This is a genomic window from Sporosarcina sp. FSL K6-2383, assembly GCF_038618305.1.
Lineage (GTDB): Bacteria > Bacillota > Bacilli > Bacillales_A > Planococcaceae > Sporosarcina.
The window spans coordinates 1-115,343 of record NZ_CP152017.1 but is presented as its reverse complement, the minus strand read 5'-3'; the positions used below and the strand labels follow the sequence as shown (position 1 = coordinate 115,343).

Sequence of the window (115,343 nt, the reverse complement as noted above, 5' to 3'; positions counted from 1 at the left end):
CGATACGGGGCTTATTGTGAAGAAGGACAAGCATTGGATGCATTTGTTGAAGTGACGCTGAAAGACGATGATCGCAATGATCCGCCTATTACACAGGATGCACTTGCGCAGTTAGGTTTATTGACGGCAGAAGAGTATGTGACGCTTGAGACGTTGACGAAACAAATTTCGAGTGTTGTGAAGGACGAGCTCGCAGCAAAAGGCCTTGAGTTATATGATATTAAACTTGAATTCGGACGCGATGGCGTTACAGGTGAAGTGATGCTGATTGATGAAATTTCAGGCGGCAATATGCGCGTTTACCAAAACGATGTCTATATTACACCAATGGATTTAGAGAAATTGGTATTGGCGTAAAATGAAAACCGCTGTTCATTCCACAAGACGTGGGATTGACGGCGGTTTTTTCTTTGCTACCTTTCATACATAATAAAATGATTGAAGACCATCCTTCCTTTATAGAAAAAATTTTGGAGGGAATTAGATTGAATCAAAAAATGATTGTATCTATTTTACTAGCTACACTTTTAATCGTCAGTGGCTGTAGTAAAGGCAGCAATACCAAGTTACCTGTGAGTGGTGAGAATGCCAAAGCGCTTGTTACTCCAATCATCAATACGGAAGGGAATGAAATAGGTGAAGCTCGTTTTGTAGAGTCTGGGGATGGCGTGACGATTAGTATTCAGGCGGAGGGTTTGCCGCCGGGAGTGAAGGGCATTCATATCCACGAAACAGGCGTCTGCACACCACCAGATTTCACTTCAGCGGGCGGCCACTTTAATCCAACACATAAAGAGCATGGCTTCGACAATCCACAAGGATTCCATTTAGGCGATTTGCCAAACATCGAAGTCGATGCCAATGGAAAGGTAGCGACGGAAGTGACAACTGCCGAACTGACAATGAAACCGGGTGCTACACATTCGATTGTCGATAGCGACGGCAGTGCACTTGTTATACATGAAAAAGCGGATGATTATAAAACAGATCCATCTGGTAATTCGGGTGTTCGAATTGCTTGTGCTGCGGTCAATAAATAATAGGCACTCGGAGCTTTCCTGGCAACTTCAATAAAATCACTTCAACAAAAAATTCTCTGTATAGTACGGCTGGAACTTTTCGTTAAAAGCAACACCTGTACCGAGATGGCTGTAAGTATCTAATAGAATATTTTCACGATGGCCTTCGGAGTTCATCAGGCCCTCGTGTGCGAATATACTACTGGACTGACCGTAGGCTAAATTTTCACCGGCACTGCGGTAGGTCACGTTGTCGTCGTCCATTCGATCGAAGGGGGATTTACCTTGTTTATTTTGATGGCTAAAATAGTCGTTGTCGGCCATGTCGCCACTATGATTGCGCGCCGTCTCTGCAACGTTGCCCTCCCATTGTAGAATGGAGTATCCGTGGCGGACGCGTGCAGCATTCGTTAAATCGAATAGCTGTTGCTCAAAGCCCTCTTGTAATTGTGCATCACCGCCGGCATAAATGCCGGTTTTTTTCTGTTCTAATGTAGTAGCAATCAGTTGGATAGCGGTCACTTTACTTTGTTGATGTAAATCATAAAAAACATAAGTATAGGCATCTTCGGATTGAAAAACGTCGAAGCCCTCGCTTTCCTGCAATACGAAGATATTCAAGCCTTTACGGATTTCTTTAATAGGCTCGCCAAATGTTTCGCGTACAGCTGTTTTTGAAGAGCCGTATTTGATATCAGAAGTCGATGAAATGAGATCATCATTTGTGTAGATAGCGTTCACTTTTTTCTGTTCATCGAATGACACCATAACAAAGTTTTGGTAGCCGTTGTGATACGTCAACCATTCAGAGCCATATTCGTTCATGGAACGATTTTTAGGTTTACCAAGCTCAGCAGTTACCTGTTTTTCAGTACTGCCTAGCTCGATGTTATGAATGGAAAGTTGTGTTTTCACTGGTTTCTCTAATACTGGTTTTTTAGCTTCAGAGACCGTTTCTTGTACCTCAGCTGATTTCGAAGTGAGGAAAAAGACGGCTTTGTCAGCACCGTCGGCAATATAACGAATAGCGGTATCGACTGATTCTTTATTTAAAAGGGAAGCCATTTTTTCATCGACAGGTTCAAGGAAGGAAATATCGACGTAGCGTGAGACCGGCTCTTCCCAAAGTGGTTTTGCGAGATACAGTGCAGCAATGAATAGGATGAAAAAGAATAATCGTTTCATGGAATCGCCTCCTATTTGCTATTGTAACCCGCTTATATACGTTGAATACAGTGAGAACACTATTGTTGGAAATAATTGCTTGATCCATGGCGGTGATAAAGTGTAACAAGACGGTGATAATCGCTATCCGCATTTCCAGTCCCCGCCAAAAAACGGTATACTGGTAGAACAACAGATGATCGGAGTTTGGATAGTATGACTTTATCGAAAAAAATGATCAATGCACAGGTGATGGATCGCAATGCGGACTTATTTAGATGCCCGATATGTTTAGCGGAGATGGCGATGCTGGATATGTCACGGCTTGTTTGTACGCATAACCACTCCTTTGATTTATCGAAAAATGGGTATGTGAATTTGGCGCCACAAGCACATATGACAAAGTATGACCAGTCGTTGTTTGGGGCAAGGAAAACAGTGATGACTAGTGGTTTTTTTGATGGGGTTTTGGATGCCGTTATTAAGACGATTGAAGGCCAAGGACATGCAATTATTCTTGACGCAGGTTGTGGGGAAGGCTCCCATTTGTCAACGGTTGTTGAACGGCTCACCGGTGAAGTGACAGGTGTCGGGATTGATCTGGCGAAAGAGGGCATCACGGCTGCTGCTAAAGAGTATCCAGGTTTGATATGGAGTGTGGCGGATCTTGCGAATTGCCCATTTCAAGACGACCAATTCGATACGATTTTAAATATTTTATCGCCTGCAAACTATGCGGAGTTTACTCGTTTATTAAAACCAGGTGGCTTGTTTGTCAAAGCGGTACCGGAAAGTGGTTATTTAAAGGAGCTGAGAGCTATTTTTTATGAGGATAAAGAGCAAAAAGACGACGCGGATCCAGTGGCGCGAGTGGCGGAGCATTTTGACGAGATTAGCACAGAAAGGGTTATCTACACTTTCCCATTAGCAGATGGACTTCTTGCACCGCTTATTCAAATGACGCCACTCACATGGGGAGCGAGTGCGGACAAGATTGAAGAGGCATTGCAGACGGCTATTCCAGAAATTACGATTGATTTTACTCTTATATTTGGTGTGAACAGAGAGGAGACAGGTTGATGTTTGGTGGAATGGGCAGTGTGCCAGGCTGGTTTTATATTGTTGCTATTGCAGTTGTTGTGTTGATTATCATTTTTACTGAATGGAAGACGCGCTAATTGTGAATCAATTATGCCTAGACCCCTGCTGAATTCAAATAAGAATAATGGTATACTTAAACGAAATTAGAGTGGAAAAGAGTGAACGGATATGCTGACATTTGAACAGAAGCAAGCAATTATTGAATCTTACCCGGAACTAACACGAAAAGATGTGTCTATGAAGCGGGTTAACTATCATTATGAGGATAGCTTGTATGACAAGACGGTTGTCGTTCAGCATTTGCATCCAAATGGCAATGGCTTTGTCTATGTAGCGGGTATTGCAGGCTATGAAGCGGATGAACGCGGTTTGGTCAATATTCGTGAAGCATCAGAAGAGGAATTACGCAAAACAATTGCGGATTCTATCGTGGCATTGTCGCAAGGAGAAAGTGAAGAACAGGCAGTTGAACAGCACTGGGCGAATGCGGCTGGAGAAAAGTTAGTGTTGATGGAAGAGTTAGGTGCTTGGAATTTATATCATGGTTTGAACTTGGAGGACAGCTTTGGCGATTATGTAGAAGCCGTTGCTTATTTGAAGGAAGAGCAGTTCAAACAGGTGGAGGGGGATTCCGAGTGAAGGGCAAGCGTCTAGCTATTGGGATGGTCCTGTTTATAATTGTCGGGATTATCGCGATTTACTTTGCGATGCAGGCAACGTTTAAAAAGGATGCAAATAGTATGGAGTCAGTTATTGAATTAATTTTATAAAAAATGGTTTCGCATCCCTACGTGGAATGCGAAACCATTTTTTGTTGTCCTTGTGGAGTTATTTCCTTTTTTCAAATCGTCGATTATCTGAGCGGTACAATCCTTTTCCAAATGGCAACCACCAGTTCCACTTACCAAATAATTTCATCAAGCTTGGCACAAGAAGAAGGCGGATAATCGTTGCGTCGATCGCAACTGCAATGGCGATACCGACTCCTATTTGCTTCACTGGTAGGACGTCTGTAAAGGCAAATGCACCTGTCAATACAATCATAATAAGTGCAGCGGACGTGATAATCTTGCTTGTCGTCGCAAGCCCTTCAACGGTTGCACGATCATTGTCGAATGAATTCGCATACTCCTCCTGCATTCGTGAAATGAGGAACACTTCATAGTCCATGCTCAGCCCAAAGACGAGGCTGAAGACGAGAACAGGAATGATGAGTGCGATTGTTCCGGTTTCAATCCCGAAATGCCCATATTGGAAAATATAGACGAGAATCCCGAACGTTGCAGCAAGCCCGATGATATTCATCAAAATGGCTTTTAACGGAATTAAGATCGATCGGAAAGCAATCATTAAGATAAAGAATGTTGAAACGACAATGATGATGAGCGCATAGACGATTTTATCCCATATTTCATCGAAAATTTCCTGATTGAACTTTGGTTGTCCACCAATGGATAGATTCCATGCCGTTTCTTTCTCAGACCAATCACGTGCCCACTGTTGGGCTGCGTCGGAATCCCCTGTTGCACCAAGTGTTACGGGAATCATTAGCTGTTTGTCCTTGACGAATGTTTCAACAAGGGAAGAGAGTCCGGCGGCCATTTCTGGCACTAGCATGGCTTGTTCCCATTGTTCGACTGAACTGATGTCACTTGCGGTGAAAACGGTTGTTACTTTATCGACAAGTGAATCCTTTTCCAATTGTTCTTCAAGTGCTTTCATCGCTTGAAGGCCAGCTGTATCCTCCCAGCCGTTAGCGCGTTCAGCAATAACATAGACGGATGATTGCTCACCTAGACCGAATGTGTCATCCATTAATTCAAAAGCTTGACGCGTATCGTATGACTTGGGAAGCGCATCAATCCCTGGAATCGTCAGCTCCATATTTTTTACAGGAATCATTGCGATCCCGAGTAGGATAAAGGCTATAATTGTAATCGTCACGGGTCGTTTAATAACGCGGTGTGCAAATGTACGCCAATTATCCGAGCCATTCGTTTTAGGTTTAAGTAATTGCCATTTGTCAATACGGTCACCGAGTACAATGAGCACAGACGGTAGCAGAGTCACGGAGCTAAGAACAGCCATTCCGACAACAATCATGCCGCCCAGGGCGATATTTTGGAAAATAGCAACCCGAATAATCAGCATGGCACCTAGTCCGATGAAGACACAAAACGCCGAAAAGATAATGGAGCGTCCTGCTGTACGGATGGTTGTAGAAATGGCCTCCAGCAAATCGCTTTTTTTACGTTCTTCACGGTAGCGACTAATGAAGAGCAAAGCAAAATCGATACTGAGTGCAAGCCCGAGCATCGGGATAATATTTAACACAAAAATAGATAGATCCATTTGACTACCAAGAATCGTTAGCACGCCGAATGATGTTACGACGGTGACAATCCCGATAATAAGTGGGACGAATGAAGCAACGACTGTCCCGAAGGCGAAGAGTAGGACGATAATCGCAATCGGCAAACCAATGGCTTCGGCTGTCATTAAGTCACGCTGACTAGCTGTATTGATATCTTTTGAAATTGCCGAAGCACCTGTCAGTGTGATTCCTTTTTCATCGCCAATCGCCTCACGAATAGCTGTCACGCTGTCAGCTTTATTTTCGGCTTGATTATCGAAGTGGAGCAGTGCGTAAGAAACGTCTTCTGTGTACTGCGTGTCATCGTCTAACGGTGAAGCGATTGCTGACGTTAGATTGAGTTTTTCGATGTTCTGAAGCGTCGTTTGAATTTTATCATCCGAAATATGATCGAAGACGACAAACATCGTCTCTGCTGGCATATCAAATGTACTGGATACGATATCAATCACATCGGCATGTTCGCCGTCCATTTCGAAACCGTCTCCTTCGAGCAGCCCTGGAAGCCTAATCGCAAAAATAGTCATCACAATGAAGATGGCAATCCATGTAAAGATAATATATTTGTGGGCGCTTGTTACAAATCGCGCGAGTGTGCGCATATAATTCATCCTTTCAGTATGTAGGTTAACTCTATAATTCTATCATAACGGAAAATGTTGGGGATGTCTTTTCTAGGGGGAGCAATTAAGGGGATTAGTTGAACTGTTATGGCGAGAGTAGAAACTGTAATGGGGATTAGCCGAACTGTCACGGCAAAAGTGGAAACTGTAATGGGGGGTGGTCGAACTGTCATGGCAAGTGGAAACTGTAATGGAGATTAGTCAAACTGTCACGGCGAAAGTAGAAACTGTAATGGGGATTAGCCGAACTGTCACGGCAAGTGGAAACTGTAATGGAGATTAGTCAAACTGTCACGGCAAAAGTGGAAACTGTAATGGAGATTAGCCGAACTGTCATGGCAAAAGTGGAAACTGTGATGGGGTTGGTCAAACTGTCATGGCAAGTGGAAACTGTAATGGAGATTAGTCAAACTGTCATGGCAAAAGTGGAAACTGTGATGGGGGTTGGTCGAACTGTCATGGCAAGTGGAAACTGTAATGGAGATTAGTCAAACTGTCATGGCAAAGAAAAACTGTCTATACAAAGAAAAAACCCAATCCTCGAAAGGACTGGGTTTTGAATGGTTAATTAAAATTAGTTTTTGTTAACGTTTGTAGCTTGAAGACCACGTTGGCCTTGCTCGATTTCAAACGTTACATCTTGGCCTTCTTCAAGAGACTTGAAGCCTTCTCCTTGAATAGCTGAGAAGTGTACGAATACGTCGTCGCCATCTTCACGTTCGATGAAGCCAAAACCTTTTTCTGCGTTAAACCATTTTACTTTACCTTGTTCCATGTTTGTTTCCTCCTCGTATGCTATGTGCATACATTGTGTTACTATCCTTGCTCAAGTCTTGAAGCGGTCAAGATGTATTCGAGACCATCGCGCCGAACAAAAATAATTCTTCTTTATCATAGCAGAGCCTAAATGGGAATGCAAGTGAAATGATCAATTTAAAAAAACAAATTAAGAACCTGATAGACAATCGCAGCAAGTGTTGCTGAAATTGGCAATGTAATGATCCATGTCATAACAATTTTTTTAGCAACGCCCCAGTTAACGCCTTTAACTCGTTGAGCCGCCCCTGATCCCATGATTGCTGAAGAAATAACATGGGTTGTACTAACAGGTAAGTGGATAAGTGTCGCTCCGAAAATAATCATAGCAGATGATAAGTCAGCTGCCGCTCCATTCACAGGACGAATCTTCGTAATCTTACTGCCGACAGTCTTGATAATTTTATACCCACCGATTGCCGTTCCGAGCCCCATCGCAGTTGCTGCGGCAATACGGACCCAAAGCTGAATATCGTCCCCAGTCTGTAAATTAGCTGAGATAAGCGCCATTGTTATAATCCCCATTGCTTTTTGTGCATCGTTCGTACCGTGCGTGAAGGCTTGCAGTGCAGCCGTTCCGATCTGTAGATAGCGAAATCGTGTATTTGCTTTAAACAAATTCCTGTTTTTAAATAAAACCTTGAACAACGACATCATGAGGAAGCCGACTGCAAGCGCGAGGAACGGGGAAATGAGAAGCGCCTGTAATATTTTCAAAAAGCCTTCGTAATTTAAAATACCGAATCCAGCTGCAGAAATAGCTGCTCCAGCGATAGATCCGATTAGTGCATGTGATGAGCTGGATGGAATTCCGAAATACCATGTAATCAAATTCCAAGCGATTGCGGATGTAAGAGCTGCCAAGATAATGAGCGAACCATTTGTCAGAACGAATGGATCGACGATATCTTTGGAAATGGTTTTTGCTACGCCGGTAAATGTGAGTGCACCGACAAAGTTCATAATAGCTGCCATAAAAATAGCGGTCCTCGGTTTTAATGCACGTGTGGAAACGGATGTCGCAATGGCGTTTGCTGTATCATGAAATCCGTTGATGAAATCAAAAGCGAGCGCAAAAACAACGACCAGTATCGTGAGGAAAAGAATTGTATCCATAGTTCTCCCCCTTACGCGTTGCGCATAATGATTGTTTCAATTGTATTGGCAACGTCTTGGCAGTAATCCGCAATATCTTCAAGTTGTTCGTAAATGTCTTTGAACTGGATTATGCGAATTGGGTCTTTTTCATTAATAAAAAGCTGTTTGATGGAGGTACGAAATACTTCGTCGCAAATCCGTTCATACTCTTTGATAAGCACGGCGTGGTCACGCATCGCTTCCAGTTTTTTTCTTGCAAGTAATTGCATAGCTTTTACAATTTCATCAGTACTTTTCACGATATTTTCCATGAATTTTTGCACATACTCGTCAATTTCGGTAAGAGAGAACATTTCAAGATGGGCTGCAAAATGCTCGATGCCATCGAGGACATCGTCCATCTTAATAGCCAACTGTAAAATGTCTTCCCGTTCAATTGGTGTCATGAACGATTTATTGAGCTTTGAAATGAGCTCGTGAATAAGTGTGTCACCTTCTGTCTCATAATTCTTGAGCTTAATGCTTACTTCTTTCAAGTCAGCGACAGTGACTACTTTAAAGTTGTCTGCATAATGGACCGCTTCTTGCACATTTTCTGCAATTGTTAACAGTGCTGTGAAAAAAGGATCGGTTTTACGTGGTTTTAACATCAGTTATGCCTCCATCCGTTTCCGGAAATATATTAATGAACCTTCCTATCATAGCAAATACTATTTAGGATTGGGACAAAATTCGACGACATTTACATAAATGTAACAAAACTTTTACAGAAACAGGGTTGCGCTTTTGAAAAGTAATAATTCGGTAATTTAAATGTACTTCTTTAGCGTGCCCTTATTCAAAAAGATTAACAAAGTGTACAGTGCCCCAGTCAAGTGCCATTAGCAATTTACCTCTAAAGAACAAGGCAAACAATCACTAGTAGCATAGTCAGCATCACGAATTGGAATGAAAAAATTAATTTATTAGCAAATTGAAACTTATTACAAAACTGTCCGTATATAATAGTAAGGCAAAAAAGTGGAAGTGGAGGTGATGGAATGGAACTGTTTGGGATGCCGATTGTGCAAGTATATTTGGTTGTATTGATCGTTGCGGGCCTTGCGACGGTGCTGTACATCTTTTTCAGTGATATGACAGAAGGTATTGGTGAGGCAAGTCCATTGTTAGATCCAGCAATTATACTTGCGTTCATAACACTTGCCGCAGCTGGTGGTTATATACTGGAGCTTGTTACAGCCTTGAACAGTGGAATCATTATCGTAATCGCGTTAGTTATCGCGGCTGTACTCGATTTCTTGTTGTATATTTTTGTACTTCTTCCTATAAGGTCGGCTGAGGTATCACTTGCTTATACAGATGAGTCGTTGGAGGGGCAGGTTGCTAAAGTGATTGTCCCTGTTCCGGTAGATGGCTTCGGTGAAATTGTCATCGAGACGGTAAGTGGTATTTTATCGAAAAGGGCAGTAGGATATGAAAATAGGGCAATTGAGTATGGGAAAGAAGTACTCATTATTGAAGTGAAGGATGGATCATTCATCGTCAAGGAGTATGAACCATTTCGTTTTAAGTAATATTAAAGGGGGAAAAGAAAATGGATATGGGAATTTGGATTGCGCTTGGAGTTGTAGCATTTGTTTTGTTGGCAGTCATTCTTGTTTATGTATCGAAGTATAAGACAGTTGGACCAGATGAAGCACTAATTGTGACAGGTAGTTATTTAGGAACAAAAAATGTACATACGGATGAGTCAGGTAATCGCATTAAAATCATCCGTGGTGGCGGGACGTTCGTGCTACCCGTGTTCCAACAAGCGACACCACTTAGCTTATTATCAAGCAAGCTGGAAGTGACGACGCCGGAGGTCTACACGGAGCAAGGTGTTCCGGTTATGGCTGATGGAACAGCAATTATTAAAATTGGTGGTTCAATCTCAGAAATTGCGACAGCTGCCGAACAGTTTTTAGGAAAATCAAAGATTGACCGTGAAAACGAAGCAAAGGAAGTATTAGAAGGTCATTTGCGTTCGATTTTGGGTTCCATGACCGTTGAAGAGATTTATAAAAATCGAGATATGTTTTCACAAGAAGTACAACGTGTGGCTTCGCAGGATTTATCAAAAATGGGGCTCATTATCGTTTCGTTTACAATTAAAGATGTACGTGATAAAAACGGTTACCTTGACTCACTTGGGAAGCCGCGTATTGCTCAAGTAAAACGTGATGCAGATATCGCAACAGTTGAAGCAGAAAAAGAAACGCGTATTAAAAATGCAGAAGCCTCTAAAGAAGCACAAAAAGCAGAAATTGAGCGTGCGACTGAAATTGCAGAAGCAGAAAAAGAGAATCTGTTGAAAGTGGCAGAGTACCGTCGTGAGCAGGACGTAGCGAAAGCGCGTGCTGACCAAGCGTATGAATTACAGACAGCAGTCTCCAAGCAGGAAGTTATGGAACAGGAAATGCAAGTTCAGATTATTGAGCGTCAAAAGCAAATCGAGCTAGAAGAGAAAGAGATTTTACGTCGTGAGAAGCAATATGATTCAGAAGTGAAGAAAAAAGCGGATGCGGATCGTTATGCGATTGAGCAAAATGCAGAAGCTGAAAAATCAAAACAAATTACGGAGGCAGACGCAGAAAAGTACCGTATTGAAGCGCGTGCGGCGGCAGATGCAGAAAAAGTTCGTCTTGATGGGCAGGCGAAAGCTGATTCTCAGCGTGCACAAGGGGAATCGGAAGCGGATATTATTCGTCTGAAAGGTCTTGCAGAAGCCGAAGCGAAACGCAAAATCGCTGAAGCCTTCGAACAATACGGGCAAGCAGCAATGCTGGATATGATCGTGAATATGCTACCAGAATATGCAAGGGAAATTGCAAGTCCATTGTCTAACATCGACAAAATTACTGTTGTCGATACAGGCGGAGGAGAAGGCGGCGGTGCAAATAAAGTAACATCGTATGCAACGAACTTAATGTCTACGTTGCAAGAAACATTGAAAGCCTCTTCTGGTATCGATGTGAAGGAAATGCTGGAGAATTATTCTGGCAAAGGTACGATTCGCCCGAGCATTGATCAGTTAACGGATGAAGTGAAGGCGGCAAATGCGAAACAGTTAGTTGAACAAGAGGTAGTAGCCGACAAATTTGAATAAATAAGAGAGGAAAGAGTCTGTGCGCGAAGGTGCGTGTGGACTCTTTTTCTAATGGAGTTTTTTCACGCAAACGAGCCGTCTAAGCTTGCCAAAAACACTCTTGATAATAACCTTAAGAAAATCTTCATTATTATCATCATAATCTCTTAAGAACTTTCTCTTATTATGATAATAATCGTAAAAGTTGGAGGGAAATAGATGATTAGTATAAGGAATTTAAATCATTCATTCAAGATCGGTAAGAAGGGGAAGGAGAAGCGTGTGCCAGTTCTAAAAGGGCTAACGTTTAATGTAGCGGAAGGTGAAATCGTATCGATTGTTGGCAAGAGTGGATCTGGAAAGTCGACGCTTCTTCACATTATGGCAGGATTTCTGACGCCAGAAAGTGGGGAAATCATCATCAAAGGTGTGGAAACATCTACATTTAACGAATTGGAAAGTGCTAAGTTTAGACTCGATCATTTCGGCTTTGTCTTTCAAAACTTTCAGCTCATGCCTGGTCTAACCGCATTTGAAAATGTTGAATTGCCATTGAAACTGAAGGGAATCAATAAAAGTGAACGGCGGAAGAAAGTGAAGGATCTCATGCAAAGTGTTGGCTTGACGGATGTACAAGATCACTATCCAAATGAATTATCGGGAGGTCAACAGCAACGTGTCAGCATTGCACGTGCACTTATCACTGATCCACCTGTCATTTTTGCAGACGAACCGACAGGAAGCCTAGATTCAGAAACGGAGCAGGACGTTTTACTCCTTATTCAGTCGCTGAATCAAACAAGGGGCATCACGTTTGTCATCATTACGCATGACGATGAAGTGGCTCAAACAGCTAACCGTGTGTATAGAATGCATGATGGTGAATTAACAGAAGGTGGTGTGCAACGTGCAATTTAATGACCAAATTGATTTCGTACGACAGCATATTAAGAAAAACAAAATGCGTGTTTTTATGACAGTGCTTGCAGCAACGATGGGAACAGCATTTTTAATTGTGCTGGCATCAGTCGGATTCGGGCTACATGAAACCATTCGCGATGGCATGCTATCCAATCGCTTAATTACGGAAATTCAAGTACATGGAATGGATGACGAGCAAAGGCCAGAAAATAATATAGAATCTTTGCAAAAAAATGAACATGTGAAAGCAGTTGTCAATCGCCAATACATGGGCGCAAGCCAGGGGTCGATATTGAAAGAGTATATGGGGAATCATAAGCTCGTAGTGACGGACTTCGCAGAAGAAAGGAAAGTTGGCTTTGAGCTGGAAGAGGGACGTTTACCAGAAAAGATGACAGAGGTTGTGGTAGGCAGCGATTTCGGGGCATTTTTAATGCGGGAACAAGAGGTGGATGAAGAGGACGTTGAAACGTATGAAGGGAATCTGATAGGTGAGCAGTTTATGTACCAGATTGGAGAGGCAGAGGAAAAACTCACTCTTACGATTGTTGGAATTGGGACGAACCCTTCAAAAGAGTGGGTGCAGGATAACCAAGTATATATAGACGCTTCCGCTAAGCCGGAGCTTGAACGTATTTACGCTGCTAGTCTGGAAGGAGGAACTTCCGAAGAGGAGTATGAACTATTTTATGGCGATACGAATGTGTATGTCGATAAATTGGAGAATGTAAAGGCTGTTTCGGAGAATCTAAGGGACGAAGGCTATTATGTCTATTCCGTTGCGGATGAATTAGAGCAGTTGGACGTCTTTTTCTTAGCACTGAAAGCGGGGCTTGTATTCGTCGGGACCATTGCGATTCTCATTGCGTCCATTGGTATCTTTAACACAATGACGATGGCGGTGACAGAGCGCACACGTGAAATTGGCGTAATGAAAGCGATTGGAGCGAATCCGAAATTGATTCAACGACTGTTCCTAATGGAAAGTGCTTGGATTGGTATCGTTGGAACGGTGCTTGCGGTCATTATTTCATACGGCGTAAGCGCTGTGTCGAATTATGTATTGCCAATCATTGTTTCAGCTGCACTTGGTGAGGAGGATTTCGGGAGTATGACAGTGACGTTTTCGGTCATTCCGTGGCAGCTTGTTGTCATTGCATCGACCATTAGTATTGGAGTAGCAATGATTTCAGGATGGCGTCCTGCGCGCAAGGCAACGAAAATAGATGTCATTAATGCGCTAAGGCAAGAGTTGTAAGAATCGAGGATGTCCTGCACTTCGTCTAGGCTACGCAGACGTTATTTTACTTGGGAGGATGAAGTGAAGGCAGCAAATGCGAAACAGCCTGCTGAAAAAGAAGTGGTAGCTGAAGTAGTTGAATAAATAGAAGGGGAAAGATTCCATGCATGAGTGGATTCTTTTTCTTTTGGCTAGTGACTGTTGATTTTGTTCTAGGAAAATTGAGTGACAATTGCTATAATTAAGAAACAATGTCACTCAATAATTTAGGGGGTGGAATATGATAACCCAATCAAAAAAGTCATTTGTTAATTATTCAAAAGAAGGAAATCCAACTTTGCGTCTTAGCTCGGTTGAAATTATTTTGCTCGGAAGGTGGAAAGGGTTGTCAAATGCCCTTCTAACATTACATAAAAACCAGTTTTTTATGGCGAAGTATAACGAAGAACGCTTCAAAAGTGAAACCTACATGCTATTAGAAGGTGTTGTAGAAATGGAGGTATCTGGGTATCGCCGTGTGGTGGAGATTGGTGAGGTAATCGATGCTTCTTCCTATAAAGAGACTGTATCCTTTTATGGAGAAACAGAAGCTACTTTTTTAATGAAAATAGATGCAGAGGCTTATGAGGAACATTTTTTTGAAATGCAGATGCTTCAAAAAGAAGCTGAAGAAATTGAGTCATTAGACGGTTACACATACCATCATTGTGATCGTATTAAAAACTATACAATTGAAGTATGGAAGCATTTAGATATGCCCGGGGATACCCAAAGTCTTATTGTGCTAAGATGGGGCGCCTATTTTCATGATGTAGGCAAGCGTATGGTGCCTATTGAAATATTAAATAAGCCTGGTAAATTGACGGCAGAAGAGTGGAAAATTATGAAGACTCATACAACGGAAGGCGCCAAAATCATGCGTGAGCATTCTGTTGAATGGTTAAAGGATGCTGCACATATTGTTGAACAGCATCATGAAAGACATGATGGAAAAGGCTATCCGTATGGTTTAAAGGGCAACGAAATCTCATTGGAAGCGGCTATTGTTTCAGTCGTTGACGCTTTTGACGCCATGACAACTGACCGCCCCTATAAAAAAGCTTATCCGATAAAAGAAGCTGTGGACGAGCTGAAGGCTGGCAAAGGGACTCAGTTTAATCCCAAAGTAGTCGATGCATTTATTGAAATATTGGAAAGTAAGCAGTTTAAGTGGAAGTAAAGACCTAGGCGACCAAGGTTCGCCTAGGTTTAAATGTGTGCCTTAATTTCTGCAAAGAGCACAGAAATACGGCCAATCGAACCCTTTCATGCACGTATTAAGGAGGAAATCCAATGGACTACATACAAACAATGAGAAAAATGATTGGCAAGGAACAACTTTTAACAGTGGGCTGTGGCGTCATTATTACGAATGAGGATGGAATTTTACTTCAACACCGTACAGATGAAGATAATTGGTGTATCCCAGGTGGCGTCATGGAACCAGGGGAAACATTTGAAGAGACGGCCATACGGGAGGCTTACGAAGAAACGGGATTGCATGTGGAAGGGTTGCAGTTGTTTGGTCTTTATTCCGGAGAGTCCTGTTATGTCACGTATCCGAATGGCGATCAAGTATACAGTGTGCAAGTTATTTTTCATACGAATCACTATCAAGGAGAGCTCAGGCAGGGTGGCGCTGAAAGCAAAGCACATCGTTTTTACAGCAAAGATAACTTACCGGCAAACTTAAATCCGAGACAAAAAGCATTCATCCAGGACTGGGCGCATGAAAAAAAGTTGCCGGTCATGAGATAATGAAAACACTTATACTCGAAAGGTGATGGCGAAATGGATTATCGTATTGAGCATGATACATTTGGTGAAATTAAAGTACCTGCGGACAAGTTATGGGGTGCGCAAACACAGCGTAGTAAGCAAAACTTTAAAATTGGTGAGGAAAGAATGCCGATTGGTGTCGTCCGGGCATTTGCTCATTTGAAAAAGTCAGCAGCTATCGCAAGCCACGCAAATGGCGCTCTTTCAGCGGCAAAAATGAAAGCAATTTCTGCTGCTGCAGATGAAGTGATTGCCGGAGAATTAGATGATCATTTCCCGCTCGTCGTTTGGCAAACAGGTAGTGGAACACAATCGAATATGAATATGAACGAAGTGTTAGCCAATCGTGGCAATCAATTGCTGGAGAAGTGGGGCGAGGAAGAACGTCTTCATCCAAACGATGATGTCAATAAATCGCAAAGTTCGAATGACACGTTCCCAACAGCCTTGCATGTTGCAGGTGTTGTGGCTGTCCAACAGCAGCTCGTACCGGCTATCGGTCAGTTGAAAGCAACACTTAGTAAAAAATCGGTAGAGTTCATGGATATTATTAAAATTGGGCGTACGCATTTGCAAGATGCAACACCGTTGACACTTGGCCAAGAAATTAGTGGCTGGCATCGCATGTTGGAGAAAACGGAAAAAATGATTACAGATAGTGTTGAATCCATGAAAGAATTAGCGATTGGCGGCACAGCAGTTGGGACAGGTTTGAATGCGCCCGCTGGATTTGGTGACCGTGTTGCAGAAGAAATTAGTAAAGCAGTAGGCATTGAGTTCACATCTGCACAAAATAAATTCCATTCATTAACGAGCTATGACGAAGTCGTATACGTTCACGGTGCCATCAAAGCACTCGCGGCAGACCTCATGAAAATTGCTAACGATGTACGCTGGCTGGCAAGTGGACCGCGTTCGGGAATTGGTGAAATTACGATTCCTGAAAATGAACCTGGGAGTTCCATTATGCCTGGGAAAGTGAATCCGACACAAAGTGAAGCGTTGACGATGGTCGTTGCGCAAGTGATGGGGAATGACGCAACAATTGGTTTTGCGGCAAGTCAAGGGAACTTTGAATTGAATGTTTTCAAACCTGTTATCATCTTTAACTTCCTGCAATCTGTGACGTTATTAAGTGATGCAATGATTAGCTTCAATGATAACTGTGCAGTTGGCATTGAGCCGAATCGAGAAGAAATCGCGAACAAAGTGCAAAATTCATTGATGCTTGTGACAGCACTTAATCCATATATCGGTTATGAAAATGCAGCGAAAATCGCCAAAACTGCCCATGCAGAAGGTACGACGCTGAAAGAGGCGGCACTGAAAACAGGCTTGTTGACGGAAGAGCAGTTTGACGAATATGTTGATCCGTCGAAAATGATTGGGCGATAAGGAGCATGTACAAAACAGAATGCCCGTATTGTAATTTGCTCGCAGATCCAGAGCAACAAATTATTTTCGAGAACGCTACATGCGCTTATATTCAAAAACCTTCCGAGCAACAAGTTTTGGAAGGAAGCGGTTTAATTGTTCCGAAACGGCATGTGCAAGACGTGTTTTCGTTAACGGCGGAAGAATGGAATGATACGCGGGAACTCCTATTAAAAACAAAGACCTTTTTGGAAGAGCGGCATGGACATGATGGTTATTCAGTCGGTTGGAATACTGGGAAAACGGGCGGTCAGTCCATTCCGCATGCACATTTACATGTCATTCCTCGCTTTTTAGACGAGCCCCATGCTGGGAAAGGCATTCGTCATTGGATTAAACAACAAGACAATCGACGAAACTCCTAATTGTCCAGCTACAGGCACCAGCCGCTCGGGTCATAAGCAATCTAGCTGTGTGGCAAAGGGCGCCACGTCGCTAGATCGACTTATGCCTGTCGCGTCTAACGGGCGCCCTACGCTTTTCGTTATTGTCCACAATTCTGTAACCCATCAAATTATCGTTTTGGGCTATGATGGATTGTATATAAGAAAATGGGGAGTGGACATATCATGAAAAAACGATTGATGCTCATTTTATTTGCTATGACACTTGTCCTCGCAGCATGTGGTCAGAACGCTGAAACAGATCATGAAACAGGCCATTTGGAAGCGGGACAACATAAGCAATTACCAAACGGTGATTTACAGGAAGTAACGGCCTCTGCTGCAGAGTTGCCAGCTTTTTTAGATGATAAATCAGAAGAGATGCGCCTCGTCTACCAAGTTGCGGGAACAGCAACGGACATCCTTGACTATATGCCATGTTATTGTGGTTGCGGCGATAGTGCAGGACATGAGAGTAACACAAACTGTTTCATCGATGAGATACGTGAAGACGGGTCTGTTGTTTGGGACGACCACGGCACACGTTGCCAAGTTTGCCTTGAAATTGCGGTACAATCTGTCAAGATGACGCAAGAAGGAAAATCATTGACAGAAGTACGTAACTTTATTGACGAAACGTATAAAGAAGGCTACGCGCAACCAACTGATACGAAAATGCCGTCTTAAATAATTAGCAAAAAGCAGACATAATTGCGTGTCTGCTTTTTTTGTGACTTATTTAATATACGTATCACTTACCAAATGTCCATCCAAAACGTCTGTCGGAATTTCAAACGTCACGATGCCCATAGAGCCAGGTGCGACTTCGTATTTTTGGAATGAAATAACGAGCTTATTATCAGCCGTAATATAGAAATCTTGATCGGATCTAATTTTTTCAAAGCCTTCCTGCGACTCGTCTTTTAAAAAGTACACGATATTTTCATCAGTTGTCATTTGCTGTGTCATTTCACCCAAGATGTATGAGCTAAGGGCATCGACATAACTCTTGTCTTTAAAAAGGCTTGGCAATGTGATTAAAATACTGTTCTCTTTATCGATCGTATCATAGGTCATAATGGTTGAAGAAGACCCGACGATGTTTACTTCATAGCGTGCGATGGATAGTAGCTGATCTGTATCTGTTTTAATTTCATATCCAGCCATCACGCCAAGATGACCATCCCCCGATTTTTCCATTTCCGCAACGTCCTGTTCAAATTGTTCAAAGAGCGCTTTGTTTTCTTTGATATATTTATTGTTTAATGCTGCTTGTAGCTCTTTATCTGCCAATCCGTCAATTGCAGGTGTAGAAATATCTGCTTGATAGGTTTCCTTATCCACCGTCAATTGTTGCACGGTTAAGACGTTGACGAATGCGCCAAGTACGGGAACATTGGCCATTGCCTGTGCGAATGATGGACTCATATTGATGCTGCCGATGAAAAGAGCAGCAGCTGCTGCGGCCCCAAGTGTCCACTGTTTAAGTGCGGGACGTTTCTTACGTGAAGCCTTTGCTTTTTGGATGGATGCGTTGACAATATCCCCTAATTCGGGTGGGATTTCCGTGTCCTTATAATCCTTTTTTAACTTGTCTAGTTTCTTCATCATCTGAACTCCTCTCCGACCTCGATGCGTAATTTTTTCAAAGCTGTATACAATCTCGTTTTGACTGTATTGACGTTGTCGCCCGTCACTTCAGCGATTTCATCAATCTTCAAATCCTCAAAAAATCGTAGAATGATGAGGGTCCTATGTTTTGGCGGTAGCTGGTCGATGGCCTGTTGCAAGTCCATATCAGTGAACTCGTCTTCCTGCTGCGGCAAAAAGCTACCGAGAACATCATCTTCCATCACTGTTACCCGTTGATGCTTGCGAATAAAATCAATAGCGGTATTGATGACAATCCGATAGAACCACGTTTTCATATAAGCGATTTCATCGAGTCGATCCACTGAATGCAGTGCTTTCACAATGGCATCTTGCACAATATCGAGTGCATTTTCTTTATTGCGTACATAGCTATACGCCAGCCGATAATGGGCTTCGCGATTTTCGACTATAAACTGTTCTACTAGTTCAAACTTCTCATTTTTTGTCATGACAAAAGATTCACCTTCTCCATTTTTCAACATGTCGCGAACACGTTACAGTTATTTGACGGGGCATAGCTGTGAAAAGTTTGGTTTTATGAAAGTGTTCTAGTTCACGGAATTTTTTGTAAGATAATCGTAATGCTATGGTAAAATAAATACAAGAGCAAGGTGAGGAGCGTGCGAAATGAAAGGCATATCATTTGTCGCGTCATGGAGTGGTGGAAAAGATTCCGCGATGGCGTATTATCGAACGGAACAAGCAGGAGGCATTTCGAAGCGATTATGGACAATGTTTGAAGAGGATGAAGAACGGTCCAAATCGCATGCATTACCTTTTGCAGTTGTTGAAGCGCAAGCGGAAAAATTGGGTGTGCCTTTGATGATTCGGGGTGCAAGTTGGAGTAGCTATGAAGAACAGTTTTTGGATGCCATGCTGGCCTGTAAGGGACTAGGCATTGACCACGCTGTTTTCGGAGATATCGACCTTGAAGATCATTTGCAATGGGTGCAGAAAACATGTGCAAAGGTTGAAATGGAAGCGGTGCACCCATTATGGCTTGAACCGCGCCGTAGCTTGTTAGAGGAATTCGTTGTAGCTGGATTCGAGGCCTATATTGTTGTTGTCAACACAAAGATGATGCCTGCACACTTTATAGGGCGTAAATTTACTGTGGAGCTGATGGATGAATTGGATGCACTCGGTATTGATTCGTGTGGGGAATCAGGTGAATTCCATACAGTTGTCGTAGACGGACCGATTTTCAGCGGGCGTGTGCCAGTCATTTTTTCAGGGCAGCATGAACGGGATGAGTATGTGTTTTTGGATGTGACGTTGGAATAGGGAAGGGGGAGCGATGAAGGAAATGGGGTTTGGGAAATATAGTCAATATAATGTTCCGGTGAGCTGGGGGTCTATGCGGAAATTATTTTTTATGTTAGGGATGGCTTTATTACTGGTTGCCTGTAGTGAAGCAGAGGTGGTCGAACATGTGGAAGCGTTCACGATTGAAACAATGTCCGATACGCCAAACAGTTCAGGCCTCTATGTGAAAACAGGATATAAAAGAGAGAACAGCGTCGTTCTCTTCAAAGAATGGAATAGTAAATTGCACGCAGAAGTATCGTCCATCACGGATTTTTATGATTTGAATGGCAACTATGTCAACACGATTGTCAGCTACACTTTCTCGAAAGAACTGAAGTTGCATAATACTATTGACAGTAGGAAGGAGCAAGTCGAACTGATGGAGCCGACGACTATTTTAGCACCAGATATATCGGTGGTAATGGGTGAAACGAAAAATTTAACGGATGAAGAAAAAGAGCGGGTAAGGGCCCATGTTTTCAAGTATGTTGATGAGTTAAAGTAGTTTTGATTTTCGAAAGTCGTGCGCAGGGGAATTATAAAAAAGGATTGAAATGTGGATGTGAGTCTATTCATTTAATAATTACGACCTGTCCCCATTTTCGTGAAATATAATGATAACATTTGAAAACCCGGTTGATGTACTAAACATCTACCGGGTTTACGCCATTTTTACATGTCAATCTTCTGCGGCAAATGAAACAACAGGTTCACCCGAAACTACGAGAAGATGAGCTAGCATCTATGTCTCTTGATAAAATCATAATCGATAATCGGAGACCCTAATTGACATAATAGTTACGTGTCCCAATTTGAATATCATCTACGTCGGAATCATGAATAAAGAATAAAGATTTATGAACTTTGCCGTCACTACCTGTCATCGTAATCGTATTGTTTTGAATCTTATATTTCCCCTTTTCTACTTTTCCAGGATGGCTAGTTTGTGTCGAAATATTACTGTTTGCCGTCAAACTACCTATAGTCACACCAGATAGCTCGAATGTTCCATTTGCTTTAAGAGTCAATTTGTATGTCCACGAACGAGCGGCTGGAGTGACGCCGATTAAGCCAGAGTACCCGATAAAGGTATACTTATTATTAAAAACAGTTCCTTTAGGAACAGGTTGCACCTTATCTAACGTCGTCTTGTTTATCATAAGATAACCCTTTTTTGATTTTTGGATTGGAAAGGATTTACCGTTGCTGAGCTTTAGCTGCCCCTTGCTAATCGAATACGTCAGGCATTTCTCTTTTTTACAATCAATCGTTTCTGGACCTCCATTTGCTGGCGGGCCGATTAGAACTTTTTTATTCGGCAAGAAGGTGTAGGTGTCCCAGCACATGCCGCCACATTCATACCCTCCAAAATCATCACGGAATCCAGTATACATACCATTTAATTTAGTCAAATCTACAGGAGTTGCTGTTTTTTTGGGGATTTTAGGCTTTGAATCCTCCTTTTTCTTAGCAGCCTCTTCCCTTGCTTTCGAATCTAAATACTCTTTGACCTCTTTATCCAACTCTACCTTATCAATATTATTGTCTTTTATGAATTTCGTTGTAAGAATAGAAACCTCCGCGACATAGGGATCCCAGTAAACAATAGCCCCCGTCGCATCCCCAATCAAATGGAGCGGCACTTGCAAGGTCCCGTCAATATTCTCTGTTGCCGCTTGGAGTGTAATGGTTTGATTATTTACTGTAGCCTTTTTTTCTCCAACAACTAAAGTAACTGTCTTCTCATTGTCTTTCACCGTCAGCAATTGTTTCTTCGACTCCCAAACAACCTTCATGCCTAAGGACTCAAATACGGCTCGTACAGGAACTAATGTCGTACCATTTTTAATCTTAGCTGGGGTTTTCGTTTCAAGCATCTTTGTATCAAGGAAAATCTTTATGATAGAATCTGATGAGTTTGCAGAGGCTTTCCAATGTTGTGAACATATACCAATCATCAAAATGACAGTAAAACAAACAACTAAGCGGTAAAATCGACCAGTCAAATTAAAGTCTCCTCTCTTAATGAATGTTGAATATTCAGTATATGATTCAATTAACTTATTTGCCACTGAAAAATCGATAATTTTTTCCAGTCTGATAGCAAATGAAGTTTTAATGATTTACTATTTTATTATTCGCTGAAAAAAATAGCTCGGCATTCCTACATTCATGGTGGCCTGCAAAGTCATCGGCTAGTATATTAAAGATTAAGATGCTATACGTCAGTACTGGTAAATCGATAAAATTTTGGGTGGTACATTGTAGGTTGGCACTCATTAGCCCACGCTAGATAAAAAGTTAGAGGAGAAATTTCTCATGGAACCATTATTATTGAAACTAATATTTAAAGAAAGAGTTTGGGGAGGAGTTGCCCTTCGAGAACAGTTCAGTTGCGACATTCCAGCAGGGGACATTGGAGAGTGTTGGGCAATTCGCCCAACCAGATCATGAAACCGTAAGTCCCTTATCAGCTATGCCTAGTTGGAGAGAAATTGAACATTTCTGTCGGCGCGATGGTTGGGAAGAGTATAAGAAGAAAGCGATCATTTTTATTTTAGAAAAGAGTTAGATGATGGGGTAATTAAACGAACAGAAGTGTCAAGAGGGACTGGAGAAGTGCAAGGTCACCTATGACAGGAAATTTTAACTTGAATCGGCAGAAGTCCAAACTCCCTGCTGATTCAAGTTAAGCCTCCGGCGGATGTCACAGATTTTGAAGGGAGTTAATTGCGCAAGCACAATTCAAAACCTAGACGCAATTGGAGGTCACTGAAGAAGAGTTTAATCAGATAAAGTGATGACCAAAAACTCCCTCCACATTAAAGTAAACGTGGAGGGAGTTTGCTTATTTAGTCAACAAATCTCCTAGTTCCTTCTCTAAAAATGGCTCAGCATTCAGTAAATTTCTAAAGTCTCTATATCGTTTATGGTCATCAGCAGACGGCTCTCGCCCCGTAAGATAAGCCCGTATTAAGACGTTTTTCGGTGTATGTTCCATATCAATGAATTCTAGCAATTGTGCTTCGTAGCCGACAAGCGATAATAGTTCAGCTCGTATAGAATCGGTAGCAAGTGCAGCAAAACGTTCTTTGATGAGTCCGTGCTGGAGCATGACGTCGAGCGCGGGGGAATTAATTTGAGAGAACAGTTCATGCTGACAGCAAGGAACACTCAAGATGACTTTTGCTCCCCATTTCACTGCTCGAGCAAGTGCCATATCTGTCGCGACGTCGCAGGCATGCAGCGTGACAACCATATCGACAGAGGTTTCGTCATTGTAGTCGTTAATGTCACCGACAAGAAACTCCAAATCATCGTAACCAAGATCTTGCGCGATAAGGCTACATTCCTCAATCACTTCTTTTTTCAAATCAAGCCCCGTTACTTTAATATCGAGTCCTTTTTCGATGCGTAAATAATGATACAGCGCGAACGTCAAATACGATTTCCCTGAGCCAAAATCTAGAATACGTACAGTGCGGTCTTTTGGCAAATGGGTAAGTGAGTCGTCAATAAATTCAACGAAGCGATTAATTTGCCTAAATTTATCGTGTTTTTGCTTTTTCACTTTACCATCGGGTGTTTGAACACCAAGTCGTACAAGAAATGGATATGGTGTGTTTTCGTCCAATAAATAATTTTTCTTCCGGTTGTGAGACAAATCTGCCACTTTTCCAGAGCTCACTTTGTCCGATTTCCACATCACCTTGAATTTTTTAGATAATTGGACATGGATTTTTTCGTCTGAAAACTCGGCGTGAATTTGTTTGAAACGTTCAAGCAGTTGTTGTAAATGGCTCTGTAATTTATCGGGTGTGACATTGTCGTGTTTTAAAATGCGTTCATACTGATATTCAAATTGGATGTGTAGCTGCCCTTTTATTTCTACAGGTTTTACTTTTACCCGCTTCAATTCGTCTGTTTTTGTACGGGGTTGGCTGATGGTTGCGTTAATGAAAGACCCATCTGTTATACGATGTGTAAGTACTTCTAGTAATTCTTCAAATGTCATACTGATCACTCCTAGTTAAATTCAAATCCCTGTTTTTTCAAAAAGTCCTTCATATGAGTCCGTTTGGGTGTGCCTAAAAACTGTGCCATAGAGTCGGACCAAGCGGCGTTTTTCTGGTTTGAGCCGCGGCCTTGGTAATAGTCATTCATGATTTCATCATAAATAGGGATGATGTCTTTATATTTATCATAATCATAGTTATTTTCGTGAAGGATGGCTTCTATCGGCAATCTCGGTTTCACTTCATTTGCCTCGTCGGGAACACCTATCGTCATAGCAAATAGGGGTGCAACGCCTGTGGGTAGGTTGAACAGTATACTAATTTCTTCGGGGGCATTACGCACGCCGCCGATATAGCAAATACCGTATTCCTGTGATTCCGCCGCAATCGCGACGTTTTGGGCGAATAGGGCGACATCTGTCACACCGACAAGTAGGTTTTCTGCGTGTGAAAAATCAATTTCTTTCCCAAGGGAAATCGCGCCTTGTTGAATGCGATGAAAATCCATACAGAAAACAAGCACGGCACCTGCCGATAAAATTTGTTGTGGATTTTTCGCGAGTTCAGCTAGCTTCGCCCGTTTGTCGGCGTCTGTAACATGGATAACGGAGTACGCTTGTACAAAATTAGAGCTTGCGGCATGCTGCCCTGCACGAACAAGTTCGGCTACATTTTCTTTTGATAGTGGACTGTTCTTATATTTTCGCACGGATGCATGTGCAGTTAATAATTCGATGACCATGGAATCCCTCCAAAAAGTTCTGTAGAATAAGATTAACAGATTTGATTAGTGGTAAACATCTATTAACGCTTGGAGAAGGGGTGGATATATGATTTGGTTAGAGAGTATTTCAATTACGACATTGGTGCTAATTATTGTGCCGATTGTGATTATCCTTTTTCTTTATTTTTATGACAGAAGGCAAAGGCAACACGCTATTCTGCGAAATTACCCGATTTTAGGGCGGATGCGCTATATGCTGGAGAAAACGGGGCCAGAGTTACGGCAATATTTGTTTGATGATGATAATGATGGCGAACCGTTTAACCGCGAAGAATATTTGCATATGGTCATGCCAGGTAAATATTTAAACAGTGTCATTGGTTTTGGATCGAAGCGAGATTTTAATGAGGCGGGTTATTTTATCCGCAATGCGATGTTTACGAAACAAAATGAAGAAATGCGTGTAGATAATGATGGACTTGTGGATACAATGCGCTATGTCGTCGATGGTGATTATCTATTTTCACGGAAAGAGCATCGTGAAGAGTTACCGGCATTGCCTTGGCTGTTACCTGAGGAGGATGCAATTATTATCGGACCGAATTGCCAACAGCCTTTTCATGTGCGCAGTATGCTTGGTCAATCTGCGATGAGCTACGGTGCACTAGGGGAAAATGCGATTACAGCGTTGTCGAAAGGGATCGGCATGGCGAAGGGTGCTTGGATGAATACCGGTGAAGGTGGTCTTTCGCGACACCATTTAGCTGGTGGAGCAGATATTATTGCGCAAATTGGCTCGGGATTGTTTGGATTCCGAACGGAAGATGGCGAGTTTAGTTGGGAGCGGCTACGTGAAAAAGCTGAAATTTCGCAGGTCAAGGCATTTGAGATTAAGTTAGCGCAAGGGGCAAAAATGCGCGGCGGACACGTCGAAGGGGAGAAAGTGACGGAAGAAATTGCTGAGATTCGTAATGTCGTACCCTATACGACAATCAACAGTCCAAACCGTTTCCATCAGTTTGATGACTATCCGACCTTATTTGATTTTATCGATAAAATCCGTTTGCATTCTGGGAAGCCAGTAGGCATGAAGGTTGTCATTGGTAGTAAGCAGGATGCCGAAGAGTTGGCATCATTCATGCATGAAACAAGTATGGGACCGGATTTTATATCTTTAGATGGTGGAGAAGGTGGTTCGGGCGCGACGTATCAGGATTTAGCAGATAGTGTTGGTTTACCACTTCGTTCGTCACTGATTCTCTTGGATGATGCCTTAAAGAAATATGGAGTGCGCGATAGCGTGAAAATTATCGCGTCGGGTAAGATTACAACACCTGATCGCGCGGCAATCGCCCTATCGATGGGGGCGGATCTTGTCCAGATTGCTCGTGGATTTATGATATCAGTCGGTTGTATTATGGCACATAAATGCCATACGAATGATTGCCCGACAGGTGTTGCGACGACTGATCAAAAACTACAGCAAGCACTTGTTGTAGAAGAGAAAAAATATCGGGTGACCAATTATATTTTGACAATGCGAGAAGGGTTGTTTCGAATTGCAGCGGCTGCGGGTCTAGATTCACCAACAAAGTTCGACCGTCAGCATGTCGTTTATAAGGATGCGCGAGGGAGAACTTTTCCTGTAGAATAGTTCTGTCTATTAGTGTACTCAACAAGAAAAAGCGTATTCCTTGCCAACCTCAAGAAATGCGCTTTTTCTATATGGAATGGGAGTTATTCCGGGGCTGTTTCTACGATGTTAGATAGATATGCTGTCACCTTATTATCACGATTCCCGAAAAAAAGAATGTTAAACCTAAAAGCAGTGATTGGGTACAGACGAAAAGTTATAACGCATGCTGTCGTAAATACACATGTCGAAATAGTATTATTTCCCGGGGAATGAAATGGAAATAATATGAATCTGTCGTTTCTTGCTTGGAAAATAGTAATTGTGAGAAAAAATAAAAATAACTATCTTAAAGTATCTGAATGAATGGTATGATAAAGATAACTTTCGAAAGGGGGATGTAAAATGTCGGATGAAATGTATCAATTAATTTCTATTGTTTTGTACATGGGGGCCATGATTTTCATCGGTTGGTATGCTTTCAAGCGCACGTCTAATCTAACGGATTATATGCTTGGTGGGCGCGCGCTCGGACCAGCTGTAACCGCTCTCAGTGCGGGTGCCGCGGATATGTCAGGCTGGTTATTGATGGGGTTACCAGGTGCCATTTACCTTAATGGATTGGTCGAGGCTTGGATTGCTATTGGGTTAACAGTTGGTGCGTACTTGAACTGGGTATTTGTTGCGCCACGTCTGCGTGTCTACACACAAGTATCAAGTGATTCTATTACGATTCCAAGTTTTTTAGAAAGCCGATTAAAAGATAATTCGCGTCTATTACGGATTGCTTCTGGTATCATCATTCTTATTTTCTTTACGTTTTATGTATCTTCAGGAATGGTCGCGGGCGGGAAGTTCTTCCTCAGCTCATTCGGTTTAGATTATCATTTAGGCTTGCTAATTGTCGCTGGTGTCGTTATTTTCTATACATTATTTGGTGGTTTTTTAGCGGTCAGTTACACGGACGTGGTACAAGGGATTGTTATGTTCTTTGCTCTTCTTCTTGTTCCAATTGTAGGCGTTTTCATTACAGGTGGATTTGGGGAAACAGCGGCAAGTATACGTGCAGTTGATCCGCAATTATTGAACTTTGTATCAGGTGCTTCATTCTTAGGAATATTGTCGGCAGTTGCTTGGGGACTGGGTTATTTTGGTCAGCCACATATTATCGTCCGCTTCATGGCAATTAGTTCACATAAAGAAGCGAAAAAAGCACGTCGTATCGGAATTGGCTGGATGATTTTAAGTTTGTTCGGTGCGGTTGCAACTGCACTTATTGGGATTGCTTATTACCAGCAAAATACAAATACAACATTGGTGGATAATGAAACGGTGTTTATCGTTCTTGGACAAATTATTTTCCATCCATTTATTGCAGGTATTATGCTTGCGGCTGTTCTTGCAGCGGTCATGAGTACGATTTCTTCACAATTGATTGTATCCTCTTCGGCGCCTGTGGAAGACTTGTACAAAACGTTTATGAAGAAAGATGCAACGGATAAGCATTACGTCTTCTTGGGAAGAATGTCTGTCCTTGTTGTTTCAGTCATAGCGATAGCACTTGCTTGGCCGAATAATGAATCAATCTTAAGTATTGTATCATTTGCTTGGGCAGGGTTTGGTGCTGCATTTGGTCCAATCATCTTGCTATCTCTTTACTGGCGCAAGCTCACAACAAAAGGTGCACTATGGGGTATGATTACGGGAGCTGTTACTGTTATGATTTGGGGGAACGTTGATGTATTAAAAGGTACCCTTTATGAAATCATTCCTGGCTTCTTACTCTGCTTAATTGTCGCAGTTCTTGTAAGTAATGCTACTTATAAGAAAAATAGTGAGATTGACCAAGAATTCGATGCAGCCCTTAAAATTTTGAGCGAAGATAAATAAGATGGAAAGCCTGTAGTGCATACTGCAGGCTTTTCTTTTATTCAGAAGGGGGTATTCTAATTATGAAACTGGATCATGTTGTTTATTTTTCGAAGCGGAGACCGGAAGAATGGGTTGCGGAACAACAGTCTGCGGTTATAGGTGGTCGCCATGAGCAATGGGGAACGCATAATGCATTATTGTATGTAAAAAATGCCTATATTGAATGGCTGTCAGTGGAACGACAGGATGTTGCGGAACAGGTAGACCATCCATTGCCGAGATTATTGCTACACGATTTACAGGATGGTGAGGGGTGGGGCACTATTTGTCTAGCTGTCGACGATATTGAGCAGTTTAAAGAGGAAATTGAAAATAAGGGATTTCAGACGTCTGGGGTATTGGATGCACAACGAAGAACGACTGCGGGTCAGTTGCGCAAGTGGAAAATGCTGTTTGTCAATCAACACGTATCGAATGAATTGCCGTACCCATTTTTTATCGAGTGGGAGGATGCGGAGGATATCCGTTTTGCCAAGTTACGTGAAGATGGCGCGATTTCAACGGCTAATGAACAGCTAGAAATTAAGGAATGTGTCTTCAGTGTTGAGGATCCGCTAAGAGAAACAGCAGAGTGGGCCATTTTATTGTCACAAAAAGTGGGCGATGCCGATGATATTGCCTTGCCAAATGTTTTGTTGAAGTTTGTGGAGCATGAAGGTGAGAAGGACAGGTTGACGGATGTTGTCATTGGGCAGGCTAACTAGAAAAGAACCGCCTTAATTGGTGTGTGAATCTACATATGGTAAGATAAATGGACTTATGGTGTGGTTGGAGAGGAGTCGTTGGATGGAAGTGTTAGTGGAACGTGCGGTGCTTGTCGGAGTGCATGAGCAAAAAGATGAGCATTTCGCCTATGCGATGGAAGAATTGAAAAATCTAGCGGAAGCGATTGCCGTGGAGGTAGTCGGTGAAGTGACGCAAAACTTAGAACGTCGCCATCCCTCTCATTATGTGGGAAAAGGGAAAATCGAAGAAATTCGCAATTTTTATGAAGAATTAGATGCCAACTTGGTCATTTTTAACGATGAACTCTCGCCCTCTCAAATTCGTAATATGGAGCAGGAGCTACAGTGTAAAGTCATTGACCGAACGATGCTGATCTTGGACATTTTTGCGAGACGTGCCAGAACGAATGAGGCTCGGATGCAGGTTGAACTGGCACAGTTGCAATACATGCTTCCTCGACTTGTTGGTTTACGCGCCTCGCTCGGTCGCCAAGGGGGCGGCGGTACAGGTGGTGGACTCCAGAATAAAGGCGCTGGGGAAACGAAGCTCGAGCTGGATCGTCGTAAAATTGAAGATCAAATTGCTAAACTTCGTCGTGATTTAGATCATGTCAAGGACCAACGTGAAACACAGCGCAAGCAGCGGAAGAAAAGTGGTACACCTGTTGTCTCAATTGTAGGTTATACGAATGCAGGTAAGTCCACGCTCATGAACAAGTTGCTACTGAAGATGGATGCTGAAAATGCGAAACAAGTCTACGAAGAAGATATGTTATTTGCGACATTGGATACATCTGTCCGCAATGTGAAACTGATTGATAATAAGCAATTTATATTAACGGATACAGTTGGTTTTGTATCAAGGCTACCTACCCATCTCGTCAAAGCATTCCGCTCCACGTTGGAGGAAGCGCGAGACGCTGATCTACTTTTACATGTCGTGGACGTGTCGAATGCTGAGCACGGCTATATGATGGAAATAACGAATGACACCTTGCAGGCGGTTGGCGTGGAAAATGTAGAGACGCTGAATGTGTATAATAAGGCGGATCTTGCAGGCATTCGCTATCCAGAGGTGAGCGACGACAGTATTTGGCTTTCTGCTAAGGAAGGAAAAGGGTTGGACGAGCTTGTCGAATTAATTAAGAAAAAGATTTTTGGCCAATATAGCACATGTAAACTGCTTGTTCCATTCGATCGTGGGGATATCGTGTCTTATCTGAATGATAAAGCGAACGTGAAAAGCACGGAGTACGAGGAAGACGGTACGCTGCTGACGGTGGAAATGGATAGTTCTGAGCGGACGAAGTTTGAGGAGTTTATTGTGAGTTATTAAAGGAAACATTGAATAACGACTTATCAGGGGACACAATCCACATATGAATTGGTGTCTCCCTTTTTGTTGTCTTATCAATGCTTTATCCAGTTTCATGGTTTTAAACAAAAAAATCCTTTTCAACATAATAGAAGGACAGATAAAGTTTTATAGATCATGAATAGAGCTAACTACTCGTAGTTAGCAATGTAGTTTCCTTCTTCAAATATTTCCTTCGAACTTTTGGAAGTCCATTCTTCTACTGTCATATTGGGATGCAAATTTAAGTAAGATCTAATCATTTTGTATCCTTCGCTATAGCCATAATTATTAGGAAGACCACTAGAGCCACCGAACTTCATTTCATCAATCTCCCGGGTGGCTGTACTTTCAAGATATGACTGAATCTTGCTCCAATATTCTTTGTTAAAACTTTCGTCAACATAATATGAACTGTTTAAATCGGGATATACCAAGGTTTCAAACATCACTGCCCGTCCTTCCAATATTAAATGATCTAATCCAGTCAGATTATAATTTTCCGTATAATGTTTTCTAAACCAAACACTATGATGATATTCATGGGCCATGTTCGGTTTATAAGAATTATCAAACTTACGGTAAGAGACTATAATTTTCCCTGCACCAATTGTCATCATGTCAGAAGGAAATCGTTCTAATCTAGGAAATATACATACTGTTGTTTTTTTATCTGATGAAAGTATGTCAGAGGATTTAATAAGTGATTCCTCAAATACTTTATTTAAATGATCTGTATTCATTGATTCAATTTGATTCTCAATACTATCAAAATTACTTTCTTTTGGAGTCCATTCAAGTACATTAACGCGAATTTCTGCATCTTTAAAACATGCTTCATATACGGGTTTTATAATTTCTTCTTTATATAATTTATAGTGTGATTCATCTGGATTATCTTTTACAGTTTCAAAATAATTTTCATATAACAAGTAAGCATGAATGATATTAAATTCTTGCTCCGTATTGGGATTTTTAAAAGAGTAAGATATAGTTCGTTGTTCATTTTCCGAATTTATTTCTTTGTGCGATTGTTCAGTTTTCTTGCAAGCTGATAAAGTAAAAATTAGAAGTATACAAATTGTAATTAAAACTTTATTTGTGGTATTCATACTAGTCATCTCCTCCTTCAATATTGACTTATTTCCTTTACGTTCCATTTTAACTAAAGGTTTCATGGGTTTGAACTATTTACTTAATAATATTAAACAAACCATACATTTAAGAAAAATTGGTTGTCTTGGAAGGCTCCCTTTCTAAGTCTAAGTAAAAATTTTGTGAAATAATGTCCTTCAATTAATGGGGCAGATTAGCATAATAGATGATAAGAAACTTGGAATTGAGGTGGATTCAATGGAGGATGTTAAATGGATAAATGGAAGCCATAAAGAGGATAACCTTATTTTTGACTCGGAGTTTGAAGTTAAAGAATGGACAGAAGCATTATATCCAGATTTTGTTGCCTATTTAAGTAATAAAAATAATGTAGGATATGCCACACCTGATGAAAAGGTAATTAAATATTTAGCATCTCTTTTTCCTCAATGGGCTGTTTATAACAATATACAAATCGATGTCTGTACAGAAAAAACAGAAATAAATGGTCAAATTATCTATAAAATTTGGACAGTGAAATTATAATTATTTTTTACTAACGATGTGCTTTAGTAAAACAACAACACTAAACTTTGAAATAACTTGCCCTTACTGCGGGGAGAAACAATATCAAACACAAAGTTCTAAAATGAAGGTCGGTTTTTTAACTGTTATCGTCTTTCTTATATATCCATTCTTAGTGGACTTAAGTAGCAAAGAAGAATATATAAGCTTTTCCAAGGATAAGCAATAAGCGTCTCTATTAAACAAACGGATGCTGGGGTCACTCTTTTTTCTTATTGAATTAAAGACGCTGTATATTTAAAAAAGGGGTAATAATTGATATGGCAAAAACTTCTGGTTGTTTTACTATTATTAAAGATAAAGAAGGTCGTATATTGTTAGTCAAGCGAAAAGATTATCCTCTCTGGGATTTACCAGGAGGTACATTGGAAAAAGATGAACTATTGGAAAGTTGTGCTGTTAGGGAAACAGAGGAGGAAACAGGATATATCATTTCAATTAAACGAAAAATCGGAGAATATTATCAACCTCAATATGATGATTTACAACACTTATTCTTAGGAGAAGTAAATAACGGATTGCCAATTAGGAATGGTCCTGAAACAGAAAGAGTGGAGTGGTTTAACCCTAAAAAGTTACCTATGTTTATGATTCCCAATAGAAGAAAACAAATTAAAAATTTTTTGAAGCATAAAAATACGATAATAAAAGAGTCAATATTTGTTACCCCTTTTAAAATCTTTATTCTTAAAATAGTTTTAAGGATATTTGGAAAGGTAATGTGAGATTTTTCTTCAAATAAAGCAGCAGTTTACTTGAAGAAGGTTGGGGAATAGACATGAGTGGGGGAAGCAACCTCAAATGAATCCTATTAAAAAAGCTTATGGTTATGTAACGAGAATTAGTGATGGAAAAACACAAGTATTAGTCTTTCGGCATTCAAATGCTGAAGCGGGTATACAGATACCCAAAGGGACAGTAAAGCCGAACGAAGATACTTATCATGCGGTAATTAGAGAAATTGAAGAGGAAACTGGGCTTAGCGATATTACAGTTCAAAATTTAATTGCAGAAGATTTTTGGGAGAATGACGACGGTGCAATACATAACAGGTTTTTTTATAAAATAGCCGTTTCAAGTGTACAAGATGAATGGGATTATCAGCCAACAGGGGGAGGAGATGAAGACGGACTAACATTTCATTACTTCTGGATTTCGTCAATAGATGATGTTGAACTTATAAGAGGTCATGGAGATTATCTAAATCATGTTTTAGACTAATCTTACTATGCTAGCGGATGCTTTACTAAAATAAGAATAGTAAATATACGTCGATAAACATTGAAATCCAGCGCAAATCAATCTTGTTCAGATTTCAAGGTTACTTGTTCGATTATAAAAACAGCAGCGCATGACAATAACTGTCATGCGCTGCTGTTTCCTATATAAGAGAAAGGGGGTGGGATGCTACTAGTATAGCCGCTTCCTCAAAATTTAAACCTCTTGAAATTGAATATTATGCAACCGAGCAAAAATCCCACCCTGATTGACCAATTCATCGTACTTACCGTCTTCCGCAATGCCGTCTTCTGTGACGACGATGACGCGGTCTGCGTCGCGAATAGTGGCTAGACGGTGCGCGATAACAAGTGTGGTACGATTTTCCGCCAATTCGGCAAGTGATTGCTGAATGATGCGTTCTGTTTCTGTATCGAGTGCGGATGTCGCTTCATCCAAAATGAGAATTGGTGGGTTTTTCAAGAACATACGCGCAATTGCTAGGCGTTGCTTCTGCCCGCCTGATAATTTCAGTCCACGTTCACCAATTTGTGTCTCATAGCCATCTGGTAGTGAGGCGATGAAGTCTTCAAGGTGCGCTTTATTCGCCGCTTCAAATACTTCTTCGTCCGTTGCATCCAATTTTCCGTAGGCGATATTCTCTTTAATCGTTCCTGTGAATAAAAAGACATCTTGCTGAACAATCCCGATTTGCGAGCGTAAGGAGTGCTGTGTCATATCGCGAATATCCAAGCCGTCAATAGCAATCGCACCTTCAGTGATATCGTAAAAACGCGGAATCAGTGAACAAATGGTTGTTTTCCCAGCGCCAGATGGCCCAACGAATGCGACTGTTTGTCCTGCATGAATATTTAAATCGATGCCATTGAGCACCGCTTTGTTGTCATCATAATGGAAATGGACGTCATCGAAGACGATATTACCAGTTAAATGAGGAACAGCAATGGCGTTCGGACGATCCTGGATTTCAGGCTCTTGATCAATTAAATCAAGGAATCTACGGAAGCCGGCCATTCCCTTTGGATATAATTCTAGTAACGCGCTAATCTTATCAACGGGTTTGATCAGTACATTGACGAAAAGTACAAAGCTGACAAGATCTCCGATAGACATATTTTTTTCGTGGACGAACCATGCGCCGACGACGAGTACAATCAACGTCACTAACCGCGTCATCATGAACATGCCAGAATGCGTCCAGGCCATCACTTTATAGGCGACGAGCTTGGCAATTCGGAAATTAGCGTTGTCTTCACGGAAACGTGCAATTTCAAATTCCTCATTTGTAAAGGATTTAACGACGCGTGATCCTGAAACAGAGTCTTCGACGCGTGCATTGACATCCGCAATTTTTCCGTACATGTTTTGCCATGCGGCATTCATTTTTTTATTGCAAAATGTGACAAGGATAATCAGGAAAGGTACCATGATGATGGCGATAATGGCGAGTTCCGGATTGATTGTATACATAATAGCGAAGGCACCGATGACGGTCATAATCGCGATGAAAATATCTTCCGGTCCATGGTGAGCCAGTTCCCCAATGTCGAATAAATCATTCGTAATACGGCTCATAATATGGCCCGTCTTCGTGTTGTCGAAAAATCGGAATGATTGCCGCTGCACATGATTGAACAGCTTTTGACGCATATCGGTTTCGATATTAATCCCCAGCTTGTGCCCCAAATAGCTGACGATATATTGAAGGACCGTACTGAGTAAGTAGACGAGTAACAGCAAAATGCTCACACTAATGATTTTTCCCCAATTCCCTGTTGGCAACAAATCGTCTATGAACCATTTGACTGCAACGGGAAAGGCAAGATCGAGCAATGCGACGAAAATCGCACTGGAAAAGTCGATGACGAATAGCCGTTTATGCGGTTTATAATAAGAAAAGAACTTCTTTATCATATAGTAAAATCCTCCACTTCTGTTGATAATGGTTAGTATAGCGGATTATGTTTAGGAAAACGACTTATTTATTTCTGCAATCGAAGTAAGTGCGAAGTGGATCGATTGTCATGGCTGCCGAATTAGGTCATACTATTTAATTTTATTTCATTAATCAAAAAAGGGAACTCTTTCCGTTGTATTCCGTATGAATAGATGTAGTTAAAAAGAGGATATGAAAGGAAGCGAATGATATGAAGAACTGGATAAAAGGAATTGGGGTCGGTGTTCTTGCCTTTGGACTTGCGGCATGTAATGCGCCAGCAGAGCCTAAAACAGATACTGAGACGGGAAAAAAGGTAGAACTTGAAGAGCCAAGCGGATTGACAGCGCAGGAAGTATTCGAAAAGGCAACGGCAGCATCAGCAGAACAAACGAGTATGCATGCCACTATGAATATTGCCCAACTGATCGAGATGCCGGGTCAGGATTTACCGATGAATAGCAAAATCAAAATGGACATGGATATGGTTATTGACCCACTTGCTATGTATCAGAAGATGGATGTAGACATGGGTGAGCAAGGAGCAATGGCGATGGAAATGTACATGACAGAAGAAGGATTCTTCACGAATGATCCAATGTCAGGCCAGTGGATGAAGTTACCAGGTGAAATGTACGAGGATTTACTTGGAGAAGTAGGTAGCGCGGACCCCACGCTGGATATGACCATGTTCAATGAGTTTGTAGAAGACTTCAAGTTTGAACAAACAGATGATGAATATATTCTTAAATTGTCAGCTTCGGGAGATAAATTTAGTCAACTATTTAAGGAAATTGCGATGGAAAACTTACCAGCGGGTGTAGATGCGAATGCAGAAGCAGCTGAGTTGATGGATAATGTTGAAGTGAAGAGTTTGGAATATGAGATTTTCATCGACAAAAAGACGTTTTACACAAATGCGTTCAATATGAAAATGGACATGACGATGCTAATTGAAGGCGAGGAAATGCGTCTAGATCAGAAGGTCAATGCTAAACTAAGTGAAATCAACGAGATTGATAAAATTGAAATCCCACAAGAAGTACTTGAAAACGCTTTGGATATAAATGAAGCGATGGGACAATAAACGAAGGCGCCGGATAACCATTCCGGCGTTTTTTATTTGAAATATAATTGTATGTAGAGTTTCCACAAGGTAGCCCAGTCACCCAGTAGCGAAGAAACTCCAGTGAAATTACCCCGTACATACTTCGAAATCAAACAGTTCACAGAATTGTCTTAGTCTATTAATTAGATATAGAACCGCTTTATTATAAGGGATTTGCCTGTCCAATAAGGATTACATATTATCTATTATCAACTCAATTGATAATCATTTTCACTAATCCGTTGACACGACTTTCAATCATGCTATAATTGAATTTGCAGCTAATTGATAACCGTTTTCATTAGAATCATTCTCAATTAGGTGTAAATAAACGATATCGGTGATACCCATGAAGAAACGTTATTTGATAGTCGCAGTTATCACTCTTTCATTCCTATCGCTCTTTGTAGGGGTGAGCCGTATTACACCGATGGATCTGTTGGACTTCAAATCGGAACAAACGGAAATATTCTTAATTAGCCGTCTGCCAAGACTGGTCGCCATTCTTCTTGCTGGAGCAGGGATGAGTATCGCAGGTCTCATTATGCAGCAGCTAAGCCGGAATAAATTCGTTTCTCCAACGACAGCAGGAACGCTGGATGCAACACGTCTTGGGATTCTCGTCTCGATGTTGTTATTTGCGAACGCATCCACGATTGAAAAAATGATCGTCGCTTTTGTATTTGCGCTTGCCGGCACGTTACTGTTTATGCAAATTCTGGACCGCATCAAGTTCAAGGACGCGATTTTCATTCCACTTGTCGGGCTGATGTTCGGAAATATTCTATCGTCGATTACGACGTTTTTTGCCTATAAGGCGGATGTCATCCAAAATATGTCGGCATGGCTACAAGGTGATTTTTCGATGATTATGAAAGGACGTTACGAACTTCTATACATAAGTATTCCGGTGCTCATCGTAACCTATCTCTACGCCAATCGATTTACAGTGGCTGGAATGGGGGAAGATTTCTCGAAAAACCTCGGACTTGCTTATAGACGGATCGTCAATATCGGATTAATACTGGTTGCACTTATTACGACAACGGTCGTATTAACAGTCGGAATGATTCCATTCCTTGGATTGATCATTCCGAATATCGTCTCTATATTCAAAGGAGATCATTTACAAAAAACATTACCGCATACTGCTTTACTCGGTGCAATCTTCCTACTCGTATGTGATATTTTGGGCAGAGTCCTCATCTATCCTTACGAAATTTCCATCAGTTTGATGGTTGGCGTCATCGGCAGTGCAATCTTCCTCTACTTATTGTTTAGGAGGAAGGCCTATGCGTAATTCAACGAAACTGCTTATACTTGCTGGAATAGCTACTTTGTTCTGTGCTCTTTATTTGTTCCAAGGTTTAAATGGAAGTTATGACTATGCACTACCTCGCAGAGGGATTAAGGTATTGGCGATGGTCATTACAGGTGTCGCAATCGCTTATTCGACAGTGATCTTCCAGACGATTACACATAATCGGATTTTGACACCGAGTATTATGGGACTAGATTCGCTGTATTTACTTTTACAGACAGTACTCATTTTCTTCTTTGGGTCAGGTCATATGATGATCATCAACAAACATGTGAATTTTGTATTATCCATTGGAGCAATGATCGTATTTGCGCTTCTGCTTTACCGGTTTTTATTCCGGGGAGGGAAACAGCCCATCTACTTCTTGTTACTTGTTGGAATCATCGTCGGAACATTTTTCGGAAGTATTACGACGTTTTTACAAGTACTCATTGATCCCAATGAATTCATGCTTGTGCAGGATAAGATGTTTGCCAGCTTTAACAATGTGAGTGGGGAGCTCGTTTGGTGGGCACTTGCCATTGTCGTTATCACATTTGCCATAGGTTGGAAATCTATTAATGAGCTGGATGTGCTGTCACTTGGTAGAGATACAGCCATTAACTTAGGTATTTCCTATGATAAAGTCGTAAAAACAATGCTCATCCTGTCCTCTGTTCTTATTGCTGTATCAACAGCGCTTGTTGGGCCAATTACGTTTTTCGGTTTGATTGTTGCGAATTTGTCTTATCAGTTTTTCAAAACATATAAACACTCGGTTCTTATCGCAGGTGCCTCTGTCATGAGTGTCATTGCTCTTGTTGGGGGACAGTGGGTTGTCGAACGGATCTTCACATTTTCAACGACACTCAGTGTGATTATTAACTTCGTTGGCGGTGTTTACTTCATCTATCTACTATTAAAGGAGAGTCGATCTACATGATTCAGGTCCGTGAACTGTCGAAGTTTTATGGTAAAAAAATGGTCGTGGAAAAGGTGAATGTCAATATTCATCCTGGAAAGATTACGTCCTTCATCGGGCCGAATGGTGCGGGGAAATCGACGCTTCTATCAATGGTGAGTCGTCTTTTAGATGCAGATACTGGTGAAGTACTTGTTGATAAAGACAATGTGAAGCACATGAAATCCAATGAGTTTTCAAAAAGGGTTTCCATTTTGAAACAATCGAATTTCATGAATGTTCGTCTTACGATCCGGGAATTGGTGTCATTTGGGCGGTTCCCGCATTCAAAGGGGAGATTGACGGCGGAGGACGTTACAGTGATAGATCAAGCGATGAATTATATGGATTTAATGGATATGCAGCATGATTATCTCGACGAGTTATCGGGTGGACAACGCCAGCGTGCATTTATTGCAATGGTTATTGCACAGGATACGGATTACATTTTACTTGATGAGCCACTTAATAATTTGGATATGAAGCATTCTGTTCAGATTATGAAGATCCTAAGAAGACTTGTTGATGAGCTGGGTAAGACTGTTGTCATTGTTTTGCATGATATTAACTTTGCCTCCGTCTATTCGGATCGAATTGTCGCCTTGAAGAATGGCCGTGTTGTGAAAGATGGACCGACGAATGACATTATTACTTCTGACTCATTAAAAGAAATTTACGATATGGATATTCCGATTAAGCAAATGAATAATTGTCGTATATGTGTGTACTTTAATTCATAAAAGAAAAGGATGGTTTTAGATGAAAAAATTTACAATGGCATTACTGATGGTAGCATTAATGGCGTTACTTGTAGCGTGTGGAGCGAAAGATGATGCAGCAGATGATAAAACAGCGGGTAGCACTGCAGAATCAGAAGTAGAAGGAACTGAAGCGGCAGAACCAGAAATGCTAACAATTAAGCATGATCTTGGAGAAGCACAAATTGCAAAAAATCCAGAAAAAGTTGTTGTTTTCGATTTCGGTATGCTTGATACGCTTGATGAGCTAGGTGTTGAAGTTGCAGGTGTTCCACAAGCGAATATCCCTTCATATTTATCAAAATATGAGGATGAAAAGTATACAAATGTTGGTGGTTTGAAAGAACCTGATTTTGAAACGATTCATGCTATGCAACCAGACGTAATCTTCATCTCAGCCCGTCAATCTGCTATGTATGAAGAGTTAAATGACATTGCTCCAACAATCTTTGTCGGAGTGGATACAACGAAGTACATGGAGTCATTTAAAGGGAACATGGAAATGATTGCAGAACTATTTGGTAAGGAAGGTAAAATGGCTGAAGAGCTTGCGGACATTGACAGCCAAATTGCGACGATTAGTGAAAAATCCGTTAATAATGATGGGAAAACATTGATCGTTCTTGGTAATGAAGGAAAAGTAAGCGCATATGGACCAAGTTCACGTTTCGGTATCATTCATGACGTATTTGGTTTCAAAGCAGCTGATGAAAACCTTGAAGTATCTACGCACGGTCAAAGTATCTCATTCGAATATATTCTTGAAACAAATCCAGATATTCTATTTGTAATCGACCGTGACGCGGCAGTTGGTGGCGATGCAAGTGCTAAAGATTCAATCGAAAACGAGTTAGTGATTAAAACAAATGCTTATAAAGACGGAAAAATCATTTACCTAGATCCAAACTATTGGTACCTATCTGGTGGCGGACTTCAGTCTGTCAAAGAAATGATTAAAGAAATCGAAGAAGTATTGTAAGATAAAAAAGGATTGGTTCACATTTGTGAATCAATCCTTTTTTTGTTTAAACTCCAGGTTCTCAGTGCATAAACGTTTTTGATTGCTTTGGGATTGAATCGACCTCTATACAATAACCGTATTATTCATTCTTTTCGGTGATTATGTCTTGACTATTTCGCCGAAAGCGAACCGGAAACAATCTAGTGAAAAAGGTGGTTTTCAGGCATTTGTATAGTTACAATTTATGCGAGTAAATGGCTAATCAACAGACTTGTTTCTGCACGTATAATAGATTAATCAATTAGTGGGTATATTGTTAGATTATATAGAAAAATATGATAAGATTAAGGGACTAGTAGGCAAATTTGAGCGAGGTGAAATCGTTATGGGAAAATCGATTTCGGTGAAGGCGGAAACAGTGGAACAGGCTATCCAGATGGCGTTGTCTATTTTAGAATTAACGTTCGAGGAAGTCCGTGTGGAAGTTGTATCAAATCCTAAAAGAAACCTTTTTGGTTTGAGGAAAATGATGGCTGAAGTAACAGTTACACAGCTAGAAGGGGCATCGTTGGATGAGACGGTCGAACAATACGTTAATATGCCAATGCCTACGGAAAAGGTGGAGGAGCAGGAAGTAGCGGGAGCTCGTATACTGGATGGTAAGATTGACGTATTTTTTGCTGGCGATAATTATCCAGTTATCTTGCCGGGGAAAAATTGTAAAGTAGACGTGAATTATGAGCAAATTTTTGGGCGAACAATTATTTCGCCAGGCGATAGAGTGCATGTGACCGTCAGTGATGCATTAATCCCACCTCAGTTTTCAATCCAATTAATGGAGCAGGGTATGCTGGCAATGCTCACTTTCACGCCCGGGAAAAAAGTGAAACGAAAGCTTCATGATACGGAATTCAAGCAAGCGCTTCAGGTTGATGCTTTTGAGGAAATTGATTATTACAATGACCTCAAGCCACAACTGATTGTAGATCGGCTGAGAGCGATGGGTGTACAAAAAGGTTTGCTGTTCCCAGCAATTAAGAAAGTGACAGAAGTCATTAAGCCATATGAAATTATTGTAGCAAAAGGAGTACCTCCTGTAGAGGGACTTGATGGGGATTTAGAAATGCATATCGAATACAAGGAAAAAGCGCCTGGAGAATTGGAAAAGGTTGATTTTCGCGAATTGAACTTGATTCTTTCAGTGGAAGCAGGGCAGGTCATTGCAACCTATATTCCATCGGTTCCTGGAACGGACGGCGTTAACTTGCTTGGACAGGTCATTACTGCTAAAAAGGTCAAAGACATTGTCATTCGCCCAGGTAAAAATGTCTCGCAGCTGGGTACTGATATTGTGGCTGAAATATCAGGAAGACCCGCTGTCGATTGGCGAGAAAAGCTAGTTACTATTGAAATTAATCCTGAACATTTTCATGCAGGTGAGGTAGATTTGGAAAGTGGTAATATCCGCTTTGAGGGAGATGTACGAATCGGTGGCGGTATCCAAACGGCAATGTTTGTTGGAGCGACAGGTACAATCTTTGTCGGTGGAGCTGTAACGAAGGCTACGATTCATGCTATGAAATCTGCGATATTGATGGGCAATGTTTTTTCATCAACAATTAGTGTTGGGCAACAGGAATTTATCATTGGAGAGCTAACGATGCAGCTAAAGGAAATTATTGTCTTACTGGAACAAATCCAGGATGCTGTCCAGCGGGTGCTGGTCATTCGAGGGCACGAGGGGGAAGATTTAACGACGTCCGAGCTCAATCATCTCATTCGGTTACTATTGGAAAAAAAGTATCCAACATTCCAAGAGCTGAATAAGGATTTCATTCAAAAGGTGAAAAATAATGCGCAGCAGCTATCAGCCGAATGGACGGATCTTGCAGATAAATTCTATTCGATATTTGTCACCGCACAGCATAAGGGGTTGGAGGATGCGGATGGTTTTGGTTTGTTGATTGGGGAAGTCAGAACCTTGGTGGAGTTATATGGGACGAAAATGTCGCAGGCACTTCTCTCGGTGCCATATGCCATCAATAGTGTGCTGTATAGTAGTGGCATGATTGAAGTGACATCGAAGGGCGTATACCATAGTTCGGTGACAGCCGGCGACAGTATCAAAGTAAAAGGCGTGTGTCGTGGTGGGGAAATTATTGCGACGCATAAAGTGTCTCTACAGGAAACTGGCTCAGAGAATCTTGTGAAGACGGTTGTACGAACGGGTGAAAAAGGCATGATTACGATAGGGCTAGCACATGCAGGAACTGAAATTCAAATTGGACAAAGGCATTACACATTTATGGATAAAAAGCTGGGTGTGCGTGCTTATCTTGATGATGATGGTGATTTAGTTGTGAATTGAAAAATGCGCTTCCATCCTAGAGAAGGGTGGAAGTTTTTTATGTAGTTTTGGAGAAATAGTGGCGGATTTTGTGTGACTATGTTGTCTACTTTCTGTGAATAGTGTATAAAACACATTGTGTTACATTGTAAATGGAGGTATAATGACAACTGTCAAGACACTATGGTTTTTAGCGAGGAGAAGAATTGTGAGTAAACAGCATGAGGGAATTTCTAGAAATAAATTATTAGGTCTCGCCGGGACGGGCTGGATGTTCGATGCGATGGATGTCGGCATTTTGTCGTTTGTCATTGCTGCATTGGCGATAGAGTGGCAATTGTCACCTGCCGAGATGGGCTGGATTGGTAGTGTGAATTCAATTGGAATGGCCGTTGGGGCGCTAGGATTTGGTTTGCTGGCGGATCGAATCGGACGTAAAAATGTCTTTATGATGACGCTTGTTTTATTCTCAGTCGCAAGCGGATTGTCAGCGCTGACGATGACGTTGACTGCATTTTTAATTTTACGCTTTTTTGTCGGCGCAGGACTTGGCGGAGAATTGCCGGTTGCTTCAACGCTTGTATCGGAAAGTGTGGCGGCACATGAACGGGGTCGTGTCGTTGTGTTACTTGAAAGTTTTTGGGCGGCTGGCTGGTTGATTGCCGCACTGATTGCGTACTTTGTTATTCCGAATTTTGGCTGGCGGGTCGCATTAATTATTACAGCATTACCGGCCTTTTACGCGATTTACTTACGTCGGAAGTTGCCTGACTCGCCAAAGTTCGTGGCAGACGGCAAGCCAAAGCAGTCGGCGTTGGAAAAAATGAAATTATTATGGTCGAAAAAATACGCACGTCGAACGTTAATGTTATGGATTGTCTGGTTCACAGTCGTCTTTTCTTATTATGGCATGTTCCTGTGGCTGCCAAGTGTGATGGTGCTGAAAGGCTTTAGCTTGATCAAAAGCTTTGGTTATGTGCTCATTATGACACTTGCACAATTACCAGGTTATTTTTCAGCGGCTTGGTTAATTGAGCGGGTCGGTCGGAAGTTTGTTTTGGCGACGTATTTAATTGGAACAGCGGCGAGTGCGCTGGTGTTTGGTAGCGCGGAAACGTTGCCGATGCTGCTTACTTTTGGTGCGTTGTTATCCTTCTTCAATCTAGGTGCATGGGGAGCGCTCTATGCCTATTCACCGGAGCAGTATCCGACGGCAATTCGAGCAACGGGATCGGGGATGGCGGCTGCAATTGGACGAGTGGGTGGTATTTTTGGACCATTACTTGTCGGTTCATTGCTGGCAGCGGGATATGAATTTGGTTTGATTTTCGGTATTTTTTGTGGAGCTATTATCATTGGTGTATTAGCCGTAGTGTTGTTAGGGACCGAAACGAAGCAATTAGAATTGGAATGAATGATGGGCCTACCTTTTTCCTAGGGAGGCATTTCATAATCGTCAAAAAGGTTTTATGAGTTTTTCTGAAAACCCCTAAATATACAGCGGAATCTTTACAAGTTCATTACATACAATCCATCTTACCTTCATATTGTTACGTTATGGTTGAAATATGAAAGAAGTATTCAATCGAAAAGGGGAGATATGTATTGACGATGCTCAAACCGAATGTAGAAATGGAAACTTCATCAAAACGAACAACTGGTGACTCAAGACGTATCAATGAAAGTGGCAGTCTATTTGAGAAAATCTCATGGATTGTCATGAAAAAAGAACGACCACCGAAAAGTAGCTATTATCCACTTCCACCACGGAAGTAATCATTTGGAACCCTATCTCAATTCATTGAGGTGGGGTTTATTTTTAGTTTGTTAACGATTGAAACTTCTTACGTCCTTCATCCGTAAAAGAAGATAAGGATAGAAGGGGTTGAGGATATGTCGGTTCGTGAGTTTACTGTAAATATTTCGCCAGCATTGGCGATGAATGCGATTGAAGCGTACATAATGAAAGAAGATGCCACTGGGACGCTTATTGACTGGTATGTAAGGTTGGTTGGAGAGCATGAAGTCCATGTCCTCATTATGGAGAAGTATTATATGCGTACTAGCAACCGGGCATCGCTGACAGTGACGATTGATAATTTTGGTGGAGATACAAAAGTCCATGCAGTGGCATCGGGCGGTTCAGCGAGCCCTTTTCTTCGCATCGATTGGGGAGCGGAGAAAGATTTTGTGAACAGTGTTGAAGCGGCTTTAGGAACTTCGATTATTTAAAGAGTATAAAGTCTTTCCTTTAGGGGGAAGGCTTTTTTGAACATCTAGAAAGAAATAATAAGGGGGTGTTCTGATGTTCCGTATTCCTGAATCGATTGCAACACTCGGCAAAGAGCGAATCGCGGGTTTTCCAGTGGAGGGGTTTATTTATGGAGAAGGTCCGCAAAAACCGGAGCTGATGCTGATTGGGGAAGCACCGGGGGAGTTTGAACTGGTTGATGGCATTCCGTTTATTGGTCGTGCAGGGAAGGAATTGATGAAATCACTCGCATCGATTGGCTTGTCGCGTGAGGATGTCTACATTACAAGTGCGGTTCGCAGCAGACCGTATAGATGGGGAACGAAAAAGGAACGCGATGGTACGACAACGGAACGGAAATATAACCGTCCACCAACGATGAAAGAGATTGTGGCACATGCGCCCGTACTCGATTATGAATTGGCGAATATTGAGCCGAAGCTGATTGTCACGCTTGGTAACGTAGGATTACAGCGATTGCTAGGCAAGGAAGCTAAGGTGACAGAGCTACATGGACAACTACTAGAACGCCCCATCCAGTATTTGAATGAACTCGAAGATACGACGTTCAACTGGACGCAGCGAACGTATACAATTGTACCGACCTTCCATCCAGCGTCCATTTTTTATAGACCGTCACATCGCCCAGCATTGGACGCGGACTGGTTGGCGATTGGGCATCGATTGAGCGAAATGAGGTAATTAAAATGAGTAAGAGGAAAGTGGAGGGAGATTACGATTTACACACCCATTGAGAGATCATTTTTTCAAGCACCTGTCTTAGAGTTGGCAAAAAATTTACTTGGGCAGTGTATCGTCCATGAGCAACCAGATGGATTACTTGTGGCCCGTATTGTCGAAACCGAGGCGTATCATGGACCAGAAGATCAGGCGGCGCACAGCTTTGGTAATCGTCGGACGAAGCGGACGGATGTGATGTTTGAAGAGGCGGGGCTTGTTTACACGTATAGAATGCATACACATACGCTTATTAATGTGGTCAGTGCTCCGATTGGTACGCCGCATGCGATTTTAATCCGCGCGGTTGAGCCGGTTGAAGGACTTGAGCAGATGAAAGAAAATCGTGGTGTTCATTTGAAGATACATGATTGGACGAATGGACCGGGAAAACTGACGAAAGCGCTGGGCATCACGATGGATTATTACGGTCATCATTGGTCTGAAAGGCCGCTATTTATTGCTGAAGGTCCCGGAGTTGGAGAGATAGTGGCGGGTCCACGTGTGGGCATTGGTAATTCAGGTGAGGCGGTCCATTACCCGTGGCGTTTTTATGAGAAGGACAATCCATTTGTGTCGAAATATCGTGCGTGATAAAGTGCTTTGTGACTATATGAAGAACTTCCTGTGAAGGTTGTCGCCATTTGTCGAACGTTGTGGTTGTAATTGCCCGATATAGGATGGTTTAATAGAGTGAGTTAAGCCTCGGATAAATGCTATATGTTTTGAATTATGTTGGGGCGTAATTGTGCAAAGGAAGGATGACGTAGTTTGCTTCACTATCGAACTATCGAAAAGAACCCAACTGCCCCTTGGGTGACATTCATACACGGTGCGGGCGGTAGCTCTTCTGTGTGGTTTAAGCAGATTCGAGAATTTAGAAAAGGGCATAATGTTTTGCTGATTGACTTGCGTGGTCACGGTAAATCAGAGCGCGACCAATGGCAAAAAGGGGATACTTTTGCGGATGTCTCGAAAGAAGTGATTGATGTGTTGGATGACGTCGGAATCGAGAAGTCGCATATCATTGGTATGTCTTTAGGTACAATCGTTGCGCAAACAATTGCAGATCGTTTCCCTGAGCGTGTGAAATCGCTGATTCTTGGCGGAGCGATTATTCGCTTTGATATTCGGACGAAAATATTACTATGGGTTGGGCGTGCTTCTAAGCGCTTTGTACCTTATATGTTCATTTATAAAATATTTGCCTATATTATCATGCCGCTTAAAAAGCATGAAGAATCGCGTTTAGCGTTCGTCAATGAGGCGAAGAAGATGTGCCAGAAGGAATTCGTTAAATGGATGTCCCTAACGAGTCTCATTAATCCCTATTTGACACGCTTACAGGTCTCAACAAATGCGATTCCGACATTGTTTTTAATGGGTGATGAGGATTATTTATTCATCCCACCGATTGAGGAAGTAGTACGACGTAACGAAGGATTTGAATTTATCAAGATAAAAAAGTCTGGACATGTCTGCAATATTGACCAACCAGATTTGTTCAATCAGTTTTCGATTGACTATATTGCGAAAATTGAACAGAAAAACGCCGTCATCCAATTTGGGTGACGGCGTTTTCTAACTGTAATATTATGCGTTTACCAATTCGAGTTGAACGGCTGGACCGAAAAATTCGAAGTGAACTTTTTCTTTTGGCATTCCAAGCTCATATAAACCTTGGATAACCGCTTGCATGAATGGTGTGGGCCCACAGACGTAAATGTCACTGCCATCCAAAACATTAGCAGCTAAGAATTCGCGGTCGATGAAGCCATCACCTTCCTCAGAGTAAAGAGTAGCGTAAGTTGAGTTGGCTAAGGACTCATTCAGTTTTTGTAGAACACTGTCGAATGCCTGATGTTTACGTGAACGTGCCGAGTGTAAAAAGGCAACGTGGCGGTCTGAATTCGTTTTAGCAATCGTGTCGTACATGCTCATCATTGGTGTGATGCCGACACCACCGCTAATAAGTGTGACGGGATTATTACTATCCATATCGAGGTGGAAGTCACCAGCGGGCACACTGACTTCGACTATATCGCCAATAGCTGTCTTATTATGAAGGAAGATGGATGCTTTACCATTTGGGATGAACTCGTCTTCACGCTTCACAGAGATGCGGTAAAGGTCACCCGTTGCAGCTTGTGATAAGCTATATTGGCGGTTCACTGTGTATTCTTCGCCTGGGATATTTAGGCGTACTGAAATATATTGACCTGGTTTGTAAGACGGTAATGGCTGACCGTCTGCTGGTTTTAAGTAGAAGGATGTAATGACATCACTTTCAACGACTTTGTCTGCAATGATGAAGTCTTTGAATGTTTCCCAACCGCCATCTGTTTGTTTAGCTTGATCATACATGTCTTTTTCAATGCTAATAAATGCATCTGCGATGACACCATAAGCTTCACCCCATGCGGCAATGATTTCTGATGTAGCTGCATCGCCCAGTACTTCTTTAATGGCACCTAATAGGTGGTAGCCGACGATTGGATAATGTTCTTCTTTGATGCCAAGTGATTTATGTTTGTGGGCAATTTGGACAACAGCTGGTAAAATAGCTGCAAGGTTATCGATATTGGCAGCGGCAGCGTAAACTGTATTGGCAAGGGCTGTTTGCTGACGACCCTGTGACTGGTTTGCATGGTTGAAAATATTTAGTAGTTCAGGATGTTTTTCGAACATATTTTTATAGAAAACGGTTGTAATTGTTGTACCATGTTGTTCCAATACAGGGACTGTTGATTTTATAATTTTGATTGTCTCTTGAGATAGCATATGATAATACACAACCTTTCTTGTTTGTTAATTTCACAATAAAGGATATAAAAATGTAAAGCTATATAAAATATACTTCTTTTAGAGAAGTTAGAAAGTTAGCCACATTTTCTTCACTCAAACGTCACAAGTGGTATACTATTAGGTAGAAAGTATGGTGAAATGATGCGTTTAACAATGTATACAGATTTTTCCTTGCGTGTTCTAATATATCTTGGGACAAAGGGATTTGGAGAAAAAGCGACAGTGCAGGAAATTTCAGATAGATATGGTATTTCCAAAAATCATTTAACAAAAGTAGCTCATGAGCTTGGAAAAATGGGATTGATTGAGACGATTCGGGGACGTGGTGGTGGAATTCGTCTGAAAGTTGCGCCTGAACTAATTAGTGTCGGAGAGCTTGTTAGAAAGACGGAGGATGACTTCCAAATCGTGGAGTGCTTTAACTCGGAGTCGAATAGTTGTATACTATCTCCGGCGTGTCGCTTGAAGGATGCACTACGTGAAGCGCTTGTTGCCTATTTTGCAGTACTGGATGGTTACACGCTTGCCGATTTCATTGTCAATAAAGATGAGTTGAACGAGATATTATTTGGTCGGTCTTTGTGATAAAATTAAAGCGAATATAAGGAAAAGTAGGGGGCAAGTTTAATGGGAAAAGTTTTAGTGTTTGGACATAAAAACCCTGATACGGATTCAATTACTGCAGCAATCAGTTATGCATATTTGAAGCAGCAGTTGGGAATGGATGCAGAGGCTGTTCGTCTTGGTGTAGTGACGAATGAGACGGCGTATGCGCTGGATTATTTCGGTTTTGAAGCACCACGTTTGATTGACAAGGCAGCGCCAGATGCTGCACAGGTGATTCTTGTTGACCATAATGAAAAACAACAAAGTGTGGACGATTTGGATGATGTGCAGGTGATTGAAGTTGTTGACCACCATCGCATTGCTAACTTTGCAACGAGTGATCCGCTGTATTACCGTGCAGAGCCAGTCGGCTGTACAGCAACAATTTTGAATAAGTTGTATAAGGAAAATGGTGTAGCTATTCCGAAAGAGATTGCTGGACTAATGCTATCCGCCATTATTTCGGATTCGTTGCTATTTAAATCGCCAACATTTACAGAAGAAGACCGTGTAGCAGCTAACGAATTGACCGCGATTGCTGGTGTAGATGCGCAGGAATATGGACTAGCTATGTTGAAGGCTGGTGCAGATTTAAGCGATAAAACGCTTGAAGACCTGATTGAAATGGATGCAAAAGAATTTTCGTTTGGCGATGTGAAAATTGAAATTGCGCAAGTGAATGCCATTGATATTAATGATGTTATGGACCGTCAGGCTGAATTGGAAGAGCTGTTGAATGGCGTGATTGCGAAGAAAGAGCTCGATTTATTCTTATTCGTTGTGACGGACATTTTGAATAATGATTCGGTTGTTTTGGCACTTGGTAAAGAGGCTGCGCGAGCAAGCGCTGCATTCAATGTCGAGCTGGTCAATAATACGGCAACGTTGCAAGGCGTCGTTTCACGCAAGAAACAGATTGTACCAGTATTGACAGATGCATTGAAATGAGTTGATAAGGGGTATGCCTAGGTTATCTGGGTGTACTCCTTTTTTTCTTCTGGATTTGGAGAGGGTTGGTAATTTTCCACCGTTGAATGTGCTAGCCGCCGTCTCAATTCGCGGAAGGACGCGAACGGTGCCGGTGACTGGTGGTTTTCTTACAGTATGGCGGGTTGCCCATACAGTTTGCGGAATTGCCATTAGAGTTCGGCATATTGGCCTTACAGTTTCGATTTGCCATTAAAGTTTGGCAGATTGCCCTTACAGTTTACAGATTCGCCATTAGAGTTCAGCAAATTGGCCTTACAGTTTCGATTTGCCATTCGAGTTTGGCGGATTGCCCTTACAGTTTGCGGAATTGCCATTAGAGTTCAGCAAATTGGCCTTACAGTTTCGATTCGCCATTAAAGTTTGGCAGATTGCCCTTACAGTTTACAGATTCGCCATTAGAGTTCAGCAAATTGCCCTTACAGTTCCCCAATTTAGCCTATCAGTAAGCATATTCATTGTTGCCTTCTTTGATTGAACTTAAAATAGAGTTAGGAAAGGTGTGTATGTGAAAATGAAAATTGAAATTTGGTCGGATTATGTATGTCCGTTTTGTTATATTGGCAAGCGGAGATTTGAAGAGGCGTTGAAGGAAACAGGTCTAGGGGAAAATGCAGAGGTTATTTTCAAGGCGTTTGAGTTGGATCCGAACTCGCCGGCCACATCAGAAAGCACAATGCAGGAAGTACTTGCAGGGAAATACGGAACAAGTGTGGAAGAAGCGAAGAAGATGACGGATAATGTAGTGGTTCAAGCGAAAACAGTTGGATTGAACTACGATTACGACAAAATAAAGCCAGCTAACACATTTAATGCACACCGCCTTGCGAAACTTGCTGAGCAACAAGGCCTTGGAGCACAAACATCAGAACGATTTCTGAAAGCGTATTTCATTGATGCCGAGAAAATCGGTACAGAGGATGTCTTACTTCGACTTGCAGAGGAAGTAGGGATTTCCCGTGACCGGGCGCAGCAAGTGCTCGATTCTGACGAGTTTGCGGCAGATGTGAAGGCGGATATTGCAGAAGCCGGGCAAATTGGCGTGCAAGGCGTACCATTTTTCGTCATTAACCGTAAATATGCCATTTCAGGCGCACAACCTGCAGAAGCATTTGCAGAGGCGCTTCGCAAAGTAGCGGAAGAAGAAGGCATTCAACCAAGCCTTAAAGTGTTGGGCGCTGATGGAGAAGGTCTATGCACGGATGATGGCTGCAGTATTTAACTTAGTGTAGTCGGTTGAATGAATTATAAAAAAACGGGGTAAATACGATAAACGTATTTGCCTCGTTTTCACATTTGACCAATAATCGCGAAGAAGAACATCACAAACAAAATCCCGAATAAGATAGAGCTAACGGATATGTACTTCAAAAAACTTTTTTCTTTTTTTAATAAAGCAATAATACCAAGTATTACCCCGATAATGTAAATCATAAAACCAGTAAAAACAATACCCCAAAGGCCGAAGTATTCAATGTTCAATGGAGGGAAAGGCATGATTGTGATGAAGATGCCGATACAAACTAGTGTGAATGAAATCGTACTATAATTTCTTTTCATTGCTATTCAACCTCCTTAATTATTGCCTGGCTCCTTTTTACCGATTTGATAGCCCAGAAAAACACCAATAATTATGGTTATTAAGTATCCCGACTCGAAATCCTTAGTAATTAAACGAATGACTAACCAAGCAAAAACAGTCCCGGCAATTAAAAAAATCAAGTTTTTAGACATTGATAATCCTCCTTTTCGGTTTAGTGCTCCTCAACTTTGCCCATTAATAATCCGTTACAATGAAAAAATATTACTCATATGCAATATTTCTCCTAATCAAATTATACTTTGGAATCTAATGGTAACATATTCATTCTCCAAGCGCCGAGCGTTGTTAGTAAGAGTTTTTATTTTTGGCCAATAAAAAAACGCCCCAAAGTAATCGTAATTACTTTGGAGCGTTCTTCAAATTATTGAGCTGGGTTTACTTGTAGGTCGATTGAAATTTTAATGTCGTCTCCTACAAGAACGCCACCTGCTTCAAGTGTTTGGTTCCATGTAAGACCGAATTCTTTTCTTGAAACTTTTCCATCAACTTCGAAAGCTGCAACATCAACGCCCCAAGGATTTTTCCCTGTACCTTCGTAAGTAGCTTCAAACGTAACTTTTTTCGTTACATCTTTGATTGTCATATCACCTGTGATATCGTACTCGTTGCCGCCTTTTTTCGCGATATCTGTTGAAACGAATGTGATGCTTGGGTACGTTTCTGTATCAAAGAAATCTCCTGAACGAAGGTGGTTGTCTCGGTCCTCACTGTTTGTACTGATAGATGAAGCGTCGATTTTGAAATCGATTTTTGCACCTGTTAAATCTTCAGGATTACCTTCAAGCGCTCCTTCAACAGCTCCGAAGCTACCTTTTACTTTTGAAACCATCATATGCTTTACTGTGAAACCAATACTCGTGTGTGATGCGTCTACTATCCATTTTGTCATTATTGAAACTTCCTTTCTAAAATAAGATCTGTTCTTACTATAAATCCTGTATACCTTGAAGTCAAGATAAGAATCTTGAATTTAAGATATATTTTTAATTTTCCTCTAAAATGCACGATCACTGTTAATGAAATTGCTTGTCAAAAGAAAAAAATCCAAGCATACTATGAAATGAGCCAACGATGAATTTAGCTCATTTATAAGTAATAAGATGACTTAATAAAGTCTACCCGGCGCAGTAAAGTTTCAAACCTTGGTTAGGTTGTGGCGGCAGATATCTTATAACGCCGCATATTGTGTACGATTGATTGAAGGGATTGAATGTTGATGTCGAAGCATCAATGGTTTGAGGAGTTACAAAATGAAATGACACAAGGTACATTACTCGTAGATGAATTGCTTTGTAAATATACGATGACAAAACTAGGAGGCACGGCAGACCTGCTAGTCATTCCTACAACAATTGAAGAAACTGCCGCAACGGTGCGCTATGCCTACGAACGTGAAATTCCATTATTGTTACTAGGTAATGGGTCCAATATGGTTGTGAGAGATGGCGGTGTCAGAGGGATTGTTCTGCATTTGGCGAAGCTCAATGCAATTCAGATTGAAGGAACGCACGTCCATGCAGAAGCGGGTGCACTCATTATTGACGTGTCTAAGCGCACTGCAGCATCGAGTTTGACAGGTATTGAGTTTGCCTGCGGTATCCCAGGTTCTATAGGGGGGGCTATGGCGATGAATGCTGGCGCATACGGTGGAGAAATTAAAGATATTATTGTGCAAGCAACGGTGTTAACGAAGTCTGGACAGCAGCTGGTTTTGTCAAAAGAGGAATTAGAGCTCGGGTATCGTCAAAGTATTATCGCCAAAGAAGGCTATTATGTACTTTCCGCTGATTTCCAATTAGCAGTAGGAGAACAAGAGGTTATTGATGCCAAAGTGGCTGATTTAACATTTCAGCGTGAGTCAAAGCAGCCGCTTGAATATCCATCAGCTGGAAGTGTCTTTAAACGACCACCAGGCTATTTTGCAGGGAAACTGATCCAAGACTGTGGTCTGCAAGGAAAAGGGATTGGCGGTGCTGAGGTGTCATTGAAGCACGCTGGTTTCATTATTAATAAAAACAATGCGACGGCTTCTGATTACATTCAAACGATTGATATGGTGAAAGCAGAAGTGAAAAAGAAGTTTGATGTGGATTTGGAGCTTGAAGTGAAAATTATTGGTGAAGAATAATAAAAAGCACTCGAACGTCTGGCGCCTAGACAAGAAAAAGAAAAGCGGAAAGTCCATGAATCTGGACTTTCCGCTTTTCTTTTATTTCTCAACCTTACAGGTAAACAGTGAAGGATCGGTCACTTGATCATCTGTAATATGCACTTGGCACATTTTGTTGTTGCTCATAAATTTGAATAGCCCATTATTGAAATCCGTTCCGATTTCCTTAAAGAAGATACCCTCAAAACGAGCTTCTTTTGATAGTGTGAAACAGACGCGGAAGCCGTCGTCGTCCTCCATTAAGTAAGCGCGCACTCCTTTTTCAAACATGCCATCAATTTCTTCCTTGATAGCACGATCGACAGAGACGACGTGGAAATCTACAAATGCGATTTCGCGTAACAGAACGTTCATGAACGAACCTTTTGTGATTTCTTCCCACCGACTTTGTGCAGTCTGCCCAATAATGATTTGAGTAATGTTGTGTTGATGCGCTACTTCCTTAATGACTTTGGCAGAAGGACGTTTTTCATTATCACGAATAATGAATTCTTCAACTTCAAGCTCTTCGGCAAGCTCCTGCCAACGCTCGATGTAATCAGATTTTTCCGCATCAAATTCATCATATGGAAGCGGGTCAACCGTTAAAATATACAGTGGACAATCCATGATTGTTGCCATTTTATGTCCGCGTCTAATGAGACGTTCACCATTTGGACCGTAGTAGACACAAACGAGAATGCTCTCGTCCATACGACCTTTTACTTTGCCCATGACGGTAGTTCACCTCTTAAATGTTATTGTGTATTAAAATCCGTTTAGTTCACTTATAGTACTTAAATAAATGATGATTGAAAACCAAATTAGTATATATGAAAAATCGGACCTTGACAAGCTACTTACGTGTAAAATTGCTGCAAAGTGCGAAGTGTTTCGTTTTAGTGTATAATTTACCTTGGCTCAACAAATGTTTTTGTACTGAAAGCGAAAAATCCCAGCCCATATAAATATTGAAATCCCCTTAAATTTGGGTATCTTTAGCTACCTATTATGCCGTCTGTTACGACGAACGTCAAGTTTGCGCTATATATAAATCCATGTACGAAGTATGTGGTTTATCTCTACATAATTTGTTTCCCCTTTTTATCCTGTTGTTTTAGTATTGGAGGTTGTATTTTGACAATAACGATAGCAATTTTAATTCCATTTTTGGCAGCCATCCTCGTTCCATTTATTTATAAGAGGGTGCCAAGTCGAAATGTTGGGTGGTTTGTCCTGCTCGTTCCCCTTGCATTATTCATCGTGCTTGCTCGTTTTATTCCTGCGGTTTCCAGTGGTGAAACATATATACATACAATTAAGTGGATTGATTCTGCTGGCATTAATTTCACAACTTATCTTGATGGCCTAAGTATGATTTTTGGACTACTTATTACGGGAGTGGGAAGTCTTGTTATCCTTTACTCTATATATTATTTATCAGAACGAGAAGCGTTAGGGCGCTTTTATGTGTATCTTCTCATGTTCATGGGTTCGATGCTTGGGGTTATCTTTTCGGATAACTTAATGGTGCTGTACGTCTTTTGGGAATTGACAAGCATTTCGTCCTTCCTACTAATCGCGTTTTGGTACCACCGGAAAAAATCGCGTTATGGAGCCCAAAAGTCGATGCTGATCACGGTGTCGGGCGGGGTTGCCATGCTTGCTGGTTTTATCATGTTGCATACGCTGACGGGCTCGTTTAGTGTACGTGAGATTATCTCAACGATTGGCCAGTATACCGGCGAAAGCCTGTTCTTGCTAGCTATGCTCCTCGTACTGCTAGGTGCATTTACGAAATCCGCGCAGTTCCCATTCCATATTTGGTTACCGGATGCCATGGAAGCACCAACTCCAGTGAGTGCGTATTTGCACTCTGCGACAATGGTTAAGGCAGGAATTTACCTCGTTGCACGTTTTACACCTGTATTCGGCGGAGAAGCGATTTGGTTTTACACGGTTAGTTGTGTTGGTATTTTTACATTGTTCTGGGGTTCGTTCAATGCTGTACGGCAAACAGATTTGAAGGCGCTGCTTGCTTATTCGACAATTAGTCAATTGGGTTTGATCATGAGTCTCTTTGGTCTCGGCTCTGCCGCACTCAACGAAGGCTATAGTGCGGATTCCGTTATTTATACGCAGGCGACGTTTGCTGCGTTGTTCCACCTTATTAACCATTCTACCTTTAAGGGTGCATTATTTATGGTGGTCGGGATTGTCGACCATGAATTGGGGACACGAGATATTCGGAGACTCGGTGGATTGATGTCCTTCATGCCTGTCACGTTTACTATTGCCCTTATTGGAAGCTTTTCGATGGCTGGTTTACCGCCATTCAACGGTTTTTTGAGTAAGGAAATGTTTTTTGAATCGATGCTAAATGTGCGAAATCTTGATATTTTTGCTATGGGGACGTGGGGAACTTTATTCCCTGTCGTAGCGTGGATTGCGAGTGTATTGACGTTTGTGTATAGCATGATTATTGTATTCAAGACCTTCCTTGGTCAGCATCAGCCAGCTCGGTTGGATAGAGTGCCGCATGAAGCGCCTGTAGGTATGCTGATTGCACCGTCTATTCTTGCTGTATTTGTTATTGGGATTTTCTTTTTCCCTAATGTCATTGGTAATTATATATTACGCCCTGCAATGGCGGCGATCTATCCACCATTCGAAGGCGCAGAAGGCTTAGTTCCGTACATAGTTGCTTGGCATGGATTTAATTATATGCCTCTACTACTGACAATTGGTGTTGTCATTGTAGGGGGAGGGCTCTATTTATTCCTCCGTTATTGGCGAAGTGTTTATGAGATTGCACCATTTAGTTGGACGCTCGATAGGCTGTACAATGGGATTTTAGTACAAGCAGAAAAAGGTTCGTCTCATCTCACACGCTTTTATATGACTGGTTATTTACGGGACTATCTCGTTTATATTTTCGCGTTCTTCATCTTAGCTGTTGGGGGTAGCATGTTTGTGACGGGTACTTATTTATTTGACTTGTCTGGCGATGCCCCCATTACGATTAATGAGTACATTTTTGTATTTGTGATGATGGGAGCCGGAATTGCAATTATCTTCGCGAAATCTCGCATGACTGCAATTATCTTAAATGGAGTTCTTGGCTATTCCATCGCAATTTTCTTTGTTGTGTTTCGCGCACCAGACTTGGCCTTGACACAAATTATTGTTGAAACGGTTACGACGGCATTGTTTCTTCTTTGTTTCCGATTTTTACCGGAGTGGAAGAAAGAGAAAACAGCCCCATCTACAAAGGTCATCAACGCAATTATTGCTATTTCAGTAGGGACGATTGTCACAATACTTGCCTTAACTGTGCAAGGTAACAAAATGTTTGAATCGATTTCCGTCTACTTTGAAGATGCCTATGAGCTTGCAGGCGGAAAAAACATCGTCAATACGATATTAGGTGATTTCCGTGCATTCGATACCATGCTTGAGGTTGTAGTGCTTTTCATCGCTGGAATCGGTGTATATACGCTGATTAAATTGAAGGCGAGGAAGGGGGAGAAGGACGTTGAAGATCAATGATGTCATTTTAGAAACAGTGACAAGGATTGTTGTATTCATCATTTTGACGTTCGGAGTGGAGCTGTTCTTATCAGGGCATAACAATCCCGGAGGCGGTTTCATCGGTGGACTCGTCCTTTCTTCTGCGTTTGTCTTGCTTTATTTAGTCTATGATATCGAAACGGTTCAACAAGGGATTCCGTTTGACTATAAGAAAATTGCTGCGTTCGGTGTATTGTTAGCAGTTGGTACGGGCGTAGCGGCGGCGGTGTTCGGCGTACAGTTTTTGACGCAGACGGCCAGTCATTTTAATTTACCGGTGTTTGGAGATACGGAGCTGTCCACGGTTATTTTGTTTGAAGCAGGGGTGGCGCTAACAGTTGTTGGTGTTGTCGTAACGATTATTTTAAGTATTAGTGAGGATGTGTAGCGAATGGAAACGTTAATAACGATACTTGTTGGTGTTCTAGTTACCGTTGCGGTCTATTTGCTGCTGTCCCGTAATTTGGTTCGGGTGATTTTGGGAACTGCCATCCTATCTCATGCGGTACACTTACTATTGATGACGATGGGCGGGTTGAAGAAGGGCAGTGTTCCGATAATCGGGGAAGAGGCAGGGAATTATACGGATGCTTTACCACAGGCCTTAATTCTGACGGCGATTGTTATTAGTTTTGCGGTTACAGCATTTCTACTTGTTCTCGCTTATCGTACATACAAGGAAACTGGGTCAGATGATCTCAGTGTATTGAGAGGTACCGAAGATGAATAATATGATTGTTTTGCCAATGATTATCCCGATTTTAACAGGGGTTTTTCTGATTTTTCTCAGACCATACGTGAAGATTCAACGCGTTTTGAGTATCCTGTCTATCCTTGTGACCATAGGGGTTAGTATTTATATTTTGAATCGTATTCAGACGGATGGTATTTTACGCCTTGATTTCGGTGGCTGGTTACCGCCTTACGGTATTTTGTTTGTGGCAGATTCGTTCGCCATGCTACTCGTTGTTACGACTGCGATTATAACGGGTATATTATTGTTTTATGCATTCTCTTCAGTGAGTAAGTCGTTTGAAAGTATGTTTTTCTATCCGTTTGTCTTTTTCCTTATAGCGGGTGTGAATGGTTCATTTTTAACGGGAGACTTATTTAACTTATTTGTTTGTTTTGAAGTAATGCTATTATCCTCTTATGTACTTATTACACTTGGTGGACGAAAAGTTCAGCTTGTTGAGTCTATTAAATATGTGTCTATTAATGTGTTATCTTCGTGGTTTTTCCTTGTAGCGATTGCGTATTTATATGGCACGGTTGGAACACTGAATATGGCGCACTTATCGGTACGTGTTGCGGAAGTGGGACAGGGCCCATTATTGACAGTGATTAGCATTATCTTTTTAATCGTTTTTAGTTTGAAGGCAGGTTTATTACTGTATTTCTGGCTACCTGGTTCTTATAGCGCACCGCCTACTGTCATTGCAGCTTTGTTCGGTGCATTGCTGACAAAGGTTGGTATCTATGCGATGTTCCGCGTGTTTACGCTTATTTTTTATCATGAGCCTGGGATTACCCATACGTTGATTGGTGTGATGGCGGCTGTGACGCTGATTGGTGGTAGTATTGGCGCCATCGCTCATAATGATGTGCGGCAAATTGTTTCTTACAATGTGGTTATTGCTGTTGGATTTATCCTTGTAGGTCTTGCTATTTCAACGGAAGTTGCTATTCAAGGATCGATTTATTATTTAATTCATGACATGATTATTAAGGCGCTATTGTTCTTGATTGCAGGAACGATGATTTATTTGACAGGGACGGCAAGAATCGAGCAGATGAGTGGGCTCATTCGTAACTATCCGATTTTAGGGTGGCTATTTTTCATCACGATGCTGTCGCTTGCGGGGATTCCACCACTAAGTGGGTTTATCGGTAAAGTGTATATTGGTCAAGGAGCAATTGAAGCCGGATCGTTTGTGCTGCTAGCCATTGCGTTCATATCTAGTATTTTTGTCTTGTACTCGCTATTAAGAATCTTTATGAACTGTTTTTGGGGAGAGACAATTATTAACGAGGATGATGATGTGCCGCTGAAAAAAGGGATACTCATTCCATGTGTTGTGCTCGGTATATTGACGATTGCGCTCGGACTAGGGGCAGAGGGAATTGCTGTGTATGTCAGTGACGCTGCTCATACGCTGATGAATCCAGAAATCTATATTGAGGCAGTTCTCCAGGATTAACATGATTCAGCAGAAGTCTCCCACTTCTATAAGTGGCGGGATGAATGCTAGACATGCATTTAATTCAGTGGGGGTTCAAATCCCGGCTGAATCAAGTTAAGCCTCCGGCGGATGTCACAGATTTTGAAGGGAGTGAATTGCTCAAGCGCAATTCAAAATCTGGACGCAATTACGCCGAGGCGTAATTGATTAGAAAGAAGAGGTGAGGGGTGATGCCAGCCCAGTTACTATTGAACTTATTCATCGCATTTCTATGGATGACGCTGATGGATGAAGACGAACTACGATTTACGACTTTCTTTGCCGGTTTCCTAGTTGGAATTGGCATCATCTTTTTCATGCATCGCTTTTTTGGAACGCAATTTTATTTGCGCAGGCTATATGCGACAATTAAATTGCTGTTCATTTTCATATCGGAGTTGACACAGTCAAGTATTATCGTGTTAAAACAGATCTTAAGTCCGAGGCTGAAAATAAAGCCAGGGATATTTAAATATGAGACAGTGCTGAAAAGTGATGTGGAAGTGACAATGCTTTCTTTGTTGTTAACGTTGACACCGGGATCGGTTGTGATGGAAGTATCACCAGAAGGCAATGTGCTCTACATTCATGCGATGGACGTAGAGCAGTCGAAGGATGCGTTATTAACTCAGTTAGGCAATTTTGAAAAGGCGATTATGGAGGTGACCCGCTGATGATTGAAACAATGCTAACGATTGCACTTGTGTTATTCTCTACCACGATCGCGATTGCTGTCATTCGAATTATCCTGGGTCCATCCATGCCTGATCGTGTCATTGCACTCGACATGATTGGTGTGAATTTGATTGCGACGATTGCAGTTGTGTCTATTATGCTGAAAACGAAAGCTTTCCTCGAAGTTATTTTGATATTGGGGATTTTGTCGTTTATCGGGACGATTGCCTTCTCCAAATTTATTGAGAGGGGGGTTATCGTTGAGCGTAAACGAGATCGGTGAATTTATAGGTGCACTGCTTATTTTGACAGGCGGGATTGCGAGTGTCATTAGTGTATTTGGATTGATTCGTCTACCTGATGTGTATACGAGATCCCATGCAGCAACGAAAAGCTCGACACTGGCTGTGTTGTTGACGTTATCTGGAACCTTTTTGTATTTTTGGTTTAGTGAGCAGTTCATTAGTGTCCGTGTATTACTCGGGATTGTATTCGTATTTTTGACGGCTCCCGTTGCGGGGCATTTGATTATCCGAGCGGCGTATCGATCGAAAGTTAAACTAGCGGATATTTCTGTGGAGGACGCATTGTATGAAGTGCTGCATAAGGAAGAAGTGGAAGAGGACGAGACTGGCCGATGATGGCTAGCTCGTCCTTTTTTTGCTCACCAGGGATATTGAAAAAAGAAGGTATTCTATTGAGATAGTAGAATATTATATTAAAGAAAGAATCAAAGGGGTGTATAAATGGGAAAGAAGAGCAAGCGCATGGGGAAATGGTCGAAAGTGTTATTGTCGGTGTTTGGGGCACTGGTAGTGTTGGGCATTGTGGCATTGATAATTGTCAATTCGTACATAGGAAAATCAAAGCCATTGATTGAAGGAGAAGTTTTAACGAACTTTCTAGATACGGATGTCATTGTTGAGCGAGATTCGTTTGGAGTGCCACATATAACAGCAGAGTCGGATGCGGATTTGTACCGAGCACAGGGCTATGTGCAGGCGCAGGATCGTTTATTCCAAATGGACATGGCGCGTAGACAGGCAAGCGGACGCTTATCTGAAGTTGTTGGAGAGGCTGCAGTAGGGACAGATAAGAAGTTCCGTACCTTCAGTTTACGTGCAGCCGCAGAGGCATCCTATGATGGCTACGGGGAAGAAGCGAAAAAGGTACTTGGATGGTATGCGGAAGGCGTCAATGCATTTATCGAAAAGGCGCAGTGGGACGGGAATCTGCCGTATGAGTTCAAGATCCTTGGCTATCAGCCAGAACCGTGGACTGCAGTTGATTCATTAACGATTGGGAAATTCATGGCGTATGACCTTGGCGGGAACTGGGATAGCTTGGCTGTTCGTCACTGGGCGTTGAATAATTTCCCGGAAGATAAGGCGCGGGAGCTATTCATTACTTATCCTGACAATGCGGAGTCGATTATCGAAGCCAATATTGCCAATCCAGTTACGGTTGCTGGGCGATTTGACCCTAATCTTCAGCCGCCAGAATTCAATGGTAGTAACAACTGGGTCGTATCAGGTGATAAAACAGCATCAGGCTTACCATTGCTAGCGGATGATCCACACTTAGGACTTGATACACCATCGATTTGGTATCAGATGCATTTGAAGTCACCAGAGCAAAATGTAGGTGGTGTTATTTTTGCAGGTGTTCCAGGGATTATTCTTGGACATAACGAAGACGTTGCGTGGGGCGTGACGAATGTAGGGCCAGATGTACAGGATCTTTATATTGAAATACCGAATCCTGATGATCCGACACAATTTTTATATGACGATGAGTGGGAGCAGGCTGAGGTCCGGGATGAAACCATTTCCGTAAAAGGTGGAGAAGATGTACCGTTTGAAGTTGTGGTTACAAGACACGGACCGATTATCTCGGACATTTTGTATAAAGAAGAGGATCCGGGTGCGCTGTTTTCGATGCAGTGGACAGCGTTGGAGCCGACAAAAGAACTGGAAGCCATCTTAAATATGAACAAGGCGAAGGATTGGGAAGGGTTTGAAAAGGCGTTGGAGGATTTCAATGCACCTGCACAAAACTTTGTCTTCGCAGGGAAAGATGGCACGATTGCTTATAAAGCAAATGGTCGCATTCCAATTCGAAAAAAAGGGGATGCGCAGTTGCCGGTTCCGGGAGATTCATCTGATTACGGCTGGACTGGTTACGTGCCGTATGATGAATTGCCACGTGTTGTGAATCCGGAAGAAGGGTTTATTGCGACAGCGAATAATGAAATCATTGACGATTCTTACCCGTACCACATTACAAAAATGTGGGCACAGCCTTATCGTTATGAACGGATAGCGGAGGTTTTGCGTGAAGGAAACGACCTCACGCCGGAAGATATGATGAAATTGCAGATGGATCAGAAAAATATGTATGCGGGTGAATTTTTGGATGATTTGCTTGGCTCAGTTGAAGCACAAGATAGCGCCGGAACGTATAAGGAGATTGTGACGATGTTGCGTGAGTGGGATCAATTCGATTCCACAGATGCGGCGGCTCCACTTGTTTTCCATAAGTTGATGAAGCAATTGCCGATTGTGATGTTTAGTGAAGAGATGCCAGAGGATGTCTATCAGTTGTTACCAGGGAAAGGTTCGATTACTGACCAACTGTTGCGCGCAGCGTATGCAGGCGAGCCTGGGGCATGGGTAGAGCAGTATGGAGGCGTTGATGAGTGGGTGTTTGATTCCTTTGAACAGTCCGTGGAGGATATCGAGGAGTCGTTTGGCAAGAAGGTAGCGAGCTGGAAGTGGGGAGATTTCCATCAAGTAGAGTTCCCGCATGCGTTGTCAGGGGCTTCACCAATCTTTGAATATTTCTTGAATCCAAAGAAACAAGCGATTGGTGGATCGAATGTGACGGTTCAAGCAGCGGCATTCCAAGAGGATGGTACAGTGGATCATGGTGCGCCTTGGAGATTTGTTGCAGATCTCTCTGATTTATCGACAACGCATCATATTTTAGGACCGGGTCAAAGCGGTCATATGAAATCGCAATGGTTCCATAACCAAGTGGACGATTGGGTACAGGGCAATTATCATGAAACAGTGTTGCAGGGAGAAATTAAAGATGGTTCAACATTGCTATTGAAGGCAAAACGCTAAAATAACCTATTTATAGGGGGCTTTACATGTTGTTAATCATATTAGCAGTCATATTCATGCTATATGTAATATCTGTGCTATCAACGATTAGCCATCAACTAAAATTAATTGTAAAACATCTAGATATCAAAGAAAAAGAAGAGATAGTTATTAGTAGTGATGAAGAAATTGAAAAAGAATTAGAAGATGAATGGTCAAAATAAAAGCAGTCTATACGAAAAGAATCTAAACAAAAGTAAAACACCTCATGACCTCATAAGGTGTTTTACTTTTGTTTGCTTTAAAGAGACCACTTCTCCACAGTTCGTCCTTGCCGTCCATTTGTTGTTTCCGCATGGATCATCGATTGATAGACGGCTTCTTCTGTTGCTTCGATAACCCCTTGAAACAAATCATTCATGACGGGATGATCGTCCCGCAATAACTCGTATGCGACTGTCATTCCTTCACTAGTATGAGGAATTGTGAAAGCATTTGAAAAGGCAATGATAATATCTCCGCTACCGTTATGGATATGAGTCCCTGTTCGACCGAGTCCAATGGCTGCCCGTTTGGCCAAACGTTTTAGCTGTCGTTCATTGACGGGAGCATCTGTTGCCACAACAATGATAACCGAGCCGTCTGGCTTGCTGTTATTTGCTTCGGATTGTGGAGGAATATTTACGGTTCGTCCAAGCCAGTCCGCGATGTTGCACTCCCCAGACTTGCCGAAATTCGTCAGTGTCAACACACCGATTGTATAATTTTTCTCATCACATTGGACAATTCTTGAAGATGAACCAATGCCGCCTTTCATCCCAAAACAAATCATTCCTTTACCAGCCCCGACTGCCCCTTGCGCAAACGGTCCAACATCAGCATTTTGAATTGCCTCGATAGCGTGATGAGGTTTCACTTTCATCAACCGCATGGAATTCAAGTAACTATCATTGCATTCCCCGACAACGATATTCAACGAACTAGTCGAGTCGCCAATCGAGCGATTTTCTTCGAGAATATAGGCTAACGTACCTTCTAACACTGCTCCGACGCTAAACGTATTCGTTAGCATAATAGGGGATTCCATTACACCGAGCTCTTCGATTTGAATTAGCCCAGCAGTTTTGCCGAAGCCGTTTAATACAAAACTTGCAGACGGTACTTTTTGTTCAAATATATTTCCGCTATGCGGCAAAATCGCAGTGACGCCCGTGCAGGCATAATCATCATTAGGCAATTGTTCGTTAAGTGTTACATGTCCTACCTTTACGCCTGGTACATCTGTAATGCTATTCCATTTCCCGTGAATCATGCTTACCAACCCCTATTTAACAATCAATACCGGCGCCGTCACACGTTTGGCAACTTTATGGCTAACGCTTCCAAGCACCATTTCTTGAAATGAATTTAGACCGCGACTACCAACGATGACAAGATCGAAGTCATTGCTATTGGCGAAAATAACAATTGTTGGACCAGGCTCTCCGTGTTTAATAACAAGTTCATAGGTGACTTTACGCTGTTCGAACGCGTCTTTAATCGGAGCAAGTTGCTTCTTACGATCAATATGAAGATCATCGCTTCCAGCATTTTGGAGAACGTCGGACCGCGTTCGGTCATAGTCAAGAATGTACAGAACGTTAACAACCGCCCCTGGACTGAGAGAGGCAAGGTAGGCGGCGTGCTCAGCTGCACGTGTAGAGTTTGCTGAGCCATCAACTGCGACAAGTATTTTTTTATACATGTGAACTCCTCCTCACTTACTATATGGGATGCTATTCTGAAATATTCTGCATAACACTGTCGAAAACCTTCTTTTTAACGATGATTTTGTAGAACTTTGTGGTGGGATTTAACGCTGAAAGACATTCAAACAATCATTTGATTAGCCTTGCAACTTGCTGAAAATTCACATATACTAAATTCAATCAAACAATCATTTGAATGAGGTGTGGATATGACAAAGGAAATATGTGAAGTGACGGTCGTTCATGAAGAAGTGGTAGAACGAGTACAACAAGCCTTGCCTGATATGGGGGCAGCTGTTCAACTATTTAAAGCACTTGCGGATGAAACCAGATTAAAAATTGCCTACTCACTAACATTAGAAGAAGAAATGTGCGTCTGTGATGTCGCAGCAGTCATTGGTTCTTCCGTTGCCACTGCCTCACATCATTTACGTTACTTGCGAGAAAATGCGCTTGCAAAATCACAGCGTAAAGGAAAAATGGTCTATTATGCACTCGCTGATGACCATATTCATCAGCTTGTGAAAGTGGCATACGAACATACGACGGAAGGTGATAACCATGACGGTGGCTGAAAAAACAGAGTATCGACTTGAGAACCTGACATGTGCGAGCTGTGCGATGAAATTTGAGAATAACGTAAAAAAACTTCCTACTGTTGAAGAGGCACAGGTGAATTTTGGTGCTTCGAAATTATCATTTAGCGGTAGTGCGACCATTGAAGATATAGAAGCAGCGGGAGCTTTTGATGGTATTAAAGTAGTCCCCCTTCAAACGAAGCGAGTCGAGGCTAAAATTCCATTCTTGAAGCGCAAAGAAAACATCGTAACGATCTTATCTTTGCTATTTTTAATCGCGGGCATGATTGTGTCATTCCGTTATGCTGAGACACATTCAGCAGCCATTACCCTTTTTGCTGTCGCTATCGTCATTGGTGGGACTGGCATATTTGAAACGGGCCTTAAAAATCTTATCCGTTTTGAATTTGATATGAAAACACTTATGACAATTGCGATTATTGGAGCAGCTATCATCGGCGAATGGCGCGAAGGTGCCGTTGTTGTTTTCCTCTTTGCGGTGAGTGAGGCACTGGAAGCCTATTCGATGAATAAAGCCCGTCAGTCCATCCGCTTACTGATGGATATCGCACCACCTACAGCTATCGTGAAACGAGGCAGCGAACAGCTAGAGCTGGCAACAGAAGATATTGTCATTGGCGATATTTTGTTAGTGAAGCCAGGTCAAAAAATTGCGATGGACGGTCAAGTGTTGTCAGGATCTTCTACGGTCAATCAAGCAGCCATTACAGGTGAGTCAGTGCCTGTTCACAAAACGGCTACTGATGAAGTGTTTGCAGGTACGCTCAATGAAGAAGGTGCACTAGAAGTAACGGTTACGAAGCTGGTTGGCGATACAACGATTGCGAAAATTATTCATCTCGTTGAAGAAGCGCAAGCAGAAAAAGCACCGTCACTGAAATTTGTCGACAAGTTTGCGAAATATTATACACCTGCGATTGTTGTGTTGGCGATTCTTATCGCTATCGTTCCTCCGATGTTTGGCGGCGATTGGAATACATGGATCTATCAAGGACTCGCGGTACTTGTTGTCGGCTGTCCTTGTGCACTCGTCGTGTCTACACCCGTCGCCATTGTCACGGCAATCGGTAATGCGGCACGTCAAGGCGTTTTGATTAAAGGAGGCGTCCACCTTGAGGAAACAGGGCGTCTTGATGCCATTGCTTTCGACAAAACGGGTACATTGACAAAGGGCTATCCAGAAGTGACGGATTTCATCGTCAACGAAGGAGTTGCCAAGGAACAGTTGTTGAGTGCAATTGCGGCAGTAGAATCGATGTCCCAACATCCGTTGGCAAAAGCAGTTGTCGATTATGCGCGTGACAATGGCGCAGAAAACGTTGTCGTGACCAATTTTCAATCCGTGACAGGTAAAGGTGCCTACGCGGAAATCGATGGTATGAAAATAGCTATCGGCAGTCTTGGCTGGGCACAGGAACTTTCTACGCTCCCAGAGTCGATATTGCAACAAGCGGCTTCTTTACAACGCGAAGGAAAGTCGGTCATGGCGATTGTCAAAGGCTCAGCCTTTAGTGGCTTATTGGCGGTTGCAGATCCAATCCGTGCAGAAAGTCAGGCTGTTTTAAAACAATTAAAAGCGATTGGCATTCGTCATACGGTGATGCTAACAGGCGACCATCAGACAACAGCACAAGCGATTGCTGATAAGCTAGACGTTGAAGATGTGCGTGCGGAATTGATGCCTGAGGATAAATTGACGGCTGTTAAACAATTGAGTGAACAATATGGTCGGGTCGCCATGGTTGGTGACGGTGTAAATGACGCGCCAGCATTAGCGGCGGCATCCATCGGGATTGCAATGGGAGGGGCAGGAACAGACGCCGCATTGGAGACGGCAGATATCGCTTTGATGGCAGATGACTTAGAAAAACTACCCTATACAGTGAAATTAAGTAGAAAAACATTGCGAATTATCAAGGAAAATATTATGTTTGCATTAGGTTTAAAAATTGTAGCATTACTTCTTATCATTCCGGGATGGCTAACATTATGGATTGCCATTTTTGCGGATATGGGTGCAACGCTACTAGTCGTGCTGAATTCATTACGATTATTGCGCATTCATAAATAACAAGTAGGCTGTACGGAGGTAAATACAAATGCGATTACAAGAGTGGACAATGGAAGAGCAGGAGCAGCTTATCCATTTTATGACGACGAACTCATGGCCTTTTCACGGGAATTCCGATCCGGGGCGTGAGCTCATTGAAAAGGCAATTGAAGAGGGCGGCTATGAGTCGGATGAAGTGAAGACATTCTGGGTGGAAAATGACAAAATGGATAAAGTGGGTATCGTGAAAATTTATGATTTGCAAGATGAAATCCCATTATTTGATCTGCGTATTGCAGATATGTCGAGAGGATACGGCTATGGTCCGAAAGCGCTTCGCCTTGTCGCAGAATATGTCTTTGGCTTACAAGGGAAGAAGATCCGCTTAGAAGGTCATACAAGGCAGGATAATCTTGCGATGCGTAAAACATTTGAACGTGCTGGCTTTGTCAAAGAAGCACATTTGCGTCATGCATGGTTTTCGCCAAAAGAGAATTCTTATTATGATGCGGTGACTTATGGGATTACACGGGAAGACTTTATAGCAGGGACGACAACGCCTGTTGTTTGGGAAGATGGTGAAAAGGCGACGACATTGCCGAGAATTCCAGATTTCACAGAGTCATTTGAATCGGAACGCTTAATTATTCGAGCACCTAGAATTGGTGATGCCTTGGATGTTTGGAACGCGAAGCAGAACTCATTACCTGCATTACGTGAGTGGATGGTGTGGGCGCAAGAGGAACCCGAGTTGAATGAGACAGAAGAGAATTTACGCAAAGCAGTTGCTGATTTCATTACGCGTCAAGATTTACGATTCCATCTTTATAGTAAAGAGACTGGGGAATTCATTGGCGCATCAGGACTCCATAGAATCGATTGGTCCATTCCGAAATTCGAAATTGGTTATTGGCTTGCGACAGAATTTGAAGGCAACGGTTATATAACGGAAGCCGTTAAACGAATTGAGCAGTTTGCCTTTGAGCAACTAGGAGCACGCAGGATAGAAATTCGATGTGATGAAGAAAACGTGAAAAGCCGCAGTGTTGCAGAACGTGCAGGCTTCATCTTAGAAGGGATTTTGCAACAAGATTCCTTATCACCTGATGGTAATGTTTTACGAAATACATGTATCTATGCGAAAATAGACTAAAAGAAGCAAACTGTGACATCCTGTAGTCCTTTGCTGGAGCTAGGCAATAAAAAAAGGGATGCCGACTTTAAGTCGACATCCCTTTCGTTACAACGATCGTTTTCCAGTAATGAGTTGGAAGATAAAGATGATACCTGCTATAACAAGGAGGATATGGATTAACCCTCCTCCAATTTTGAACACAAGTCCCAATAACCAAAACACGAAAAGTACTGAAATAATGAACCAAATAATACGTCCCATAAAATTCACTCCTCTACTTTATCTATTCAATATTTACCCAGCGAAAAGAAAGTGTAAACATTGTGTGGAATAAAGGAGAGTAATTGGAGGGGCTACTACATACTGGAGGTGGTATGGTTGGCAACACCAGGTATGGAAGATTATCTTGAACAGATTTATTTGCATATCGAAGCGAAGGGCGCAGCGCGTGTATCGGATATTGCGGAATCACTTGCGGTTCTTCCTTCATCCGTCACAAAAATGGCACAGCGACTCGATCGCGAGGGATACATCGTCTACGAGCGCTATAAGGGGCTCGAGTTAACGAATAAAGGTTTAGTATTCGGAAAGAAGCTTGTGAGGCGTCATGAGCTTCTTGAGCAGTTTCTCCGCATCATCGGGGTAGATGAGGAGAATATTTATGGTGATGTGGAAGGAATTGAACATCATCTTAGCTGGAATGCGATGGATCGCATAACGGATCTCGTTGAAGCAATGGGGCAAGACAAAGAGTTTGTTAGAAAATTACGCGTAATGGATCATAAGGAAGAGGTAGATCAATAATGGAAGAACTTAAATCGGGCTACACTGCCGACTTGGATGTAAGAGAACGGGATGGCTCGCGCTGGGTCTTGGATGGCAATGGTGACGATATTATGATGAACGCATCTGATGCAAATGACACGATTCAAGAAGGGGATACAGTTCGCGTATTCTTGTATACAAATCGTCGGGGTGAACTGACGGCGACGATGCAAATGCCGCTAATGACAGCCGGAACATATGGCTGGGCGCGTGTTATTCGTGTGGATGATAAAGAAGGTGTGTATGTTGACATCGGTTCTTCCTTTGAAGTACTCGTCAATCGAGCGGATATGCCTAGAGTGCGTTCACTGTGGCCAAAGGTAGACGATGCATTATATATGACGCTGCGCATGGATTTGGGCGGCAATATCTTCGGTCGACTTGCAACGGAGGAGCGCGTGCTAGAACAAATTAACGAAGCGCCATCAACTTCTTTAAATATGAATGTTAAAGCAAGAGCCTATCGCTTATTACCAGTCGGTTCGTTCATGCTGAGTATCCCTGACAATCACCGCATTTTTATTCATAACACAGAGCAAGCAAGCGAACCACGCATCGGGCAAGAAGTGGACGTGCGTATCATTGCTGTACATGAGGATGGGACGTTGAATGGTTCTATGCTACCAAGGAAAGAAGAGCGTTTAGGCGATGATGCTGAAATTATCTTACGCTATTTGGATGAAATTGGAGGGCGGATGCCGTTCACTGACAAATCTTCGCCGGATGAAATTAAGGAAATGTTCTCCATCAGTAAAGCATCGTTCAAACGCGCTCTTGGGAAGCTGATGAAAGAAGGAAGAATCGAACAAAGCGATGGATGGACAACGTTGAAATGATCGACTAAGTGGGAACTTTTCTGACTCTGAATCGTACTAATCCCTATAACAAGGAGGAATGTATGTGAAACGTTTAGTGACTATGATGATGGCGGTTGTACTAGCAACTGGTCTATTAGCACCTGGATTTGCCCATGCAGACGACCCGGCCATTGATGAAAAGCTAGGTGTGCCAATTGTTGTTTACGGCGCTAATCTATCTGAGGCTGAAAAGGAAAGTGTAAAGTTAAGTTTAGGTGTTGCTAAAGAGGCTGAAGTAGAAGAGATTATGGTCGACGGCAGTGATCTTGTAAAATATATTAAAGATGGCGACAGTAAAGCAAGGATGTATTCATCAGCTAAAATTACAAGACGAGATGCGGGTAAAGGACTTGTGATTTCGATTGTGACAGAAGATAATATTACACAAGTGACGCCGGATATGTATGCGAATGCAATGCTGACGGCTGGAATTGAGGATGCGATTGTAGAGGTTGCATCACCAAAAAAAGTGACGGGGCATTCCGCGCTAGTTGGGATTTATAAAGCCTATGAAGTGTCAGGTGAAACGCTCGACACAGAACGAACAGATGTCGCAAATGATGAATTGAATTTGGCGACAAAATTTGCGCAAGAAGTGGGCGTTGACAGTGACAAAGTATCCGAGCTGTTGACGGAAATAAAAAAACAAATTGCAGAGCAAAATCCTGCAACGAAAGAAGAAGTTGAGAAAATCGTTTCTGAGCAACTCAAGAAATTAAATATCGAGTTAAGCGCAGCTGATCGCCAACTACTCATTGATCTGATGGATCGAATTAGTAAATTGGACATCGATTTCAGTAAGCTATCTGAACAACTAGACGATATGGCATCGAAAATTAAAGATAAGCTTGGTGAAATTGACCCAGGTTTTTGGGATGCAGTGAAAAATTTCTTTACGAGTATTTTTGACTCCATTCAATCATGGTTTAAGTAAATCAATTTCATAATAAAGCTATTAAACATGTAACTCGAACAAAGTTGATTTTCGCTTCAGGTGGACGCTTTCCGCGGGCACGGTTTCAGTCAATCGAACAGCGTAGGGTTCGATTTGCCGTATTTCTACGTCTTTTTGTAGAAATTAAGGCATCCTGCTCTCAACGCTTCGCTTTTGTTCGCAAAAGCCGTTCTTCGTGACGGCTTTCGCTGGAGTCGCCACCTTACGCTACAATCAGCGAAAGTAGTCCAATTTATTAACGAACAATGAAGCAAAAATTTAAATCGTTCATCTTTATTCGCGGAATAAGTAATTATGAAATTGAATTAAGTAATTATCAAAACGGAGCTTGCGGAAAGGGGTAGTGAAAATGGAATTTGAATTTGAATTTGTAGAATTAGGTGGAGATGCTTTTGCATTCCGCCAAGAAAAAGAAGGCGAGCTACTCGCTGAAATTACGTGGACACTGCTCGGGGATGTTATGGTGATGGACCACACATTTGTGTCGCCTGTTCTTCGAGGTCAAGGTGTCGCGAAATTGCTGCTAGACCGTGCCGCTGACTATGCACGCAGTAACGAATTGAAAATGGAGCCTGTGTGCTCCTATGTAGTTTCCGCGTTCGAACGATATAAAGACTATGACGATGTCAAAGTATAACTCGGAAAATCGAAAAAGTATTATAAAAGGCAATCCGTTTAGTAGCTCTAACGGATTGCCTTTTATTGTAATGCTACAAATACTAATTGCATGTCTAATCCCTCACAATAAAATAATGAAATACACAATACCCGTCAACATAGATGCGCCGGCGACGGTGTACAATAGGTCGGCTGGACTAAAAGTTGACCATTTTTCCATTCGTAACGTCCCCTTTCTCTTCAGTTGTAAATGTTGCATATATACTAAGTACCCTATTTGAAAAAAAGTGAAACCTATCCTTCCAAATAACGTATACTCATATATAGAATAAAAGAAAGAGGTGCACTTCGTGAAGCGAACAGCAGAAAAATCCTTATCCATTATAAGTGCCGTATTATCAATAATAGGGATCATTATAAGTATTGGTTTGGTGGCTTTATTTAATTTTATGAAAGCAGATCCACTGTTCTGGAGTGATTTAGAACAGGAGCTACTTTTAGATCCAACAGTAAAGCCCGGGGACATCGAAATCTTGAATGTATTTTTTGATGTCTTTGGAGGTACCTTATGGTTTATCATCATTGCTCTTATCATTAGTTTGATATTGACGATTGTCGGCATAGTGAACATTTGGAATAATAAAAATCCAAAGCTTGCTGGAATATTGTTTATTATCTCGGGGGTGTTGGCTGGATTCATTTCGATACCATCGATACTTCTTTATATCGCTGGTATTCTATGTTTTACAAGAAAACCACCATTAACAGATAAAACGCAGTTTGCAGACGATTCATATGATGGAACGATGAGACCACTGTAAAAGTGCACAAACAACCCGCTTTCCTTTATACATACAGGAAAGCGGGTTGTATTAAATCATATAAGTACAGGATTGTGAATATAATAGACATATTGTGCTGTTTCAACGAGATGGCCTTCAAAATATTCTTCAAATACATCGAGTAGCTCAAAGCCGTGCTTTTCATAAAAAGCACGTCCATTGGTATTGCGTCTATCGACATAGACGAAAAACTGTTGTGCGTCACTTAACATGGACAATGCGTATTTAAGTAACTTTTCCCCATAGCCAATAGACTGATGTGAAGGTAGGATATACATCGCAGTCAATTCAGAATCACCATCTTCATCTTTTCTAGTGAAGTTGGCAAAACCAATAGGCATTCCCTCACACTCTGCAATTAGTACAGTAGACTTTTCCATACGTTTTAGCATCATAGCATTTGAATAAGAACGATCGATAAATTTTGTCTGAATATCTTCGGGAATAAGACCTCTATATGTTTCGTGCCAAGTTATACGAGCAATATGTTGAACATGCGCACTATCCTTGGCTGTCATCAGTCGGATCATTGCACTGTCACCTCAGTATTTCTTTTTGTCATCATAACAAATAATCAGTATGAAAACTACTGTTGTCATCAAAATGTTATATAACAAAAACGTGATGATGAAGTCGGTTGAAATGGGAAAGGAAAAGGAAAGTTTGTAAATCAGTATAACCGGGTATAATAAGATAGAAGATTTGAATATAAATTTGGAGGAATGATTGTAAATGGCACGTAAACGAAGTAATAGCTTACTTATAGCGACGATGGCTGCGGGTGCTTATGCGTATTTTAGTAAAAAAGAAAATCGTGATAAGGCACAAGTCGCCTTCAATAATATGAAAACTAAAGTTGATTCCTTTATAGGATCACAAAAGCTAAACCGTTCCCCTGAAACAAAAGTAGGTCATTCGGACCCTTATGATATTCAGGACAATAAAATGGTGAGCGAAGGTGCTCAGACAAGTGTCCATTACTATAACGAAGAAATTGAGGATGACGTAAAAATGACATCTGAAACAGACGGACTTTATCACAAAAAAGAGCAGGGTACTTCAGATCAACAGTAGAATACCTCGCAGGAAATGCTTCCTAGCAATAGGGAAGCATTTTTTTGTTGAAAATAAATTAGGAAGCTATACAATTAAGATATATGAAATTGACTAAACCAACGTTTTGTTATTAAAAGGAGTGGGAAGGGGTAATCAGGTGTATATCGCTTATGGGGGGGAACGAATAGAGTTTATTGAAGCTTTTATACGTGAAGTGGAACAAAACAGAAATAGGGGAGACTCTACAGCTTTTTTTAGAGTAGAAAAGAAGCTACTGCGTCATTTGTTTTTAAAGGAAAAAACAGAAGCGCATCGGGCGGTGCGAGAGGTTATCAACTGTATACCAGTCCATGGAAAGAGTGGTAGCGTGAATGCAGTTAAATATTATTTAGTTTCCCTGTCTTCGATGATGGCTAGGCTGATAGAAAGTAATCCGCGTGTCGCTAACAGGGCATTTACGTTCAATACGGCTTGTTTCATGGTGATAGATTCAAAGTTGAATGATCATAATGCTGTTGAAGTAGCGGGTGAACTCATTGAGTTTTATATGCAGTTGTCGACAGAAATTAAACGGCCAAAACTTATGCACAATACCGTGAACAATGTAATTAGCTACATTGACGAAAGGGTAGAGACGTTGCTCACCGTGGAGGATATTGCGAAGAATTTCAACGTTAGCGCCAGTCATCTATCGCGTATATTCCGGGGGAATACAGGATCCACGCTTGTCGAATATATTAATATTCGTAAAGTGGAAGAATCCCAATATTATCTCCGTTTTTCAGATAAGAAAATTGCTGATATCTCAAATCAATTCTTTTTTTGCAATCAAAGCTATTTTACACGTATATTCAAGAAATATACCGGACAAACACCAAGGGAATTTCGTCGTAGTTCAGCAGGCGATTTCCCTCAGTTCACAATTTCGGAAGAAAAAAACAATCTATCGACGGTCAATCATTGAAATAAGGTAGCTAACTAGGGTATACTTTGCAGTAGTTTGAATTAGTGAAGGTGAGCTCAGATGAAAAAGAAAATTGGGTTAGTAACAATGTTGATGATGACTGCTGTTTTCCTAAGTGGTTGTGCCGGTGTTGAGAACAAAGAAGGTACGTTTTACGATATTTTTGTTAAGCCAATGGATTGGTTATTAGAATTTTTTAGCAATCAGTTCAATGGTAGCTATGGTCTTGCGATTATACTGATTACAGTATTGATACGGCTAGTTCTTATGCCACTTATGCTGAAAAACTATAAATCGCAGCAAAATATGAAGGTTAAAATGGACGCACTTCGTCCAGAAATGGAAGATATTCAAAAGCGCATTAAAGAAGCGAAAGAAAAAGATGACAAAGAAGGGCAAGCGAAGCTTCAGCAGGAGATGATGGGGCTCTATTCGAAACATGGAGTCAATCCATTAAACATGGGCTGTTTGCCATTAATCATCCAGATGCCAATCATCATGGGCCTCTATTTTGCTATTCTTTATTCACCAGATGTAAAATCGCATCAATTCCTATGGTTCAATCTTGGAGAGCCGGATATGATTATGATGGTGTTAGCGGGTGCCGTTTACTTTGTCCAAGCACGTGTTTCACTTTGGACAATGCCTGAACAGCAACAGAAGCAGATGAAAATGTTCATCTATATGTCTCCAATTATGATTATGTTCATATCTTTCAAAGCGATGTCGGCTTTACCCTTGTACTGGGCGGTTGGAGGAATTCTTTTAATCTTCCAAACGTATTTAGGACGTAAGTTTTACTACAAGGAAGTCCAACCAGTAGTCAAAGAAGAAGTGGTAGAAGAAGCTGTTGAATCAACAGAAGAAGTCGATGAACCTGTAAAACTAGAGAAAAAGAACAAAGGTAATAAGTAAGATAGGCTGGAGAGCAATCTCCGGTCTTTTTTTATTATCCTTTAAAATGGATTGAAGACACTGGAGGGAAGCTCTTGTTAGGAGAACAGTTGTATAACCGGATAAGGAAATCACGAAATACATTTTTGATATTCGCCACTATGATCATCCTTTTCTATTCTGGAATATCATTTACGTTTGTAATTCCAGGACTGAAAGGGTTTAATTTGTTCTCTGTGGTTTTGACATTATTAATGTATTTCATTGCGGTAAATATATTTGTAGGCTTATTTAAAGATAGAATATGGTTTATTTTTATGATCTGTTTAATTTTAACTAGCCTAGGAATGGGTTGGCGTTTGTGGCTTGAATGGGGAGAATATAGTTTAGTTGAACATACGAGTCTGGCGGTTTATATCGGTTATCCAAGTGTTAGTGCTATCATTATTACAATATTTTATATCATCGGCAATTCTATATTTGGAAAGAATGTCAACTTTTCATTAAAATAATAGAGTGTTTTAATTAAGTGAAAACTTATTATTGTGCCTAAAAATGGTGAAATATAGAACGGCAGTAGGCGATGGTGAAATTGTGATTTTTGAATCCTCTTGGATTTTAAATCGTATTAACTTGATTCAGCAGAAGTCATCCACTTCTATAAGTTGGCAGGATGAATGCCAGAAATGCATTTGAATCAGAGGGAGTTCAACAAACTCCCTGCTGATTCAAGTTAAGCCTCCGGTGGATGTCAGGGATTTTGAAGGGAGTTAATTGAGCAAGCTCAATTCAAAATTCCAACGCAATTACGCCGAGGCGCAATTGATTTACTAAGGAGGTTATGTAATGCATAAACGTAAGAACAAAACACTTATTGTTTTTTTGATTTTAATTATGTCGATATCAGGATTTATACTTTCTGGTTGCTCCCAAGACGAAACAAGGGACCCAAATAAGGTAGTCATTCAAAAGGTACTAGAGCTCCAATTTACGGGACCCGATAAGGAGTTTATGGACTTGTTGTGGAATCCTAAATACAAGATTGTTGAAAATGGGGCAGAAAGAAATTCAGAATTAGATAAGTATATAGAAGAGGTTTATGGAGAATATTTCACAGAGAGCCAACTAGATTTCTTCATGCGGGCATTCGGTACTACTTATCAAAGCTTCGCTGATTTTTCTGGATATACGTTACATTTTAAAGAAGCCTTGATTGAGCAGAATGAGCAACACTCAAATCGGTATACTTTCATAGCGAAGGTAGGGTATCAGAAAGATGGGGATGAAGAAAAAATAGTGGATGTAGAAGGTTTAGTCCTTTTTTCTACAAAAGAAGAAGGGAAAATTGGGAAGTTCCAATATGGAAATGACAACGGATTCTCAGATATATTGAGACAATGAGCAATTGAACAATGACTTTGTTAGTCAATCCGGCGCGTTTGTGGAAAATCATCAGCACTGCGGGAGAGAGGTGAGAGAGACAATGCAAGTGAAATGGATATTTGGTATTGGAATTGCAGTGGCATCTGTTGCGGCACTCTATTTTATCATTCAACTTAACTTTGGTTATGCTATATTGGCGATGGTTGCTCTTTTTTCAATAACGAATGGAGCAAGAGCGAAATCTTTTAAAGCGCAAGGGTTGGAACGAGAGTCGAAGTGGATGCGGTGGTTGTCACTTTTTTTTGCTTTAGCATTTATCGTACTGTTCATTTTTACTGTGATGGGTTAAAAAAAGACATGCAACGGGAACTGAAATTCCTGCTGTACGTCTTTTTTATTGTGTTAATTTAATAAGCGTATTTTTTTCGGGTCATGAAGACAATGATAATGGCTGGGACTGAGCAAACAATCATGCCAAGGAACGCCAGCCTTGGAGAGATATCATATAAGTAACCACCAGGGAATGTAAGAATAGCGGTACTCAGACTCATCGCAAATGCAGCATACATGCCTTGTGCAGCCGCAATTTGATGGTTTGGCAGTTTTTCTGAAATGAATTTAATAAATGCGAAATGGGCCACGCCGAAAGATGCTGCGTGTAAAAGTTGACTCCCGATGAAAACAGATGTGAGCGGGAATAAGGAAATGGCGAGCCATCTGACTGTAGAGCCAATTCCGGCAATTAGGAACATCGTAGAAACGCGCATATTGGCGAGCCATTTGTCAGCTTGTGTGAAAAACAAAATTTCAAATAGCACCGCAACATTCAAAATGACACCTATGTAAAATCCGTTTACGCCAAGATCATCTAGAAAGATGAAGCCAAAGTTATAATAGGAGGCGTGTGCACCTTGTAATAAAATGACGAGAAGTAAAACGACAGCGAAACCTTTTGATGTAAAGAGAGCCTTGATATCGATGGAGCGATCTTTTTTGTCCGTTTTCACTGGGTTTACTTGCAAAGCTGCTGGTGCGGGACGCATAAAGAACAGTGTGGCAGCAGCCAATCCAGCAATCATCATGTATAGAATGGCCTGCTCAGACCAAATAGCCGTAGCAGCCCCTATGAGTAGCAAGGCAATGGTATAGGCGAAAGAGCCGAATGATCGGCTTTTACCATAATGGATTCGATCTGTTTTTATTAGTATGGAAGCACCGCTTTCCACCGCAGGTAAAATCATTGGATAGATGGCGCTGAAGAGCATTGTAATGATTAGCAAAACACTGAAGGATGAATTCGGTAAGTAAAGAAGTGCTAAAATAAGCGCTACAAAGGACAGCCATCTTATCGTTCGGATGAGTGATATTCTTTGTGTCATGTATGGGAAAATAAGAAAAGTAGACAGTGCACGTGCAATCATACCTGCCCCCATGATTACACTTGCCGAAGTGACAGATAATCCTTTTTCAATGGTTAACCAACCGGTCCAATAGGGAAGGAACACACCCCATGTAAAGAAAAAAGCGAGAAAGCTTATTGATAGCCATCGTTGGTTATTCATCTTTCTACCCACCTCCTTTAAATTTGCTGAATGAAGTTAAATGATAGCACACGCAGACTTGAAAGAGAAATGATGGTAGACTATATATACATAGTGAGAAGGAAGGCATTACGATGAAAAAGAAAACGAAATATAATTATCAAAAGAAGAAAAAAGGGCAAAGTAAGGCTCTGACAATTACGCTACTCATTTCAGCTATTATCATGACGGGACTCGTCGCTTGGCTCGGCATGAATGACTGGAGTGTGGAAAAGAGCGTGAGGGAGTTTCAAAAAGCTTTTGGGCTGACAATTATTGTAGAAGAAAATCCTGAACCCGAAAAAGAAGAACCGGATTTGGTTGAGCCACCTGAAGTTGTAACTGACGAGGAGGAGCCTGAGGAGCCGGTAAAGGAACCTGAAGAAACTACTGAGAAGGCACCTAATACGATTATAGAGCAGAGTCCAACTATCGATAACGGCGGCTATATTGAAGGACAAAAACTACCTGCGGAGCCGACATATGTAAAAGGAGTTTTGGTTGCTAATAAGAAGCACCCTCTACCTTCAACATTTGCACCTGGTGAAGACAAGACGGCGCGTGCGGCGTTTAATCAGATGGCGGCAGAAGCTACACTGTCCGGCTTTAAACTTACAGCTTTTAGCACATATCGAGAATTCGACTATCAGACGACACTTTACGAACGATATGTCGCACGTGACGGTAAAGAAGCAGCTGATACATATAGTGCCCGTCCAGGCTATTCCGAACACCAAACGGGACTGGCCTTTGATATTGGTGAAGTGAACTTTGAGAAGCATTGGGCTTCGTCATCCTTTGGGGAGACAGAAGCGGGCAAATGGGTAGCGGCAAATGCTCATCGCTTTGGCTTCATCTTGCGCTATCCAATGGGAAAAGAATCTGTGACAGGCTATATGCATGAATCATGGCATTTTCGTTTTGTCGGCATTGAAATAGCAACCGATATTTTTGAACGAAGTATTACATTGGAAGAATATCTTGGAATCTGATGACTCGCCGAAAAGGGGCGCCCTCATAACATGGGAGCGTCCCTTTTGTTCACTGCACTATTTCCGGAACTATTGCACGTTGTATGGGCTGTCTCTATTTACTTTTAGCAAAAAAGTGACACTTCCTAAAATAACAATGGAAAAGACCATGACGAAAGCTTCGGCCGCCAAAATTGCATCTTTGGCGGCTCTCTCCAGTTAAGAAACCTCTATTTCCTCGTCCCCAATAGCATTAACTCTTCGTGTATCTACGTTTTTGGAGAGCGCCGGATGAACGACCACCATACGATTATCGAAAAAAATGAATAGGGATGCGGCAAAGTCGCATCCCTATTCATAAATAGTACGGTTATCGTATAGAAGTCGGTTCAATCCTAAAGCGATCAAAAACGTTTATACACAGAGCACCTGTTGTTTAATTAAGTTATTTTTTGGCGTTTTTTGTTCATTATAAAATAGGTGATAATAAGCGGGAAATGGATTCCTTAATTTTAATCATGCGTGAACGTTGTAAATACGCTTCGTATGTCAATTCAGTTGAAAGTTGAATATCCTGCTCGAATAATTCAGCGAGCTCATGCGATTTTTCGCGATCATAGATGAAGGCATTTATTTCAAAATTTAGCTTGAAACTACGTACGTCAATATTAGCCGTACCAACAGTGGAAAGCTCATCATCGACGACGATTTGCTTCGTATGCAGGAAACCATTTTCGTAAATATACACTTTGGCGCCAGCCTTTAACAGCTTGCCGATATTTGAATAAGTAGCCCAATAAACGAACATATGATCAGGTTTATTCGGAATCATAATTCTTACATCAACGCCCGACAAACAAGCAATTCGCAATGCATCAAGGAAGCTAATATCTGGTATGAAATAAGGTGTTTGAATATAAATATACTTTTTTGCGATAAAAATCATCTTCAAATACCCATCTTTAATTTGTTCCCATTCCTCATCGGGGCCACTGGAAACAATTTGCATACCGACAGAACCTTTTCGGGGAATTGCAGGGAAATAACGTTCTGCATATTCAATATCATGCTTATCTGATGCTTGGTTCCAGTCTAAAATAAATCGCGTTTGAAGTGGATGTAATGCGCTTCCTTCAATACGAAGATGTGTATCACGCCAATAGCCAAATTTACTATTCAAGCCGAGGTATTCATCTCCGACATTGAAGCCGCCTACATAGCCGATTCGTCCGTCAATGACAACGATTTTTCGATGGTTCCGATAATTTAAACGTGGGTTAATAAGAGGTAGGGTAGCTGGGAAGAAGGCTTCAACCTCTCCACCGTGATCCGTCAATTCTCGCAAATGTCTTTTATGGAGTCCGCGAGATCCAATATCATCGAAGAGTACGCGCACTTTTACACCCTGCTTCGCCTTACGAACTAGCACATCTAATATTCTTTTCCCTAAGTGATCGAGGCGCAAAATATAATATTGAAAATGGATATGATCTTTGGCGTGCTCTAAATCATGGATGAGCGCCTCGAATTTTGCTTCCCCATCGTTGAAAACTTGAACGTCATTGTCTTGCGTTAAAACAGCATGATTGTTTCGCAGGTGAAGGTAAATCATATCTTGATAATGAGCTGTATCATCAAGCCTAAACTCAAGTGTATCCTCTTCAATCGCCTCAATTTGGTAATCAATCAATTTTTCGATACCGATTTTACTGCGACCTTCCCAACGGAAAAGATGCTTTTCACGTAATTGTCTACCCAGTAATAGGTAAATGAAGAAACCAAATATAGGGATGAAAAATAACACAAGGAGCCATGCCCATGTAGAGGTTGGGTCCCTTCGTTCCAAAAAAATAAGTGCAATTGCCAGAAATATATTCAAAATAAGAGTGGCTGTCACTGCCAGGCTGATTAATTGTGTCATAAGCGCCCTCCTTTGCAAATAGATGCTTATTTAATTAGTATAACGGATAACGAAGGTAAAAGAAGATAAAGAAACTAGAACAGCTAGTTATTATCTAAATCGTTTCTACTATCGTGTTAACCAAAGGCTAAATTTTTCTGCAATAGATTTGAATCACTATTGAATGATATGCATATTCTATGTCTATCACGACGATATTTAGAGAAAGGATGGTGTCTGGTAAAACATAATACCTACTTGACTGATTGGTATTGATGGTATAAAGTATGTTCTGTACTTATTAAAAAGGAGGAGGAACAGAATTTGGATACATTATTTCTTTTATTGAACATCGCAGGGCTACTGTTGCTCGTCGGTATATTATATGGAATGAACCGCAAAAAAGTTTCATTTTCAAAACGAGTTTTTACAGGACTTGGGCTTGGGATTGCATACGGACTTATTTTGCACTTTGCATACGGATCAGATTCCGCAATATTGAAAGAGTCTATGCCTTGGTTTAACTTAATCGGAGTCGGTTATGTTAAGTTGCTTCAAATGATTGTTATGCCACTCGTTTTCATTTCTATCCTGGCGGCATTTACAAAAATAACAATCGGCAAAAACTTTGGAAAAATGGCTGGTATGATTTTAGGTATGCTAGTTGGTACAACAGCAATTGCAGCCATCATCGGGATTTCGGCATCACTTCTATTTGGACTGGATGCTTCTGAAATTGTGCAAGGAGAAGCAGAAGCTGCGCGTGGAGCTTCGATGGAGGAACGTTCAGCGGGTATGTCTGGAAAGGCGTTACCTGATCAGTTAATCGACTTACTACCTGCCAATCCATTCTTAGATTTCACAGGAGCACGTCCAACATCAACAATTGGAGTCGTTATCTTTGCAGCATTCCTTGGTTTCGCATACTTAGCGATTACAAGAAGGGATGAAGAAAATGCAGCAACTGTGAAAAAGGGAATTGACGCGATTTATGCTTTGATTATGGGTATCGTAAGAATCGTCCTTCGTTTGACACCATACGGAATTCTAGCGATTATCGCACGTACTGTCGCAACATCAGACTTTGCAGCCATCTACAGTTTAGGGAAGTTTGTACTTGCCTCTTATGCAGCACTATTGGTGATGTTCGGTATTCACTTGATCATTATTGCATTATCGGGATTGAACCCAATCACGTACGTGAAAAAAGCGGGAGAAGCTTTGATATTTGCCTTCACATCACGTTCAAGTGCAGGAACATTGCCGTTAACGATTGATGCACAGACAAAGCGTATGGGTGTGCCTGATGGGATTGCCAATTTTGCAGGATCATTCGGGTTATCGATTGGGCAAAACGGTTGTGCGGGAATTTACCCAGCAATGCTTGCGGTCATGATCGCACCATCTGTTGGACAAAATCCGTTAGAACCAACTTTCCTACTGACATTGGTAGCCATTGTAGCGATTAGCTCATTTGGTGTAGCGGGTGTTGGCGGAGGAGCAACATTTGCTGCAATCCTCGTTTTATCTGCCATGAATCTTCCTATTGTGTTAGCAGGTCTATTGATTTCTGTAGAACCATTGATTGACATGGGACGTACAGCAGTAAACGTTAGTGGCTCGATGACAGCAGGAGTTACAACAGCTCGTGTGACAGGGGAACTTGATACAGAAATTTACAATGAACCACTTGCAAAACAAACGGCTGAAGCATAAAATTTTAAAAATTCCGCGGGAGACAGCATTGTCTTCCGCGGGATTTTTTAGGTTGTGATCAAATCGTATGTCTCCATGATGAAGTCCTTGTAAGGGGTGTGTGGCATAACTGAAATATTTTTTATCGCAATGTCAATGAGACGTAACGCTTCAACTGGGTTACCGAGTTCCTTGTGGCAAAGTGCTCGGTACGCATCCTTTTGATAAAGTGAGGATAGGTCGAACGGGTGATGGATATAATCCGCGATTGTAACTTTTTCGAGGGATACGAGTGCATGTTCAAAGTCTTGAAGTCCGAAGAGAGAGATCCCTTTTTCTAGATTGAGAAATGAATCAAACTCCTTAGGATAATCACCTTTTTCTAAGAGTGAATTTAATAGCAGATGGGCTTCTTTAAATGATTTTTTAAATGAATTTAAATAATGTGCCTTCGAAAATTTGACGAAAAAGAGTGCGTCTCTATCATCTGTAAAGTCGCCGTATTGGGTTAGTTTCTTAATGTAATAGGCATAGTCGCTATCATTCTGCTTCATCATTGCATGCGCAGCTGCGAGTCTGTACAAGTGGTCAATACGATAAAATACCTGTTCCTCTTTAGAGAACACAATGGCATTTTCCATGACCTGGATTGCAGATTCAGAATCACCTACGGCAAAGTGGAGAATTGCTTCAGTATAGTCCAAATCAAGTCGTGTCATCGGATCGATGAATGCGTTGTTCGCTTCGATTTCAGAACGTTCTTGGAGAAGAATAGCTAGTGCCTCGTCATAGTGATGCTCTGTAAATTTGACCATAGCTCGGAATATGCCGATACTGGCGCTTCTTGGAGTAATTTTCATCTGCTCATAGATTTGTGCAGCCCTGTTAGAAGGCTCTCGCCAAGCCTCTTTTTTTTCATGGTAAAGGCAGCGGCTATACATTTCCAATAAACGTGCGGCTTCATACCCTTGCACCAACTTTTCTGTATATGGTTCAACTAACGTAATGAGTTGGCTATATTCATCTGTTAATACATCAAACTCGGTATTATACAGTTTCTCCGCCTCCTCCAACAAGTCCCTTAATTCCTGCATACTCACTTCTTCTAGTAGCTCTGAAACTTCAACGCCGAGTCTTTCTGCTATATAAGTCAGGCTTTCCATCGAAGGATTAGCCTTGTTGTTTTCAATTAGACTTAGCATCCCTTTTGTCAGCTGTTTCCCTGCTAACGCTTCGAGTGTTAGTTGCTGCTGTTTTCTCAATTTCCGTATACGCTCACCTAACGTTTCGATGTGGCACACCTCCGTAATTATCAATTACGCCTCGGCGTAATTGCGTCCAGATTTTGAATTGAGCTTATCTAAGTGCCTTAATTTCTGCAAAAACCGCAGAAGTACGGCAAATCGAACCCTTTGCTGTTCGATTCTCAATTAACTCATTTCAAAATCTGTGACATCCGCCGGAGGCTTCAATTTAATTCAGCTAAGGCTTGAACTCTCACTGAATTAAATTGAATGTAGTTTAATTATATTAAACTTTCGCTTGTAATGGAAGTGTTAGCGTGTTATTATTTGTTTAATCTAATTAAACATCATGGGATGGAGTGTTTTTATGGAAGAAGTTTTGAAGCTTAAAAAGGCGACGTATCATTTATGGACATTCACGAGTAGCAAGCTTATTTCATCGTTCGGCGCGCAGGTGTATGCCTTTGCCGTTAGTTTTTATATTTTACAATTGACGGGATCTGCCACGAGTTTTGCGGTGAATCTAATTTGTAACTTATTGCCGAGGACGCTCGTTGCTCCATTTGCTGGTTATGTCGCAGATAATTATTCGAGAAAGGCAATTGTCATTATGGCACAAATTGCCTCGACGTTAGCCATAGGAGGACTATTGGCAGTGAGTTTGATTTCCGGCTTGTCACTGGTAGCAATTTATACGACAACCGTTGTGTTAGCGATTGCCTCATCTTTTTCAGGTATAGCATTTAGTTCTTCGATTACGGGGTTGGTCGATGAAAAACGCATTCAAAAAGCGATGTCATTAAATCAGATGTCTATTTCATTCGCGGCAATTGGCAGCCCGGCGTTAGGTGGGCTACTATACGGAACGGTTTCAATGCCGGTTTTTCTGGTGATGTATATGGCAGCTTCAATCATCGGGGTCATTCTGGAATCGACTATGAATTTTAAGTTGTTCGCAAAGCGTAAAGAAGTAGTGGATGGGGAAGCGAAGGAGTCGGTCATCCAAAGTATGAAAGCGGGATTGTCTTACCTTAAGTTACAACCAGTTCTCATGACAATCATTTGGATTTCGTTGTTCATTAACTTCTTGTTTGGTTCGTTCCAAGTCGGTTATTCCTTTATCCTTATTGAAAAATTGAAAATAGAACCACAGCATTTTGGATTAACAGAAGGGGCATTTGCGGTAGGAATGTTGTTGTTGTCCATCTATTTATCAATGCGAAAAGAAGTGAAGTATCCATTGCTCGTTTCGAAACGCGGTATTCTCATATTTGGTATTTTGATAGCTAGTATTGGCTTGCCACTCATACTACCGATGCAGTATGGCGTCATGTTTGCTTACTATGCTATCGTTATGTTTGGTTTTGGAACAACGTTAATAATAGTCAATACCCCGATGCAAGTCATGATGCAAAAAATGATTGACGATGATTACAAAGGACGTGTGTTTTCAATCATCGAAACGATGGCGATGGCATTGATGCCTTTAGGTGTTGTCATCTTTGGATTCTTGTATGATATTTTCCCAGCCCAATGGATTCTTATCATTTCTAGTCTGTTACTAATTGGGGTTGTTCTTGTACTGGCAAGGCCATCTGTTGTGCGCAAAGCGCACCCAGAACTTGGTGGGGCGGAAGAATTGAAGGCGAAAGCGATATAGAAAATCATCCGATTCTCCTTTAAGGGAGTCGGATGATTTTTTATGTTATAGTATAAATCTAATGAGAGGGTAATGAATGTTCAGTTAATATGTAGTAGAATATAAGTACTATAATTGAAAATGAGAAGGAGGTAGGAAGGTGCGACCGACTTGGCTTAAGGCGAAGACTATTATACCGATTGCTACTGGGGGAGTGGTAGAAAGAGGCAGGTTAAATGAACTTCTAGGGCGAAGGGAATCGGCAAGAATTACAATCGTTCGTGCACCGGCAGGTTACGGAAAAACGACGATGCTGAGCCATTGGTCACATAGATTCGACGAGCCGGTCGCATGGCTGTCAATAGATGCAGTAGATAATGATCCAATGCGGTTTTGGGAATATTTGATTCGAACTGTCTCCAGCGCGCATTCTAGTGGAATCGACTTCCGTTTGCTACCTCTATTTAATTCTCAGCCCCAACCTCCAATGGAACTATTAGTAGACAACTTTTTAAATGAATTAAGCTCGATGAAAGACGACGTAACGATTGTTATTGACGACTATCATTTAATAGAAAATAGTACTATACATGATATGATGACAAGGTTTATTGATTATTTACCAGCTAATTGTAAAGTGTATATTTCAAGTCGAACAAAATTGCCCCTCCCCCTTGCAAAGTGGCGTGTAAAGTCATGGCTCACGGAAATCGGAATGAAACAGCTATGTTTCACATATGAGGAAGCGAAAGAGTTTTACGGGCAACAAAATCTTTCCCATGTTGAATACGATTCGCTTCAACATGTTTTGGATGTTACCGAAGGGTGGGCAGCTGGAATTCAATTGGCGGTTTTATCGCTATCAACCTTTGGAAATAAGGGAAGTAGTTTAAAACAGTTCAGTGGTAACAATCCTTTTGTAGCGGAATTTCTTTTAAAAGAAATCCTTGCCATCCAGCCCTCGTCGATTCAGAACTTCTTGATAAGTACTGCAATTTTGGATCGGTTAGACCCGGTAATTTGTGATGCTTTAACAGACCGATTTGATAGTTTGGAAGTTTTGCTTGAACTTGAACAACTTGGCGTTTTTATCGTCCGTTTACATACGGAAGAACCTATTTTTCGCTACCATCCTTTGTTTGTTGAATCATTAAAACGAGAATTGAAAAATCGAAATACAAGTGATTTTGTTAGCTCGATGTATCGAAAAGCAGCTATTATTTACCATGAACAAGGGAATTTTGTTTCTGCAATTGAACTGGCGCTTGAGGGGCAGTTGTATGAATTCGCTGATAAGTGGATACAAACTATTACTACGGATCTATTTAAATCAGGACAGGTGATAACATTCAATCGCTGGGTAGAAACTATGCTCGAAAATAACTATCCCGTTCATTTAAGTACGATGGTTATGTATGCTTTTTCATTAGCGATGAGCCACAGGTTATTAGAATCAAATCAGATTATTTTGAACTTGGAAGAGTTGCAAGTAGTCAATCAATGGATGGAAAAAGCTGAATATACAGGTGTTGCGGGCGATTTTTTTGGAGTTAAAGCGTATGTCCTAATTGTGGGGGAAGGTGACATCGAGCAGGCAACGGAGTTATTCCAAAAAAGATTGGAAAATAGACCTGAGGAAACAAAATGGGATGCAATTTCTATTCTGCATAATCGTGTTGAACCCTCACTTCTCCGTACGATTATTGGAGCAAGGGGGAAGCTATGGTCCGATGAAAAAATGATGGCTTTTTACGATTTGTTTCGGCACACGACATTTAAAGAATTGAATATAACCGGATACAGTTTCGGTATTCGAGCGGAGGCGTTATACGAAAGGAATCGAATCGAGGAGGCGTTACCAGAACTGGAGGAAGCAATTCGCTTTGGGCATCTTTTTCAGGATCCAGGGTTATTTGTTCCAATGTATTTATTAAAAAGCCGTATATACGTAGCGAACGAGAGATTTATAGCTGCGCATGCCTTATTGGACTACGCAATGGAAAAGGTGAAGGAGCATCACTGGTTAAATGTACTACATGCAGAGAAAATCCGATTTTATTTGCAGGAAGATAGTGTAGCTCAGGCGGAAAATGAGTATAGTAAAATAGCTTTGACTAATGGCCAAAAGAGGGAGTCGAGTCAGCCATTTTACACTTTGACGCATGTGCGTTTATTGCTTGCCCAAAAGCAAGCCGAAGAGGCCTTGAAATTAATTGTTCAAGTAAGAGTAAGGGCGATACAGGAGGAACAAATTTCGACAATTGTGGAAACGACTGTCCTAGAGGCAATTTGTCAATCTGTTTTATTGAATGAAGATGCAGCATTGGCAGCGTTACATGAGGCTATGGTACAAGGCGAGCGATATGGCTATATAAGAACTTTTATTGATGAAGAGGAAGTAATGCCGTTACTGAGAAAATATTTGAAAAGACGACAAAGTGGTATAAGCACTCCTTGGGATTCCGTACCTTTATCTTTCGTGAAACAATTACTGCAAGGTGATAAAAATAATCCGAAGAAGGGTGGGGCAATGGATGCACTTACACCGCGCGAAAAAGAAGTACTTCAACTGCTTGCCAGTGGGGCTTCAAATCGTGATATCGCGAGTAAACTATTTCTTACAGAGGGAACGGTACGCGTCTACTTATCCAATATTTATGGGAAGTTAGGTGTGAAATCTCGAACCCAAGCTCTTTTGTTAACAAAAGAATGAGTGACTTTACGTTTAGCCTGCTTATAATTAGACGCTGACCATAAATGAGTCGTTTTAAGGATAAATAGCACTCTTTATTGACAATAATCGCACTTTTTCGACAAACCATTAACATTTGTCAATAGTAGTTTAGACCGCGTGCCTGTATGCTAAAGGTACTAGCGGTTTTTTTGTCGTGCTCATATATAGAGAATTAGATATAAATATGGAAAGGAGTAGTTAATATGAAGGGGAACAAAGTTAAGAAACATATTAATGAAGTAATGGTGAACGAAATTTTGGCATCGGATATTATTATAAATGGCCGCTTAGTTGTAGCTAAAAATACAATTTTAACAGAAGGGATGCTAGTAAAGTTAAAGAAATGGGAAATTAGAGAATTAGCAATAATAGATTCATTGGATGAGCAAGAATATAAAAAAGAGGAAGAGGAGCAAATAGTGGCTCGTTCGTTGGAGGATATGAGTCAACATATCGATGAACGCTATCGAACGGTGTTTCGCGATACATTTGAGCTAATTTTTAGTGAGCAGAGATACGGTAAAAAAATTGACAATATTGATGATCTTGACTTTATTATAGACTTATTTATAAAGGTTCATAATGAAAATCATTTTATCGATAAGCTGTATCAATTGAAAGAAATAGATCAGTACTCATTTACCCACTCCTTTGATGTCTTTGTATTGGGAACACTTTTCGCGAAGGCAAAAGGGATTTCCGATTTAGAGTCGGCTGCTTTAGGCTATTTATTTCATGATATTGGCAAGCTCTATATTCCGATTAAGTTATTAAAAAGTAAAAGGAAGCTAAGTTATGATGAATTCAAGACGATGCAAAACCATACTGTTGCAGGTTATGAACTTTTGAATTCATTGGGGCAGCATCATATTGCGCATTATGCTAAATCGCATCACGAACGAATGGACGGTTCGGGCTATCCTGAAAGATCGACTCAAGAAAACATGACAGAAGCGCTCAAAATCCTTCATCTTGTAGATGTCTACTCTGCCTTAACGTTAAAACGTCCCTATAAAGAGGCTTTACACGCATCGGAAGCATTAGAAATTTTATTGCGTGAGAGCTCCAAATTTGATTCAGAACTATTAAGTGAGTTTATAGAGTTCATTAACATTTATCCTCTTAATTCAACAGTTCTTTTATCGGATAATTCGCTTGCGATTATTGAGCAGGTAAATGAAGCTGTGCCTATGCTTCCTAAAGTGAAACGTATTAATAGTGCGAGAGGATTTGACCTACCGTATGATTTTAAGCTAACTATTTCAAAAATGCTTCATTATCAAACGACTACGTTTCGGGAGATTTTTAAAGGGTTTATGAATAAGCTATTAGTTGGTGAAGAACGACAAGTAATGGATGATTATATAAAATTGATTGATGGTCTGCGGCTAGAGGAAATCTACATTCAAGTAATCATGCCAACTTATCGAATATTAGATATTTTACAGAAGGGCAAAAAGATCAATTATGCACTGTTCCGTAAACGGGTTGCGCTATTAATAAAATTGTTACAAGATATTGAAGACAATTTTATAAAAGAAAATCATTATCATGCGACCACATTGTTTATCCTGAAAGGGATGCCTGAACAATCTGTTTACTTGAAAGTGATTATTGGTTTGCTACACATTGAACGAGTATTACCGATTGTAGTGAAACAGCAAATGACCTATGAGAGTATTCAGGAGCTAGTGCGAAGTTGTAAAGTTGAAAAGGTTTGCTTTATCCGAGCTGAGACTCCCCAGTCGTTAAACATTATAGATTTTTTACCGGAAACGGAAAGTATACACTTAACTGAGGAAGATCTTGTGAATATAGTGGAATCTATTTCAAATGGATCAAAAAGCTCTGTTAACATTTATGGGCAACTTTATAGTCAGAATACAGTAAATGACGTTGTGCAAAAAGTGTGAGAAAAAGGAACTATCCTGAAAAGTCATATTTCATGACCTTTTGGGATAGTTCCTTCACTTTTTAGGAGGTAACGTTCGAATTTCGCAATGTTTTAGTCGAATTCTTAAATAGCATAATCAAACCTATAGATAGGATGGCAAGCACGGCTGAAATAAAATACATATTGCCGGCTTGTTGTGTGAAAATCCACATGAATAGCACTGGCCCGATAATTCGCCCCATATTATCCATAGAATATGCCATTCCGGCCGCCGTTCCATACTTTCCGCCCGATTCTTTTGTTGTCAATGATACCAAAACGGTCCGGGCAAGTGCATTCCCGCCAGTGAAAACGCTCAACGCGAAACCTGCCCAAATAAGACTAGACGTGAATGGAATGAGTATAAGTCCTAGCGCGGCTATGAGTTGTGCACAGATAATCCATTTTGTTTCGGTCCCATTTTTCACCCGACGAACGACCCCACCTTGAATGGCTGCATCAACAAAACCGCTAGCCATGAACAAGTAGCCGAGTTGAAGTGGAGTAATGTCAATTTTGGACATTTGGAACAGCTGGAACGTCGCTTCAAGTCCAGCAAGTAAAAACGTTACCGTGAAGGAGAACAAGAATAGAAAACGAATACGATATTGCCACAGCATAACCCCGCCTTTAGGGAGCAGAGCTCGTTTATTCGCTTGTCCACGTCGTTCTGGTTCTTTCAAAATGATTCCTGCGTAGATCATTAATAGTAAAGTCAATACGCCGGATGCGATGAACGGAAGTTGTAGACTTGAATGACCAAGTACGCCCCCAATCGCAGGCCCAAAAATAAAGCCAAGTCCAATTGACATACCGAGCAACCCCATATATTTATTGCGATTTTCCTCATCGGTCATATCTGCAACGAATCCAGTCACGGCCGTGTAGAGAGCGCCAGAGAACACGCCGCCAACTACGCGTGACACATATAGAAGAGGTAAATTTTCGATGAATAACGCAAACAGTAAAAAGCTCATACTGAAGCCGAGTAGCCCTATCATGATTAACTTTTTTCTGCCTGTTCGATCTGACAATGAGCCCCAAAGTGGTGCGGTAAAGAAGGAAGCGAGTGCGTAGACGGTTAAAAGTCCCCCGACGTGGATCTCAGAAAAACCTTGCTGCACAACAACCTCGGGAAGAATCGGAATAATAATACCAAATCCGAGATAAACAAAAAATTGTATGGACATAAGTAGAAGAATTGCTTTTTTCATCATAACCCCACTTTCTTTCAAATCGCTACTCTCATTTTAACCGTCAAAGCTTAAAGGCACAAAGGATATGTATAATTTGCTAATTATATGAAGTATCCAACCAAATGATTGATGTGAACAAAATTTCAATGTATGAACTATTTACAAATGGGCATAATTTGTAACATAATTGAAAGATTTAAAAGTGGATAGGAGTGGTATGATTGTAGTAGGAATTGTATGGAATAAATTCCATGAAAATAAGAAACTTTATCTGTATATAAACGTCTTGAACTAATAGAAAGGTCGAGGTGGAAAAGATGGCTAAAGAAGTTGATTTGAAAACGATCATCTCCAACTTGGCGAAGTTGGGTGTTTCGGCAACATTGACGAAATCCCGTCTGGAAATGCTGAAAGCCCTAGCGCCACCTGCGCAAGACCCACAAATTCAGTCGCAATAAAGAAAAACTCCGACAAAATTATGTCGGAGTTTTTCTTATTCATCGTCCTCATCTGAACTAAACATATACGTTCGATGATGAAACTTCATACTAAATACTAGCCCAATTGCCAGCATATTTCCCATCAGAGAGCTTCCCCCATAACTGATGAACGGCAGTGGAATTCCTGTAATCGGCAATAATTGAATGGTCATGCCGATATTTTCAAAAACGTGAAACGTAATCATGGCAATAATCCCAGCACAAATATATGTGCTAAATGAATCTTTCAATTCAAGTGTAATTTTTGTTAAATGATAAATGAGAAAGAAATACATACAAATAACAAGGCTGGCACCGATGAATCCCCAATCTTCCCCAATGGATGTGAAAATGAAGTCAGTATGACTCTCGGCAACATACACCTCTCGACCTTTATAGCCTTTACCTAAAATTTCACCAGATCCAATGGCATTCAACGATGTAATGAGATGCATCCCTTCATCAGACGCATAGCTATAAGGGTCGATCCATGAGTAGATCCTTGCGGCTTGATAAGACTTAAAGCCGAACGTATCTTCAAGAAACTTCTGCGCGTACAGTGCCAACAACAGTAATGTAACGCCGAGTGTGGCAGTTCCAGCAAAGATAGGTACGATGATGCGCCATGTAATCCCAGAAACAATGATCAAGGCAGCCGTAATCGCGATGAATACGAGCGCTGTGCCAAGATCGGGCTGTTTCATGACGAAAAATAAAGGAATGAACAAAATGGCTATAATCTTTCCAAGCAGGTAGAAATCTGTCTTTAACGTTTTTTTGATGAACTTTTCATGATGGGTAGTAATCATTCGTGCCATGCCAATAATGAAAAAGGTCTTCATAAACTCGGCGGGTTGAATACTCCCGACTCCAGGAATGTGGAACCAGCTTTTTGCCCCGTTTCTTTCCGCTACAAGTGATAAGCCATCGGGAAGAAACTCCAAAGTAGCTAGTAAAAAAATACCACCGCCGTAAATAATCCAAGCTGCCTTTTTATATTGTTCAGGCTCCAAGTACATCGTAATGGCAATAATAATCGTCCCAATGATATACCACTGAATTTGCGATGGAACGAAGTTAATGGGTTCGCCTTCGTATTTGTATTGCCCTGTTGTTTGTGCAGAGGCAATTGCAAATACACTTATCAAGAAAAATATCAATAAGATAAATGCGAGTGTCCAGTCAAAACGTTCTTTTTGTCTATTAGGTAATTTCATTTTTTAAGTCACCTTTAATGTAATATATGAACATCTCTTAGTATAGCGCATCCGGCGTGTAGATGCATATCCTCATATTGGACGCTTAAGGAATTACAAAGTTGCCCGGCACAACCTTGCGTGCTAAGCTTGTGGAAAAATTGACTCGTTGAGAAAGGAATCATGATAATGGCGTGGGTTTATTTATTGATCGCGGGTGTCACTGAAATTATTTGGGCAATTGGATTGAAGGAAGCGCACGGCTTTACCGTTTTGCTACCCTCTATTGTGACCATTATCTTTATTGTTGTTAGTTTCTTTTTATTTGCCAAAGCGTTGGAAGCCATTCCGATTGGCACGGCATATGCTATTTTTACGGGAATTGGAGCAGCGGGGACAGCTGTTGTTGGTATTGTTTTCTTTGCGGAAGGTGCAGGGGTAGGAAAACTATTTTTCCTAGTGCTTTTACTAGTTGGAATTGTCGGCTTAAAACTTGCTGATGGAAAGGGGGAAACTGACTAATGTCTTGGTTCATCCTCATCGTTGCAGGTCTATTTGAGGTGGCGTTTGTCGTCACGATGAAATTATCCGAAGGCTTTCGCAATAAAAAATATACGGCACTCACTGTTTTATCAGGTGCACTTAGCTTCTTTTTATTGTCATTTGCGATGAAAGAATTGCCCGTTGGCACGGGGTATGCGGTTTGGACAGGAATCGGAGCGGCGGGTAGTGTGCTGATTGGTATGTTTTTCTTCCAAGAAAAGCGCAATGCATTGAAGTTTTTGTTTTTGTCCTTTATCATCGCAGGAGTTGTGGGGCTTAAGGTATTTGGTTGATTAAACTTTTTCAAATGATTCATGAAAATGATTGGTTCATGGTAAACTATAGTATAGAAAATCAACGGACAGTGAGGGTTAACGATGAAAAAGAGATTGGGTATTGTTTATGGGGGAAAGTCGGCGGAGCATGAAGTGTCATTGTCGACAGCACGTGCAGTGACGCAGGCGGTGGATTTTAGCAAATATGAAGTGATTCCGGTTTATATTACTTATGACGGTGAATGGCGACGGGGCTCAGCACTTGAGGGGCCAGTAGCTACACTTGAGGAACTTCGACTTGTAGGAGAGGGAGATGACAAGCCGGATAGCATCCATAATTTTTTGAATGGTGAAGCATTGGATATCATTTTTCCGCTTCTTCACGGTACGAATGGGGAAGATGGTACGGTACAAGGTTTATTTGAAGTGATGAATATTCCGTATGTAGGAAATGGTGTGCTCGCATCATCTGCTGGTATGGATAAGGTCGTTATGAAGCAATTATTTGCACAGGTTGATTTGCAACAGGTTCCTTATGTTTTCTTCCTACGCAGTAGCTGGTCGCAGGATCGTCAACAATGGATAGATAAAATGGAAAGTGAACTCAGCTGGCCGATGTTTGTTAAACCGGCAAATCTCGGGTCGAGTGTTGGCATTAGTCAGGCAACGGATAGAGAAAGTCTGATTGCGGCAGTCGATATGGCGCTGAAGTTTGACCGACGCATCATTGTTGAGCAGGGTGTTGTCGCGCGTGAAATTGAAATGGGTGTCATGGGTAATGACGAGCCTTCCTGTTCAGTACCAGGGGAAATCAAACCAGTAACTGCATTTTATGATTACGAAGCAAAATATAAAGATGGTAATACAGAATTAGTTATTCCTGCACAAGTGTCAGCGGAAGTTGCGAAGACAATGGCAGACATGGCGCTACGTGCTTATAAAGTACTCGATTGTTCAGGCTTGGTACGTGCAGACTTCTTTGTAACAGTAGCGGATGAAGTGCTCATTAATGAAGTGAACACAATGCCAGGCTTTACGCCGACAAGTATGTTTCCGTTACTTTGGCAGCAGACGGGTGTGGCGTATCCTGAATTAATCGATAAACTGATTGAATTGGCAATACAACGCCATGCAGAAAAGCAGAACATACAATATATGATGGATTGAGTGTGGTGTAACATGAAACGGAATTTGACAGAACTGGCGGCGTGGCTGCAAGCGACCGGACAACATATGAATGGCGTGCTCGTAACAGGCGTGTCCATCGACTCGCGGACTGTGCAGGCGGGAGATTTGTTTATCCCTTTCCGTGGGGATCAGGTGAATGGACATCGCTATGTGCAACGGGCTATTGAACAAGGTGCCGTTGCCGCTTTATGGATGACAGATGAGCCAAATCCACCAGCGGATATAGGGTTAATTTTTGTGGATGATCCTGAGCTTGCATTACAGAAGCTAGCGCGTGCTTACCGCGATACCTTGTCATGTAAAGTCATTGGAATTACAGGGTCTAACGGTAAAACGTCCACGAAGGATCTTGTCGCAAGCGTGTTGTCTCCTTACTTTAAGGTGCAAAAAACAGAAGGGAACTTCAATAACGAACTCGGTTTACCATTGACTATTTTATCCTTAGATGAAGATACAGAAATTGCTGTTCTAGAAATGGGTATGAGTGGCTTCGGGGAAATTTCATTTTTATCGACGTTGGCACAGCCGCATTTCGCTATCATTACCAACATCGGGGAAGCGCATATGCAGGATCTAGGTTCGCGCGCAGGAATAGCTAAGGCGAAGTTTGAAATCATTGATGGACTGCAACAGGGTGGCAAACTGTTTTATGACGGTGACGAGCCGTTGTTGCAGGAGCTTGTTAAACAGCAATCTGCCGTTGAAGCCCTATCTTTTGGATATGATCAAAAAGCTGCATTAGCACTGGAGAATATTGAATCTAATGATGAAGGCAGTCATTTTACCGTGAAAGGGCTATTGAATGGGTCGTTTGCAATTCCTGTATACGGGGCTCATCAGGTGAAAAACGCGCTTGCCGCTATTCTATTCGCCAATGAACTAGCTGTTGGCGCCGATGCCATTCGAATGGCTCTACGCAATGCAACGTTAACAGATATGCGTATGCAGCCGGTTGTCATGACAAATGGCGCGTTAGTGATCAATGATGCCTATAACGCCGCTCCCACGTCAATGCGCGCTGCGCTTGCATTCATTCAAGAGACGAGTTTACGCAATGATAAGTGGGTTGTTCTGGCTGATATGCTTGAACTTGGTACGGAGGAGCAGGACTACCATGAACAACTAGCAGGAGAACTACTAACGATGGATCTAACAGGGATTTTATTGTTCGGGCCACGCATGAAATGGTTGCGGGATGCGTTACAACGACAGGGTGTCAAAGCACAGTTGTTATGGTCGAAAAAGGACTATGCCCCACTAGTCGATACGCTTCGTAACTTGACGGGAGCTGATTCGATAATTTTGTTGAAGGGCTCGCGGGGAATGGCACTTGAACATGTATTGGAAGGGTTGGGTGGCAAATGAAGACAGGTGTGTTATTCATCCACGGCTTCACCGGAGGTTCTTTTGAAGTCCGACCATTTGTGAACTACCTAAATAGCAAAACAGACTGGCAGATGTCTATCCCTATCCTTCCGGGGCATGACGTCACACTAGAGCTTGGCAAAGTATCCGCTGAATCTTGGTTGATGGAAGCTGAGTTAGCGCTAAAAAAATTACAAAAGGAAGTCGACCGTGTCATTGTGGTCGGCTTTTCTATGGGTGGACTCATTGCACTATATTTGGCATTGCGTTATAAAATCGACAAGCTAGTACTATTAAGTACGGCGGCAAAATATATAAGTCCCCGCAATTTGCTGGAAGATGTGGGTGTTATGCTCGCTGAATCGGTAACGAAAAGATATCCGCCGAATACATTTTATCACTTGTATGAATACAAATTTAGGCACACGCCGCTACGTGCAATTATTGAGTTTTTACGTATCGTAAAAACAGTTGAACCATATTATGGCCGAATTACAACGCCAGTTTGTATTGTTCAAGGAAAAAAAGATGGGATTGTTCCTTTGGCATCAGCCCAGTATTTAATTAAAAAATTGGGTTCCGAAAAAAAGGAATTCATAATATCGGACCTTGGGAAGCATCATATCTGTTACAGCGATGACTGTGATAATTGGTTTGGAGAAGTGTTGGCGTTCATGAGACAAGATGAGTAGTAATAAACTGATTATTACTACTTAAGCAGAATGATTGCAGGGGACGATTTTGCATGTTACACTGTGATGAACATTGGATACATTTACACGGGACTCTTCAATTGGTGAAGAGTACTTTTTTTTGAATAAAACGGTTTGCTCATCAAAAGCGGATAATTGTCCGTTGATCGAACCGCTCGGCAAAGACCGGGCTTTCCTTTTCAACCATAACCTCTACTATAGAGAATGCAAAATATCGGAAACGTTCCCTTTAATGGCTCGAATTTGCCGCGCCTTCATTTGCAAATGTAACCAATTGTCAAATGAGAAAACAAAGGAGATTGAGAAGTTTGACGAATTTTTCAGAATTAAACATCAGTGAATCAACACAACGTGCTCTAAGTAAAATGGGGTTCGAAGAAGCAACACCAATCCAAGAAGGCACTGTCCGTTTTGGTATGGAAGGTCTTGACGTTATTGGTCAAGCACAAACAGGTACGGGGAAAACAGCTGCATTCGGTATTCCAATCATTGAAAAAATCGACACAAGAAACCCAGCGGTACAAGCACTTGTTATCGCACCAACACGCGAGTTGGCTATTCAAGTTTCTGAAGAGATTTACAAAATTGGTGCTGACAAACGTGCACGCATCCTTTCTGTTTACGGTGGTCAAGAAATCGGGCGTCAAATCCGTGCGCTACGCAACAATCCACAAATCATCGTTGGAACGCCAGGGCGTATCCTCGACCATATTAAACGTAAAACGTTGAAATTGGATGGCGTACAAACGCTAGTACTTGACGAAGCGGATGAAATGTTGAACATGGGCTTCATCGAAGACATCAACACAATTCTTGCAAGTGTTCCGGCTGAACGCCAAACACTTCTATTCTCGGCTACAATGCCTGCACCAATCCGTAAAATTGCTGAAACGTTCATGAAAAACCCGGAAATGGTTAAAATCAAATCAAAAGAAATGACTGTTGAAAACATCGAGCAGTTCTTCGTGAAATCACAAGAACGCGAGAAGTTTGACATCCTTTCACGTCTATTGAATGTTCACCAACCGGAGCTTGCGATTGTTTTCGGTCGTACAAAGCGTCGTGTAGATGAACTATCGCATGCACTAAGCATCCGCGGTTACATCGCTGAAGGTATTCATGGTGACTTGACGCAAGCGAAACGTATGTCAGTTCTTCGCCAGTTTAAAGAAGGTAAAGTAGACATCCTTGTTGCGACTGACGTTGCGGCACGTGGACTTGATATTTCAGGTGTTACACATGTTTATAACTTCGATATTCCACAAGACCCTGAAAGCTATGTTCACCGTATCGGTCGTACTGGGCGCGCAGGGAAAAGCGGAGTGGCGATCACGTTTGTTACACCACGTGAAATGGGCTACCTACGTATCGTTGAAGAAACAACTAAAAAGCGTATGACTCCTTTAACGCCACCATCCTCTGACGAAGCACTTGTAGGTCAGCAACGTCTAGCGGTTGAGCAGTTAGCGGAAATCGTTGAGAAAAACGAGTTGAGTGATTATACGCATTTAGCAGCTGAATTACTTACTAAATTCGATGCGAATGACCTAGTTGCAGCAGCACTTCGTTCATTAACACGCGAGCCGAACGATACACCTGTATCGATTTCAGAAGAGCGTCCATTACCAGCACGTGGAGGTTCACGTAGCGGCGGCGGTGGTTATAAAGGTAACCGCAGCGGCGGTCGTTCATCAGGTAACGGCGGTGGTCGCGGTTATGGTGGCGGAGCATCTCGTCGTAGTAGCGGTGGCGGCGGAAGTCGTGACGGAGCAAGAAGAGATAGCGGTCGTTCACGTAGCACAAGAACAGAACGTTAATCATTACTTTATAAAGAAAATCGGGAAGCGTGAAGACGCTCCCGATTTTTTGTTTTGATGAAAATGAAACATTTACTCTAGCTAATCGTATAGAATGTATAGAAAGAGGTGTTCATATGAGGACGCAACCAAGTAATCGGATATCGGAAAAAGGATTAAGAGTGTGGAGATTATACGGTATTATGCAAACGGCACTGCTATTGCTATTTGCGATAGGTGCTGGAGTTTTAACTTATCTATTTGAAGGACCGTGGTGGATTTACACAATTGCGATAGTCGTCGTTATATTATTTTCTTATTTATTCATTTATCTGTTCCCAAAAGTTAGATGGATGCGGTGGCGCTATGAGGTACGTGAATCAGAAATAGAATTACAACATGGACTTTTTATTGTTAAAAGGACCTTGATTCCGATGGTACGGGTGCAACATGTCGACACTGCCCAAGGTCCGATTCTTCGGAAATATAATTTGGCTGTAATCACAATTTCCACTGCGGCGACGAATCATAGTATTCCAGCGCTAGTGACGGAAGAAGCAGATGAGTTACGTGGAAGAATTTCAGTGCTCGCAAGGGTGGCGGAAGATGATGTCTAATAATCGCTATAAATTGCATTGGATCACGGCTATTATTGAAGTGCTGAAAACGTTAAAGGAAATGATTCTTCCACTAATTGTGTTATTTTTTGCAAATGGATTGAAAGATTTGGGAACGGGAAAATGGTACATAGATTATGCTTCATTTATCATTTTTGGTGTCCTTCTTATCGTATTTTTGGCTACTGGGATTATCAAATGGAAGCGATTTGAATATTGGTTCGAGGAAGATGAGTTGCGTATTGAGTATGGTTTGTTTGTTAAGAAGAAGCGTTATATTCCGTTTGACCGGATTCAAAGTCTTGATTATACAGAAGGAATTTTGCATCGTCCTTTTAAGCTTATTAAAGTAAAGGTGGAAACCGCAGGTAGTTCTTCGGCCAAAAAATCAGAGGCGGAACTAACAGCCATTACGAAAGAGGCTGCAGAAATAATTGAACTAGAAATTGCAGAGGCAAAAGTTAGAAGAAAAGCTGTTGTTGAAGAAGGCGAAGGGCTAGAGGAGTTATCTATTGAGGAAGATGCACATGTGAAGTCTATTTTCACTTTGTCGGCGAAGGACCTTATTATTTTAGCAACAACTTCGGGCGGTATTGGTGTCATTCTTTCAGGTGCAGCCATTTTTTTATCGCAGTTTTCTGATATGATTCCGTATCAATGGATGTATGAAGAAGTTTCGGTTTTTATTAAATATGGACTTGTAATAGTCGCGTTAGTCGTTTTTTTAGGCTTCGTCGTAGTATGGGGATTATCCGTAGCGATGACGTTCTTCCAGTATTACGGTTTTTCCGTCACGTTGGATGAGCAAGATATCGTCATAACACGAGGGTTATTGGAAAAGAAAAGAATGACAGTGCCGTTGAATAGAGTTCAAAGTGTACGGATTATTGAAAATCCGCTTAGGCAGTTGTTCGGCTATGCGGCAGTCGTCATTGATAGTGCTGGTGGTGGAGGAGCAGAAGGTGCGAAAATTAATCTATTCCCCTTGGTGAAAAAAGCCGCTATTTATCATTCGTTATGCGAGATATTTCCCGATTTAGTGTTAAAGGAGCCAACTCATAAACTACCTGCACGGGGGAGACGTTTTTACTATCGCATTGACTTTGTATGGATGATCCCTACCGCTGGTGCTTTAACTTACTTTTTCTTCCCATATGGTCTATTTTCCTTATTAATCATTCCTGTTATCATCCTCTTTGGGCTTTGGCAACATCGTTCTGCAGGGTATGAAATTTCAGGTAATCAACTAACGATGCGTTTTAGAGGATTTAGCTTACAAACTGCATTTTTAATGAGGAAAAGGATTCAATCGCTGGAAATGAAACAAAACTATTTTCATAAGCGTAAACAGGTAGCTACATTAGCTGCAAGCGTTAAATCAGGAGTGGGTATTTTTCGTCCGTCTATATTTCATATGGAGGAGCTGGAGGCAGAAAGAATTCTTTCGTGGTATGTAAAGAGTACGAATGACAAAGGACAGCAGGAATAGTTTCCCGCTGTCCTTCCTCTTCTTTATCTTTTTTTCCAGCTAATAATACGTTTAGGATGAAAATAGCTGAGTCCAATCAAAAATCCGACGATAAGCCCGGCAATATGGGCTGTTACGTTAATATTTGGTTGGAAAAATCCCATAATGACACCAATTGCGATAATAGGCAAAATGATCTGTCTAAGCTGGGGAAGGATATGCTTGGTGTAATAAACCAGTGCCCCAAATGCCCCGAAAATCCCAAAAATAGCTCCACTAGCACCAACGCTGACATAGCCAAGTGGTTGCAGGAAGTAAGTTGCGATATTGCCGAAAATACCTGCGAGCAGGTAAATGGTCAGGAATCGTGCTTTGCCGGCTATTCTTTCAAGTTCAGGTCCGAAAACGAATAGGGAAAACATATTGAATAGTAAATGGGTAATGCCACCGTTTTCATGTAAGAACATCGGTGTGACGAGTCGCCACCAGTCCCCTTCAGAAATCCATAGGTTGTAACCGACGCCGGCATAAAATACCTCGTCACCAATAAAAGGGATAAATGTAACTAAATGAATGATGATATTCAAAGCAAGCAACACTGTTACAACAGGGTACAGGCGGATGTATTGCGAAAAACTTTCTGTACGACTAAACATTTTTTCACCTCAATCTATGGAACCATTATACATTTTTTAACTTGATTCAGCAAAAAAACGAACAAGGTTGATTTGCGCTTCAGGCGGACGCTTTCCGCGGGCACAGCCTCAGCCGCTTCCCTCGCTACGCTCAGTCCAGGGTCTTCGGCTCGTGCTGTTCCCGCTGGAGTCGCCGCCTTACGCTCTAATCAACGATAATACTCTTACAATTATTCGTCTTTTAAATGAAATAGACAGTAATGAAATTGATTCAACAGATGAACAAATCGGAAAGGGGGAATCGCATTGATTGCAGGAATTGGTTTAGATATCGTCGAATTAGACCGTATTGCTAAATTAGACGCGCATTCAGAGAAGTTTCGTTTGCGTATTTTAACCTTAGCAGAATTACAAATTTACGAAACGCTCACCGACCATCGTCGTATAGAATTTTTAGCGGGGCGTTTTGCGGGTAAGGAGGCTTACGCGAAAGCGAATGGCACTGGAATTGGTATAGCCTGTAACTTTACGGATATTCAAATTTTACCGGAGGCCAGTGGAAAGCCGGTCCTTTATTTCAAGAAAAATAAGGTCTCTGGATTTGTTTCTATTACGCATACAAAAACGGTAGCAGCAGCACAAGTAATCTTACTCGCATAAATGTCCGTCCTTCCTCATAAGATGACCTACCCGATTGAAATGAGAAAGGATGAACTGTATGCGTAGCCGGATAGTTGCTCTGTTGTTAGTTGTAGTTATGGTACTCCTTGCGGCATGTGGAACACCATCGAAAGAGGATATTGCGAAAAAGCTCAGTGGTAAGTGGAATGATACGAAAGGGTACGAACTAAAGGCGACTATGGAGATTAAAACAGGGGCAGAACCGCGTATCTATGATGTTGTTGTCTGGTATACAAAGCCTGCTTTCTATCGTGTGAATGTTAGTCAAGCAGGCAGTGAAGATTCACAGATGATTGTGCGCAACGAAGAAGGGGTATTTGTAGTCACGCCATCACTCGGCAAAACGTACAAATTCCAAAGTGATTGGCCTGCGCAAAATAGTCAAGCGTATTTAATCGGTGCGTTGTCTGATGATATTAAGACGGATAAAAATGCGACGATGACTGAAAAAGAAAAAATGTATATCTTTGAAACAGCGACTCGCAATAATCATAAAAAAGTTTTGCCGACGCAACGAATTCATGTCGACAAAAAAACATTGCTGCCAACCTATGTATCCGTGTTGGATGAAAACAAAGAAGAAAAAATCCGCATCACTTTCCAACAGATTACGCTTGGGAAAGAACGTAAAGCTGCGGACTATGCGGTGGATTTAGATGGTACGAATATTGAAAAAGAACAAAGCCCGGAAGACGGTAAGAAAACAGGTTTCCAAACTTATTACCCAACGGTCGATTGGGAAGGTACCACGTTGGATGAAGAGCAAATGGAAACGGCGAATGGCACAAGGTCCTTCATGACAATTAGTGGAAGTAAAGAATTCATCATTGTTCAGGAACCGGCAACGTTACCTGACAAAAAAATAGCTGTCTCTATTGAAGGTGATCCTGTTGACCTTGGATTTGCGGTTGCGGCTCTAACTGACAACTCAATTCGTTGGGAAAGTAATGGTATCTCATTTTTCATAGCATCTGAAACGTTAACAAAAGATGAAATGATTGAGGTAGCTTTGTCGATGGAAGCAGAAGGTATGAAATAATTTATCTTCATTCAGCAAATTTATTTGTACTGAAAGCGAAGCATCAGCTACTGAAGACTCCCGCCTCTATAGGTGGCGAGATGAATGCAGTTTTGTTTTCCTGTTCAGCGTGTGTTCAAATGCCCGCTGAACGATAAGAGGAACGCAGGCTAAGGCGTAATTGATTGACGAAGAAAGGGTAGGGGATTGATAATAGAGAGCAACAACGTATAAATGAGGGGGCATCATGAAAAACTCTGTTCATTATCGTCCAACGCAAGTAACGATAAATCTGGAAGCTATCAAGGCGAATATCCGGAACTTGATACAGTATATAGAAAGATCGACTTCAGTGATTGCGGTTGTGAAAGCAAATGGCTATGGACATGGAGATGTGGAAGTGGCCATTGCTGCTTTTGAAGCAGGTGTTCAAATGGTTTCGGTTGCGACGCCGGATGAAGCGGTGCGGCTGCGAATGGCAGGCATCAGTGGAGATATCCTTGTTATGGGACCGTCTCCCACTAGCTTTGCTGCAAAAGCAGCTGAACTTGGCGTCATCATCACCGTTTCTGCAGCGGAGTGGTTGCAGGCGGTACTGGACTACGAAGAAAAAATGAGTAAACCGTTAAAAATTCATGTAAAAATTGATAGCGGTATGGGTAGAATTGGGCTACGGGATGCAGCGGCCCTCCAGGCGATTTTGTCGATTGTCGAGCATACTGAAGATGTGCAATTAGATGGCATCTTCACACATTTTTCCTGTGCGGACGAAGGGAATCAGGGGAGAACTGAAAAGCAGTTTGCGATGTTTAGGGAGCTGGTACAAACATTACCAGAAAAACCACGACTTGTTCATGCGTCGAACAGTGCGGCTGCCCTCCTTTATCACGATTATGGATTGGATGCAGTTCGTTTTGGGATTGGCCTTTATGGCATTGCATCCTCAGACTATGTGGCAAGAAATTTACCGTTTCCTCTTGAAAGATCCTTACAAATGGAAAGTGAGCTCGTCCATGTCAAATATGTAGAGACTGGGACTCCGATTAGTTATGGAGGTACCTATGAAACGACTGAGGGTGAGTGGATTGGTACCATTCCGATTGGTTATGCAGATGGTTTACGGCGTGGCTTGCGAGGACAGGATGTTCTCATTGGTGGAGAGCGAGCAACACTTGTCGGTACAATTTGTATGGATCAATGTATGGTGAAATTAGCACATGAAATGCCGATTGGTGAAAAAGTTACACTAATTGGTCGCCAAGGGCAAGAGGAAATTACGATGGAAGAGTGGGCGGAACGACTCGGCACCATTCCATATGAAATTGCTGTTTCGATTGCGGAACGGATTCCGAGAATATATATTGGGAAAGATGGACAGCCTATCTAATATCCGTACTTTCGACAAAAAAACAAGTAGTCTTGCAGAATCCTGTCAATAAACTTCCTTCTATGTCTTCTCATTGTCGTTATTCAATGGTAAGATGAACTTGTATTGAAATGAGGGAACGGTTTGTCGGAGGTGCTGACGTTGCGTGCAAATAAAAACATGAAAGAAATCATTGTTAAGATTCCAAAACGGATGCTGAATGAAAATGAACATACGGTCGTCCATCAGGAGCCGGGTCGTGAAGATTTCGTTTATATTTCGACAAAACGATACGTAACCGACTATGAATCGGCTACGATTAGAGAAGAAATGATGAAGGGTTACGTCGAAATGTCACAAATCAACCTGAAAATCGCCACAGAATGCTTGCATGTGGAGTTTGAAGCCCAGCATACGGTGGAACGTCTCGTAAGCGGAGGATGAAAAGTTGGCAATAAAACGTGGAGACGTCTTTTTTGCAGATCTGTCGCCTGTCGTCGGTTCTGAACAGGGAGGTACAAGACCGGTTCTTGTTATTCAAAATGATATAGGCAACCGGTTTAGTCCGACAGTCATTATTGCGGCAATTACCGCACAGATACAAAAAGCAAAATTGCCTACACATGTTGAAATTGATGCGACGCGCTATGGCTTCGAGCGGGATTCAGTTATCCTGCTCGAACAAGTTCGCACAATCGACAAGTCAAGGCTTACCGATAAGATTACGCAACTAGATGATTTTTTGATGGAACAGGTCGATGAAGCACTTGAAGTGAGCTTCGGTCTCGTCAAATTCTGAGCATACATATAAGAAAAACACCACAGGAGTGATATCTGTGGTGTTTTTTGATTGTCGAAGCATGAACATTGGACTATTTTCAATTATGTGACAGAAAGAGGTGTGCTACCTTGTATTTTTCGTTACAATGAGTATATAGATTGTTTAACTTGAGGAAATCTAACAAGGGGGCTTATAGGTATTATTATGAATAAGTATATGGTAGAAGGTATAAATCAGCATATGGATGACATTATTGAACGATGGCAAATGAGTATGGAAAAAGTGGAAGAAGAGCGCTTTTTTCAGTTTATGCCTCTACAGCTCATCGAAAAAACAAGTAGGGAATTCGTGGAACTCATGACGTCAAATATTACAGATGACGATATTGTTGACGAAATGAAGTTAAATGATTTCACTGAAAAAGTAGTGCGTTTCGGTTGGTCTATTAAATTTGTGAACAAGGCAATTGATAATTTTTCGCAGATTACTTTTAATTTATTAGAAGAAAAAGGTGTTATTACAAATAGTAATTTACGTCCCATCATGGATCTGTTTACGAATTGGATCAGACCCCTGCGTGGAAGTATTATTCAAGCTTACTCTACAGAATGGGAACGTACATTTAGTTTACAAAGAATTGCTTTGCAGGAGTTATCTGCATCGCTGATTCCGGTCTTCGATAAAATATCAGTTATGCCATTAGTCGGAACGATTGATTCAGAACGTGCCAAGCTCATTATGGAGAACTTGTTGGAGGGAGTAGTAAGGCAAAGGGCAGAAGTTGTTCTTCTTGATATTACAGGTGTCCCAGTCGTCGATACAATGGTCGCCCATCATATTATTCAAGCAGCGGATGCGGTTAGGCTCGTCGGGGCAAAATGTATACTTGTCGGAATTCGACCGGAAATTGCACAGACGATTGTGACATTAGGTATCAATTTGAATGATTTCACGACTACGAGTACATTGAGGCGTGGGATGCAGGAGGCTCTGAGGTTGACGAACCGTACAATTGTGGAGGTTGATTGCTCATGAATAAGCGAATTCCAATTTTAAAATTAAAGGACGTTTTAATTGTTTCTGTCCAATGGGAACTTGATGATCAGACGGCTATTCAGTTTCAAGAGGATCTATTGAAAAAAATGCATGAGACGACGGCGCGAGGTGTGGTGATCGATTTGACACCGATTGACTTCATCGATTCATTCATCGCCAAAGTTTTAGGGGATGTGATTAGCATGTCAGGATTGATGGGAGCCAAAGTTGTTATTACAGGGATCCAGCCGGCCGTTGCTATTACGCTCATTGAACTTGGAATTCGTTTGGAGGACGTATTGACTGCGCTCGATCTCGAAAACGGATTGGACAAACTTCAACAAGAATTGGAGGCCTGACCATGGGGGAGCGGTCTTCTGTAGAGATATACACGGAGTGGGATATTGTTGCTGCTCGACAGCTCGGGCGGAATGAAGCAAAAAAGTCAGGATTCGGAACGGTCGATCAGGCGAGGATTACAACAGCAATAAGCGAATTAGCACGTAATATTTATTTATATGCAGGAAAAGGTAAAATTGAAATTGAAAGTCTTTCCGTAGATGGCTTATCCGGCATTACAATCATCGCATCTGACGAGGGACCTGGAATTCCTGACATACGTATAGTAATGGAGGATGGGTTTACGACTTCAGGAGGACTTGGCGCGGGGATGCCAGGTGTAAGGAGGCTTATGGACGAATTCAAATTAGAGACAGAACTCGGGGTGGGCACGGTAATTACCGCGACAAAATGGCTACGGTGAAGGGATGATGATGGGTGCCTCAGGATATTGTGAAGCAATATAAAGAAATTATGCAGCAATATATCGATAGGCCAAATGAAGAGGCTCTTTATTTGGGTCAGAAATTTAGTAGGAAATTCATCGGGCAAGAAATAGCACCTGAAGAGGTCATCAGTATTCATAAAATTGCTCTGACTGAACTGTATCCGGATATACAGGATGAGCTGGTAAATTCATTTGATTATTTGATTGAAATGATGATTCACTATGGACTTGCTCTAAGAGAGCATCAAAGCTTAATCCGTAGGCAGGCAGAAATTCAGATGGAAATCAATGTTGCTGTGAAGGTGCAGGATACATTATTGAAGACGAAAATACCAGAAGTTCGAGAATTGGATATCGGCTTTGTAACAGAGCCGGCCAAAAAGATGAGTGGAGATTACATTTATTTTCTACATGATAATTACTATGAGACAAGTGTAGCGGTTGCTGATGTGATGGGGAAGGGAATTCCTGCAGCGCTTTGTATGACGATGATTAAGTTCGGGATTGACAGTTTACGTAACGAGGATACAAGTCCGCAAAATGTACTCGATATCGTCAATCGGATTGTGGAGAAAAGCGTATCTGATTCAATGTTCATCTCCATGTTTTATGGGAAGTATGATGCAAGAGATGCAAGTTTTACTTATGGTTCAGCTGGACATGAGCCAGCCCTCCTGTATAAGGCATCTACTGGGACATTTACGGAACTCGGTGCGAAGGGACTTCTGCTTGGCGTTCATGCAGATGTACTATATGAAGAAAAGTCAGTTGTGCTAGAAGAAGGTGATTTCATCGCTATGATGACGGACGGTGTAACAGAAGTACGTACGGATACTGGTTTTATAGACAGTGAAGCGATTAAATCGTTATTGTTAGAAGTGAAGGACGAGCCTGCTCAAGTGATTGCAGATACAATGTACAATAAGCTTGCAGGGGTACAGGATTTTAATTTGCGGGATGATTTTACAATTGTAATTTTCAAAAAAAAGAATAATTAAGTTTGATTTATATAAATAAGAGGGTATACATCAGTTTACTGTACATTTTTTAAAAATAGAAAACTCGGGGTGAGAATAATGGATTTGCAGGTAGAGTTATTAGAAGAGAACAGTGTTCGACGTTTTAAAATTGTTGGCGAAATTGATGCATTTACAGCTACAAAGTTAAAAGAATCCCTCGCGTCGGCTGAAAAAGTGGAGGATATGCAAGCTGAATTAGATCTATCCGAGGTGGAATATGTGGACAGTACCGGACTTGGCGTATTTGTCGGATTTTATAAAGCTGTGAAAGCTAACGGAGGGCATGTCAAAATCGTTGGTGTCAATTCTCGCCTTAGAAGGTTATTTGAAATTACAGGTTTAAGTGAAGTTATGGATATAGAAAATGAGGAAGGTAGGGACGAAGATGCAGGCGTATGACTATATTGAAATTAGAGTTCCGGCAAAAGCGCAGTATGTCGGTGTCGCTCGTCTAACGATATCAGGACTCGCAAGCCGGTTAGGTTTTACGTATGATGAAATTGAAGATTTGAAAATAGCTTCAAGTGAAGCGATTACAAATGCAGTTCAACATGCGTATAAGGTTAACGAGGAGGGGGAAGTTGTTGTTGGCTGCGCTCTTTTCGAAGATAGGTTAGAAATAATGGTTGCGGATCATGGGAAAAGTTTTAATTTTGAAGAAACGAAAAAGTCATTAGGGCCTTATAATGAACAGGAGGAAGTTCAATTTCTCCGGGAGGGCGGACTCGGTCTATACCTGATGGAAACACTTATGGATGATGTGAAAGTCCACCATAAGGAGGGCGTGACGGTCTTTATGACCAAATATCTCGGTGGAGAGCGGGGGGATGATGATGTCGGAAGAACAGTCTCCTCGTGAATCCGGGACGAAGGAACAAGTTCTACTCTGGATTAAGCAATATCAGGAAACGGAAGATCAAGAAGCCCAAACAAATCTCGTCCTGCATTATGAGCGTTTGGTGCAATCGATTGCCAGAAAATATTCCAATGGCAAGCCCTATCATGAGGATATTGCGCAAGTAGGTATGCTCGGACTCCTAGGGGCTATTCGTCGCTATGATCCGGGATTCGGTAGAAGTTTCGAAGCATTCGCCGTTCCGACAATCATTGGGGAAATTAAGCGGTTTCTTCGGGATAAAACATGGGCAGTTCATGTCCCGAGACGAATAAAAGAGCTTGGACCGAGAATTAAAGCGGCTGTTGAAGCGTTAACAAGAGAATTACAACGCTCTCCCCTTGTCGGTGAAATTGCTGAATATCTAGATGTAGATGAAGAGCTAATCCTTGAAGCAATGGAAATGGGAAGAAGTTATCAGGCACTTTCTATGGATCGAGGATTGGAAGCAGATTCCGAAGGCGGGCTGGTGACTTTGTTCGATGTCGTTGGAGAAACTGATGCAGGCTTCGAAAGGATAGATCAACGTATGTTAGTTGCGAATGCGTTAAATGTACTTTCCGAACGTGAAAAACAGATTATCCAATATACATATATTGAACAATTAAGCCAAAAAGAAGCGGGAGAACGGCTTGGGATTTCCCAAATGCATGTCTCGAGATTACAACGAAAAGCTATCAAGAAGTTACAGGATGCAATTCTAGCGGCTGGTGGTGTGTCATAGTGGAATCTATTTTAACTGAACATGTTGAAGTCTATGTTTATCAGGCGGTGAAACGGGGAAATCGGGAATGTGGTGATACGTACTTCGTGCAGGCTGAGGAGGATTATTTCATTTGCGCAATTGCGGATGGGCTAGGGAGTGGACCGATTGCTCGCCAATCAGCACAAATCATTCCGAAGGTATTGGGCGAATTTCATTCTGAAACGATTGATGAATTGCTAAGCCGTTGTAATGAGTATATGGTGCAAAAACGTGGTGCCGCTGTAGCGATTATGAAGATAGACCATAACCGGAAAACGATACAATACAGTTGTGTGGGGAATGTCCGATTATATATTCTGCACAACAGAACAAAGATGATTTATCCTTTGCCTGTTATGGGTTATCTGTCGGGTAGACCTCAAAAGTTAAAAACGCAACAATACGATTACCAGGCGGGAGATATATTTTTCCTTCATTCAGACGGGGTCACGTTAAACAGCCCGAAGGCTATCTTGAAGGACAGCTCAGGGGCCTGCGAATTGTCTCGGAATGTATTGCAATCCATTGACGATGGCGACGACGCCACCTTTATAGCAGGAAGCCTACTTCTATGAATAGGAAGTGGGCTTTTTATCTGGATTCAGATGAAAAGTCTCCGGCGGATGTCACGGATTTTTAAGGGAAGCTTAAGAAGGCAGTCTAAGTGCGCGACGTCCTGAAAGAGTGCCTTGATTTCTGCAAAGTACGCAGAAATACGGCAAATCGAACCCTTCGTAGTTCGATTCGCAATTACACCAAGGCGTAATTGATGTTAAAATGAAAGACAGTGAGGAAAGGGTGATTGTATTGATAGGAGATATTATTAAAGCGACGGCTGACAAAGCAGCTGTTAGTATCCATCAAACTGAAAAAGTGATTGCGTTACTTGATCAAGGGAACACGGTTCCGTTCATTGCTAGGTATCGAAAAGAGGAAACAGGTTCGCTCGATGAAGTTCAGATAAAAGCAATTGAAGATGCTTATAGTTATGTCAAAGGTCTTGAGCAACGAAAAGAAGAAGTGATTCGACTTATTGATGAGCAAGGTAAACTAGATGATAACTTAAGAAAATTGATTGAAGGAGCTACTGTGCTCCAGCGTATTGAAGACTTGTACCGACCGTTTAAACAGAAAAGGCGGACGCGTGCAATGATTGCAATTGAAGCTGGACTGGAACCACTGGCTAATCAGCTGTTAGAATACTCGACGGCTGTGCCGGAAGAAATGGCAGTACCTTTTGTTAATGAAGAAGCGGGTGTAAACACTGTTGAAGAGGCGCTCGCGGGTGCGCGTGATATTATTGCCGAGCGTTTTGCGGACGATGCTACCATTCGGGAGAATATCCGTAAGCTGACATGGAATAATGGTTTGATTGTATCCGTGCTACGAAAAGGTGCGGAAGATGAGCGTAATGTATTTGGCAATTACTATGAATACGAAGAGCCGCTAAAGAAAATTGTGCCACACCGTGTGCTTGCCTTGAACCGTGGTGAAAAGGAAGAAGTGTTACGAGTCGGTATATCCTTCCCAACGGTACAAATTATTGGGGGACTTGAACGTGAATTGATTCGTAAAGCGCATGTGCCGGTAGCGGCGCAAGTGAAAGAAGCGATTGAGGATGCGTTTAAACGATTGATAGCTCCTTCTATTGAAAGAGAAATTAGGACGGCGCTGACTGAAAAGGCGGAAGAACAAGCTATTCATGTGTTTTCGGAAAACTTGAAGAGTCTTTTGCTGCAGCCTCCTTTGAAAGGGAAAGTGGTGCTAGGTGTGGATCCGGCCTTCCGTTCAGGCTGTAAACTCGCGGTTGTCGATGAAACAGGAAAGCTGCTTGAAATATCAGTCGTGTACCCACATCCACCAAAACCTGAAAAAGAAAAGTCGAAGCGTATCATTTTGGAATTACTTAAAAAGTACCCAGTTTCTATTATTGCGATTGGTAACGGAACAGCTTCGCGCGAATCAGAGTTGTTCATTGTTGAGTGTATAAAAGAGGCGGCGGCAGGCGTTTCCTATGTCATTGTCAATGAAGCAGGTGCAAGTGTGTACTCAGCTTCGGCTAAGGCGCGGGAAGAGTTTCCTGATTTACAAGTTGAACAGCGAAGTGCAGTGTCAATCGCGCGGCGTTTGCAAGATCCATTGTCAGAACTGGTGAAGATTGATCCAGGTTCTGTTGGGGTTGGGCAATATCAGCATGATGTAGCTAAAAAACGCTTATCGGAATCATTAACGTTTGTTGTTGAAACGGCCGTGAACCGAGTGGGTGTAGATGTAAACACAGCTTCCTCCTCATTGCTTCAATATGTTGCGGGTTTATCGAAGGTCGTGGCAGAAAATATTGTGAAGTCTCGTGAAGAGAATGGTTTATTTACGAAGCGCAACCAATTGAAAAAAGTGCCACGTCTTGGAGCGAAAACTTATGAGCAGGCGATTGGCTTCCTTCGCGTACCTGGTGCGGCAGATCCTTTTGACTCGACTGGAATTCATCCGGAAAGTTATGCATTGGCGGAGCGAGTATTAGAAGAGGTTGGATTAGGGAAAAAGGTACTTGGTAAGCAAGAAACGGCGGAGGCATTAGCCGATCTTGATATTAAGACGCTGGCAACGAAGTTAGATGTTGGAGAAGTGACACTGAAGGATATTATTGACACCCTTCAAAGACCGAATAGAGATCCGCGTGATGATTTTCCACAGCCGTTACTAAAAGCAGACGTACTTGATATGAAGGATCTGTATCAAGGTCTTGAAATGCAAGGAACCGTTAGGAATGTTGTCGACTTCGGTGCATTCATAGATATAGGGGTAAAGGAAGATGGGCTTGTGCATATTTCGAAATTGAAAAAAGGCTATGTGAAGCACCCTTTAGATGTAGTATCGTCGGGTGATATTGTTACAGTATGGGTAGAGGGAGTAGACAAGGCAAAAGGTAGAATTTCACTAACGATGCTACCGCCCGTAAAAAAATAACTTGTCTTGGCGCTATAGCTTAGGAGGGAAATGGTCATGAAAGATACAGACTTACAGAAGTTGATAGAAGATATTTCTATCGATGTATTTGGAAAGCCATTCCTCCATCTATCTCGCTTTAATAGTAGGTTACGCACAACGGGTGGACGTTATATGTTGGTAGATCATTCGATTGAGATTAACCCCTTGGTATTTCAGAGATATGGAATGGAAGAATTAGTCGGCGTTATTAAACACGAACTATGTCATTATCATCTTCATATAGAGGGAAGGGGTTATCGCCACCGTGATGTTGATTTTAGGGAGTTGCTAAAGAAAACAGAGTCACCAAGGTTTTGTAAAGTGCTTTCTGAAATGAATAAGAAGCCTCCATTGGTGCATCTTTATAAATGTGTAGCATGTGAGTTAGAGTATCGGCGGAGAAGAAGGATGGACGTTCGGAAGTATAGATGTGGAAAATGCGCAGGGGCTATAATGGAGATGTAATTTAAAAGCCAGGCTGCTTTACCTTGATCCAGCAATGTACTGAAAGCGAAGTGTCAGCTACGGGGGGCAACCCCCTGTTGAACCAAGTAGGCAATCGGTGGATTGGTGATTAGGTCTTCCTTTTTGAAAGTTATTGAAAAGAAGTTGTAGAAAAGTGTTGACGTAGTGAATTGAACTGTCTATAATAGAAAAAGTCGGTTAGGAAATACAGCTTCAGAAACAAGATAAGATGTTCCTTACATACGATATCAATACTTTATGAGGCCCCTTGGTCAAGCGGTTAAGACACCGCCCTTTCACGGCGGTAACACGGGTTCGAATCCCGTAGGGGTCACCAATCGGTGGGGTATAGCCAAGCGGTAAGGCAACGGACTTTGACTCCGTCATTCGTTGGTTCGAATCCAGCTACCCCAGTTCAACCTTTAAGTTGTTTCTTCTTATATATAATAGAGAGCCATTAGCTCAGTTGGTAGAGCATCTGACTTTTAATCAGAGGGTCGCAGGTTCGAATCCTGCATGGCTCACCATTTTAAAAAATGTTGACAAATGAAGTGCGTAATGTATAATAAAGTTTGTCGCCAAATACATGCGGTAGTGGCGGAATGGCAGACGCGCTAGGTTGAGGGCCTAGTGGGGGTTAACCCCGTGGAGGTTCAAGTCCTCTTTACCGCACCAAATCATTTTTGCTTTAAACAGAGCGCTCGTAGCTCAATTGGATAGAGCACCTGACTACGGATCAGGAGGTTGTGGATTCGACTTCTGCCGGGCGCGCCATACTTATATGCGGGTGTAGTTTAGTGGTAAAACCTCAGCCTTCCAAGCTGATGATGAGGGTTCGATTCCCTTCACCCGCTCCATATTACTTAAATGAAATAACTCGAAGAAAATGATTTGAAAATAGTTGTTGACTTCTCTCTGCGAGAATGTTATACTAGAATAGTTGTTAAATAAAGTAACTCATGAACCTTGAAAACTGAACAGCAAAACGTCAACGAAATACAGCA

At 41.6% G+C, this 115,343-nt stretch carries 119 protein-coding genes and 6 tRNA genes (1 of these 125 running past the window's edge); 98 read left to right on the top strand and 27 right to left on the bottom strand.

The annotated features are described in order from the left end of the window. On the top strand, window positions 1-357 hold the 3' portion of the coding sequence (locus tag MKZ10_RS00625) for a phosphoribosylaminoimidazolesuccinocarboxamide synthase (protein ID WP_342506890.1). Its footprint begins 327 nt before the window's first position; 357 of the gene's 684 nt are visible here — the last part of the coding sequence; its start codon lies beyond the left edge, outside the window; it ends in the stop codon at window positions 355-357. 128 nt (window positions 358-485) lie between these two features. Further along, window positions 486-1,040, top strand: coding sequence for a superoxide dismutase family protein (locus MKZ10_RS00620; RefSeq protein WP_342506888.1), 555 nt, complete (start codon window positions 486-488; stop codon window positions 1,038-1,040). Window positions 1,041-1,076: 36 nt separating this feature from the next. On the opposite strand, the gene MKZ10_RS00615 is transcribed toward MKZ10_RS00620, so the two are convergent. Continuing rightward, the gene (locus MKZ10_RS00615; RefSeq protein ID WP_342506885.1) at window positions 1,077-2,204 is read right to left on the bottom strand and encodes a CAP-associated domain-containing protein; all 1,128 of its coding nucleotides are present in this window, start codon (window positions 2,202-2,204) and stop codon (window positions 1,077-1,079) included. Between the two features lie 195 nt (window positions 2,205-2,399). Between MKZ10_RS00615 and MKZ10_RS00610 the strand changes: the two genes are divergently transcribed. From MKZ10_RS00610 to MKZ10_RS00600, 3 genes are all read left to right on the top strand, one after another. Next, complete coding sequence (locus tag MKZ10_RS00610; RefSeq protein ID WP_342506883.1) at window positions 2,400-3,263, top strand: methyltransferase domain-containing protein; 864 nt, start codon at window positions 2,400-2,402, stop codon at window positions 3,261-3,263. A 189-nt stretch (window positions 3,264-3,452) separates the two neighbouring features. Then, window positions 3,453-3,923, top strand: coding sequence for a hypothetical protein (locus MKZ10_RS00605; protein WP_342506882.1), 471 nt, complete (start codon window positions 3,453-3,455; stop codon window positions 3,921-3,923). Beyond that, window positions 3,920-4,054 carry a hypothetical protein gene (locus tag MKZ10_RS00600; RefSeq protein ID WP_342506880.1) on the top strand — a complete coding sequence of 45 codons (135 nt, stop codon included), beginning with the start codon at window positions 3,920-3,922 and terminating at the stop codon, window positions 4,052-4,054. Before MKZ10_RS00605 ends, MKZ10_RS00600 begins: the two co-directional genes overlap by 4 nt. A 58-nt stretch (window positions 4,055-4,112) precedes the next feature. Here MKZ10_RS00600 and MKZ10_RS00595 read toward each other — a convergent pair whose 3' ends face one another. Next, window positions 4,113-6,260, bottom strand: a complete 2,148-nt coding sequence (locus tag MKZ10_RS00595) for an MMPL family transporter (protein WP_342506878.1) — start codon at window positions 6,258-6,260, stop codon at window positions 4,113-4,115. 293 nt (window positions 6,261-6,553) lie between these two features. On the opposite strand from MKZ10_RS00595, the gene MKZ10_RS00590 reads away from it, so the two are divergent. After that, on the top strand, window positions 6,554-6,769 hold the full coding sequence (locus MKZ10_RS00590; protein ID WP_342506876.1) for a hypothetical protein: 216 nt from the start codon (window positions 6,554-6,556) through the stop codon (window positions 6,767-6,769). An 86-nt stretch (window positions 6,770-6,855) separates the two neighbouring features. Here MKZ10_RS00590 and MKZ10_RS00585 read toward each other — a convergent pair whose 3' ends face one another. The 3 genes from MKZ10_RS00585 to MKZ10_RS00575 form a co-directional block, all read right to left on the bottom strand. Next, window positions 6,856-7,056: a cold-shock protein gene (locus MKZ10_RS00585; RefSeq protein WP_067205063.1), complete on the bottom strand. Its 201-nt coding sequence runs from the start codon at window positions 7,054-7,056 to the stop codon at window positions 6,856-6,858. A 158-nt stretch (window positions 7,057-7,214) separates the two neighbouring features. Then, entirely contained in the window at window positions 7,215-8,213 is a 999-nt protein-coding gene (locus tag MKZ10_RS00580) for an inorganic phosphate transporter (protein ID WP_342506868.1), read from the bottom strand. An 11-nt stretch (window positions 8,214-8,224) separates the two neighbouring features. Next, complete coding sequence (locus MKZ10_RS00575) at window positions 8,225-8,845, bottom strand: DUF47 domain-containing protein (RefSeq protein ID WP_342506866.1); 621 nt, start codon at window positions 8,843-8,845, stop codon at window positions 8,225-8,227. Window positions 8,846-9,235: 390 nt separating this feature from the next. Here MKZ10_RS00575 and MKZ10_RS00570 point away from each other — a divergent pair, with 390 nt between their 5' ends. From MKZ10_RS00570 to MKZ10_RS00530, 9 genes are all read left to right on the top strand, one after another. After that, window positions 9,236-9,769: a hypothetical protein gene (locus MKZ10_RS00570; RefSeq protein WP_342506864.1), complete on the top strand. Its 534-nt coding sequence runs from the start codon at window positions 9,236-9,238 to the stop codon at window positions 9,767-9,769. Between the two features lie 20 nt (window positions 9,770-9,789). After that, window positions 9,790-11,343: a flotillin family protein gene (locus MKZ10_RS00565; RefSeq protein ID WP_342506862.1), complete on the top strand. Its 1,554-nt coding sequence runs from the start codon at window positions 9,790-9,792 to the stop codon at window positions 11,341-11,343. A gap of 198 nt (window positions 11,344-11,541) precedes the next feature. Continuing rightward, on the top strand, window positions 11,542-12,240 hold the full coding sequence (locus MKZ10_RS00560; protein WP_342506860.1) for an ABC transporter ATP-binding protein: 699 nt from the start codon (window positions 11,542-11,544) through the stop codon (window positions 12,238-12,240). Next, window positions 12,230-13,501 (top strand): FtsX-like permease family protein, encoded by a 1,272-nt coding sequence (locus MKZ10_RS00555; protein ID WP_342506858.1) that lies wholly within the window; start codon window positions 12,230-12,232, stop codon window positions 13,499-13,501. Before MKZ10_RS00560 ends, MKZ10_RS00555 begins: the two co-directional genes overlap by 11 nt. Before the next feature lie 262 nt (window positions 13,502-13,763). After that, window positions 13,764-14,702 carry an HD-GYP domain-containing protein gene (locus tag MKZ10_RS00550; protein WP_342506857.1) on the top strand — a complete coding sequence of 313 codons (939 nt, stop codon included), beginning with the start codon at window positions 13,764-13,766 and terminating at the stop codon, window positions 14,700-14,702. 113 nt (window positions 14,703-14,815) lie between these two features. Beyond that, a complete protein-coding gene (locus MKZ10_RS00545; RefSeq protein ID WP_342506855.1) occupies window positions 14,816-15,280 on the top strand; it encodes an NUDIX hydrolase in 465 nt (154 codons plus the stop codon). A 33-nt stretch (window positions 15,281-15,313) separates the two neighbouring features. After that, on the top strand, window positions 15,314-16,696 hold the full coding sequence (gene fumC / locus MKZ10_RS00540; protein WP_342506853.1) for a class II fumarate hydratase: 1,383 nt from the start codon (window positions 15,314-15,316) through the stop codon (window positions 16,694-16,696). A 5-nt stretch (window positions 16,697-16,701) separates the two neighbouring features. Further along, the gene (locus MKZ10_RS00535; protein WP_342506851.1) at window positions 16,702-17,100 is read left to right on the top strand and encodes an HIT domain-containing protein; all 399 of its coding nucleotides are present in this window, start codon (window positions 16,702-16,704) and stop codon (window positions 17,098-17,100) included. A 204-nt stretch (window positions 17,101-17,304) separates the two neighbouring features. Beyond that, on the top strand, window positions 17,305-17,805 hold the full coding sequence (locus tag MKZ10_RS00530; protein WP_342506850.1) for a PCYCGC motif-containing (lipo)protein: 501 nt from the start codon (window positions 17,305-17,307) through the stop codon (window positions 17,803-17,805). Between the two features lie 48 nt (window positions 17,806-17,853). On the opposite strand, the gene MKZ10_RS00525 is transcribed toward MKZ10_RS00530, so the two are convergent. Both MKZ10_RS00525 and MKZ10_RS00520 read right to left on the bottom strand, forming a co-directional pair. After that, window positions 17,854-18,729 (bottom strand): DUF3298 domain-containing protein, encoded by an 876-nt coding sequence (locus tag MKZ10_RS00525; RefSeq protein WP_342506848.1) that lies wholly within the window; start codon window positions 18,727-18,729, stop codon window positions 17,854-17,856. Then, window positions 18,726-19,220 carry an RNA polymerase sigma factor gene (locus tag MKZ10_RS00520; RefSeq protein WP_342506846.1) on the bottom strand — a complete coding sequence of 165 codons (495 nt, stop codon included), beginning with the start codon at window positions 19,218-19,220 and terminating at the stop codon, window positions 18,726-18,728. Before MKZ10_RS00520 ends, MKZ10_RS00525 begins: the two co-directional genes overlap by 4 nt. A gap of 178 nt (window positions 19,221-19,398) precedes the next feature. Here MKZ10_RS00520 and MKZ10_RS00515 point away from each other — a divergent pair, with 178 nt between their 5' ends. Together MKZ10_RS00515 and MKZ10_RS00510 are read left to right on the top strand one after the other, a co-directional pair. Further along, window positions 19,399-20,055 carry a diphthine--ammonia ligase gene (locus MKZ10_RS00515; protein ID WP_342506844.1) on the top strand — a complete coding sequence of 219 codons (657 nt, stop codon included), beginning with the start codon at window positions 19,399-19,401 and terminating at the stop codon, window positions 20,053-20,055. A 13-nt stretch (window positions 20,056-20,068) separates the two neighbouring features. After that, window positions 20,069-20,584: a hypothetical protein gene (locus MKZ10_RS00510; RefSeq protein WP_342506842.1), complete on the top strand. Its 516-nt coding sequence runs from the start codon at window positions 20,069-20,071 to the stop codon at window positions 20,582-20,584. Between the two features lie 277 nt (window positions 20,585-20,861). Here MKZ10_RS00510 and MKZ10_RS00505 read toward each other — a convergent pair whose 3' ends face one another. The 3 genes from MKZ10_RS00505 to nfsA all read right to left on the bottom strand — a co-directional run bounded on the left by MKZ10_RS00505 (window position 20,862) and on the right by nfsA (window position 24,837). Beyond that, the gene (locus MKZ10_RS00505; RefSeq protein ID WP_342506840.1) at window positions 20,862-22,085 is read right to left on the bottom strand and encodes a copper amine oxidase N-terminal domain-containing protein; all 1,224 of its coding nucleotides are present in this window, start codon (window positions 22,083-22,085) and stop codon (window positions 20,862-20,864) included. A gap of 842 nt (window positions 22,086-22,927) precedes the next feature. Further along, window positions 22,928-24,094 carry an SAM-dependent methyltransferase gene (locus MKZ10_RS00500; RefSeq protein WP_342506838.1) on the bottom strand — a complete coding sequence of 389 codons (1,167 nt, stop codon included), beginning with the start codon at window positions 24,092-24,094 and terminating at the stop codon, window positions 22,928-22,930. An 11-nt stretch (window positions 24,095-24,105) separates the two neighbouring features. After that, the gene (gene nfsA, locus MKZ10_RS00495) at window positions 24,106-24,837 is read right to left on the bottom strand and encodes an oxygen-insensitive NADPH nitroreductase (protein WP_342506836.1); all 732 of its coding nucleotides are present in this window, start codon (window positions 24,835-24,837) and stop codon (window positions 24,106-24,108) included. Between the two features lie 88 nt (window positions 24,838-24,925). On the opposite strand from nfsA, the gene MKZ10_RS00490 reads away from it, so the two are divergent. The 4 genes from MKZ10_RS00490 (at window position 24,926) to hflX (ending at window position 30,445) form a co-directional block, all read left to right on the top strand. Then, window positions 24,926-26,473, top strand: coding sequence for an FMN-binding glutamate synthase family protein (locus MKZ10_RS00490; RefSeq protein ID WP_342506835.1), 1,548 nt, complete (start codon window positions 24,926-24,928; stop codon window positions 26,471-26,473). 384 nt (window positions 26,474-26,857) lie between these two features. Then, the gene (gene putP, locus MKZ10_RS00485; protein ID WP_342506833.1) at window positions 26,858-28,342 is read left to right on the top strand and encodes a sodium/proline symporter PutP; all 1,485 of its coding nucleotides are present in this window, start codon (window positions 26,858-26,860) and stop codon (window positions 28,340-28,342) included. Window positions 28,343-28,404: 62 nt separating this feature from the next. Continuing rightward, window positions 28,405-29,088 carry a VOC family protein gene (locus tag MKZ10_RS00480; protein WP_342506831.1) on the top strand — a complete coding sequence of 228 codons (684 nt, stop codon included), beginning with the start codon at window positions 28,405-28,407 and terminating at the stop codon, window positions 29,086-29,088. Window positions 29,089-29,170: 82 nt separating this feature from the next. Further along, window positions 29,171-30,445 carry a GTPase HflX gene (gene hflX, locus MKZ10_RS00475; RefSeq protein ID WP_342506830.1) on the top strand — a complete coding sequence of 425 codons (1,275 nt, stop codon included), beginning with the start codon at window positions 29,171-29,173 and terminating at the stop codon, window positions 30,443-30,445. Window positions 30,446-30,615: 170 nt separating this feature from the next. On the opposite strand, the gene MKZ10_RS00470 is transcribed toward hflX, so the two are convergent. Continuing rightward, on the bottom strand, window positions 30,616-31,575 hold the full coding sequence (locus MKZ10_RS00470; protein ID WP_342506828.1) for a DUF2268 domain-containing putative Zn-dependent protease: 960 nt from the start codon (window positions 31,573-31,575) through the stop codon (window positions 30,616-30,618). Window positions 31,576-31,816: 241 nt separating this feature from the next. Between MKZ10_RS00470 and MKZ10_RS00465 the strand changes: the two genes are divergently transcribed. The 3 genes from MKZ10_RS00465 to MKZ10_RS00455 all read left to right on the top strand — a co-directional run bounded on the left by MKZ10_RS00465 (window position 31,817) and on the right by MKZ10_RS00455 (window position 33,364). Continuing rightward, window positions 31,817-32,104 carry a hypothetical protein gene (locus MKZ10_RS00465; protein ID WP_342506826.1) on the top strand — a complete coding sequence of 96 codons (288 nt, stop codon included), beginning with the start codon at window positions 31,817-31,819 and terminating at the stop codon, window positions 32,102-32,104. 299 nt (window positions 32,105-32,403) lie between these two features. Next, the gene (locus tag MKZ10_RS00460) at window positions 32,404-32,868 is read left to right on the top strand and encodes an NUDIX hydrolase (RefSeq protein ID WP_342506824.1); all 465 of its coding nucleotides are present in this window, start codon (window positions 32,404-32,406) and stop codon (window positions 32,866-32,868) included. Window positions 32,869-32,944: 76 nt separating this feature from the next. After that, window positions 32,945-33,364: an NUDIX domain-containing protein gene (locus MKZ10_RS00455; RefSeq protein ID WP_342506822.1), complete on the top strand. Its 420-nt coding sequence runs from the start codon at window positions 32,945-32,947 to the stop codon at window positions 33,362-33,364. A 213-nt stretch (window positions 33,365-33,577) separates the two neighbouring features. Here MKZ10_RS00455 and MKZ10_RS00450 read toward each other — a convergent pair whose 3' ends face one another. After that, window positions 33,578-35,296, bottom strand: a complete 1,719-nt coding sequence (locus tag MKZ10_RS00450) for an ABC transporter ATP-binding protein (protein ID WP_342506820.1) — start codon at window positions 35,294-35,296, stop codon at window positions 33,578-33,580. Between the two features lie 233 nt (window positions 35,297-35,529). Here MKZ10_RS00450 and MKZ10_RS00445 point away from each other — a divergent pair, with 233 nt between their 5' ends. The 12 genes from MKZ10_RS00445 (at window position 35,530) to MKZ10_RS00390 (ending at window position 47,314) form a co-directional block, all read left to right on the top strand. Then, window positions 35,530-36,405, top strand: a complete 876-nt coding sequence (locus MKZ10_RS00445; RefSeq protein WP_342506818.1) for a DUF6612 family protein — start codon at window positions 35,530-35,532, stop codon at window positions 36,403-36,405. A 370-nt stretch (window positions 36,406-36,775) separates the two neighbouring features. Next, window positions 36,776-37,726 (top strand): ABC transporter permease, encoded by a 951-nt coding sequence (locus MKZ10_RS00440; protein ID WP_342506816.1) that lies wholly within the window; start codon window positions 36,776-36,778, stop codon window positions 37,724-37,726. Then, window positions 37,719-38,669 carry an iron chelate uptake ABC transporter family permease subunit gene (locus tag MKZ10_RS00435; protein ID WP_342506815.1) on the top strand — a complete coding sequence of 317 codons (951 nt, stop codon included), beginning with the start codon at window positions 37,719-37,721 and terminating at the stop codon, window positions 38,667-38,669. Before MKZ10_RS00440 ends, MKZ10_RS00435 begins: the two co-directional genes overlap by 8 nt. Then, complete coding sequence (locus tag MKZ10_RS00430; protein WP_342506814.1) at window positions 38,666-39,427, top strand: ATP-binding cassette domain-containing protein; 762 nt, start codon at window positions 38,666-38,668, stop codon at window positions 39,425-39,427. The genes MKZ10_RS00435 and MKZ10_RS00430 overlap by 4 nt, the downstream gene beginning before the upstream one ends. A 19-nt stretch (window positions 39,428-39,446) precedes the next feature. After that, on the top strand, window positions 39,447-40,424 hold the full coding sequence (locus MKZ10_RS00425) for a siderophore ABC transporter substrate-binding protein (RefSeq protein ID WP_342506813.1): 978 nt from the start codon (window positions 39,447-39,449) through the stop codon (window positions 40,422-40,424). Between the two features lie 367 nt (window positions 40,425-40,791). Continuing rightward, a complete protein-coding gene (locus MKZ10_RS00420; RefSeq protein WP_342506811.1) occupies window positions 40,792-42,774 on the top strand; it encodes a FapA family protein in 1,983 nt (660 codons plus the stop codon). A 250-nt stretch (window positions 42,775-43,024) separates the two neighbouring features. Next, a complete protein-coding gene (locus MKZ10_RS00415; protein ID WP_342510298.1) occupies window positions 43,025-44,167 on the top strand; it encodes an MFS transporter in 1,143 nt (380 codons plus the stop codon). A gap of 191 nt (window positions 44,168-44,358) precedes the next feature. Continuing rightward, the gene (locus MKZ10_RS00410) at window positions 44,359-44,529 is read left to right on the top strand and encodes a hypothetical protein (protein WP_342506809.1); all 171 of its coding nucleotides are present in this window, start codon (window positions 44,359-44,361) and stop codon (window positions 44,527-44,529) included. A 117-nt stretch (window positions 44,530-44,646) separates the two neighbouring features. Continuing rightward, entirely contained in the window at window positions 44,647-44,985 is a 339-nt protein-coding gene (locus MKZ10_RS00405; RefSeq protein WP_342506807.1) for a DUF6054 family protein, read from the top strand. A gap of 73 nt (window positions 44,986-45,058) precedes the next feature. After that, window positions 45,059-45,706 (top strand): uracil-DNA glycosylase, encoded by a 648-nt coding sequence (locus tag MKZ10_RS00400; protein WP_342506805.1) that lies wholly within the window; start codon window positions 45,059-45,061, stop codon window positions 45,704-45,706. Window positions 45,707-45,742: 36 nt separating this feature from the next. Next, the gene (locus MKZ10_RS00395) at window positions 45,743-46,336 is read left to right on the top strand and encodes a DNA-3-methyladenine glycosylase (RefSeq protein ID WP_342510297.1); all 594 of its coding nucleotides are present in this window, start codon (window positions 45,743-45,745) and stop codon (window positions 46,334-46,336) included. Window positions 46,337-46,513: 177 nt separating this feature from the next. Beyond that, window positions 46,514-47,314 (top strand): alpha/beta hydrolase, encoded by an 801-nt coding sequence (locus MKZ10_RS00390; protein WP_342506803.1) that lies wholly within the window; start codon window positions 46,514-46,516, stop codon window positions 47,312-47,314. A 21-nt stretch (window positions 47,315-47,335) separates the two neighbouring features. Here MKZ10_RS00390 and hmpA read toward each other — a convergent pair whose 3' ends face one another. Then, on the bottom strand, window positions 47,336-48,523 hold the full coding sequence (gene hmpA, locus MKZ10_RS00385) for an NO-inducible flavohemoprotein (RefSeq protein ID WP_342506801.1): 1,188 nt from the start codon (window positions 48,521-48,523) through the stop codon (window positions 47,336-47,338). A 165-nt stretch (window positions 48,524-48,688) separates the two neighbouring features. On the opposite strand from hmpA, the gene MKZ10_RS00380 reads away from it, so the two are divergent. From MKZ10_RS00380 to MKZ10_RS00370, 3 genes are all read left to right on the top strand, one after another. Next, entirely contained in the window at window positions 48,689-49,132 is a 444-nt protein-coding gene (locus tag MKZ10_RS00380) for an Rrf2 family transcriptional regulator (protein ID WP_342510295.1), read from the top strand. A gap of 42 nt (window positions 49,133-49,174) precedes the next feature. After that, complete coding sequence (locus tag MKZ10_RS00375; protein WP_342506799.1) at window positions 49,175-50,101, top strand: manganese-dependent inorganic pyrophosphatase; 927 nt, start codon at window positions 49,175-49,177, stop codon at window positions 50,099-50,101. Window positions 50,102-50,654: 553 nt separating this feature from the next. Next, on the top strand, window positions 50,655-51,362 hold the full coding sequence (locus tag MKZ10_RS00370; protein WP_342506797.1) for a DsbA family oxidoreductase: 708 nt from the start codon (window positions 50,655-50,657) through the stop codon (window positions 51,360-51,362). Window positions 51,363-51,430: 68 nt separating this feature from the next. Here the strand turns inward: MKZ10_RS00370 and MKZ10_RS00365 are convergent, their stop codons facing one another. From MKZ10_RS00365 to MKZ10_RS00355, 3 genes are all read right to left on the bottom strand, one after another. Beyond that, a complete protein-coding gene (locus MKZ10_RS00365; protein WP_342506795.1) occupies window positions 51,431-51,700 on the bottom strand; it encodes a hypothetical protein in 270 nt (89 codons plus the stop codon). A 15-nt stretch (window positions 51,701-51,715) separates the two neighbouring features. Continuing rightward, on the bottom strand, window positions 51,716-51,874 hold the full coding sequence (locus MKZ10_RS00360) for a tRNA U-34 5-methylaminomethyl-2-thiouridine biosynthesis protein (protein ID WP_342506793.1): 159 nt from the start codon (window positions 51,872-51,874) through the stop codon (window positions 51,716-51,718). Window positions 51,875-52,104: 230 nt separating this feature from the next. Continuing rightward, a complete protein-coding gene (locus MKZ10_RS00355) occupies window positions 52,105-52,632 on the bottom strand; it encodes a YceI family protein (RefSeq protein WP_342506791.1) in 528 nt (175 codons plus the stop codon). A 327-nt stretch (window positions 52,633-52,959) separates the two neighbouring features. Between MKZ10_RS00355 and murB the strand changes: the two genes are divergently transcribed. After that, on the top strand, window positions 52,960-53,871 hold the full coding sequence (gene murB, locus MKZ10_RS00350) for a UDP-N-acetylmuramate dehydrogenase (RefSeq protein ID WP_342506789.1): 912 nt from the start codon (window positions 52,960-52,962) through the stop codon (window positions 53,869-53,871). 81 nt (window positions 53,872-53,952) lie between these two features. Here murB and MKZ10_RS00345 read toward each other — a convergent pair whose 3' ends face one another. After that, on the bottom strand, window positions 53,953-54,627 hold the full coding sequence (locus MKZ10_RS00345; RefSeq protein ID WP_342506787.1) for a universal stress protein: 675 nt from the start codon (window positions 54,625-54,627) through the stop codon (window positions 53,953-53,955). A gap of 399 nt (window positions 54,628-55,026) precedes the next feature. Between MKZ10_RS00345 and MKZ10_RS00340 the strand changes: the two genes are divergently transcribed. The 9 genes from MKZ10_RS00340 to MKZ10_RS00300 all read left to right on the top strand — a co-directional run bounded on the left by MKZ10_RS00340 (window position 55,027) and on the right by MKZ10_RS00300 (window position 63,690). Further along, window positions 55,027-57,441 (top strand): Na+/H+ antiporter subunit A, encoded by a 2,415-nt coding sequence (locus tag MKZ10_RS00340; RefSeq protein ID WP_342510294.1) that lies wholly within the window; start codon window positions 55,027-55,029, stop codon window positions 57,439-57,441. Then, on the top strand, window positions 57,428-57,850 hold the full coding sequence (locus MKZ10_RS00335) for a Na(+)/H(+) antiporter subunit B (protein WP_342506785.1): 423 nt from the start codon (window positions 57,428-57,430) through the stop codon (window positions 57,848-57,850). The genes MKZ10_RS00340 and MKZ10_RS00335 overlap by 14 nt, the downstream gene beginning before the upstream one ends. A 3-nt stretch (window positions 57,851-57,853) precedes the next feature. Further along, on the top strand, window positions 57,854-58,192 hold the full coding sequence (locus MKZ10_RS00330; RefSeq protein ID WP_342506783.1) for a Na(+)/H(+) antiporter subunit C: 339 nt from the start codon (window positions 57,854-57,856) through the stop codon (window positions 58,190-58,192). Further along, window positions 58,185-59,663 carry a Na+/H+ antiporter subunit D gene (locus tag MKZ10_RS00325; protein ID WP_342506781.1) on the top strand — a complete coding sequence of 493 codons (1,479 nt, stop codon included), beginning with the start codon at window positions 58,185-58,187 and terminating at the stop codon, window positions 59,661-59,663. Before MKZ10_RS00330 ends, MKZ10_RS00325 begins: the two co-directional genes overlap by 8 nt. Window positions 59,664-59,875: 212 nt before the next feature. Then, window positions 59,876-60,358 carry a Na+/H+ antiporter subunit E gene (locus tag MKZ10_RS00320; RefSeq protein ID WP_342506779.1) on the top strand — a complete coding sequence of 161 codons (483 nt, stop codon included), beginning with the start codon at window positions 59,876-59,878 and terminating at the stop codon, window positions 60,356-60,358. Continuing rightward, complete coding sequence (locus MKZ10_RS00315; RefSeq protein ID WP_342506777.1) at window positions 60,358-60,642, top strand: Na(+)/H(+) antiporter subunit F1; 285 nt, start codon at window positions 60,358-60,360, stop codon at window positions 60,640-60,642. Before MKZ10_RS00320 ends, MKZ10_RS00315 begins: the two co-directional genes overlap by 1 nt. After that, window positions 60,620-61,000: a Na+/H+ antiporter subunit G gene (locus tag MKZ10_RS00310; RefSeq protein WP_342506775.1), complete on the top strand. Its 381-nt coding sequence runs from the start codon at window positions 60,620-60,622 to the stop codon at window positions 60,998-61,000. Before MKZ10_RS00315 ends, MKZ10_RS00310 begins: the two co-directional genes overlap by 23 nt. A 105-nt stretch (window positions 61,001-61,105) precedes the next feature. Then, window positions 61,106-63,487 (top strand): penicillin acylase family protein, encoded by a 2,382-nt coding sequence (locus MKZ10_RS00305; RefSeq protein ID WP_342506773.1) that lies wholly within the window; start codon window positions 61,106-61,108, stop codon window positions 63,485-63,487. Window positions 63,488-63,513: 26 nt separating this feature from the next. After that, complete coding sequence (locus MKZ10_RS00300) at window positions 63,514-63,690, top strand: hypothetical protein (RefSeq protein ID WP_203248164.1); 177 nt, start codon at window positions 63,514-63,516, stop codon at window positions 63,688-63,690. Between the two features lie 77 nt (window positions 63,691-63,767). Here the strand turns inward: MKZ10_RS00300 and MKZ10_RS00295 are convergent, their stop codons facing one another. After that, window positions 63,768-64,778: a P1 family peptidase gene (locus MKZ10_RS00295; RefSeq protein WP_342506770.1), complete on the bottom strand. Its 1,011-nt coding sequence runs from the start codon at window positions 64,776-64,778 to the stop codon at window positions 63,768-63,770. Window positions 64,779-64,790: 12 nt separating this feature from the next. Continuing rightward, the gene (locus tag MKZ10_RS00290; RefSeq protein WP_342506768.1) at window positions 64,791-65,210 is read right to left on the bottom strand and encodes a universal stress protein; all 420 of its coding nucleotides are present in this window, start codon (window positions 65,208-65,210) and stop codon (window positions 64,791-64,793) included. A 213-nt stretch (window positions 65,211-65,423) separates the two neighbouring features. On the opposite strand from MKZ10_RS00290, the gene MKZ10_RS00285 reads away from it, so the two are divergent. The 3 genes from MKZ10_RS00285 to MKZ10_RS00275 are packed head-to-tail and all read left to right on the top strand — an operon-like array spanning window position 65,424 to window position 69,016. Beyond that, window positions 65,424-65,789, top strand: coding sequence for a metalloregulator ArsR/SmtB family transcription factor (locus MKZ10_RS00285; protein ID WP_342506766.1), 366 nt, complete (start codon window positions 65,424-65,426; stop codon window positions 65,787-65,789). Beyond that, window positions 65,776-67,884, top strand: a complete 2,109-nt coding sequence (locus tag MKZ10_RS00280) for a heavy metal translocating P-type ATPase (protein WP_342506764.1) — start codon at window positions 65,776-65,778, stop codon at window positions 67,882-67,884. The genes MKZ10_RS00285 and MKZ10_RS00280 overlap by 14 nt, the downstream gene beginning before the upstream one ends. 28 nt (window positions 67,885-67,912) lie before the next feature. After that, entirely contained in the window at window positions 67,913-69,016 is a 1,104-nt protein-coding gene (locus MKZ10_RS00275) for a GNAT family N-acetyltransferase (RefSeq protein ID WP_342506762.1), read from the top strand. Between the two features lie 87 nt (window positions 69,017-69,103). Here the strand turns inward: MKZ10_RS00275 and MKZ10_RS00270 are convergent, their stop codons facing one another. Beyond that, on the bottom strand, window positions 69,104-69,259 hold the full coding sequence (locus MKZ10_RS00270; protein WP_342506760.1) for a lmo0937 family membrane protein: 156 nt from the start codon (window positions 69,257-69,259) through the stop codon (window positions 69,104-69,106). Window positions 69,260-69,376: 117 nt separating this feature from the next. Between MKZ10_RS00270 and mntR the strand changes: the two genes are divergently transcribed. The 5 genes from mntR to MKZ10_RS00245 all read left to right on the top strand — a co-directional run bounded on the left by mntR (window position 69,377) and on the right by MKZ10_RS00245 (window position 73,074). Continuing rightward, window positions 69,377-69,802, top strand: a complete 426-nt coding sequence (gene mntR, locus MKZ10_RS00265; protein ID WP_342506758.1) for a transcriptional regulator MntR — start codon at window positions 69,377-69,379, stop codon at window positions 69,800-69,802. Continuing rightward, window positions 69,802-70,659 (top strand): S1-like domain-containing RNA-binding protein, encoded by an 858-nt coding sequence (locus tag MKZ10_RS00260; RefSeq protein WP_342506755.1) that lies wholly within the window; start codon window positions 69,802-69,804, stop codon window positions 70,657-70,659. Before mntR ends, MKZ10_RS00260 begins: the two co-directional genes overlap by 1 nt. 88 nt (window positions 70,660-70,747) lie before the next feature. Beyond that, window positions 70,748-71,614 carry a DUF1002 domain-containing protein gene (locus MKZ10_RS00255; RefSeq protein WP_342510292.1) on the top strand — a complete coding sequence of 289 codons (867 nt, stop codon included), beginning with the start codon at window positions 70,748-70,750 and terminating at the stop codon, window positions 71,612-71,614. 370 nt (window positions 71,615-71,984) lie between these two features. Beyond that, window positions 71,985-72,272, top strand: coding sequence for a GNAT family N-acetyltransferase (locus tag MKZ10_RS00250; RefSeq protein ID WP_342506753.1), 288 nt, complete (start codon window positions 71,985-71,987; stop codon window positions 72,270-72,272). A gap of 331 nt (window positions 72,273-72,603) precedes the next feature. Then, entirely contained in the window at window positions 72,604-73,074 is a 471-nt protein-coding gene (locus tag MKZ10_RS00245; protein ID WP_342506751.1) for a DUF4064 domain-containing protein, read from the top strand. A 56-nt stretch (window positions 73,075-73,130) separates the two neighbouring features. On the opposite strand, the gene MKZ10_RS00240 is transcribed toward MKZ10_RS00245, so the two are convergent. Further along, window positions 73,131-73,625 carry a GNAT family N-acetyltransferase gene (locus tag MKZ10_RS00240; RefSeq protein ID WP_342506749.1) on the bottom strand — a complete coding sequence of 165 codons (495 nt, stop codon included), beginning with the start codon at window positions 73,623-73,625 and terminating at the stop codon, window positions 73,131-73,133. Window positions 73,626-73,827: 202 nt separating this feature from the next. Between MKZ10_RS00240 and MKZ10_RS00235 the strand changes: the two genes are divergently transcribed. The 6 genes from MKZ10_RS00235 to MKZ10_RS00210 all read left to right on the top strand — a co-directional run bounded on the left by MKZ10_RS00235 (window position 73,828) and on the right by MKZ10_RS00210 (window position 77,741). Beyond that, entirely contained in the window at window positions 73,828-74,169 is a 342-nt protein-coding gene (locus tag MKZ10_RS00235) for a hypothetical protein (protein WP_342506747.1), read from the top strand. 139 nt (window positions 74,170-74,308) lie between these two features. Beyond that, the gene (locus tag MKZ10_RS00230; RefSeq protein WP_342506745.1) at window positions 74,309-75,115 is read left to right on the top strand and encodes an AraC family transcriptional regulator; all 807 of its coding nucleotides are present in this window, start codon (window positions 74,309-74,311) and stop codon (window positions 75,113-75,115) included. 60 nt (window positions 75,116-75,175) lie between these two features. Beyond that, window positions 75,176-76,030 (top strand): membrane protein insertase YidC, encoded by an 855-nt coding sequence (yidC, locus tag MKZ10_RS00225; RefSeq protein WP_342506743.1) that lies wholly within the window; start codon window positions 75,176-75,178, stop codon window positions 76,028-76,030. Between the two features lie 74 nt (window positions 76,031-76,104). After that, window positions 76,105-76,521, top strand: coding sequence for an ABC transporter permease (locus tag MKZ10_RS00220; protein ID WP_342506741.1), 417 nt, complete (start codon window positions 76,105-76,107; stop codon window positions 76,519-76,521). Between the two features lie 334 nt (window positions 76,522-76,855). Next, window positions 76,856-77,410, top strand: coding sequence for a hypothetical protein (locus tag MKZ10_RS00215; RefSeq protein ID WP_342506739.1), 555 nt, complete (start codon window positions 76,856-76,858; stop codon window positions 77,408-77,410). Between the two features lie 82 nt (window positions 77,411-77,492). Further along, window positions 77,493-77,741, top strand: coding sequence for a hypothetical protein (locus tag MKZ10_RS00210; protein WP_342506737.1), 249 nt, complete (start codon window positions 77,493-77,495; stop codon window positions 77,739-77,741). A gap of 58 nt (window positions 77,742-77,799) precedes the next feature. Here the strand turns inward: MKZ10_RS00210 and MKZ10_RS00205 are convergent, their stop codons facing one another. Further along, window positions 77,800-78,954 carry an MFS transporter gene (locus MKZ10_RS00205; RefSeq protein WP_342506735.1) on the bottom strand — a complete coding sequence of 385 codons (1,155 nt, stop codon included), beginning with the start codon at window positions 78,952-78,954 and terminating at the stop codon, window positions 77,800-77,802. A gap of 113 nt (window positions 78,955-79,067) precedes the next feature. Here MKZ10_RS00205 and MKZ10_RS00200 point away from each other — a divergent pair, with 113 nt between their 5' ends. Next, window positions 79,068-79,964, top strand: a complete 897-nt coding sequence (locus MKZ10_RS00200) for a M15 family metallopeptidase (RefSeq protein ID WP_342506733.1) — start codon at window positions 79,068-79,070, stop codon at window positions 79,962-79,964. A 448-nt stretch (window positions 79,965-80,412) separates the two neighbouring features. Here the strand turns inward: MKZ10_RS00200 and cls are convergent, their stop codons facing one another. Continuing rightward, window positions 80,413-81,864: a cardiolipin synthase gene (gene cls / locus MKZ10_RS00195; RefSeq protein ID WP_342506731.1), complete on the bottom strand. Its 1,452-nt coding sequence runs from the start codon at window positions 81,862-81,864 to the stop codon at window positions 80,413-80,415. Between the two features lie 369 nt (window positions 81,865-82,233). Here cls and MKZ10_RS00190 point away from each other — a divergent pair, with 369 nt between their 5' ends. Next, window positions 82,234-83,559 carry an L-cystine transporter gene (locus MKZ10_RS00190; RefSeq protein WP_342510290.1) on the top strand — a complete coding sequence of 442 codons (1,326 nt, stop codon included), beginning with the start codon at window positions 82,234-82,236 and terminating at the stop codon, window positions 83,557-83,559. 47 nt (window positions 83,560-83,606) lie between these two features. On the opposite strand, the gene MKZ10_RS00185 is transcribed toward MKZ10_RS00190, so the two are convergent. Further along, window positions 83,607-84,854, bottom strand: coding sequence for a helix-turn-helix transcriptional regulator (locus tag MKZ10_RS00185; RefSeq protein ID WP_342506729.1), 1,248 nt, complete (start codon window positions 84,852-84,854; stop codon window positions 83,607-83,609). A gap of 295 nt (window positions 84,855-85,149) precedes the next feature. Here MKZ10_RS00185 and MKZ10_RS00180 point away from each other — a divergent pair, with 295 nt between their 5' ends. The 3 genes from MKZ10_RS00180 (at window position 85,150) to MKZ10_RS00170 (ending at window position 91,068) form a co-directional block, all read left to right on the top strand. Beyond that, window positions 85,150-86,442 (top strand): MFS transporter, encoded by a 1,293-nt coding sequence (locus MKZ10_RS00180; protein WP_342506727.1) that lies wholly within the window; start codon window positions 85,150-85,152, stop codon window positions 86,440-86,442. Between the two features lie 139 nt (window positions 86,443-86,581). Further along, the gene (locus MKZ10_RS00175; protein ID WP_342506725.1) at window positions 86,582-89,134 is read left to right on the top strand and encodes a LuxR C-terminal-related transcriptional regulator; all 2,553 of its coding nucleotides are present in this window, start codon (window positions 86,582-86,584) and stop codon (window positions 89,132-89,134) included. 224 nt (window positions 89,135-89,358) lie between these two features. Next, window positions 89,359-91,068: an HD domain-containing phosphohydrolase gene (locus MKZ10_RS00170; protein WP_342506723.1), complete on the top strand. Its 1,710-nt coding sequence runs from the start codon at window positions 89,359-89,361 to the stop codon at window positions 91,066-91,068. Between the two features lie 61 nt (window positions 91,069-91,129). On the opposite strand, the gene MKZ10_RS00165 is transcribed toward MKZ10_RS00170, so the two are convergent. Beyond that, window positions 91,130-92,302 carry an MFS transporter gene (locus MKZ10_RS00165; protein WP_342510288.1) on the bottom strand — a complete coding sequence of 391 codons (1,173 nt, stop codon included), beginning with the start codon at window positions 92,300-92,302 and terminating at the stop codon, window positions 91,130-91,132. Window positions 92,303-92,601: 299 nt separating this feature from the next. Between MKZ10_RS00165 and MKZ10_RS00160 the strand changes: the two genes are divergently transcribed. Then, a complete protein-coding gene (locus MKZ10_RS00160) occupies window positions 92,602-92,742 on the top strand; it encodes an Lmo0850 family protein (protein WP_203248133.1) in 141 nt (46 codons plus the stop codon). A 35-nt stretch (window positions 92,743-92,777) separates the two neighbouring features. Here the strand turns inward: MKZ10_RS00160 and MKZ10_RS00155 are convergent, their stop codons facing one another. After that, window positions 92,778-93,980: an FtsW/RodA/SpoVE family cell cycle protein gene (locus tag MKZ10_RS00155; protein WP_342506718.1), complete on the bottom strand. Its 1,203-nt coding sequence runs from the start codon at window positions 93,978-93,980 to the stop codon at window positions 92,778-92,780. A gap of 168 nt (window positions 93,981-94,148) precedes the next feature. On the opposite strand from MKZ10_RS00155, the gene MKZ10_RS00150 reads away from it, so the two are divergent. The 8 genes from MKZ10_RS00150 (at window position 94,149) to MKZ10_RS00115 (ending at window position 101,945) form a co-directional block, all read left to right on the top strand. Beyond that, window positions 94,149-94,481, top strand: coding sequence for a multidrug efflux SMR transporter (locus tag MKZ10_RS00150; protein WP_342506716.1), 333 nt, complete (start codon window positions 94,149-94,151; stop codon window positions 94,479-94,481). Then, window positions 94,481-94,795, top strand: a complete 315-nt coding sequence (locus tag MKZ10_RS00145; protein WP_342506714.1) for a multidrug efflux SMR transporter — start codon at window positions 94,481-94,483, stop codon at window positions 94,793-94,795. The genes MKZ10_RS00150 and MKZ10_RS00145 overlap by 1 nt, the downstream gene beginning before the upstream one ends. A gap of 84 nt (window positions 94,796-94,879) precedes the next feature. Then, entirely contained in the window at window positions 94,880-95,944 is a 1,065-nt protein-coding gene (locus MKZ10_RS00140) for a D-alanine--D-alanine ligase (RefSeq protein WP_342506712.1), read from the top strand. Window positions 95,945-95,956: 12 nt separating this feature from the next. Next, complete coding sequence (gene murF, locus MKZ10_RS00135; protein WP_342506710.1) at window positions 95,957-97,330, top strand: UDP-N-acetylmuramoyl-tripeptide--D-alanyl-D-alanine ligase; 1,374 nt, start codon at window positions 95,957-95,959, stop codon at window positions 97,328-97,330. Next, entirely contained in the window at window positions 97,327-98,022 is a 696-nt protein-coding gene (locus MKZ10_RS00130) for an alpha/beta fold hydrolase (RefSeq protein WP_342506708.1), read from the top strand. The genes murF and MKZ10_RS00130 overlap by 4 nt, the downstream gene beginning before the upstream one ends. A 329-nt stretch (window positions 98,023-98,351) precedes the next feature. Continuing rightward, window positions 98,352-99,860, top strand: coding sequence for a DEAD/DEAH box helicase (locus MKZ10_RS00125; RefSeq protein WP_342506706.1), 1,509 nt, complete (start codon window positions 98,352-98,354; stop codon window positions 99,858-99,860). A gap of 116 nt (window positions 99,861-99,976) precedes the next feature. Further along, on the top strand, window positions 99,977-100,456 hold the full coding sequence (locus MKZ10_RS00120; protein ID WP_342506703.1) for a PH domain-containing protein: 480 nt from the start codon (window positions 99,977-99,979) through the stop codon (window positions 100,454-100,456). Beyond that, window positions 100,446-101,945: a PH domain-containing protein gene (locus tag MKZ10_RS00115; RefSeq protein ID WP_342506701.1), complete on the top strand. Its 1,500-nt coding sequence runs from the start codon at window positions 100,446-100,448 to the stop codon at window positions 101,943-101,945. The genes MKZ10_RS00120 and MKZ10_RS00115 overlap by 11 nt, the downstream gene beginning before the upstream one ends. Before the next feature lie 23 nt (window positions 101,946-101,968). Here MKZ10_RS00115 and MKZ10_RS00110 read toward each other — a convergent pair whose 3' ends face one another. Beyond that, window positions 101,969-102,580, bottom strand: coding sequence for a rhomboid family intramembrane serine protease (locus MKZ10_RS00110; RefSeq protein WP_342506699.1), 612 nt, complete (start codon window positions 102,578-102,580; stop codon window positions 101,969-101,971). Window positions 102,581-102,865: 285 nt separating this feature from the next. Between MKZ10_RS00110 and acpS the strand changes: the two genes are divergently transcribed. The 21 genes from acpS (at window position 102,866) to MKZ10_RS00005 (ending at window position 115,196) form a co-directional block, all read left to right on the top strand. Then, window positions 102,866-103,219 carry a holo-ACP synthase gene (acpS, locus tag MKZ10_RS00105; protein ID WP_342506697.1) on the top strand — a complete coding sequence of 118 codons (354 nt, stop codon included), beginning with the start codon at window positions 102,866-102,868 and terminating at the stop codon, window positions 103,217-103,219. A 58-nt stretch (window positions 103,220-103,277) separates the two neighbouring features. After that, on the top strand, window positions 103,278-104,279 hold the full coding sequence (locus MKZ10_RS00100) for an outer membrane lipoprotein carrier protein LolA (protein WP_342506695.1): 1,002 nt from the start codon (window positions 103,278-103,280) through the stop codon (window positions 104,277-104,279). Window positions 104,280-104,505: 226 nt separating this feature from the next. Continuing rightward, window positions 104,506-105,645, top strand: coding sequence for an alanine racemase (gene alr / locus MKZ10_RS00095; RefSeq protein WP_342506693.1), 1,140 nt, complete (start codon window positions 104,506-104,508; stop codon window positions 105,643-105,645). A 132-nt stretch (window positions 105,646-105,777) separates the two neighbouring features. Further along, entirely contained in the window at window positions 105,778-106,068 is a 291-nt protein-coding gene (locus tag MKZ10_RS00090; protein ID WP_340739949.1) for a transcriptional regulator, read from the top strand. 4 nt (window positions 106,069-106,072) lie between these two features. Next, on the top strand, window positions 106,073-106,423 hold the full coding sequence (locus MKZ10_RS00085; RefSeq protein WP_342506690.1) for a type II toxin-antitoxin system PemK/MazF family toxin: 351 nt from the start codon (window positions 106,073-106,075) through the stop codon (window positions 106,421-106,423). 186 nt (window positions 106,424-106,609) lie between these two features. Beyond that, window positions 106,610-107,440 (top strand): STAS domain-containing protein, encoded by an 831-nt coding sequence (locus MKZ10_RS00080; protein ID WP_342506689.1) that lies wholly within the window; start codon window positions 106,610-106,612, stop codon window positions 107,438-107,440. Continuing rightward, window positions 107,437-107,799: an STAS domain-containing protein gene (locus MKZ10_RS00075; protein ID WP_342506687.1), complete on the top strand. Its 363-nt coding sequence runs from the start codon at window positions 107,437-107,439 to the stop codon at window positions 107,797-107,799. Before MKZ10_RS00080 ends, MKZ10_RS00075 begins: the two co-directional genes overlap by 4 nt. Before the next feature lie 2 nt (window positions 107,800-107,801). Further along, window positions 107,802-108,203 carry an anti-sigma regulatory factor gene (locus MKZ10_RS00070; RefSeq protein WP_342506685.1) on the top strand — a complete coding sequence of 134 codons (402 nt, stop codon included), beginning with the start codon at window positions 107,802-107,804 and terminating at the stop codon, window positions 108,201-108,203. Between the two features lie 14 nt (window positions 108,204-108,217). Continuing rightward, entirely contained in the window at window positions 108,218-109,225 is a 1,008-nt protein-coding gene (locus tag MKZ10_RS00065; protein ID WP_342506683.1) for a PP2C family protein-serine/threonine phosphatase, read from the top strand. Between the two features lie 78 nt (window positions 109,226-109,303). Further along, window positions 109,304-109,645 (top strand): STAS domain-containing protein, encoded by a 342-nt coding sequence (locus MKZ10_RS00060; protein ID WP_342506680.1) that lies wholly within the window; start codon window positions 109,304-109,306, stop codon window positions 109,643-109,645. Next, window positions 109,632-110,105: an anti-sigma B factor RsbW gene (gene rsbW / locus MKZ10_RS00055; RefSeq protein WP_342510285.1), complete on the top strand. Its 474-nt coding sequence runs from the start codon at window positions 109,632-109,634 to the stop codon at window positions 110,103-110,105. The genes MKZ10_RS00060 and rsbW overlap by 14 nt, the downstream gene beginning before the upstream one ends. Then, on the top strand, window positions 110,080-110,865 hold the full coding sequence (gene sigB / locus MKZ10_RS00050; RefSeq protein ID WP_342510283.1) for an RNA polymerase sigma factor SigB: 786 nt from the start codon (window positions 110,080-110,082) through the stop codon (window positions 110,863-110,865). Before rsbW ends, sigB begins: the two co-directional genes overlap by 26 nt. Continuing rightward, entirely contained in the window at window positions 110,865-111,461 is a 597-nt protein-coding gene (locus tag MKZ10_RS00045; RefSeq protein ID WP_342506678.1) for a PP2C family serine/threonine-protein phosphatase, read from the top strand. The genes sigB and MKZ10_RS00045 overlap by 1 nt, the downstream gene beginning before the upstream one ends. Before the next feature lie 247 nt (window positions 111,462-111,708). Then, the gene (locus MKZ10_RS00040; protein ID WP_342510281.1) at window positions 111,709-113,853 is read left to right on the top strand and encodes a Tex family protein; all 2,145 of its coding nucleotides are present in this window, start codon (window positions 111,709-111,711) and stop codon (window positions 113,851-113,853) included. A 36-nt stretch (window positions 113,854-113,889) separates the two neighbouring features. Then, window positions 113,890-114,339 (top strand): SprT family protein, encoded by a 450-nt coding sequence (locus MKZ10_RS00035; RefSeq protein WP_342506676.1) that lies wholly within the window; start codon window positions 113,890-113,892, stop codon window positions 114,337-114,339. A 262-nt stretch (window positions 114,340-114,601) separates the two neighbouring features. Then, a tRNA-Glu gene (locus tag MKZ10_RS00030) sits at window positions 114,602-114,676 on the top strand. Window positions 114,677-114,681: 5 nt separating this feature from the next. Then, window positions 114,682-114,753: transfer RNA gene (locus MKZ10_RS00025), tRNA-Gln, on the top strand. 37 nt (window positions 114,754-114,790) lie between these two features. Continuing rightward, window positions 114,791-114,866, top strand: a tRNA-Lys gene (locus tag MKZ10_RS00020). Window positions 114,867-114,927: 61 nt separating this feature from the next. Then, window positions 114,928-115,014: transfer RNA gene (locus MKZ10_RS00015), tRNA-Leu, on the top strand. Window positions 115,015-115,036: 22 nt separating this feature from the next. After that, a tRNA-Arg gene (locus MKZ10_RS00010) sits at window positions 115,037-115,113 on the top strand. Window positions 115,114-115,122: 9 nt separating this feature from the next. After that, a tRNA-Gly gene (locus tag MKZ10_RS00005) sits at window positions 115,123-115,196 on the top strand. The last annotated feature ends 147 nt before the right edge of the window (window positions 115,197-115,343 follow it).

Coding starts and splice junctions, on each gene's coding strand:
- MKZ10_RS00170 (WP_342506723.1), top strand. CDS start 89,359: ATGAAGGGGAACAAAGTTAAGAAACATATTAATGAAGTAATGGTGAAC.
- MKZ10_RS00510 (WP_342506842.1), top strand. CDS start 20,069: ATGAAGGAAATGGGGTTTGGGAAATATAGTCAATATAATGTTCCGGTG.
- sigB (WP_342510283.1), top strand. CDS start 110,080: ATGTCGGAAGAACAGTCTCCTCGTGAATCCGGGACGAAGGAACAAGTT.
- MKZ10_RS00260 (WP_342506755.1), top strand. CDS start 69,802: ATGGAAGAACTTAAATCGGGCTACACTGCCGACTTGGATGTAAGAGAA.
- MKZ10_RS00435 (WP_342506815.1), top strand. CDS start 37,719: ATGCGTAATTCAACGAAACTGCTTATACTTGCTGGAATAGCTACTTTG.
- MKZ10_RS00330 (WP_342506783.1), top strand. CDS start 57,854: ATGGAAACGTTAATAACGATACTTGTTGGTGTTCTAGTTACCGTTGCG.
- MKZ10_RS00360 (WP_342506793.1), bottom strand. CDS start 51,874: ATGTCTAAAAACTTGATTTTTTTAATTGCCGGGACTGTTTTTGCTTGG.
- MKZ10_RS00425 (WP_342506813.1), top strand. CDS start 39,447: ATGAAAAAATTTACAATGGCATTACTGATGGTAGCATTAATGGCGTTA.
- rsbW (WP_342510285.1), top strand. CDS start 109,632: ATGCAGGCGTATGACTATATTGAAATTAGAGTTCCGGCAAAAGCGCAG.
- MKZ10_RS00585 (WP_067205063.1), bottom strand. CDS start 7,056: ATGGAACAAGGTAAAGTAAAATGGTTTAACGCAGAAAAAGGTTTTGGC.
- MKZ10_RS00570 (WP_342506864.1), top strand. CDS start 9,236: ATGGAACTGTTTGGGATGCCGATTGTGCAAGTATATTTGGTTGTATTG.
- MKZ10_RS00365 (WP_342506795.1), bottom strand. CDS start 51,700: ATGAAAAGAAATTATAGTACGATTTCATTCACACTAGTTTGTATCGGC.
- MKZ10_RS00280 (WP_342506764.1), top strand. CDS start 65,776: ATGACGGTGGCTGAAAAAACAGAGTATCGACTTGAGAACCTGACATGT.
- MKZ10_RS00420 (WP_342506811.1), top strand. CDS start 40,792: ATGGGAAAATCGATTTCGGTGAAGGCGGAAACAGTGGAACAGGCTATC.
- hmpA (WP_342506801.1), bottom strand. CDS start 48,523: ATGCTATCTCAAGAGACAATCAAAATTATAAAATCAACAGTCCCTGTA.
- murF (WP_342506710.1), top strand. CDS start 95,957: ATGAAACGGAATTTGACAGAACTGGCGGCGTGGCTGCAAGCGACCGGA.
- MKZ10_RS00460 (WP_342506824.1), top strand. CDS start 32,404: ATGGCAAAAACTTCTGGTTGTTTTACTATTATTAAAGATAAAGAAGGT.
- MKZ10_RS00370 (WP_342506797.1), top strand. CDS start 50,655: ATGAAAATTGAAATTTGGTCGGATTATGTATGTCCGTTTTGTTATATT.
- MKZ10_RS00155 (WP_342506718.1), bottom strand. CDS start 93,980: ATGAAATTACCTAATAGACAAAAAGAACGTTTTGACTGGACACTCGCA.
- MKZ10_RS00355 (WP_342506791.1), bottom strand. CDS start 52,632: ATGACAAAATGGATAGTAGACGCATCACACACGAGTATTGGTTTCACA.
- MKZ10_RS00490 (WP_342506835.1), top strand. CDS start 24,926: ATGATTTGGTTAGAGAGTATTTCAATTACGACATTGGTGCTAATTATT.
- MKZ10_RS00060 (WP_342506680.1), top strand. CDS start 109,304: ATGGATTTGCAGGTAGAGTTATTAGAAGAGAACAGTGTTCGACGTTTT.
- MKZ10_RS00565 (WP_342506862.1), top strand. CDS start 9,790: ATGGATATGGGAATTTGGATTGCGCTTGGAGTTGTAGCATTTGTTTTG.
- MKZ10_RS00500 (WP_342506838.1), bottom strand. CDS start 24,094: ATGACATTTGAAGAATTACTAGAAGTACTTACACATCGTATAACAGAT.
- MKZ10_RS00545 (WP_342506855.1), top strand. CDS start 14,816: ATGGACTACATACAAACAATGAGAAAAATGATTGGCAAGGAACAACTT.
- MKZ10_RS00455 (WP_342506822.1), top strand. CDS start 32,945: ATGAATCCTATTAAAAAAGCTTATGGTTATGTAACGAGAATTAGTGAT.
- MKZ10_RS00560 (WP_342506860.1), top strand. CDS start 11,542: ATGATTAGTATAAGGAATTTAAATCATTCATTCAAGATCGGTAAGAAG.
- yidC (WP_342506743.1), top strand. CDS start 75,176: ATGAAAAAGAAAATTGGGTTAGTAACAATGTTGATGATGACTGCTGTT.
- MKZ10_RS00480 (WP_342506831.1), top strand. CDS start 28,405: ATGAAACTGGATCATGTTGTTTATTTTTCGAAGCGGAGACCGGAAGAA.
- MKZ10_RS00115 (WP_342506701.1), top strand. CDS start 100,446: ATGATGTCTAATAATCGCTATAAATTGCATTGGATCACGGCTATTATT.
- nfsA (WP_342506836.1), bottom strand. CDS start 24,837: ATGGTCATCGAATTATTAACTGCACATGCATCCGTGCGAAAATATAAG.
- MKZ10_RS00300 (WP_203248164.1), top strand. CDS start 63,514: ATGTTGTTAATCATATTAGCAGTCATATTCATGCTATATGTAATATCT.
- MKZ10_RS00520 (WP_342506846.1), bottom strand. CDS start 19,220: ATGACAAAAAATGAGAAGTTTGAACTAGTAGAACAGTTTATAGTCGAA.
- MKZ10_RS00305 (WP_342506773.1), top strand. CDS start 61,106: ATGGGAAAGAAGAGCAAGCGCATGGGGAAATGGTCGAAAGTGTTATTG.
- MKZ10_RS00070 (WP_342506685.1), top strand. CDS start 107,802: ATGGGGGAGCGGTCTTCTGTAGAGATATACACGGAGTGGGATATTGTT.
- MKZ10_RS00210 (WP_342506737.1), top strand. CDS start 77,493: ATGCAAGTGAAATGGATATTTGGTATTGGAATTGCAGTGGCATCTGTT.
- MKZ10_RS00470 (WP_342506828.1), bottom strand. CDS start 31,575: ATGAATACCACAAATAAAGTTTTAATTACAATTTGTATACTTCTAATT.
- MKZ10_RS00150 (WP_342506716.1), top strand. CDS start 94,149: ATGGCGTGGGTTTATTTATTGATCGCGGGTGTCACTGAAATTATTTGG.
- MKZ10_RS00295 (WP_342506770.1), bottom strand. CDS start 64,778: ATGATTCACGGGAAATGGAATAGCATTACAGATGTACCAGGCGTAAAG.
- MKZ10_RS00515 (WP_342506844.1), top strand. CDS start 19,399: ATGAAAGGCATATCATTTGTCGCGTCATGGAGTGGTGGAAAAGATTCC.
- hflX (WP_342506830.1), top strand. CDS start 29,171: ATGGAAGTGTTAGTGGAACGTGCGGTGCTTGTCGGAGTGCATGAGCAA.
- MKZ10_RS00180 (WP_342506727.1), top strand. CDS start 85,150: ATGGAAGAAGTTTTGAAGCTTAAAAAGGCGACGTATCATTTATGGACA.
- MKZ10_RS00080 (WP_342506689.1), top strand. CDS start 106,610: ATGAATAAGTATATGGTAGAAGGTATAAATCAGCATATGGATGACATT.
- MKZ10_RS00325 (WP_342506781.1), top strand. CDS start 58,185: ATGAATAATATGATTGTTTTGCCAATGATTATCCCGATTTTAACAGGG.
- MKZ10_RS00145 (WP_342506714.1), top strand. CDS start 94,481: ATGTCTTGGTTCATCCTCATCGTTGCAGGTCTATTTGAGGTGGCGTTT.
- MKZ10_RS00345 (WP_342506787.1), bottom strand. CDS start 54,627: ATGGGCAAAGTAAAAGGTCGTATGGACGAGAGCATTCTCGTTTGTGTC.
- MKZ10_RS00255 (WP_342510292.1), top strand. CDS start 70,748: ATGGCGGTTGTACTAGCAACTGGTCTATTAGCACCTGGATTTGCCCAT.
- MKZ10_RS00580 (WP_342506868.1), bottom strand. CDS start 8,213: ATGGATACAATTCTTTTCCTCACGATACTGGTCGTTGTTTTTGCGCTC.
- MKZ10_RS00450 (WP_342506820.1), bottom strand. CDS start 35,296: ATGATAAAGAAGTTCTTTTCTTATTATAAACCGCATAAACGGCTATTC.
- MKZ10_RS00380 (WP_342510295.1), top strand. CDS start 48,689: ATGCGTTTAACAATGTATACAGATTTTTCCTTGCGTGTTCTAATATAT.
- MKZ10_RS00215 (WP_342506739.1), top strand. CDS start 76,856: ATGCATAAACGTAAGAACAAAACACTTATTGTTTTTTTGATTTTAATT.
- MKZ10_RS00190 (WP_342510290.1), top strand. CDS start 82,234: ATGAACCGCAAAAAAGTTTCATTTTCAAAACGAGTTTTTACAGGACTT.
- MKZ10_RS00415 (WP_342510298.1), top strand. CDS start 43,025: ATGTTCGATGCGATGGATGTCGGCATTTTGTCGTTTGTCATTGCTGCA.
- alr (WP_342506693.1), top strand. CDS start 104,506: ATGAAAAACTCTGTTCATTATCGTCCAACGCAAGTAACGATAAATCTG.
- MKZ10_RS00605 (WP_342506882.1), top strand. CDS start 3,453: ATGCTGACATTTGAACAGAAGCAAGCAATTATTGAATCTTACCCGGAA.
- MKZ10_RS00240 (WP_342506749.1), bottom strand. CDS start 73,625: ATGATCCGACTGATGACAGCCAAGGATAGTGCGCATGTTCAACATATT.
- MKZ10_RS00100 (WP_342506695.1), top strand. CDS start 103,278: ATGCGTAGCCGGATAGTTGCTCTGTTGTTAGTTGTAGTTATGGTACTC.
- MKZ10_RS00320 (WP_342506779.1), top strand. CDS start 59,876: ATGCCAGCCCAGTTACTATTGAACTTATTCATCGCATTTCTATGGATG.
- MKZ10_RS00110 (WP_342506699.1), bottom strand. CDS start 102,580: ATGTTTAGTCGTACAGAAAGTTTTTCGCAATACATCCGCCTGTACCCT.
- fumC (WP_342506853.1), top strand. CDS start 15,314: ATGGATTATCGTATTGAGCATGATACATTTGGTGAAATTAAAGTACCT.
- MKZ10_RS00465 (WP_342506826.1), top strand. CDS start 31,817: ATGGAGGATGTTAAATGGATAAATGGAAGCCATAAAGAGGATAACCTT.
- MKZ10_RS00165 (WP_342510288.1), bottom strand. CDS start 92,302: ATGAAAAAAGCAATTCTTCTACTTATGTCCATACAATTTTTTGTTTAT.
- MKZ10_RS00035 (WP_342506676.1), top strand. CDS start 113,890: ATGAAAGATACAGACTTACAGAAGTTGATAGAAGATATTTCTATCGAT.
- MKZ10_RS00530 (WP_342506850.1), top strand. CDS start 17,305: ATGAAAAAACGATTGATGCTCATTTTATTTGCTATGACACTTGTCCTC.
- MKZ10_RS00525 (WP_342506848.1), bottom strand. CDS start 18,729: ATGATGAAGAAACTAGACAAGTTAAAAAAGGATTATAAGGACACGGAA.
- MKZ10_RS00610 (WP_342506883.1), top strand. CDS start 2,400: ATGACTTTATCGAAAAAAATGATCAATGCACAGGTGATGGATCGCAAT.
- MKZ10_RS00200 (WP_342506733.1), top strand. CDS start 79,068: ATGAAAAAGAAAACGAAATATAATTATCAAAAGAAGAAAAAAGGGCAA.
- MKZ10_RS00575 (WP_342506866.1), bottom strand. CDS start 8,845: ATGTTAAAACCACGTAAAACCGATCCTTTTTTCACAGCACTGTTAACA.
- MKZ10_RS00160 (WP_203248133.1), top strand. CDS start 92,602: ATGGCTAAAGAAGTTGATTTGAAAACGATCATCTCCAACTTGGCGAAG.
- MKZ10_RS00550 (WP_342506857.1), top strand. CDS start 13,764: ATGATAACCCAATCAAAAAAGTCATTTGTTAATTATTCAAAAGAAGGA.
- MKZ10_RS00205 (WP_342506735.1), bottom strand. CDS start 78,954: ATGAATAACCAACGATGGCTATCAATAAGCTTTCTCGCTTTTTTCTTT.
- MKZ10_RS00590 (WP_342506876.1), top strand. CDS start 6,554: ATGGAGATTAGTCAAACTGTCACGGCAAAAGTGGAAACTGTAATGGAG.
- MKZ10_RS00375 (WP_342506799.1), top strand. CDS start 49,175: ATGGGAAAAGTTTTAGTGTTTGGACATAAAAACCCTGATACGGATTCA.
- MKZ10_RS00440 (WP_342506816.1), top strand. CDS start 36,776: ATGAAGAAACGTTATTTGATAGTCGCAGTTATCACTCTTTCATTCCTA.
- putP (WP_342506833.1), top strand. CDS start 26,858: ATGTCGGATGAAATGTATCAATTAATTTCTATTGTTTTGTACATGGGG.
- MKZ10_RS00130 (WP_342506708.1), top strand. CDS start 97,327: ATGAAGACAGGTGTGTTATTCATCCACGGCTTCACCGGAGGTTCTTTT.
- MKZ10_RS00615 (WP_342506885.1), bottom strand. CDS start 2,204: ATGAAACGATTATTCTTTTTCATCCTATTCATTGCTGCACTGTATCTC.
- MKZ10_RS00445 (WP_342506818.1), top strand. CDS start 35,530: ATGAAGAACTGGATAAAAGGAATTGGGGTCGGTGTTCTTGCCTTTGGA.
- MKZ10_RS00285 (WP_342506766.1), top strand. CDS start 65,424: ATGACAAAGGAAATATGTGAAGTGACGGTCGTTCATGAAGAAGTGGTA.
- MKZ10_RS00235 (WP_342506747.1), top strand. CDS start 73,828: ATGGCACGTAAACGAAGTAATAGCTTACTTATAGCGACGATGGCTGCG.
- MKZ10_RS00270 (WP_342506760.1), bottom strand. CDS start 69,259: ATGGGACGTATTATTTGGTTCATTATTTCAGTACTTTTCGTGTTTTGG.
- MKZ10_RS00595 (WP_342506878.1), bottom strand. CDS start 6,260: ATGCGCACACTCGCGCGATTTGTAACAAGCGCCCACAAATATATTATC.
- MKZ10_RS00140 (WP_342506712.1), top strand. CDS start 94,880: ATGAAAAAGAGATTGGGTATTGTTTATGGGGGAAAGTCGGCGGAGCAT.
- murB (WP_342506789.1), top strand. CDS start 52,960: ATGTCGAAGCATCAATGGTTTGAGGAGTTACAAAATGAAATGACACAA.
- MKZ10_RS00405 (WP_342506807.1), top strand. CDS start 44,647: ATGTCGGTTCGTGAGTTTACTGTAAATATTTCGCCAGCATTGGCGATG.
- MKZ10_RS00120 (WP_342506703.1), top strand. CDS start 99,977: ATGAGGACGCAACCAAGTAATCGGATATCGGAAAAAGGATTAAGAGTG.
- MKZ10_RS00315 (WP_342506777.1), top strand. CDS start 60,358: ATGATTGAAACAATGCTAACGATTGCACTTGTGTTATTCTCTACCACG.
- cls (WP_342506731.1), bottom strand. CDS start 81,864: ATGACACAATTAATCAGCCTGGCAGTGACAGCCACTCTTATTTTGAAT.
- MKZ10_RS00250 (WP_342506753.1), top strand. CDS start 71,985: ATGGAATTTGAATTTGAATTTGTAGAATTAGGTGGAGATGCTTTTGCA.
- MKZ10_RS00075 (WP_342506687.1), top strand. CDS start 107,437: ATGAATAAGCGAATTCCAATTTTAAAATTAAAGGACGTTTTAATTGTT.
- MKZ10_RS00535 (WP_342506851.1), top strand. CDS start 16,702: ATGTACAAAACAGAATGCCCGTATTGTAATTTGCTCGCAGATCCAGAG.
- MKZ10_RS00430 (WP_342506814.1), top strand. CDS start 38,666: ATGATTCAGGTCCGTGAACTGTCGAAGTTTTATGGTAAAAAAATGGTC.
- MKZ10_RS00275 (WP_342506762.1), top strand. CDS start 67,913: ATGCGATTACAAGAGTGGACAATGGAAGAGCAGGAGCAGCTTATCCAT.
- MKZ10_RS00290 (WP_342506768.1), bottom strand. CDS start 65,210: ATGTATAAAAAAATACTTGTCGCAGTTGATGGCTCAGCAAACTCTACA.
- MKZ10_RS00400 (WP_342506805.1), top strand. CDS start 45,059: ATGTTCCGTATTCCTGAATCGATTGCAACACTCGGCAAAGAGCGAATC.